The organism is Acinetobacter sp. ANC 3903 (assembly GCF_002135315.1).
GTDB lineage: Bacteria > Pseudomonadota > Gammaproteobacteria > Pseudomonadales > Moraxellaceae > Acinetobacter.
The window spans coordinates 1-98,372 of the sequence record NZ_NEGA01000013.1 but is presented as its reverse complement, the minus strand read 5'-3'; the positions used below and the strand labels follow the sequence as shown (position 1 = coordinate 98,372).

The following is a 98,372-nucleotide window of genomic DNA, read 5'->3' as shown; positions in this document are numbered from 1 at the left end:
TTTAAGAATTGCAAATAGGTTGCTTCGAATTTTTGAAAAAAGTCATCGATCATGCAGAAGAAATATGTAAAATCGAACATGGTGGCTGAAGGCGTAGGAGGTGTGGTAACTCCCTAATGGTTTTCAGCCACCTTTTTTTCAAGTTAATTTCTTATCCGCGATTCAGGTTAGAATACATTAAATGTATTTCGGCTGAAGATGCATTGCATTTCAGAGGTTCCCCATTAAAAAATCACGTATTCCCTCAAATAAAGGCAGACATTGATATCAAAGCGCCAAAGCGCTTTAAAATTACTGTTTATTTAATAGTCAATATAACAGATTTATCTTTAATAATATGACTTTATCAAGCCGGATATTTTATTTAAGTACTTAAAATTCAAAATAAAAGCAGTCTGAATGGACTGCTTTATCTCTCAGATTCAGTTCAAATTTATAACTTAAGAACTGACACGGTCAATCAAGGTACTGCTGGCTTCATTTAAACCCGTCAAAGTGGTTTGTATGCCTTTAGCTTCAAACTTCTGTACCACGGCATTCAGCATATTCACCGAAGTAATATCCCAAATATGCGCATGCGTCAGATCAATGGTGACTTGATCAATCTGCTCTTGAAAGTCAAAAAACTGGAAGAATTTTTCTGAACTGCTAAAGAAGATTTGACCGCTAATTACATAGTGGCGTTGATTATTATGCAGGCTTGATTGTACTTTCACTTCCCTTTCAAGCTTGTTGATAATGAACAGCGCAGACAGTAACACACCAGTCAATACGCCTAAAGCCAGGTTATGCGTTGCCAGTACCACAATCACCACAGCAATCATCACCACATTAAATGACACAGGATGCTGGCGGAACTGTTTCACTGAACCCCATTGGAAAGTGGTCAAGGCTACCATCACCATAATGGCCACCAATGCCGCCATCGGCACATAAGCCAGCCAGTCTTTTAAGAAAACGACCAGGCAGAGCAAGAATACACCAGCCACCAAAGTCGACAGACGGGTACGTGCACCAGAAGACACGTTAATAATCGACTGACCAATCATGGCACAACCGGCCATACCGCCCATAAAACCACTGACAATATTGGCAATCCCTTGACCGCGACATTCCTGATGACGGTCAGCTTCAGTTACTTCATTAATCACCGTTGTAGTCATCATGGTTTCCAGTAAACCGACTGTGGCAAGAGTGATGGAATAAGGGAAGATGATTTGCAGCGTTTCGAAGTTCAGCGGAATTTCTGGAATCAAAAAGATCGGCAAAGTATCAGGGAATTGTCCTAAATCACCGACGCTACGCATGTTGGCACCCAGTAAAACAGCTAAACTACTCAGCACTACAATACAGATTAAAGGTGAAGGAATGGCTTTGCCAATTTTGGGCAAATAAGGAAACAGATAAATAATGCCAAGGCCAAGCGCCATAAATAAATAGCCTAAGCTATCCATTTTGCCGATTTCAGGCAGCTGTGCAGCAAAAATCAAAATGGCGAGGGCATTCAAAAAACCATAGACGACAGACTGTGAAACAAAACGCATCAGTTTTGCCACTTTAAAATAGGCTGCAATCACCTGAATGATCCCGGTTAAAATTGTGGCCGCCAGTAAATATTGCAGCCCATGATCTTTTACCAAGGTAATCATCAGCAAAGCCATGGCACCCGTGGCAGCAGAGATCATCGCAGGACGACCACCAAAAAATGCAATTGATACTGCTATACAGAAAGAGGCGTATAAGCCTACCTGCGGATCAACCCCAGCGATAGCTGAAAAAGCGATGGATTCGGGAATTAAGGCTAAACCGACCACCAAACCGGCCAATACATCAGTACGGATATTGGAAAACCATTGTTCTTTTTTCAGGTTAATCACACTAATTGCTTTCACAAATTTTAAAGATGCGTATGTTAAAACAAGTTTAATAAAAAATGCATAACAGTTTTAATTGAAAATATGCGTGATTTATACAATATTCAAAAGGTAAGGGATTTTTATACATTTACGCTTTTTTGCAATTTACTGGTTTGATCACTTGAAAGTTTGTTAGAAGCAATTTAAAACAGTAAATAGATATATAACAAGGATCAGGTATGAAGCTTTATTATTCTCCAGGTGCATGTTCTTTGGCATCCCACATTATTTTAAATGAAATTAATGTTGATTTTGACTTGGAGCGCGTTGATTTAAAAACACATAAAACTGAAAAAGGCACAGATTATTACGAAATTAACCCTAAAGGTTATGTTCCGGCTTTAGAAATTAATCCAGGTTTGATCCTTACTGAAAATGTTGCCATTTTACCTTTCCTTGCTCAGCACGACCCTAAACAAGATTTGATTCCACCATCCGGGCTTGGGCGTGCCAAAGTTCTAGAATGGTTGGGATATTTAAACTCAGAATTACATGATGCTTATGCGGTTTTCTTTGGTACTCCCTTGGAAAAAGAAGCAAAAGAAAAAGCCTACGCCGAAATCGACCGTTTATTGACTTATATCGATAAAGCAATTGGCGAGTCAGATAACGATTATCTGGTCGATGATAACTTTGGCCCGGCAGATGCATATCTATTCGTATTAACCAACTGGTCGAATGGTATCGAACATGACTTAATGCCGTATAAGAATATTATTGCTTTGCGTAATAAAGTGGCAGAACGCCAATCGGTACAGATTGCCATGCGAGATGAAGGCCTTATCCCTTAATATTTGCATTGACTTGAAAAAGCACCTAAGGGTGCTTTTTTCTTTTTTGGTTTTAAAACGTGTTAGAAGTAAAAGGATTTGAGAATGATATTATTGATTTTTTATCAATAGTATTTTGCAAATTCATGAATTTTTATCAATAAAATATTTGAGTATATTGGCCTTATGAAAATATATGATTCAAGGCGAATGAATGAGTAATATCCTGATTGTGAATGGTGCCAAGCAGTTTGCACACTCGAATGGCGAGTTAAATGACACTTTAACTGGGTTGGCAAATGCTGTGCTGAGTGAACTGGGTCATCGCGTTAAAATTTCACGTGCAGATAGCGACTATGAAATTCAGGAAGAAATTCAAAAATATGTATGGGCAGATGTCATTATTTACCAAATGCCAGGATGGTGGATGGGTGCACCATGGACAGTAAAAAAATATATGGATGATATTTTTACCGAAGGGCATGGCATCTTATATGCCAGCGATGGTCGATCGCGTTCGGATGCATCGAAGAAATATGGTTCCGGTGGCCTTATTCACGATAAAAAGTATATGTTGTCCTTAACCTGGAATGCACCTATCGAAGCTTTTAATGACCCTGAGCAATTTTTTCATGGTGTTGGGGTGGATGGTGTTTATCTGCCATTTCATAAAGCCAATCAATTTTTGGGGATGAAAGGTTTAGATACTTTCATTGTGAATGATGTGATTAAAATGCCCAATGTCGCTCAGTACGAACATGACTATCGTCAACATCTTATGAATATCTTTGCCTAATTGATCGCTTGTTTAAGGAATAAACCATGTTGACTATTATTGCAGATATTCAGCTTCGCCCAGGCACTGAACATCGTGAAAAAGTACTAAACGCCTTTAGGAAAATAACACCTGTTGTTTTGCAGGAAGAGGGCTGTCACGGTTATCAATTACTGATCGATCATGAATCGGATGTTCATTATCAGACGAAAATACCTGATTCAATTACCATGTTGGAACATTGGGAAAGTGTTGAACATTTGAATGCACATTTACAGACACCGCATATGCAAGCCTATCAGCAGCAAGTTAAAGATGATGTGCTGAATGTAAAAATCCGGATTATGCAAAAGGGTTTAAGTGCTTAGGGTACATTTTGAAATATAAAAAAAGGACTCATTTGAGTCCTTTTTCAGATTTTTAACTTTATTTAAAGAAATAACCGGTTTCAGGCGAGCTGGCATTGGCCATGCGTTTACGTGGCATGCGGCCTGCAAGGAATGCTTCACGTCCGGCTTCTACGGCTTTTTTCATCGCAGATGCCATTAAAACCGGGTTTTGTGCAGCTGCAATGGCGGTATTCATCAGTACACCGTCACAGCCGAGTTCCATTGCAATCGCTGCATCACTGGCAGTACCTACACCAGCATCGACCAGTACCGGAACTTTGGCATTTTCCTTAATAATCGAAATGGTGTGCGGATTTAAAATGCCCAGCCCTGAACCAATAAGGCTACCTAAAGGCATAATGGCTACACAGCCCATGCTTTCTAATTCTTGGGCAATAATCGGGTCATCTGATGTATACACCATAACCTCAAAGCCATCATCAATTAAGGTACGCGCTGCTTTTAAGGTTTCAGTGACATTTGGATAAAGGGTTTTTTCATCGCCCAGTACTTCCAGTTTCACCAAGTTGTGTCCATCCAGCAGTTCACGTGCCAGCATACAAGTGCGTACTGCGCTGTTGGCATCAAAACAACCTGCTGTATTAGGCAGAATGGTGTATTTTTCTGGTGGAACGACAGAAAGCAAATTCGGCTGATCAGGATGCTGGCCAATATTGACCCGACGGATGGCAACCGTGACGATCTCTGCGCCGCTGGCCTGAATAGCCAGGTCAGTTTCAGTTAAATCTTTATATTTACCTGTACCGACCAATAAACGTGAATTAAATGTACGAGAACCAATTATAAGCGGGGTGTCTTCCATGGGAGCTCCGATTAACCGCCACCGACGGCATGAATAATTTCAATATGATCTTCAGCGCAAATCGGAGTCTGTGCCAATTTGCTTTTGGAAATGATCATTTCATTCTGTTCTACAGCAAAGCGTTTTCCTTCAAGTTCAAGCTCTTGAATTAGTTCTAATAAATTGGTGCATGTGGTATTTTTTGCTTCGCCATTTAAATAAATCTGCATCTCTATTTTCCCTTTAATTTTATTTCACGTATTTAAAGGCATTCCACGCCAATACCAGCCAGCCTGCAATCATCAAAGCACCGCCAATCGGGGTAATGGCACCTAAAAAGCGGGGTAGGCCCAATGCCATGACATAGAGTGAGCCACAGAAAAAGAGAATACCGACCTGTATCAGTATAAAACTTGCTTTAATGGGAAGCTGGGGAAGTACTCTGGCTAAAATGGCAAGCGCCAAAAGTCCAAGTGCATGATAGAAAAAATAATCAGTTGCGGTATGCCACCATGCCAATTGAGCTTCAGTTGCACGTGTTTTTAAACCATGGGCACCGAAAGCACCCAGCATGACAGCAAAAGCTAAATTGAGGGCTGAAATTGCAATCCACATAAGCAATGACTACCTGAGTAAATTTGCGCATAACTTAGCATATTCTGACACTTGCACGAAAGGCAAAAAGCAACATTCCTGCAGCCTATATATGAAAAAAGAGCACGCAGCCCTTTTTTTCAAAATATCATAAAATTGGTTCGGTCACTTAGTTGGAAGACTTAATTAGATGACATGGCGACCTTAATTTTTTCCATGGCATTTTTTTCTAATTGACGAATACGCTCGGCAGATACGTTATATTCAGCAGCCAGCTCATGTAGTGTTGATTTTTCATCATCTAACCAGCGACGCTGTAAAATGTTGCGTGAACGGTCATCCAGCTGATCCATGGCATCATGCAGGGCAGAAGTACTCTGTTCCTCGTAGTCTTCTTCCTCAGCCAAACGTGCCGGATCGTAACGGTTATCTTCCAGATATAAGGCTGGAGCGACATGGGTCGAGCCTTCATCATCGTCATCGCCTTGTGCTTCAAAGGCAGCATCATAAGCGGTTAGACGGCCTTCCATTTCCAGCACCTGTTCAGGTGTCACATTCAAGTCATTGGCAATGGATTGTGCTTCATCCAGGGTTAATTTTTTACTGGATTTTTTTAGGCTACGTAGATTGAAGAATAATTTACGTTGCGCCTTGGTGGTGGCAATTTTAACAATACGCCAGTTACGGATTACGTATTCATGAATTTCAGCTTTAATCCAATGCACGGCAAAAGACACCAAACGCACACCCATATTCGGGTCAAAGCGTTTAACTGCTTTCATCAACCCTAAGTTGCCTTCTTGAATCAGATCGCCTTGTGGTAAACCATAGCCTGCGTAACTACGCGCAATATGTACCACAAAACGCAAATGCGACATTACCAGCATTTTTGCGGCATCTAAATCTTGGTCATAATAATAGCGTTCGGCTAACTCTTTTTCTTGTTCAGCCGTCAAAATAGGAATCTGATTGACAGTACTTATATAAGCACCGAGATTTACCCCTGGTGCCGATAATGACAGGGGCATCAATTGATTGCTGCTGTCACTCATGTGTTCTCCTTGAGAGTTGGATGACATAACCATCTTAATAAATTTATCTTAATCCAATATTTCCGTGAAATTAGGAACTTTGGGTAGAAAAATGTAATTTTTTATGCACATTTGAAACGTTCTAGTTTAATTGAAAATAATTAAGATTCAATTAAGTAGTGATACTCAGAATCAGAAATTTTGCTCATTTGGCAACTCATCTGATGTATCTGGCAATAACGGCTTACATCTTGCTGACTATGCGGATCTGAAGATTTGAGTAAAAATATGCCGCCTGATTTGTTATTGATCGCTCGCTTAAGCATCAATAATGGCATGGGGCAAGGCTTACCCATTGCATCAATAATTATTGCTGAATTGGCTAGATCATTCATCACATTCTATATCTGATTAACATTAAATAAATATTAGCAAATTTGGTGCCAAAGCCCAATAAAATTATATAACTTAAACATAAATATACTTATCTAAAATAAGGAAATAATTAGTAAAAAAGAAGCGGAATCAAAAAGAAGATTAATCAAAAAAAACAGTATGAATTGTTATAAACCCGTGTTAAGCTCGTCGCGTATTCAAAATTAATGACACTATTTCAGGTGTCTTAAAATGAATATTGCAATGGATGTAACCGGGATTTTGTTAATAGTAATACAGAATGATTACAAGCTTAGAAATAATAATTATTTTTAAACCTTGTTTACTCTGCTGTTTGCAACACCGGGTGGTCCTTTAATTAAATACAATGAGGATTAACTTATGACAGCTCGTGAACAAGGCGTAGTTAAATGGTTCAACGACACTAAAGGCTTCGGCTTTATTCAACGTAACGGCGGCGACGACGTATTTGTTCATTTCCGCGCTATCCAAGGTGACGGTCACCGTTCACTTCGTGACGGCCAACGTGTTGAATTCAGCGTAGTTAAAGGTCAAAAAGGCTTCCAAGCTGAAGAAGTACAACCTTTAGACTAATCGCCTGATTATTCATGAGAACGCCCCAATGTAATTTGGGGCGTTTTTGTTTATAATAGACTCCTATTTTTCCTGATCATTAAGTTAGAGCACATTTATATGTCATCTGGTTTTGAAACCTTAAATTTACATCCGAAACTGAAACAGGCAATTGATGCTTTAGGTTTCAAAGAAATGACACCTATTCAGGAAAAGGTTTTAAAATTCACTTTGGCTGGACATGATGCCATTGGTCGTGCACAAACCGGTACGGGAAAAACAGCGGCTTTTCTGGTCAGCGTGATTAATGATTTGCTGAATAATCCGATCAAACAACAGCGTTTTCGTGGTGAAGCGCGTGCATTGATTCTTGCACCTACACGTGAGCTGGCTTTACAGATTGAAAGTGATGCCAAGGAGCTTACCAAATTTACCGATTTGCATCTGGTGACTTTGCTGGGTGGAGTAGATTTTGATAAGCAGAAAGCACAGCTGGATAAAAATTTTGTCGATATTATTGTGGCGACTCCAGGCCGTTTAATTGATTTCGTTGAACAAAAAGAAGTCTGGCTGGACCAGATTGAATTTTTGGTGATTGATGAAGCAGACCGTTTACTGGATATGGGCTTTATTCCATCGGTAAAACGTATTGTGCGTTTTTCTCCGCGTAAAGAACAACGTCAAACATTAATGTTCTCTGCAACTTTTAGCTATGATGTGTTGAACCTGGCGCAGCAGTGGTTGTTTGAACCGGTGACTGTAGAAATTGAGCCAGAAAAGAAAACCAATGCCGATGTAGAGCAACGCGTTTATATGGTTGCTAAAACAGATAAATATAAGTTGTTGCAAGAAATCTTACGTGATGAACCAATTGAAAAAGTCATGATCTTTGCCAATCGTCGTGATCAGGTGCGCAAACTTTATGATCACCTGAAAAAAGACGGTTATAAAGTGGTGATGCTGTCTGGTGAAATTGCACAGGACAAGCGCTTGAAAATGCTGGATCAGTTCAAGAATGGTCAACATAATATTATGATCGCGACAGATGTTGCAGGTCGTGGAATCCATGTGGATGGCGTGTCGCATGTGATTAACTTTACCCTACCTGAACAGTCGGATGACTATGTCCATCGTATTGGCCGTACCGGTCGTGCGGGAACCAGTGGCGTGAGTATCAGTTTCCTATCTGAAGATGATGCATTCTATCTTCCGGAAATTGAAAAGGCCATTGGCCAGAAATTACCTTTAACCCGTTTGGAAGGTTATTGCTAGTTTTAAGATATTGATCTCAGCATATAAATAATATGTTAAACAAAAAGCCGCTTAAATAAGCGGCTTTTTACTTGAATACTTTAGATATCTCATCTGATTCATAAAATGAAATAGGCAATATTTAAAGGGAAATTATTTTGCTCGACAGCTAAATGTCAGTACGGTTTGATAGTCTTCATCGCGTGCCAGACTGCCGCTTTTACCGGCCAGGGTACCAAGTACACTGGTTGCAGCCTGAATCATTTGTCCGGTTTTTTCATCTACTACACCTTTTAAGGCACCGTTGTATTCAGTTTTTTCATTCACGATAACAGGCATGGCTTTTTTACCACACGCATTATTGGCTGCAGTAATCGCATTATTTTTAGAAATTAAACTGCTTTTACCGATACCCGTCACTTCATATTGATTATTTTCTTTTTGAATCGCTAACGATGTGGTTGGATTGGATGTACAGGCAGTTAAGGCGACAGCAACGGCAACAGAAGCGAGTGCAAAAACTTGTTTCATCTTTTTCCCCTGGGATTGTTTTAAAAAGAGTTTGAATTATTTGAACATGATTTTTTGAATGATTTTTGAAGGACTTGTATGAAATATGCAGCTTTATATGAACTCTCTGTGACTGAAAGTTGGTTAAGTTAGCTATTGTGGAGTAGACATTCACTCAACGCTCTAGAGTATCTAAACAAGATTATGCTAATCTTGATGAAATATTTAGTACACAGATATCAAAGTCAATGACGGATTCAGCGGTAGACACGGTTCATCAAAATATTCATCAACGTCAGTCGATTGGGCATTTGGTTGAGCCTGCACCGAATGCGCAGCAACTGGAGAAAGCCTTTCAGGCGGCTTTGACTGCACCAGATCATCACCGTTTAAAGCCTACCCGTTTTGTGGTGATCCCGAGTGATCAGCGTGAAGCTTTTGGTGAGTTGCTTTCTAAAGCTCTGGCAGATATGGGTGAAACCGATCCGGCTCAGTTGGATCGTGTTAAGCATCATCCATTTCGTGCACCGCTGCTGGTTTTGGCATTAACCCAGTTTCAGCCACATCCCAAAGTGCCTAATTTTGAACAAACCTTAAGTTCAGGTGCGGCAATCGAAAACTTTTTGCTATCTTTGCAAGTTCAGGGCTTTTCAACCATGTGGCGAAGCGGGGCAGTGGTTGAATCGCGATTATTCAAGCGAAACCTGGGGCTGGCGGAAGATGATTTAATTTCTGGAATTATTTATATTGGAACCGCGGCGAAAGCGATTCCAGCGCGTACAGCAGTGGATACACAAAACTATGTCAGTTACTGGAATAAGTAACTGTATTGAATCATGAGTTGAGATATAAAAATAATGTCAGAGTTGAAATTTTCACATCTTGTTGAACCGGTTGCAATCGATCAAAAAACGGCTTTGCGTGTAACAGTATTGGGTGGTGGTAGTTTTGGTACTGCTATGGCCAATACTGCGGTACGTAATGGTTGCGACACCATGATCTGGATTCGTGATGAAGCGGCAGCAGCAGAAATTAACCAAACCCATGTCAATAAACGCTATTTACCCGATTTTGTTTTGGAGTCGGGCTTAAAGGCAGTGTCAGATTTGGAAACGGCTGTTTGTAATCGTGACATTATTTTAGTGGCTATTCCGAGTCATTCTTTTCGAGATGTACTCCAACAAATCAAGCCTTTTATTACTTCGCAGGCTGTCATTTCCTTAACCAAAGGCATTGAAGCTAAAACCTTCCATTTTATGAGCGATATTATTCGTGAGGAATTGCCTCAGGTTCCGTATGGCGTGCTTTCCGGACCGAATCTGGCTAAGGAAATCATGGCTGGACAACCGGCAGGAACGGTTATCGCCAGCCAATCGGAACTGGTGCGTTATGCGGTACAGCAAGCGTTGCATAGCGCATTGTTCCGGGTTTTTGGTAGCGATGATGTGCATGGTGTGGAATTGGGCGGGGCGTTAAAAAATATCTATGCTGTTGCCATGGGTATGGCTGCTGCTTATAAGGTGGGTGAAAACACCAAGAGCATGATTCTGACCCGCGCACTGGCAGAAATGAGCCGTTTCGCGGTGAAACTGGGCGCAAACCCGCTGACATTCCTGGGATTGTCTGGCGTGGGTGACTTGTTTGCCACCTGTAGTAGTCCGCTCAGCCGTAACTATCAGGTGGGTTTTGCTTTAGGTTCGGGTAAGACTTTGGAACAGGCCACTAAAGAATTGGGTCAAACCGCTGAAGGGATTAATACCATTATTCAGGTACGCAGCCGCTCGGAAGAATTGGATGTGTATATGCCCATTACCAGTGCTTTATATGATGTGATTTTTGAAGGGGCTCCACCTTTAAGCATCGCACTTTCACTCATGAAAAATGGGCATCGTAGTGATGTGGAATTTGTTTTGCCGCATAATGAAGTGTAATTTTTTAATAAGATTATTACCTTCATAAAGCTTGGTTATAATTGCTGCATATTCGAAAATAAGGAAATTTTATGCAACTTACCTTAGTCCGTCATGGTGAAGCTGCTCCAGCGCTGCATGGCAATGATGACAAGCGTCCTTTAACCGAGCGTGGACATACGCAGGCTCAACTCACCGCAGAATATTTAAAGGATATCATCCGGCCTGATGCCTTTGTGGTCAGTCCTTTATTGCGTGCGCAAGAAACCTTGGCCCATCTGCAACATTATTTTCCTGATGTGCCAGTCGTGGTGTGCAATAAAATCAAACCCGATGACGATGCAAAACTGGCAGTGGACTGGTTGTCACAGTTGCCTTATGAATCCATTGTGGTGGTGTGTCATATGAATGTAGTAGCACATATTTCGTCATTGTTGACAGCAGAACCTTTTCATCCGTATGCTTTGGCTGAAGCGCGGATATATGAGCAAGCAGTCATTGCAACTGGGTTATCAACCCAGTTAAAAAGTTTTATTCCAAACGCATAAAATATTAATTAAAACGGCAGAAAAACATTAATGTTGTATTTATGGATGCCTGAAGCCAATGGGGTTTGGCAATGGTCGACTGGAGAAAGCTGGTCTCAGGCCACTAGTCTTGAACAGTTGATTCAAGATACTCAAGGCTATCATGGGCAAGAAGCGGTAGTTTTTTTCCCGAGTCGCGATGTGCAAATGCTGCAACAGAGTCTGGCTAAGCCTCAATACAAGAAATTGGGTGCGGATGGGGTCAAATATTTATTAGAAGAATTTGTGGTTTTACCCATCGATTCCATGAAAGTATTACATCATTTTCAAAATCCAGATCAATTAATCATTTTGGGTATGGCACAGAGTACCGTTGAAACCTTGCAACATGCTTTGAACCTGATTCCGGTTAAAGTTATTTCCTTATTGCCTGATTTTCTCATTTTGCCGGTTCCAGAAGTGGGGCAAATTATCATTGCCAACCTGTCTGGGCACTTGCTGGTGCGTGAAAGTGAATTTATGGGAAATTCGGTAGATGATTTGGCACTGTTTTTAGATTATCAGCCGCAAGGTCAATCTTATAAAATCAGTAATTTTACTGCTGAACAAATGCAAAGCCTTGAAGCCATGGTGACGCATGAACAGATTGAAACTTTTGATTATGCCGTGCCCTTATTAAAAAAAGCACAACATCATCCTTTTAATATTCTACCTAAAGCCAAAAATAGCACGGGTGTATCAGGCTATTGGAAAGCGTGTGCTGCGGTATTGGTTGCTGCTTTAGTGGTTCAGTTTGGCTATGATGTAACCCGTTGGTATAAATATAAAAAGGTGGCAGACCAGACTGCAGTGCAAGCTGTTGATCAGTATAAATACTGGTTTGGGCAGAGTAGCCGTGTTACCGAACAGAATTTAAAAAGCCAGTTTGAAAGTCATGTGCGCTTGAATAAAAGCGCCAATACTCAAGCCTTGCAGTTACTCAGTCGTATTGGCCCGGTGCTCATGCAAAACCAGATTGTGGCTAATCGTGTCCATTATGAGGCTTCAGCTTTAAACATGGAATTGAAAGCAAATTCATCTACTGTGCTGCAAAATTTAATCCAGCAGCTGAATCAGCAAGGCTTTAAGGCAGAATTGGGTAATATTCAGCCGAACGGTGCGGGTGTAATGGGATTGGTGAAAATACAATAATGAATACCTCAGAAAAACTGCAAAACTCGATTGATCAGTCCATTGAAAGAATCACTGATTATCTGGATCGGCTGTCTGTACGTGAACGTTATATGGTGATCTTTACCACTATTTTTGTTGTGGTTGCGGCCATTGGTTCAGCGCTTTGGTATATGCATGCTGCCGCGAATAAACAGCAGAATCGGGTCAATGATTTAAAAGACATGATGGTGTGGATGCAAAGCAATGCGGTGACCATGAAACCTGCAGATGATTTGCAGTTAACTGCGGCAGATAAAGTGCAGCGTGTTGCCCAGCAGCAGGGATTATCTGTGGCATCGCAACAAGCAGGTGAGCAAATTCAGATTGTGGCAGTGCATGAAAATTATGCGATTCTGGCCAATTTTTTAACCCAATTGACGCAGATGGGTCTAAGCCTTGAAAAAATAGAATTAATTTCAGAAGCAGGACAGATTAAATTAACAGCGACAGTGCAATAATGGGTAAAAATAAAGATCTGCTAAGCATGGTGTTTTGTACAGGCTATGCCTATAATATGGCGACTTAAAAAGCAGTAGACTTTTATAGATATGTTGTATTCTCTTGCCCGCCCTTTGTTGTTTTCTTTAGCACCAGAGCGTGCACATGAGCTAACATTATCGTTATTGAAATCAGCTCATCGCATGGGCATGATGCGTCAAAACGTAGCGTCCAAACCTGTGACCTGTATGGGAATCGAATTTCCCAATCCGGTAGGTTTGGCAGCCGGTTTAGACAAAAATGGCGCTTATATTGATGCCCTGGCTGGACTGGGTTTTGGTTTTATTGAAATTGGAACCATTACGCCACGTCCTCAATCGGGCAATCCGCATCCCCGTTTATTCCGTTTACCTGAAGCCAAAGCCATTATTAACCGTATGGGGTTTAATAATGATGGGGTAGACAAGCTGGTTGAAAATGTCAAAGCAGCAAAATTCAAAGGCATTTTAGGCATTAATATTGGTAAAAATGCTGATACGCCAGTTGAAAATGCAGTGGATGACTATCTGATCTGTCTTGAAAAAGTCTACAACTACGCTTCGTATATTACTGTCAATATTTCATCACCGAATACCAAAAATTTGCGTAGCCTGCAAAGTGGCGATGCACTGACCGAATTGTTGCAAACCTTAAGAAAACGTCAGCTTGAACTGGCTGAAGAACATCAGCATTATGTACCTTTGGTTCTTAAAGTTGCACCAGATCTGACTGCCGAAGATATCGAGTTTATTGCCAAACAACTCATCCAGTTTAAAATTGATGGTTTGATTGTGACCAATACTACCTTGTCTCGTGAAGGGGTAGAAAATCTCAAGCATGGTGATGAAGCAGGCGGCTTGTCCGGTGCTCCGGTATTTGAAAAAAGTACTGCTTGTCTGGCAGCTTTTGCTAAAGCACTGAAAGGTCAAGTTCCATTGATTGGAGTGGGTGGTATTTTGTCGGGTGAACAGGCGGTTGCGAAACAGGAAGCAGGCGCTAACCTTGTACAAATTTATAGTGGCCTCATATATACAGGTCCAGGCTTGGTAAAAGATTGTGTTGATGCTTTAAAAACGCCATGAATACACTGGATATCTTCGTACTGATTATTTTGCTCATTGGAGGGCTAAACGGTTTGCGAAAAGGATTGGTTTCAGCCTTTGCGAACTTGGTAGGATGGATTTTTGCACTGGTCATCGGTGCAAAATATGCAACTATCCTGGCACCTTCGATGGTCTCACTCAGTGCAGATCCAGTAGTACAAAAAATTGCAGCTTTTGCATTTATTGTCTTGGTCATGGTGGTATTAACCTGGATTATTACCGCATTTCTCAACAAGATATTAAAGAGTCTGAAGCTTGGTCCTCTGAATAGACTGGCAGGCGGTGCTTTTGGCTCTTTAAAAGGTTTAATGATTGTACTGATTACCATGCAGGGCATTGGCCCCTGGGTAGAAAGCTCCCCGCATTGGAAACAGTCTAAATTTGTACAACTCCTTATTCCTTATGCACCCTGGGCGACTGAACTTTCTAAAGAAGCGGCGCAAGGGGCACTTGCTCATATCAAGTCCGATGAAGGTGCGCCGACATCTTCCGACTCATCATCTGATAAAACGCAAAAGCATGCAGCGCGTACAGATGAATCAACAAATAATCCTTTTTATTAATCCTAGCTTGTTTGCGAGGTTGCTATGTGTGGAGTAGTTGGTATAGCTGGTAAGTCACCTGTTAACCAAATGTTGTTTGATGCATTAACGATGTTACAGCATCGTGGTCAGGATGCAGCCGGGATAGTAACTTGTCATGAAGGGCGTTTGTTCCTACGTAAAGACAACGGTATGGTACGAGACGTCTTTCATACACGTCACATGCGTGCACTGCTAGGGAATTACGGTATTGGTCATGTGCGTTATCCAACAGCAGGTTCTTCAAGCAGTGCCGAAGCACAGCCATTTTATGTGAACTCGCCTTATGGTATTACCTTGGCGCATAACGGTAATTTGACCAATGCTGAAGAGATTCATGAAGATTTGTTTAAAACAGATCTTCGTCATATGAATACCGATTCGGATTCTGAAGTACTGCTAAACGTTTTTGCACATGAAATGCACAAGAACGGCAAGTTGAATCCTTCACCGGAAGATATCTTTGATGTAGTGTCACGTGTACATGAGCGTTGCAAGGGTGCTTATGGGGTTGTGGCAATGATCACTGGGCATGGTTTGGTCGGCTTCCGTGATCCAAATGGTATTCGTCCATTGATCTATGGTTCGCGTGAAACTGAAAAAGGCATGGAATATATCATTGCTTCCGAGTCTGTAGCGATTACCGCTTTAGGCTTTAAGGTTGAGCGTGATATTGAACCGGGTGAAGCAATCTTGATTACTTCAGAAGGTGAATTGTTCAGCAAGCAATGTGCTGCTGATCCTGAATATCGTCCTTGTATCTTCGAATATGTCTATTTCGCACGTCCAGATGCAATCATCGATGGCATTTCAGTCTATAAAGCACGTTTGAAGATGGGCGAAAAGCTGGCCAATAAAATTATCCGTGAATGGGGTGAGGAGCACGACATCGATGTGGTGATTCCAATTCCAGATACTTCGCGTACTTCCGCTTTGGAACTGGCAAATAGCTTAGGTGTTAAATTCCGTGAAGGTTTTGTGAAAAACCGTTATATCGGACGTACCTTTATTATGCCGGGTCAGCAGCAACGTGAAAAATCAGTACGTCAAAAACTTAACCCGGTTGAGCTTGAGTTTAAAGGCAAAAACGTTTTACTGGTAGATGACTCGATTGTACGCGGTACCACCTGTAACGAAATTATTCAAATGGCACGTGATGCTGGCGCGAAAAAAGTATTCTTTGCTTCAGCTGCACCGATGGTGAAATATCCAAACGTGTACGGTATTGATATGCCGGCAAAAGCGGAATTGATTGCTTCAAACCGTAGCGTTGAAGAAATTCGTGAAATTATTGGTGCTGACCGTTTAATTTTCCAAGATCTGGAAGATTTGAAAGGCGCAGTACGTACCAGTAAAGTACCGGCATTGCAGGAATTTGACTGTTCGGTGTTTGATGGTGTGTATGTGGCAGGTGGTATTGATGCAGCTTATCTCGATAATCTTGAGAATAAGCGTAACGATTCTGCGAAAAAAGCTCAAGACGGCTATATTGATGTTAATATCGATGCGGCATCAGTGGACTTGACTGGCGTGAAAGAAGAATAAATTCTTCTTGCATGCGATGAAAAGCGGGAAATTCCCGCTTTTTTAATTTATGATGAGTAGATAAATACAATGTAATAAAGGAACTTTACATTGAAGAGTGCGGGTTATTCTTTTATTCAAAACAAAAATATGATTTGGTCTGCAAGTATCTGTGTACTTGCGGTGTTGCTTACATTATTTATTTTAAATACCATTTTGGGGTTGAATGTTTTCTATTTTGATCAAACTCAATCCATCTTCTGGCATGTGTTAAGTCCTTATTTGATCGCTTTATTACTGAGTGTGATGGCTGTTTCTATAGGGTATGAGTTTTATGTTTTTCGTTCTGGTGGACATTCACTGGCGAAACAGATGGGGGCTCGTCGTTTAAACTTAATCGAAAGTATTCCTGAAGAAAGTATAGCGCTTAAAATTACTGAACAGCTGGCTGAAACCTTTTTAATTGATACACCTACGGTATATGTATTGCCTGATGAAGTCGGAGTAAATGCACTTACAGCCGGATTTTATCCACGTGATATTGTGATCATTTTAACCTGGGGTGCTTTGCAGAATCTGGATGAATTAGAGTTGTATGGTCTGTTAAGTCATGAATTCAATAAAATTTTATCGGGTGAAACAGCCGAAAATACCCGTCTAAAAATTCTTTACAGCAGCCTGACGACTTTGAGCCAGTGGGGCAGTAAAATTGCCAAATTGGGCTTTACCAAGCATGGTCAGGCATATAGGCATAAACTTGCGACTTTCTTTGTGGCTATGGGTGGGCTGATCTGGTTGGTTGGAAGTTTAGGGGTTTTGATTACCCGTTTTATTAAATATATTTCACTCGGTAGCCGCACTTTTAAGAATGATCAAAAAACCAGACGTCTGATTCAAAATGATGCCAATGTCCAAACCTTATTGAGAATTCATGTACATCATTCAGGATCACAAATTCATAGCGAATATGCAGAATCCATTTCACATATGTGTTTTGCCAATTCTTTAGGCCCACAAAACTGGATGAATATTCATCCGCGTATTGATCAACGTATTTATGAGTTGAATCCTGGCCTGGTGCAGGATTTACAGCTTGAAAATTTGAAGAAATTACGCAATCAGCCCCTATTTAGTTTGTTCCGTTCACTTGAGGAGTTGAACAGTGAAGTCTATATACCCTGGAGCTCCCCGCAACCCTTGCCCTTGCTGCGCCTGTCACCAATCAGTTTTGCCCTGAAGGATGCCATTAAACCCTTAAATCCAGAAATTCGAAACAATATGCAACGTCCTGAATTAATCCAGCGTGCATTGCAGACTGCTACGGGTTCGCGCGAAGTGATGGTGGCGATTTTAATGATTCGTCAGTACCGTGAATTTATTCCTGCTGAAGCAGAAGTCAGTCGTGCCATAGTCGATTCATTGCTGCATCTGGATGGCCGGGTGCATATCTCGATCTTTCGCGAGGCATGTAAAAATATTGGCTCTATGCCAGCGACCATTGCACGCCAGTTTTTAATGAAACTGGCGCGAATTATTCAGGAAGATGGTGAAATTGGTTTATTGGATGCTTTATTGCTTGAATATGTGAAACATGAATTGAATCTTTTACCTATTCATACTCCAACGTCTCTGGATGAGGTGAAACCGCATATTGTGCGTTTGATTGATGCCTTATTACATGTGCAGCAAATTAATAGCCAGAATCAGCTTGATGTGCGTGAAAAAATTCTCAAACGGGTATTAACTGTAAAAGAACTGGAAATGTATGCCGAAATTTCGGATGAGCCGATTGATTTGGCCGAAATTCTGAATGATATTGCGGGTTTACTACTGCGTGACCGTCTGAGTATTTTAGGCATTGCAGAATTATGTTTGTGGAATGATCGTATTATTACCCAAGATGAGCTGGATGTTCTGGAACTGTTGTATTGGCGTTTTGGTTTTGAAACCGATGAAATTGTCGAGTTGATGCAGAAGAAAAACAGTTTGATGATTGTCTAATCCCCATCCGACAAAATGCCGGATGATTCAATAAAAGCGCAGCAAAAAATCGCTAATCTCGTTAGAATATCCACTATTCAATTGGTGATGAAAAAAGATGATAGGGCATCAGCGTGACATATTGGCAACATTGGGAATCGATATCTGGATTCCTCGGAATACTGCATGTCAAAAAATGCCATCTTCATCAATCTGGCGCGACCAGGCTGCGCCAGAATACCAGACTGAAATTGTGCTGGCAAAAGCGCCAGCAGTCTTGCCATTAGAGCTTAAAGCCGATCCAGGGCAAGCGATTGAGCGTATCGAACCTGTCAAGGCTCCGGTCCCAGCAAGTGCAGAAAAAGTTGAAGTTGTAGCTGAAGTCATCGCAGAGCGTGTAGCGCTGCAAATTGCAGCTTTTCAATTGCAAGCCTTAAGTTTGCCACATTGCGTCATCGTGGTTGATGCAACCGAAATGAGCGCTGAGCAGCAGCAGTTTTGGCATAATATTCAACAGGCAGTGCTGGCTGAATATTATGAATTGCAGTGGCCATTTCCTTTAATGAATTTTCAGGATGGTCATGGGGCGGAAAGTTATGTGCAAGGCTTTCTCGATGCAATAAGTCCAGATAAAAATATTATCTTTCTAGGGCAATGTAGTTATTTTAGACATTCCAAAAGTATCAATTTGGCTGGTTTACAGGAAATGCTGGATCAGCCCTTATTAAAAAAACGCTTGTGGCAGTTTATGCAAAAAAGGCCGCAAAAAATGGATGGAACATGAAGCAGAAAGTTGTCGTTTTTAGCCAGTTAGATCAGGATATCCTTCAGCGATTACAACAACAATATCATGTAGTCATGATTAACCCTAAACTTGGGGATATCAATGCGCAACTACTTGAACAGGTTAAAGATGCCGATGCAATGATTGGCGCAGGGCGTCTACTCAATGCAAGTAATTTGGCCACAGCACAACAACTTAAAATTATTTCCAGTGTCAGTGTGGGTTATGATAACTATGATATGGCCTATTTAAACCAGAAAAAGATCTGGTTATCCAATACCCCGCATGTATTAACCGAAACCACTGCCGATTTGGCTTTTAGCTTAATGCTGAGTGCAGCACGAAAAGTTCCTGTTCTTGATCAATGGACCAAGCAGGGCAATTGGCAACGTACCGTCGGGATGATGCAATTCGGGCAGGATATTTTTTCTAAAAACCTCGGGATCATCGGTTTGGGAAATATTGGAGCTGCAATTGCACGGCGTGGTTTTTATGGCTTTAACATGAACATTCTTTACCACAACCGCCGCGAAAAACTGGAACTGGCGCAACCGTTAAATGCCCGTTATTGTGCCTTGGATGAATTGTTGCAACAGTCTGATTTTGTTGTACTGGCTGTTGATCTCAATGCAGAATCTAAAGCGCTGATGGGTCAGCACGAGTTCGATCAAATGCAGTCACATGCGGTTTTTGTCAATATTGCTCGTGGTTCTGTAGTCGATGAGCAGGCACTTATTGCTACGCTTAAAGCAGGTAAAATTTTTGCTGCTGGCCTTGATGTCTATGCAAAAGAGCCTTTGCAAGAATCTGAACTTTTTGCTTTGGAAAATGTAGTGACTTTGCCGCATGTGGGTTCTGCGACTGCAGAAACGCGTAAAAAAATGGCCGAACTGGCTTATCGTAACCTGGTAGATGCTCTGGAAGGGCGCACACCTGCGTATGTGCTGAATCCTTCCTTTTCTTAAAGTTTGATAACACTTCATTGCAAATTGCGCCAATTTTCAATGTTATAGTCTGATAAATCTTAAAAAAGCAGTTTGAGAACATCACATTGAAACGGTTTTTATGGGCTTGTAACATCAGTTTGCTTTCTGCAATGGCATTGACGCACAGTGCGAATTTCAATTCAATGCCGCAATTTAATGTTCCTGAAATCGGCAGCGGCATTGGTTTGATTGACCAGCAAAAAGAAAAAATGATTGGCGAAAAAGTATTCCGTGAAGTGCAACATCAAATGCCAGTTTTGCAAAATCCATGGCTGGAAGACCAGTTAGGGAGTGTATTTTCCCATATTTTAAGCCAGACCCAGCTGGGACAGCCCATAGGTCTGGTGATTATTAACGATCCTCAAATCAATGCTTTTGCTGTTCCGGGTGGACTGTTTGCCATCAATACGGGCTTAATCACTTCTGCCCGAAATATGGATGAAGTGGCTGGGGTAATGGCGCATGAAGTTGCTCATGTGTCACAGCGTCATTACAGTCGCTCGCAAGAGGCGTTTAAGGGGCAAGGCCTGTTAACTGTGGCAGGATTGCTGGTCGGTGCGCTAATTGCTTCCCAAGCTGATGGCGATGCAGGAACAGCGGTGATGCTGGGTTCTCAGGCGGCGTTAATGGATAAACAGCTGAACTATAGCCGTAATCAAGAGCGGGAAGCAGACCGGATTGGGATGCAGTATATGTATAGTGCTGGTTTTAATCCGCAAAGTATGGCTGATTTCTTTGAAGTGATGGATCGGTCAACCAGTAAGGTTAGTTTCTTGCCTGACTTCTGGTTAACCCATCCACTCAGTACCGAGCGGATGAGTGAAGCTCGTTTAAGAGCCAATCAATTCTCTCGGGTAAAATCAAGCTTGCATGATGAAGATTTTGAAATACTGAAATGGTATAGCCGGGTCATTTCTAACCAGACCACAGAGCAACAACTTCAGGTTTTGGCCAATCGCAATAATTTTGCCGGCCAGCTGGCACTGGCTGCATTTTATTTAAAACAGGGTGATTATGTTCTGGCGCAGCAGGTTTTGAATCAGGCGAAAGCACAGCAGCGTCTAAATAACTTATTGGTTTTAATTCAAACCGATATTTATCTGGGACAGAATAAAAACGAGCAAGCTTATCAGGCCATTCAATCAGCAGCACGGATTATGCCGGAAAACCGGGCTTTGGCTTTTAAACTGGCAGAAGTTTATATTCGCCAAAAAGATGCTGCACAGGCACAGAAGCTGATTCAGCGATTTACCAATAAAAACCCGCGTGATATACAGGCCTGGCACTTGATGCAGCAAGCTGCAAATCTCGATCAGCAATCAGCGTTTAGAACCGTGAATGTATTGCGATATCGGGCAGAAGTGGAATACTGGTCGGGATCGGAAGAAAATGCGATTAAATCCTTATTGCATGCACAACGCTTGACGAAAGATAATGAACTGCTGGTTGCAAAATTAAAACTGCGCATCAATGAAATGCAAAAAGAGTGGCAGCTCAGAATTTAATTGCAGGTGATGATTTTACAGTAATAATAAAAAATAAGGAGTTGCAGATGATAGAAGGTCAATGCTTATGTGGGGGGGTGAAGTATTGTTATCATGCTGAGATTGAAAAAACCATCATCTGTTATTGCAAGCACTGTCAAATGGCGCAAGGCTCCATCTTTGGATGGAACAGTCCCTTGCAGAAATCAAAATTTGAAATTACTCAAGGCATTAAATTTCTAAAAGAATATTTTCATAGTCCACATAAAGCACGGGTGTTTTGTCAGAAATGTGGCAGCCCGATCTATTCATATCGCTTGGATTTACCGGATATTATCCGTTTACGTTTAGGGACGGTAACTCAAGGTCATGTATCTGCGCCACCCGAACAGGCTTATGTGCAATACAAACCTGATTTTCTGCACATCGATGAATAAAATCTGCTGCTAGAATGATTATGCCTATGATAATCTTTATGTCTTGTGAATTTTAAATAATGAACAGAATCGATTTATGAAAAAAATATTATTGGTTTTATCGGTATTGGGGTGTGTGGGGTTAAATACGGCTTTTGCAGGCGTGGAACAATATGTCGCAGCAGTGGATCAAATCTCTGAGCAGTACAAGCAGGAGAGCAGAAACTTTTTTAGCAGTTTAAATGCGCAACAGACAAGCTTTACGTCACAGCAGCAAACACAGTATTGTGCAATTGTGGGTCGTTATATAGATCGGTTATATCAAGCGGCAGATCAGAATAGAGAGTTTTTGGATCGTCAATTTAGACAAATGACTCGGCAAGATGTGATTAATCAAGTCATGTCATCAAGAGAAATGCTGATTTTGAAAAAATATAATATTCAGTGTAATCTGAAATAACAGAAAATATTTATGAGGGATTAGGAGAAAACATTTGAACTGTCTTTGCATAAAGGCAGTTCAACGATAAAGAACGATTTTAGGAGTGGGGATTAGCCAAGTTTCGCTTTAATTTTAGCTGAAACCTGTGCAGGATCGGCGCGCCCGGCTATGAGCGGACGCAGAGAATTCATCACCTTACCCATATCTTTCATGCTAGTAGCTTCTTGAGCAGTAATCGTCTGCGCAATAATAGAATCAAGCTCTTCCTCAGTCATAGCTTCTGGTAGAAATTGAGATAACACCTCAACTTCGGCTTGTTCCTTACTAGCTAAATCATCTCGACCAGCACCTTCAAAGGCTTTGATCGATTCTTTACGTTGTTTAATTTGCTTTTCAATGACCGCAAGAACTTGAGCGTCGTCAAGTTCTTTGCGCTCATCGACTTCGATTTGCTTAATTGCTGCCTGTAGACCACGAATCACCGTTAACTTGGACATTTCTTTAGCACGCATAGTTGCTTTCAAAACATCGGTTATTTGGTTTTTTAAAGTAGTCATTTATTTAGTCCAGGCAGTCAATCACAAATTAATCTTAGTAAAGGCGAGTAGTACGTACTGATTCACGCGCCAATTTCTTTTGGTAGCGTTTAACAGCAGCAGCTTTTTTACGTTTACGTTCTTGAGTTGGTTTTTCATAGAATTCGCGTTTACGAACGTCAGCTAAAACACCCGCTTTTTCGCATGAACGTTTGAAACGACGGATAGCTACGTCTACTGGTTCGCCTTCTTTCAATTTAACTTGTGGCATGAAGAATCCTCATTAAGTTATGGATAAGATCTAGGCTGTATTGCCTTGGATCACAAGTGAAGGACAGTATTTTACTCATTTACATCTCATATCACAAGTCTATAATAGCTTTAGCAATATTTAGATACGGGTAAAAGGCAGTTTAATGATCGTTCTGGGCTTGGAAACTTCTTGTGATGAAACTGGGTTAGCACTCTATGACAGTGAAGTCGGCTTAATAGGACAGGTGTTATATAGTCAGATTAAACTGCATGCAGAATATGGTGGCGTGGTACCGGAACTGGCTTCACGTGATCATGTGCGCAAGTTAATTCCTTTAATTAATCAATTGCTTGAACAAAGCAACATTAAAAAATCAGACATTGATGCAGTGGCTTATACGCGTGGTCCCGGTTTAATGGGGGCATTAATGACTGGTGCTCTGTTTGGCCGAACATTAGCGTTTGCGCTAAATAAACCGGCTATTGGCGTACATCATATGGAAGGTCATATGCTTGCGCCACTGTTGTCTAAAACTCCACCAGAGTTTCCGTTTGTGGCGTTATTGGTCTCTGGTGGACATACACAGCTGATGGCAGCACATGGTATTGGTCAGTACGAATTGCTGGGTGAATCCATTGATGATGCAGCAGGTGAGGCTTTCGATAAGGTCGCGAAAATGATGGGCTTGCCTTATCCGGGTGGTCCGAATATTTCGCGTCTTGCAGAACAGGGTGATGCCACTGCTTTTGATTTTCCACGTCCGATGTTGCATCAAGGTCTGGATTTTTCATTCAGCGGCCTAAAAACGGCAGTTTCGATTCAATTGAAAAAAGTGGCAGGTCAAGGTCGCGAAGCCGACATTGCAGCAAGTTTTCAGGAAGCACTGGTCGATACACTGGTAAAAAAATCGGTAAAAACCTTGAAACAGACCGGTTTAAAACGTTTGGTGATCGCTGGTGGGGTAAGTGCCAATAAACGTTTGCGTGAGCGTCTGGAAGCCGATTTGGCCAAGATTAAAGCTCAGGTTTATTATGCAGAACCTGCATTATGTACCGATAATGGCGCGATGATTGCCTTTGCCGGTTATCAGCGTTTAAAAGCAGGCCAGCATGACGGCTTGTCTGTGACCACTACACCGCGCTGGCCAATGACGGAATTAACCAATCCGAATCAAGCTTAAACCATTTAAAATAAAAAAAGAGGCTTAATGCCTCTTTTTTATTGGGTTAAAAAACTGTGTTGCGGTTTTGTCCTATATGCAAAAAAGAATATTTTTTGAATAGCCAGCAAAATTCTAGACACCTAACCATCTCTTGATAAGGCTTTTCACAATCCACTAGGGAACGTTGAGCATGCGAACCATGGCTGCATTTTGAATGGTAGAGCATCTTCAGATATTCAAATGAGTTTAAGTATTTTGATCTTTAAGTCCTAAGTAAAGGGCAACTTTAGGAATTCTGGATAAAATAAATTGTTCTAGGCACAATACAACAATCAGCGATAAACCGAGCAAAGGCAATGCAATACCCAAAATGATCATGGTCAATTTTAATGACCAGCTTAAACGTTGGGACAAAATGATCGGAGGAGCTCCAAGTACAGCCTGAGGTTTACGTTTAAGCCACATTATTAAGCCGCTGATAGACACAAGAATAAGGCAAAACAGGGTTACTACACCAATAACGACATTGATCCAGCCCAAAAACCGGCCTTCATGAATAGCAACTCCATAGGCAATCAAACGGTCTAAAAATGCCTGATCGGCAAACTTTTTATGCTGTGTGATTTGAGCGTGCGCATTAAAGATAATTTTTTCTCTTAAGCTGCGGTTTTGCGCTTGAGATTCTACAGTCCATGGCTGCTGCATATCTTGAATTTCGGGTTTAATGAAAACTGGATTTGCCAGAGCGAAAGTAGATGCGTGTGCTGCGATTTTATCCAGGGTTCGATTTTGTGCTGCATCTAAATCGGCAGCATGCATCTCGCCATGATGTGCAGCCTTTTGCTGTTTTGTAAGGTGATTGAATACGTGCTGTTGATGCTGTGCCTCGGCTTTGCTGCTACTACTCCAATCCTGATGGATTTCCGTATGTGCTGACCATTCACGGATATTTTTCAGCATTGCACCCCAAGAGGCAGACCAGGGTAAACCAGAAATAATCAAAAACAGTACAATTGCTGAAATCCAGAAACCGAGCACACTATGGATGTCTTTCCAAAAACTTCGTCCTGTACGACTCAGACGTGGATACAGCATGCCGCCCAGTTGCAATTTACCGCCTTTGCCTAGCCACATGAAAATACCAGTAATGATGAGCACTACAGTCCATGAAGCGGCAATTTGCATGAGATGCGAACCTTTGTCACCCAGCATAAATTCGCCGTGTAACAAGAAAATTTGCCGAGTAAATTCATCATTTTGATTGATGATTTTTAAAATTTGCAAATTTTCCGGGTGCACATAGACTTTAATCAGCTGGTCTTGCTGTGCAACTAAAATTCTTGCTGCCGCATCTGAATCAGGCGGCATTTGATAAGCTGAAAATACAGCATGGGGAACGGCATTTAAAGCGGCCTGAACCTGAGCAGAAGCAGGCTGTGCATGCTGAATGATTAAATGGTCATAAGGCTGATCAATATAGGCATCAATCTGCGGTTTGAATAAATATATTAAACCTGTGCATGAAAGCCAGAGTATAAAGGGAATACAAAACAGTCCTGCATAAAAATGCCAGCGCCATACCGTATTGTAGTGCAAGCCCTGTTTTTGAGTCTGTGGTGCATCAATGGGCTGAGAAAAATTGGAATGTGTCATAAGCATCTCGAAATAGAGATAAAAGCATTTGGGCTTCTATCTCTAGGCAACTATTCACAAGCAGCGCTTAGAAGCGGTACTTCGCACCTACAGTCAAGTTTAACGACATTGCATATTGGGGGACTGTGCCTGAACTTAAAGTGTTGATGCGACCATCTGCCAGATAGCTAACTCCCTGATCATAATAAGCTTGATCGGTAATATTTTGAGCAATAGCAAATAGCTGTAACTTCGGAGTTGCTTGATAGTTGGCACTCACATCTGCGGTCAGTGCACCTTCATTCAGCTGTGTATGTGCGGTATTGTTCCAGTAATCGGCAAAGTCTCGTAACTGCACATTCAGATTGAGTTTGTCTGTGGCTTGCCAGGATGCACCCAGTGTGGCATTCCACGTCGCAATCTGGCCTAACTGTTGTCCTGTGGGTGCTATATTTGTACCCAGTTTTGATTGGGTGAGCTCAGCCTGGGTACGTGTATATCCAGCATTGAGGTTGAGACGGTCATTGAGCTTCCAATCTGCAATGAGTTCAAAACCTTGCATTTTTGTATTACCTGCATTGATATATTGGCGTAAATTTATGGCCGTGCTTACACCGGTATTGCAGTAATTATTGGCACTGCTGCAGTCTGTGCGCACGGTTGCATAATCAATGTAGTCCTGAACTTTATTATAGAAATATGTGCCAGAAAAATTTAAATCTTGATGTTTAAAATCGAAACCAAACTCTGTACCACGGTTGGTTTGTGAACTTAAATCGGTGTTGGGTACCGTGTAGTTAGCACCACTGATAAAACTACGGTACATCTGGTTCAGCCCGGGTGCAGAGAAGTTTTTATAACTCGCACCACGCAAATCAAGCTGATCATTCAGATGATATTTAAAACCTAGTCGCGGGCTAAAATGGCGTTCATCCTGATCAGCCAAGTTGTTTTGAATGGGGCTACCACTATATTCACCATAAGTTTTTGCTTGGGAAGCCTGCCAAAAATCTTGCCGTAAACCTAGGGTGATATCTAGGGGAAGACTGTCGGGCTGATACAAGGCCTGAGCAAAAATGCCTGCGAACTGGTGTGTTGCTTCTGCGGTAATTTTGCCTAAAGCACCTGAACTATTATAAATATTTAGCGGATCTTTCACCTCGATTTGACGATAGTCAACCCCCAACTTAATGTCGTGTAAGCTTTTCCATTGCGTACTTGCAGTTATTGAGCTACCGAAACTATGGTATTTCGCAAATTCTTTTTGGCTGATATTGGCTGTGCCCTTATTCGGTGTGGCCAAGCTATAGCCGGCATTAGATACATTCTGGGTATTCATTTCATTGCTTTGATACCAGCCTAAAGTATTTAAGCTCCAATCGGGCGAAAGCACAGTTTTCCCGCTTGCAGCAATGCGGTAACTGTTCCATTCATTTTCAGCATTTTGATATTGCAAACCATTTTCTTGGGTTTGGCTGGCTTGTAAGGCAAGCCAATATTCATCCTGCTGATTTGGGGTATAAACGGCTTTAACATTTAAGCTATCCACCTGAGTCTGCGTTTTACTCATCTCGGGGTGGCGGTATTGTTTTGGCGTCTGCCAATAACCATCAGACTGGCTACCGTCATAACTTAAGCCAATTTTTAACTTTTTTGACAGTTCAAGCCCCTGGCTGGCCCCGTAGCTTGCAGTATTAAAACTGCCATAACTGGCATAAACTTCGCTGCCTTGCGCAGGCTGGCGTGTGACGATATTAATCACACCGCCCATAGCCATATTGCCCCATAAGCTGGTTGCGCCACCGCCACGGATGACTTCAATACGCTCAACTTGCTCTTTAGGAATCTGAGCCCAATTAATGGTTCTAAAATATGGATCATTGGCTGGAATGCCATCTAATAAAACCAGAGTTAAACCATTGGTGGAAGTGCCGAAGCCACGAATGTTTAGCAATTGTCCGGTAGGATGAATCTGGGTAGATAAGCGGGCTGGAGCAAATACCCCGGGAATTTTATTGACGATTTGATCAATGCTGGTTTGGGGTGCATGTTGTATTTGTGCATGCTGGATAATCGTGGTGCTCATATCCATATCTTTTAAGTCACTGCCACGGCTTGCCATGACCGATATGGTTGCTAATTGCTGTGGCTTTTTTACATTTTCATCTTCTGCATAACTCAGGTTGCAGGTCAAAATTGCCAGTGAAAGTGTACTGAATTTAAATAAACGGTTCTGTGTGTTCATTACATTATTCCGCCCGGATGAGGACATAAAAGGAAATGCAAAACTGCGTGCTTTAAACACGAAGTATGAATAATTTTTCAAACACCAAGTTATGGTGTGAACACGACAGGAATAGGCGGGGCCCGGTTTTGAAAGAGAAAAAAGTAGAGTTTCTGATGTAGCTTAAAACTGTAAAAATGCAGAGGGCGAGGCACTTTGCACAGTATCAATGCCAATAACACCAAAAGGCAGGCCAAAAAAACGGGATTAAAGTTTTGACCCAACACTAAGCAAAATTTGCAATATGAGTCTGCACTATGCAAGGGATTTTTTTTGGTACTGCTCGATTCACTTTGGAGCAAGGGTTCATGCATATGATGCTGTGCATGTTCTAATTTGACATGCTGGGAATGTGGCTGGGGTTCTGTGAAAATAGCAAGTTGTTCACAAACACCAAAACCAAGTTCTGGATGCTTTTGTAAAATAGGCGTAATAAAGACAGAAAGCTGCATCAACCATGCAATGATGGTCAATGTAATGGTTGCTTTCTGAGTAAATGAACGCAAAATGAATTTACCGATGTGAAGGTATACAGAAGATGGTGTTTCTTAATAGCGCAAAAGTCGATAGAGATAAAGAGAATAATTTTTTTTAGTTACATTATTTTAGCCAGCTTGGGCTGTGCAACCGTACATCACTAATTTTGCTATCCTCTTAAAACCAAAAAAAACTGCTTAATTAAAAAATCCCAGACTTCTTAGTCCGGGATTTTCTGTTTGTGGATTGGTCACTTTCCAGTTCGATATTTAATCAGGGTACTGCTTTCATTACATTGCTTTTAACTGCTGCGACCCAATCCAGTGTTTAGAAAATTGATAAGCGGCACGACCTGAACGCTGTCCACGACCCTGACACCATCTTAATGCTTCAGCACGAGTTTCTTCAGTCATTGGCATATCGGCTTTGGCCAAATAGTGTTGCACAATTTCCAGATACAGGTTTTGATCCATCGGATAGAACGACAGCCACATGCCGAAACGGTCAGACAGTGAAATCTTTTCTTCAATCGCTTCTTGTGGGTGGAGTTCAGTATATTGTGGAACATCGACACGTGTGACCGGGGTATTTTCATGCATAAATTCAGGCAATAAATGACGACGGTTACTGGTGGCATAAATAATAAAATTGCTTGCACCGGACTGTAATGAACCGTCCAGCACACTTTTTAAACTGCGATAATTTTCATCTTCTGCGTTAAAAGCCAAATCATCACAATAGACAATGAATTTTTCAGGACGACCAGCAATGATTTTTTGAATTTCCGGTAAGTCTGACAAATCATCACGTTCAATCTCAATTAGGCGTAAACCTTGCGATTCATATTCAGTCAGCAGGGCACGTACAATGGAAGATTTTCCTGTACCACGTGAGCCGGTCAGTAACACATCATTAGCCGGCAAGTCTTTTAAAAACTGCAGGGTATTTTGAATGACTTTTTCTTTTTGTTTCTCAATGCCTTTTAAATCTTCCAGATAAATCTTTTTCGGCTGTTGAATGGCTTTCAACTGTTTATCTTGCCATTTAAAGGCGGAGGCGGAAAAGTTGGTTTCTTGTTTCAGTTCGGGTAAATTTTGCTGTAGCTGTTGGAGTACAGTAGCAAGGGTTTGTAAGATATTGTCGGGTAGATCAATTGTTGCCATGATTGTTCAGCTTTATGCGTACGAATTTAAAAGAAGAATTTACTTGGGACTGTATATCAAATAGTCATAGTTTGCCAATTGAATCGGGGGTATGATAGGTGAATAATCAATTGAGTATTGTGCACATAGGTTGTTTGATCACTTATTGAGAATAGGACATAATAATGAAAGTGTTTGAGGGATAGATATGTTATTTACAGACTTCACGACAGATATTAATCCACATCAAGCGTATCGTATAAAAAAATTAAAAGGCCAGCTCGCAGCGGCAGAAACCTATGAAGAATGGAAAAGCATCGCCCTAAAAATAGATGAAGAATCCGGTGCCCAAGAATGGAAATATGACAACTGTTCCCCCTATTTCGATGCCGAAGTTATTTCCTATCGCTTAAGTTTGCTAAAACGCTATCGTTTTCAAAAGCGCACCCAAGACCTGATGTATATATTACGTGAAGGTCTTACCTACGATATCGCCAATATTGCCCATCCCATGCTTTTTGCAGCAACGTATGTCGGCACCAAAAAAATTATTGAAGATTATGTGGAAGAAGTCAGTGAAAGCCTGGCTTATATCGCATCTTCGTCTTGTCATTGTTTGTCGATGTCGGAAAAAATAGAATTTTTCCAGCATTGTAAAAAGGCTTATGGTCAACCTGCAATCATGTTTTCAGGTGGGGCAACATTGGGGTTGTTTCATACTGGGGTGTGTAAGGCACTGCTTGAGCAGGATTTAATGCCTAAGGTGTTATCCGGTTCCAGTGCTGGAGCGATTATGACCGCCATGCTGGGGACTTCAAAACCTTCAGATATTTCAGGTCTGTTAAATGGTGAAAACTTTTTTACAGAAGCATTTCACTTCCGTAAATTTAATGAAATCATCAAAGGCAATGGTGGGTTTGCCGATGTTAAATATCTGAAAAAATTCTTGGTTGAAAATCTGGGTGATGTGACATTTGAAGAGGCATTTAAAACCTCGGGTTTGAATATCAATGTGGCTGTAGCACCATATGATGCCTCACAGGATGCTCGCATTATGAATGCCTATACATCTCCAGACTTGCTGGTTTGGAGTGCGGTATTGGCTTCCTGCGCCGTGCCAATTTTATTTCCACCGGTGAAGCTGACCAGTAAACGTCAGAATGGTCAGCTTACCCCATATATGGCAAACACGCGTTGGGTGGATGGGAGTGTAAGAAGTGATTTTCCACAACAGAAAATGGCCAGGTTATATAACTTAAATTACACTATCGCCAGTCAGGTGAATCCGCATATTGTGCCGTTTATGCAAAGTGATTTGGAGCGTTACCGTAGTGACATGCTGAGTTGGCCTGAACGGATTATTCGCCGTCAAGGCAAGGTGATTGCCAGAGGCCTTATGGACTTTAGCCGGGGACGGATGGGTAAAATTCCCCCGATACGTCGGCTGCTCGATCATGGCTTTGGTGTAGTCAACCAAGGCTATTATGGTGATTTGAATATTGTGGGAAATTATAGCTTACGTCACTATAGTTATATGTTTCAGAACCCGCGTCCATATTTGTTCAAATTATTGCAACGTGAAGGTGAGCGGGCAACCTGGCCGAAAATATCCTCTATTGAAACCCATGCTCGAGTGGGTAAAACCATTCAGCATTGTTTAGAGCTTTTAAGTTATCAGCATGATCCAGAACAGAAAACCGCAGAATTTATTGCAGTTTAAAAATGAGGATTTTGCCAACATTGCATTGCAGTTGTGCACCAAGCCCAAAAGTTTAACTTTTGGGCGTTGTTTATATACATTTGAATATCAGCAGCAACGCTATTGGTTAAAAACCCAAAGCGCCAATATCCATCCGGACATCGAAGCCGGCTTTGTGCAGGAACTCAATTTTTATCGGCAATTTCTAGATCAAGCAAAAACGGTCAATTTTTTATTGCCTTTTCAAATAATTTCCCATTTTAAAAATGCCATAGAAACTCAAGGGCAGGGTGCATCAGCATTGCTATTGGCGCATGCGGAGGTGTTTCTGGGTGACTGTACCCTCCAATCAGTTCAACAGATCAAACAGAAGATCTTACTGTTACTGGACTCCATCGATCAATTACATCAACTGGGCTGGGTGCATGGTGATTTAAAACGAGAGCATTTTGTTGAATATCAAAAGCGCGCCTGTTTAATCGATTTTGAACAGGTAGAAAACATCAATTCAGCACAACAGCAGAAAAATCTAACAGCAACCCCACGCTATATGGCACCCGAACTTTTTCACGGTGCAGATAAAACCGTACAAAGCGATATTTATGCTTTAGGCATTATTCTGTATGAATGGTTAAACGGGCAGCGTTTGACGGCAGAAAATTACCAAGATTGGGCCTATTTGCATTGTCAGCGCTTAAGTATTGAACTTCCACAACATTTGCGCATATTTGAAAAGTTATTGATGGGCATGTTGGCCAAGCAAAACAAGCAGAGATTTGCCGATATTTACGCGATAAAACAGCTCTTACTTACTGAAAATGCTTAAGAAAAATACAGGAAAACGGTTTTTGTTTCTTATTTAAACAAACAAGTGGATTTTTCATAAAAAGGTCTTGTCATGCGTAATCGATCTCTATAATATACACAGCCATTGGGGACGTGGCGAAATTGGTAGACGCACTGGATTTAGGTTCCAGCGCCGCAAGGTGTGAGAGTTCGAGTCTCTCCGTCCCCACCACTTAAATATCAACTTAGCTTGATAATTAGGTAATAGAGGATTGGTGTAATGGTAGCATGACGGTCTCCAAAACCGTTCGTCAAGGTTCGAATCCTTGATCCTCTGCCAAGCTTTAAAAATCCAACTACTTGGTTGGTACCCTGATGGGGACGTGGCGAAATTGGTAGACGCACTGGATTTAGGTTCCAGCGCCGCAAGGTGTGAGAGTTCGAGTCTCTCCGTCCCCACCATCAGATTAGAGCAAGGTAAATAGCCTTGCTTTTTTGTTGAAAAATCCAGCATAAAGTTGGTGCCCTGATGGGGATATGGCGGAATTGGTAGACGCACTGTGTTCAGGTCGCAGCGCCTTCTGGGCGTGAGAGTTCGAGTCTCTCTATCCCCACCATCAGATTAGAGCAAGGTAAATGCCTTGCTTTTTTGTTGTAAAAAATCCAGCACTAAGTTGGTATCCTGACGGGGACGTGGCGAAATTGGTAGACGCACTGGATTTAGGTTCCAGCGCCGCAAGGTGTGAGAGTTCGAGTCTCTCCGTCCCCACCATTATATTAGAGCAAGGTAAATGACCTTGCTTTTTTATTGCCTGAAAATAAATTAAAGATCAATAAAAAAAAGCCCCAAACAGGGCTTTAAATAGATTTGAATAATTGATTTGTTTTTGTCTCGATCCAAAAGGAAAATAGCGTTTAAGCTTTTAAATGATCTTCGAATTCTTCGCCAAGTTGCATGGCAAGTGCATTGCCTGCCAAATCACAAGTGACCAGACCATATTCTTTTTTAAAGCTAAAAGTAAACCCACGATTATCAGTTAATGACTTTACTGAATAGCCCAATTTTTCTAACCAGATACGAAATGCAATTAAATTTTTTGCCTTAACAACTTTCTTCACGAGAAAACTCCTTGTATATAAGTTACGAACCGCTATTTAATAAATAATAGGGATGCAGCAATTTTTTTAAAGGGTAGCTTTGGCAGGTTTTTTATAAAATAATTTTTTTTGTATTTTTTTTATGCAGTAAATGACTAAATAATCGCTAAAAAATGATTTTTATTTAAGCGATGAGTTGGATTAAATAGAAATTATATGACTGATTTTTATTTATTTTAATCGCATTATTATTGTTGGAGACTATGGAAATATTTATACACAATTTTCAATTGCTGTTAAATATTCTATTGCCAGGTGGTTACTTAAAAATATCTAAGCAAAGTGATTCATCATTACTATTCGATCAGTCTTGCATTGATATAGGTATATATATCGATATCTAAAAGATAGCCATCTAAAAAAATATGCATCTAAAAAATAGCCATGCTTGATATAGTAAAAAACGTTAAAGTTGCCGTGCACAGTGTAGCAGGATCGCTCAGCAGTTCTGGGCTGTGTGTAGTGCAGATGATATCAACAAGCTTAGATTAAACTGGTTAAATTGAAATGATGACAGCAACCATTGAACAGCAAGTATTGGGTCAAATTCAAAAGATGCAGCAACAGGATCAAGTTCCCGTTGCCGTCATGTTAGGGCATGAAGACTGGCTGATTTTTGCCGAGCAGTCGAATGTAGCTTATACACCTTTCGGCAGTGCTCGCCGTTATCAACCTGCTTTGGCCGGCTTACTGCTGGTGCGTGTGGATGAGATGAACATGACCCAGGTGGTTACTCAGGCTGAGCTGGATGCTTATGCCCAAACGCATCAACTTTTATAAATGTCCTGCTCATTAGTTCAATTAAAATTGATCTTTCATTTCACGTAGGCGCTGGAATGCTGCAACGCTTTCCACTCTTAAAAAGGGATTGGTTTGTAGCTCCAGTTCAATCGTGCTGGGTAAAGTACATTGTCCCAGCATGCGTTGGGCTTCTACTTTATCGAAGCGTTGCTGAATCGCAAGATTATCGGGTTCTACATGCAAGGCAAACTTGGCATTGGCCAGCGTATATTCATGGGTACAGTAAACCTTGGTTCGTGCAGGCAAAGCAGCCAGGCGATTCAACGAGTGGTACATTTGCTCGTAGGTGCCTTCAAATACCCGACCGCAACCCATAGCAAACAAGGTATCGCCACAGAAAAGTACATCCAAAGCATCAATAAAATAAACAATATGCCCCAGCGTATGTCCAGGGACGGCAAGAATCTCAATATTTAAATCATGAAAATGAATATGGGCTTCATGTTGCAGTGGATGAGTGATAAAAGGAACTTTGCTCAACTCATCACGTGGCCCATACACAGGAATATGGCGGTTGATTAAAAGTTCAGGTACACCACCAGTATGATCTTTATGCCAATGCGTCAGCCAGATTTGACTGAGTTTTAAACCCTTTTCTGCACAATAGTCTTCGACCAGATGCGCTTCAGTGGGATCAACTGCGACCACTTCTTTAGTTGGAATATGTTCTAATAACCAAATATAGTTCTGTAATTGATTTTTCACATCAATCATATGGATTTGAAAATTCATGAGATAGAAATCAATAATATAGATATGAATAAGCTAGCGTTAAAGCCAAGTTTTTTCCAGGGGAAAATCGCAATTAATAGGGCAGGATTTATACATAAAGTTGCTGATCTGTAGGAAGAGATAAAGCTCATCCTCATAGACAGCTGTCTATTTTAGAAATGGTTGCTATTGAATGCTTGCGAAGATGATTCCTATGTTGCAGTCAGCACATGAAAAAATGCAGAGTATAAAATGGGGTAGATCAATATGAAAATGTATCAGGTAGATGCGTTTACAACAGAATTATTTAAGGGGAATCCGGCGGCCGTGATGCTCACCGAGCAATGGTTGGATGAAGCGCTAATGCAAAATATTGCTCTGGAAAATAATCTGTCTGAAACGGCGTTTGTTAAAATGCTTGATGCAGAGAATTATGAAATCCGCTGGTTTACACCAACCACGGAAGTGAACTTTTGTGGGCATGCCACTTTAGCCAGCAGTTTTGTGCTATTTAAGGATTTTACTACTGCGAAGATCATTCAGTTTCATGTAAAAAACTTGGGTGTCTTTGTGGTAAGCCAAGCGATTGATGGCAAAATCAAAATGAATTTTCCGATTCGCCGTGCAAAAAAAATTACCCATTATCCTGAAATTTTAAAGCAAATTTTAAGCAAGCCATTTAAAAATGTTTATTTAAACAATCAGGCTTACATTATGGAATATGAAAATCCACAAGATGTACTGGATGAAAAGCCCAATCTGCAATTATTAAAACAATGGGCACAACATCAAGCTGAAGCAACAGAACCGCAGGTTGCACTGGATCTTGCCATTACCGCTCAGGCAGCTACAGCTTATGATTGTATTTCGCGTTACTTTGCTCCTGCCAATGGCATTGATGAAGATCCGGTTACCGGCTCAATTCATTGCGCTATTTCACCGCTATGGGCAGATAAATTAGGCAAGAGTGAAATTCTGGCTTATCAGGCATCTGCACGTGGAGGACACTTATATTGTGAAGTGCTTGAAAATGAACGGATTGAAATTTCAGGTTATACCAAGTTATATATGCAGACCGAGTTAAATTTTTAACTTGTGGATATAAAAGAACTACAAAGTTGTTGAAATAATCAGCAATTCTTGCAAAAAGCTACTATTCGCCATCATCATCATTTTCTAAGATGTGATGGCTTAAAAATTCATATGACTGAATAAATTGGAATAATTATGCTCATGCGGTTTAAACAACTTACTATCTCATTATTATTTGTTGGCTTTAGTGCAACTGCTTGGGCACAACCTATTTTAATTAAATCTGAGCAGAAGATTGAAGAATATAAATTAGACAATGGTTTTCGCGTGGTTCTTGCGCAAAATGATAAAGAAAATAAAGTATTTATGAACACGGTCTATCTGACTGGTTCACTTAATGATCCGCAGGGCAAAGGCGGTTTGGCGCATTTGCTGGAGCATCTGGCATTTAAGGGTACCCAGAATATCAAGGGTGAAGAATTTCAGCGTCGTCTGGATCAGTACACCTTAATGACCAATGCCAGTACCGATTATTATTCCACTAAATATACCAATATTATTCGTCCTGAACAGAATGTAATTAATGAAGTGATTCATCTTGAAGCCGAGCGCATGGACAAACTGGTGCTGCAAGAAAAGTTTGTTCCTTCGGAAATTTCCATTGTGAAGCGCGAACGCGAAGTACGTATGGATCAGCCTTTTTCGGTGATGATGGACCAGATGTGGAAATCGGCTTATGGCAACCGGTATTTGGGACGTTTGCCGATTGGCGATTTAAAAGAATTGCAATCGATCAAAATGGATGAGCTAAATAAATTTTACCGAACCTGGTATGCACCCAACAATGCCGTGATGATTATTTCCGGTAAATTTGATAAAGCAGCTGTGTTAAAACAGATTGATCAGCAGTTTAGCCCAATCGCAGCTCGCCAAGTTCCTGCCCAGACCAAAGTTCCGGTGCTGGATTCAGCCAAAATTCAGCAAAGAAATTTTGTCGTGAAAAAGGGCAGTGATCTGGCCAAATTCAATATTTACCTGAACGGCAAAAATGAAAAAATCAAATCTGCTTTGGCACTGGCCCCTTATTTATATACCATGCAGCCGAGTGGCCATCTCTATCAAAGCGTGGTGGAAACTGGGCTAAGTACCGGTGTTCAATCGACCACCTGGCTGGATCAGGACTTTAATCTGGTGTTTATGGGAGCGATTTACGCGCCAAATCATGATGAGAAAAAGGTGCAATCGGAACTGGTGGCAGGAGTGGAAAAGAGTAAGCCCTTTAATGAGACCGAACTGAACCGGGTGAAAAACCTGATTCAGAATCAGGCAGACAGTGTGCTGAGTAATTCAGCTGCGCTGGGTGGGCGATTAAGTGATTATTATGTGGCTTATCAGGGAGACTGGTCACAGTATTTTACTGATCTGAATAATGTAAAACAGCTCAAGCTGAACGAGGTCAATCAGACCCTGACCCAGTTTTTAGTGCCTGAACACCGTATTTCTGGTGATATTAAACCGACACCGGAAGATCAGAAAAAAGCATTGCAGCAACAGGCCGCCGAGCAGCCTAAAACGCCAAATCAGGCCAGTATGCAAGAAGAGCCGCTTAAAGATAGCAGTGTGTATAAGCAGGAAGTCGCGGAATATGTCAAAACTTCCAAACAGTATTTGCTGAGTACGGAAAAGAAAATTCAGCGTGGAAAATTGAAAAATGGCATTGCCTATGCCTTATATCCGACCTCCACCCGTGATGATAAAACCTATGCCACGATTTCTATCGATTTCGGTACAGAACAATCCTTATTTAACAAAGGTGAAGTGCTGGATTTGATGGCGTATTTACTGTTGCGTGGTTCAGAGCAATATAGCTTGCAGGATATTGCCGACAAATCGATTGAAGCAGGCGGTGGAGCAACCGCTAGCGCTTCTGCAAATAGTATTAGCATTCAGATTGTGGCGAAAAAAGATAAATTTGATGACTACTTCAAATTTATGATGCAGGTGCTGAAAAAGCCGAAGTTTGAACAGTCGCAATTTGATTTGATCAAGTCACAAAGCTTGTCGAGCCTGGATCGACCATATACCGAACCTGAAACGGTTGCAGCCCTGACCATGACCCGCTTATTAGAAACTTATCAGCCAGGAGATTTACGTTACCATTTTGAGCCGGATCTTTCCAAACAGCAGATTAAAGCGGCAACAGTTGAGCAAGTGAAAAAGTTGTATCAGGATTTCTTCGTCAGCAATCATGCACAAATTGCCATCACCGGTGATTATCAAGCTCAGCCCATGCTTAAACTGCTGCAAAAAGAATTTTCAGGATGGAAAGCGCAATTGCCTTATCAACGCCTAAATTCTGATTATCAGGCCTATAAGGCACAAAAAGTTCATGCCTTGGCAGAGCAACGTGAATTTGGTAATTATCAGGCTATTTTGACCTTGCCGGTAGGTTCAGATCATGCTGATGCACCAGCACTTATGGTGTTGAGTTATATTATGGGTGACTCGCAACTGTCTTCACGCCTTGCACAAGAACTACGTGAGAAAAATGCCCTGGTGTATGGTTTTGGCAGCAATCTGGATCTGGATGAATGGACCGACTCAGGTGCACTTACCATTGAAGCCAATTATACGGCAGCGAAGTCGGCGCAAGTATCACAAGGGGTGCATAAAGTGCTGAATGATTTACTGAGTAATGGGGTGACGGAACAGGAGCTGGAAGCGGCCAAAGCCAATATTCTGAAAAAACGGGTCACTGCTTTGGAAGATGAGCGCAATATTCACGCGATGCTTATGCCACAACTGGAACATAATCGCGACTTGTTGTTCCGTGAAAAACGCGATCAGGCATTTGCAAAACTCAGCAAAGCCGATGTAGACGCCGTAATCAAGAAATACATCAAATTGGATCAGTTGGTGGAAGTCATGGCAGACCAGTATGGGAAGCCACAAAACAAGTCATAATTTTTAATCCCTTTTTTTCTTTATAGAGCTGAACTTTTCATTTTTATAATAAAGAGAGAACTCAATAAAACTCCTCCCTTTTATAAAGGGAGGTTGGGAGGGATTTTTGGATTTTGGCAGATGGAACAGTTATAAGCGATAAAACTGCTTAGTATTATGATGAAATACCCGTTCCAATGCACTCGCATCACAAGCCACAACCGCATCACTAAAGGCATCAATAATGTTCACCAGTGAAGTGCTGACCTTATCCATCGGAAAGTTGGAGGCAAACATTACCCGGTAACTGCCAAAGTGTTGCAGCACATGGCTGATCAGGGGAAAGGCCAGGTCATAGACTTCCTGCCAGCGTACCAGAATGTTTTCCCGTGCGACTTTGGTCAACCGGTCAGCGCACCCACATGGCCAAATAGACCGGCAGGCGTGCCAAAATGATCCAGTACGATAGAGGTTTCCGGAAACTTCCTGGCTAAAGCAATCACATCACTCAATTGGGTGGAATATACCCAGGTATCAAAGGTTAAATTGTTTTGCGCGATGGCTTCAAAGCCCTTTAAAAACTTTTTATTGCAATATAAATGCGGTTCATCTGCCCAGGCGCGGATTTCTTTATCTTCACGCACTGCCGCCATTTTACGAATGCCTTTAAAGCGCGGCGAAGCCTTTTTATGTAACTGTAAAATCTTTTTGAAATTGCTGTCTCGTGGATCTGCTGTTGCAACAATACCGCCAAGTTTGACTGTTTCTGCATTAAAGGGCAGTGATTCAATAAAGTGAGTTTCACCGATCACGCCTTTCCCTTTATTTTTATGCCAGCCGGCTTCCACATGTACCACTTGCTCAACCTGATAATGCCCGAGATCTTGCACATAATTTTCCGGTAAATAGGGTGCGGTAACGTGATTGGTTAAGCCTGTGGTTTCAATGAGATCATCTGAGTTCACCATACGGACCACTTTGTCGAGCAGGTAAGGATATTTACCCAGTAATTTGACCGCCAATACAGCTGCATGCGGCGTGGTATAAGGATTCCATTGGTGAATATGTGCATCAATAATTGCAAAATCCAGCTGTTGCATTTCTGTCCTTGGTTCGGCAAATTTTTGTTAGTTAAAATACTGTAAAGTATTATGGCTTTAAATAACCTTTCATCCAAAAAAAGGGCCTAAAAAAAGCCCTGACGGGCTTTTTCAACAGATGATCAATGCTGATGATCATGATCATGCTTGTTGGCATGAAATTCTTCGTTATGACGGAAGCGAAGATAGTTTTCAAACTGTTCACAATATTCATCATAGTTGTCTTCCAGCATCATCTGGAACTGCTGCATGATATAAGACATGACCTGATCTTTGGCATCGCGCATTTCATTGCCATCTTTAAAGTTATTGGCAGCCACCCAGGTATTAAAACGGGCAGTACCGAACAACATTGCAGCACTGACTTGTCCACGCATTTCAGCAGGTTTTACTGCTGAACCTTTTTCTACACGGCAAAATTCATTGGCTTGTTTAATAAATTCATCAGCACGTTCAAAAAAAGCAGCATTTAACGCTTCTTCTTCGGTTACATCTGTTGCTTCAATCTTTTGAACCATGAACTTTTCCTGCAAAAACGATCTAATGGCATATTATAGGCAAAGCCTTGCAGAAACTAAACCTTTGGCTTAATCTAAAAATAGCCTAAGCATAAAATGGATACTCCAATGCAAGATGCCATTGCGGTTCAAAGTTTAAAAAGTGACATTGCCTTATTGCGTCAAAATATCTGGCCGCCTGCAAATCTGGCCAATGTTGAAGGCTTGCCCATTTATTATGGTTCTAAAAAAGAAGTTGATGAATATTACCGGCAATGGAGTGGTCTGATTGAAAGGGCACAAGAGCTGTTTCAGCCTTTTATGGAGGATGAAACCATTGATGCTGTGCATTTACCCAGCCATTTGAATCTGCCGTTATTTTATTTTCATGTCGATCGAATCCGGATTAACAAAACCCGCGCCAAAGAGTCAAAAACCTTTCGTGGTATTTCCAGCCTGATTGATAAATGCGGAGAATATTCACCCGAGCAGATTCAAGCCATGAGAGCCTGGCTGGAAAGCGATGATACGGCAGCATTAGTGGCACACCGTGAATTTATCGATTTGCGCACTTATGTGTTCCAGCATGGGCAAAGTGAATATACCCGCACACGGTTTTATGTAAATGGCATTGTGCTGAGTACAGAGCCGCATTTTGAGCTGGTCGATGCCCGTGACAAGCCGCGAAAACAGCGCAATGACAGTTATAGTGACCCGTTGGCGGATAATGAAACCTGGAAAATTTTTGGCAAATATCGTTAATATTTGGTTTTCTTTTTTTCTTACCAGAAAGTATCGGTTTTAGAGTAATCCTCTAAATGCTGTTTGGCCTGTTGCAGGATGTATTTTTTTTCATTGGCAATCCAGCCCACGGCAAACCATGCTTTTTGCTTTCTCTTTACGATGTTCTGGAACATGACTTCAGCCACCATTAAATCGTTATATTGTCCCAAACTCTCTTGGGCTGGTTTTAAATCTTTAAGATAGCGCTTTACATCTTTGTTTGGATAAAGTGAAGCCACGAACTCGACACAATAACGCAAGCGTTTGACGCGCTTGCGTGTGCGATGCCGTGACGAAATATCTAAATCTAGAAATTGTTCGGCATCTTTGCAGATCTGGTGATGTAATTTTTGCAGTTTTTTGGCGATATCTTTTTTTAATCCGGATTTTTTCTGTTTTTTACTTGGCCGATGGACAAATTGTAGTAAATCCAGAATCAATTCAACAAAGTATGAACAACGTAATGATTCATCCACTGCAATCTGATTTTCTTTAGTAATATTCGTAAGTTCAATATAAGGTCCTCCCGCTTGTTGTAATTGCGGTAACAGTCCTTCATTCAAGGCATCGCGGTCACGGGTTGCACCCAGTTGACGAAATAAGCCGGTCAGCTGTTCTTGCCACTGCGGATTGACCTCATCCGACCAATCATCAAACACACGTAAGGCACTTCTCAAGCGGCGCATGGCAACGCGTGCCTGATGTACATGTTCGCTGTTATATTGTTCAGCAGCGATCGTTGCTGCATTCGGCAACAGGTGCTGCAAGGCATTATTGATCATCTGCTTTAACGCGCTATCGGTTGAATCCTGTGAATTCAGCTGTAGGGGAGTTGCAAATTGAGCTGGAGGAATCGTTAAATCCTGAGCCAGTAAATCGCCGCGTTGCGCGTTGCTGCGAACATCCAGCCATAAATGATATCGCTGTACCCAAGGGTGAATAAACTTGATCAGGTCTTGAATAGAACCTTGTTTAAGCTCAAATTCAATTTCATAAATGGGTAATTTTTGATTGTTATGACGAATCTCACCACGATCCAGACTCACTTCAATTTTTGAACGGTTAAAATGAATCACATGCACCAGACGTTGAACGACCGTTTCATATTGTACAATCAGATTTTTAGCCTGTTTGCCCAAAGTATTTTGCAGCAATTGTTTTGCTTGCGAATTGGATGGGTAAATCTTGAGATCTAAAGTCGGGTCTTTTAGCTCGCCCAAGTCTTTTTCTAATTCAAAACGTTGTAAGGAATGATTACAGGGCGCTTTTAAGGTTTGTATCCAGTGATTGTCTTCAAGCCGTTGCCGTAATGAAATCTTTTGTTGAGCCAAATGCCGTTCGGGCGTGTCGTAGTATTTTGCATATAAAGAAATCAAGCGAGCATTCTTGTTCAAGAATAGCTGATAGAGCTTTTCTTGATGTGAGGCGGGGATCTGAAATTTTAATTCTACTTCGAGCATGTTAAAACTCCTGACACTTGATCATCGATACAGTCATAACTTTGATTGTAAGCCAGTCTCGAAAAAAAAGTAGAGTTTTGCGAGGAAAATAGACAAAACATATGCAGGATAAATCAAGCTCATTTACTGATCCTGCAAGATGCTCTGGCTTTGGTAGTTTTAAATTTTTATAGTTTTTATCGCTATTTAATAAATTTACGACTCACCAGGAACTGTTCTGTCGCTTCCAGCAGATTTTGCGCATACACTTCCTGCTTGGCAGTCAGCCAGCCCAATACAAACCAGTCGCTGGCTTCAAGTTCGGTTTGCTGAATATACTCGGCAGAAGAGGCCAGAATCTGATATTCGCTTGCTGCAAGTTGCGCATCATTCAAGGCTTTGCTGTATTTTTGCAAATTCTTGACATCATAAATTGAGGTCAGGATCGGAAAGCTAAACTTCAGTTCATGAATTTTAGTGGCTAAGGTATCCAGACTTGCAAAGTCAGTAATATCGGCACCGTTTAGGCTGTCTTGCAACTGTTTATATTGATTTTGCAGGGTGGTTTGCGCAAAACCTTTTAGGTCTTGTGCTTGTGTCTTATCTTCCTGATCCAAACTGAACATCAATAATTCCAGATAGTGATGCACGTTTTGGGTTGAACGCACCAGATTGGCCAACTTTTCTTTGGCGTACAAAATATCTTTGGCTAAATTCGATGCAGTATTGGGGTTCTGTAAAAATGCACCTAAAGTGGTTTGCATGTGCTGCAAATGCTGCAAATGGTCAAACTGCTGCTTAAATGCACCCAGTTGCATGGCCCATTTGTCTGAAACAGCCTCATTCCAGTCTTTAAATAAAGATAGCGTCAAATTCAAATGATCCAGAGCAATTTGTGCTTGCTGAACATGTTCCTTTTCTGCCACACCTGCTGAAATGGCTGCAATATTCGGCAGTAAATGCTGAAGTTGCTGGGCAATCAATAGGCGCAAGTTTTTATTGGCCGGATCTTTTTTACTTAAATTAAATTCTTTGGCAGATTTTGCCGGACTGACTTGTTGCTGGGTTGCTAAAAGATTACCGATTTCAGCTTTACTACGCACATCCAGCCATAAATGATATTTTTTTACCCATTCAAAGCTAAAGACTAACAGCGATTGAATAGAGCCGGCTTTAAGTTCAAATTCGACTTCATGCACTTCAGTTTGCGCCGTTTCGGTACGCACTGCACCGACATCTAAACTGACTTCAATATCGGTTTTTTCAAACTGGATCACCCGAAAGGTGCGCTGTATATCAGTTTTAAATTGCAGTTTGAGCTGATCCTGTGCCTCTCCCAAAGCATTTTTCAAGATTTGCTGTGCTTCGGCATCTTGTTCATAAATCGATAAATCCAGTTGCGGGGCGTGTTCAAGTTCCCCCAGGTCATGATTATGCTCAAAACGGTGTAAGTGGCTTTTCCCGGCAGCTTTTAAAGTTTGAATCCAGCGTGTGCCTTCCAGTCGTTGTCTTAAGGCAACACCATGCTGAGAAAGTAAGCGATCTTCAGTATCATAATACTTGGCTTTCAGTTGAATAATTTCAGATTTTTTAGGATCTAATGCCTTAGCCAGGGCATTACGTCTTGCTTCAGGAATTTGAAATTTTAATTCCACTTCAACCATGATCTTTCATCCTAATTTTTTGATGCGATGTCAACAATGAAACATGACATCCGATAGCTTACAAAGGCGTTATAAAATCTATTTTTTCTAGCGCCGGAATTGTATTGTTCATTCTAGGCTTTTGATTGTAGCGAAAATGAAGTTTGATGTAAGACTTGATGAATGGATTTGTGAATAATTGCTTCGGAAATGATCAAAAAATGATGCTAGCGGACACTTTAATTTGAACAAAATATGCGCTAACGTAAATAAAAACAGCGGGACGACAACTATGAATACAATGATTCAGCTCCAATTTGAGCATCAACCGGAATTTCAGCTGCCGATTCAAAACTATCATGAATTTTATCGGTTTTATCTCACTGAGCACCGTAATATCATGAGTCGCCGTTTGCACATATTGGGCAGTAGTGTCGGATTGTGTTTATTGAGCCGTGCTATTCTAAAAAGAAAGCCCAAATATGTGGCTTATGGTTTATTGGGTGGTTATGCCAGCGCATGGATTGGACATTTCGTGTTTGAAAAAAACAAGCCAGCAAGCTTTAAACAGCCGCTGTATAGTTTTATTTCCGATTGGCGTATGTTTTCTGATGTAATGCGCGGCAATTTAAGTTTAAAAGATCGCTCTCTAGATAAAATTCCAAGTTAGTTCAATCAGCTGCTCACTCTTGTTTGTTATGTGAACAATGTCGCAAAAAAATTTACCCAAAAATAAAATAGATGAAAATTTATGAGGTATAAGCTTGCAATGATAGGGTGAATATCTTATTAATAGAACAGACGTTTAAGAAGCTGATTTTTTCACTTCAAAACTGTCCCAATCTTAAAGTTTTCCAAGCCTAGAGCGACCTTTCTCTAGGCTTTTTTTATGCAAGGGATTCTGTATAAAGGCTGAATGTTTAGAAGTAGGGTAAAAATACATTTTTTATAAACATAGAAAATGACTCAGGCATGAATCATCCATCAGGATTAAAAATGGTACGCAATTTTGGCTGAGTGCCAGGATCAAATAAAAATAGGGCAACTCCCTAATCCCTCATTTGCTTCCCCCCAAGCGCGTTTTATAACAAAGGATCAGGAAGTCTGTTCGTTGCTCCAAGTTTCTGTTTTTATGATTATTATTATTTTGTTGTTTATTAAACCGTTTAATGTGCAGATGATCTATCCCTGAAAATGAGTATTTCACTAAATTTTAAATAAAGTTACTGTAGTTTTAGTTTTTAATTTTTTGCACATTTTTCTGCTGTAATGCTAAGGAATTAAGACAGTCCCGCTGAATCTTGTCCCTGATATGCCTATAATAGGGTAGTTTTAGTTTTGGCAGTTTGTTATGCGCGGTTTATATCTGATTACCAATGATGATCCTTTAGAGCTTTTATTAGCCAAGCTTGAAGGCGCAATGGCCAATGGTGGTATTGCAGTCTTGCAATACCGTCGTAAAAAAGTCGCCAAAGAAGATCAGACTTATGAAATTGAGTACATGAAAGCCATGTGTGCTGAATATCGCGTGCCTTTCGTGATAAATGATGATCTTGAAATGGCAGTCAAATACGGTGTAGGTGTGCATTTAGGTCAGGATGATGGTTCTATTATCGATGCTGTTGCACGTTTGCCTCAGGGCGTACTGATTGGTCGCAGCTGTAATAACTCACTTGAGTTGGCTGAACAGGCCATTGCAGAGGGTGCAAATTATGTGGCATTTGGGGCGATCTATGCGACCGAGTCTAAACCTGAAGCAGGAAATATTGGCTTAGAAACCTTAAAACTGGCTAAAGAAAAACTGAATGTGCCGATCTGTGCGATTGGCGGGTTAACCGTTGAAAATTCCAACGAAGTCATTGAATGTGGTGCAGATTATTGTGCGGTGATCAGTGATATATTAGGCCGTCCGATGAATGCTATTCCAGAGCGTTTAGATGAATGGTCTGCGCTTTTTCAAGCTACAGCATAAAATATTTTTGATTGATTTAATTTTTAGTCGAGTGCCTTCATGAGCTTATCTCCAAAGCAAGAACAATTGTTCAAACAAGCCAATAAACATATTCCCGGTGGAGTAAATTCACCTGTGCGTGCATTTAATGGGGTGGGCGGTACACCTGTATTTATTGAAAAAGCCAAAGGTGCGTATTTATACGATGTCGATGGCAAGCGCTATGTGGACTATGTAGGTTCATGGGGGCCAATGATTCTGGGACATGCGCATCCTGAAATCATTAAAGCAGTTCAAGAAGCTGCGGTTGATGGCTTAAGCTTTGGTGCGCCAACCGTACATGAAACCACACTGGCAGATATTATTTGCGAGATTATGCCGTCTATTGAGTTGGTGCGTATGACCAACTCAGGTACTGAAGCCACCATGACTGCGATTCGTCTGGCACGTGGTTATACTGGTCGTGACAAAATCGTGAAGTTTGAAGGCTGTTATCATGGTCACTCAGACTCGCTTTTGGTTAAAGCAGGTTCTGGTCTATTGACCAATGGTGAAGGTGAAGCGACTTCTGCGGGCGTACCAGCTGATTTTGCCAAACACACGCTGACACTTCCATACAACGACATTGAAACTTTAAAAGAATGCTTTGCTAAATTCGGTTCTGAAATTGCAGGGGTGATTGTTGAACCTGTTGCCGGGAACATGAACCTGGTGAAACCGATCGACGGTTTCTTGCAAGCGATTCGTGATGTATGTGATGAGCATGGTTCAGTATTTATTATTGATGAAGTGATGACAGGTTTCCGTGTCGGTCTTGGTGGTGCACAGGCACACTATGGCGTAACTCCTGACCTAACCACTTTAGGTAAAATCATCGGTGCAGGCTTACCTGTGGGCGCCTTTGGTGGTAAACGTGAAGTGATGGAATGCATTGCGCCACTGGGTAAGGTTTATCAAGCAGGTACGCTGTCAGGTAACCCGCTCGCTATGCGCGCAGGCATCGAGATGTTTAAGCATTTACGTGCTGAAGGTTTCTATGAAAAATTAACGGCTCAATTGGCTAAGTTACTTGCTGGTCTAGAATCTGCTGCTGCTGAGGCAGGTGTACCTTTCAAAACTCAACAAGTGGGCGGTATGTTCGGTCTGTACTTCACTGACCAGGAAGACATCACAAGCTTTGACTCAATGCTGAAATGTAATGTGGATGACTTCCGTAAATTCTTCCATGGTATGTTAAAACGCGGTGTGAACTTAGCACCTTCTGCTTTTGAAGCAGGATTCTTCTCGGCTGCGCATTCTGATGAAGATATTGAATTTACCATTCAAGCTGCAAAAGAAACATTTGCTGAAATGAAAGCTTAACCTTTTAGGTTTTGCACAGCATTAAGCCCGAATTCGTTCGGGCTTTTTTATACAGATTTTGAAAATGGAAAAAGATGGATGCAAACCAAACATTATTTGACTTTAAGTGATGCGGAATTTCTACTAAATGAAGCTCACCAATATGCTATTCAGAACAACTTTAATGTCAGTATTGCGGTGGTAGATGAGTCGGGTAGTTTGCTTGCCATGAAGCGTATGGATGGTGCATCGCCTATGACGGCAAACTTATGTCTAGAGAAAGCCAAATGTTCAGCAATTAGTCGCCGTCCTTCAAAGCTGTTTGAGGATTTGATTAAAGGCGGTCAAATGGGCTTTTTAACCATGGATAGTTTTGCAGGTATGCTTGAAGGTGGTGAGCCGATTCTGTATGAAGGGCAGCTGGTAGGTGCGATGGGTGTATCGGGTGTGAAATCTTTTCAGGATGCGGAGATTGCACGGCAGGCGATTGAGAAGTTTTTGGCGCAGCAGGCAGTTTAATTATTTTGAAATCAGAAGTTTTCTTAATTAATAGATTGTATATTGATGAAGAAAATGAGTATGGAACGTGTAGATTAATTTTAAAAGCCCAATCTTCGATAATTGGGCTTTGAATTTTAAAATAACTAATTGAATTGTATTGAATAAAAATCTAGATTTGGTATGGGTATAGTATGTTAATTTTAGAAATTATTAAAAGTAGAGGACTATAAAATTGTCTATTCCCTTAAGTGAAATTGCAAAATTGACTAATAATCCCGATTTGCAAAAGAACATTCAGGTTTGGGTCGAAGTGTTAGAAAAAGCCCATAAAGGTTTAAATAATTTATTTAATAGTCCTGAAATGCAACAGACTTTAATTGCTTTAAATAAAATGGCTATAGCTTTTAACAACTACATCAATGATCCAGTTGTTATAAAAAATCTAGAAAATTTTCAAAAATCGTTAGTAAACATTGTCAATACTAAAGAATTTCAAGAAAAATTTAATGAGAAATCTAAGCAGAAAGCAGACTTTGTTCAAGAATTAAAAGTTTTCGAAGAACTAATTTCAGAAGAAATTAATCTAAATGAATCTTTTCCCGCTATTCAAAACAACAAAGATAAAAGAGAATTAATTTGGCGAACATTAGAAGTAATTTTAGTTATTTATAGTCTGTATTTTGGGCAATTAGATCAATTTAACAATTATGAGGAAGCATATATATTTTATATCAATGGCATCGAATCTAAAGCTGTGACAACTTCAGCAATACATCTGAGATCAGCTCCTGATTCTGAGAGTGAATCAAAATTAATTATTCCTCAAAGTAATCTATTGAAAGTCTATGAGGGAGATCATAATGGTTGGGTAAAAATTTCTATCAATTTAAATGGCTTAGATGAGGAAGGATATGTTTATAAAGACGATATAAAACGTCTCTAATCATTGTTTTATAGTATAGTAGGTTCTAAATCTTACAACTTTCTAAGCTAAAATATCTAACAAACGTCGCTTTAGAGTCTCCCATGCTGTACCCAATGCCCAAAAAAATCCAGTTTGCTCCTTCCCAAGCCAAATGGCAGCTGTCCTCAACTCAATCTGTGCTGGTACTGGTGGGATTGCAAAACATAAGGATGTTGGCAGGCATACAAGACAGTGACTTAATGACGCATCTGATCCAGATCAGCAATAAAGCCAAAGCACTGGATATTCCGATTGTGGATTTATATGGTGATGACCTCATTCAAGGTATGCAACAACTCGGTGAATATGCATCCTCGAATCCACAAATGATATTTGCAGGACAGGTTAGTCCGATGCTCAAGCAAATATTGCCGCATCTACAAAGTGTGACTGAACAAATCTGTGTGGTGGACGATGCAATTTTATTGCCGAATCAGGAACAGCATATTCAATGGATCGAAAATATTTCGGCACAAGGTTTGCATCATATGAATAGCTATAGTTTGACTCGATTATGGGATTTAAGTGCACCGTCAAATTATGTGCTTTCAACCAAAGGAATTATGCTCGCCGTGGCGGAACAACTGAACATGGATGCGCTTGAAATTGATCCTTATATTGATTTAAGACAATACGGTTTGGATTCTGTCGCTATTGTTACTCTGGTCGGTATTTGGCGCGCGCATGGGGCAAATATCACTTATGAAGATGTGTTAAAACACAATTCACTGCATGAACTGGCCAGCTTTATATTGCAATAGGCTGGTTCATAAAGTGCTATTGAAATTATTTTTGTTTAAAATCGAAAAAACCGTCGCCAATTCAGGCATTGTGCATTGTAATTCTGTGCCAAGCTTTCTATCATTGCCGGCTTGTTTTCGCGATCAGCCTGGGATTGAACATTGAGTAATTTTCTAACCGAATATCTGATACATCGTGATGAAGATTTTATGGTCATCCATAAACCTGCAGGTGTGCTTACTGTTCCCGGTAAAACTGAAGATTTACAAGATTGCGTGATCAACCGATTATTAGAAATAGAACCCAAAACTTTACTGATTCACCGTCTGGATCGGGATACCTCCGGCATTCTGGTGTTTGGCCTAAGCAAATGGGGACAAAAAACCATTTCCCGCCAGTTTCAGGAACGCCAAACCGAAAAAACCTATCAGGCCGTGGTTGCCGGACATCTTGAAGGGGAAGGCACGGTCGATGTTCCTGTGGTGTATGATCCTGAGCATCCGCCATTACATATTGCCGATCCCAATCATAACAAACCGGCGTTAACCCATTGGCAGGCGATCGAACATTTTCAAATTCAGGGACAGGCGGTGACGCGTGTCAAACTCACCCCAATTACCGGGCGTTCACATCAGCTTCGCGTGCATATGCAGTATCTGGGGCATCCGATTGTCGGTGATACTTTATATGCCACAGCCGAGCAGCAACAGTTAATGCCGCGTCTGTGTTTACATGCCGAAAACTTAAGTTTTTATCATCCGCAAACAGAGCAGTTGGTAGAGTTTTATTATCCTGTGCCTTTTTAAGGTGAAAACTTTTTAATCCTCATCGATTTTGCGCACTTTTTAGTGGGCTTTATGTCAAAATATATTGCTTAAAGACCTATTTTTTTGCTCAAATACTAAGCAGTTTTTGAGCTTGAAATTAGAGTCCTCATTTTTAGATAAAGGTGGAAAAATTGCATCAGTTTGCTATTGGTCAGCGTTGGTTATCAGATACAGAAACAGAACTCGGATTAGGGGTTCTTATTGATGTAGATGAACGATCGGTTAGCATCTTATTCCCAAAAAGTGATGAAACGCGTGTCTATGCACGTAACAATGCACCTTTATCACGTATCGTTTTTAATATTAAAGATGAATTGCAGGATCAGGAAGGCACCAAATGGGTGGTTGAGTCTTTTGAAGACCGTCATGGTGTGGTGCGTTATAACGTGATTCGTACTCTGGAAGATGGTAGCGAAGAACGTAAATCACTCAACGAAACCCGTATTGGTGCGACCATCCAGCTGTCTAAACCGCTTGACCGCTTGCTGGCCAGCCAGGTCGACTATAAAGAATGGTATGACCTACGTATTGAAGCTTTACTGATGCAAGCCAATATGAAGAACAGTCCTCTGCGCGGCATGGTCGGTGCGCGTGTAGGCCTGATTCCGCACCAGCTTTATATTGCCCATGAAGTGGGACAGCGTTTTGCACCGCGTGTTTTACTGGCGGATGAAGTTGGTTTGGGTAAAACCATTGAAGCGGGCCTGATTATTCACCAGCAACTCAAAACATCGCGTTCTGAACGTATTCTGATTCTGGTGCCAGACTCGCTGCAATATCAGTGGATGATTGAAATGCGCCGCCGTTTCAATCTGGAATTTTCTCTATTTGATTTGACCCGTACCGCATCAATCAAAGAACACGATCCTGATTTAAACCCGTTCCTGACCGAGCAGCGTATCATTGCTTCTGTTGACTTGATGGTCGATCATGATGATTTACGTGAACAGGCTTTAGAAGCTGGTTTTGACCTTCTAGTCGTAGACGAAGCACATCACCTGATGTGGAGCGAAGAAGAAGGCGGTAATGACCGTTACGATCTGGTTGAAGAACTGGCGGAAAAAACACCGGGTGTTTTACTGCTCACTGCAACGCCAGAACAGCTGGGTGTAGAAAGCCATTTCGCACGTTTACGTCTGCTTGATCCGCAACGCTTCAGTTCACTCGATCGCTTCCTGGATGAAGAAGAGCAATATCATCAAACGGCAAAAATTGCTGAAGTGTTGATGTCGGACATGCCTTTGGAAGAAGGGCATTTAAAAGCGATTGAAGGCTTGTTGGGTCATAGCATTCAGGATGAGCCAGAACAGCGTTTCCGTGCCATTCACGAATTGTTAGACCGTCATGGTACAGGCCGTATTTTATTCCGTAATACCCGTGAAGCGATTCAGGGTTTCCCGGGCCGTGACTGCCGACCGGCACCTTTACCGGCACCTGCAAACTGGTCGAAAGACGGTAAGTTACGTGAGCAAATGTGGCCTGAAGAAGCACAGCTGGATGGTGCATGGATGGAACATGACCCACGTGTGATGTGGCTCATGGAAATGCTGCGTACCGAACTCAAGCACAAAAAAGTATTACTGATTGCACGTAGTGGCCCGGTGGTTGAAGCGCTGGAAAATGTTCTGCGTTTACATGCCGGTATCCGTACTGCCATGTTCCATGAAGGCATGAGCCTGCTTGAACGTGACCAGGCAGCAGCATATTTTGCTGAAGAATCTTATGGCGCACAAATTCTATTGTGTTCTGAAATCGGTTCGGAAGGCCGTAACTTCCAGTTTGCATCTGACCTGATCCTGTTTGACTTGCCTGCCAACCCGGATGTGCTTGAACAGCGTATTGGTCGTCTGGACCGTATTGGTCAGGAAAACCGGATTCAGATTCATGTGCCTTATTTAATGGGTACAGCACAGGAACGCATGTTCCGCTGGTATAACGAAGGTTTGAATATTTTCAGCAATATTTCACCAACCGCACAAACCCTGCAAGAAAACTTCATTGTGAAATTAAAAGACTGTTTATTGGCAGACTTGGGTCAACAGTTTGAAGATTTGCTTGAAGAGGTTAGCGTTCAACGTGAAGCTCTGGAAGCGGAATTACAGGAAGGCCGTGACCGCTTGCTTGAATACAACTCTTGCCGTCCAATCGTGGCGCAGGAAATTGTGCAGGCGCTTGAAGATTATGACGATAACACCACTTTGCCAATGTTTATGAAACGCTTTATGGCATCGACCAATATCGATTTTGATGAGCAAAGCAACGGTACCGTCATCATCAAGCCGACCGATCAAATGCAAGTTCAAGGCTTGTCTCTGGATGAAGAAGGCATGACTGCAACCTTCTATCGTGATCAGGCACAAGTTCGTGAAGATGCGCAATATTTGACTCTGGAACATCCATTCACTGAAAGTGTAATGGAGATGATTAATACTCAATCTTTTGGTAGTACCAACGTTGCGGTATTAAAATCTGCAGCCTTGCCACAAGGTTCGGTATTGCTGGAAGTATGGTTCAAGGTGGATGTGGTTGCGCCAAAAGCATTAAACTTGCCTTCAAGCTTGCCGCAACAGCTGATTCGCGTATTGCTCAGTGAAAAAGGTCAGGACCTGTCTGACAAGATTGCACCAGATATCCTGAAACCTTATCTGCATCACTTAGATGGCAATAGCTGCCGTCAAGTAGTGAAAGCACGCCGTGAAGTGATTGAACAGCGTTATAACCAGGCGCTAGATATTGCCAAAACGGCATTGCCAAACTTTAAGCAGCTGGCTAAGGAAGTTTATGGCAACAAATGGCAATATGAAATTGACCGTTTAACTTACCTGAAACAATTCAATCCAAGCATTCGTGAAGATGAAATTTCACGTTTGCAGAAATTCCAGAAAGAAGGTTTGAACCTGTTAGAGGGATTATCTGTAACACCGGAAGCGATTCAGGTCATGGTAGTGGTTAAGCCATAAACAAAAGTTTTTCGATAAAAAAGCACCTACGGGTGCTTTTTTATCGGTACTATTTTCTGTAGGTCGAAGATTGGTTTATCTGGAGAGCAGAACAAATCTCATGCTAAAATGAGCGAATAATTATAAATCATATTAAGAATAACAATGGCTCAGTCTTTAGTCACCATGGGTTCTACAACCTCACACGGCGGTATAGTTTCAGAATGTGATCCTTCGTTTGTCATGAATGGAATCGCTGTGCATTTGCATGGCATGAAACATTATTGTCCTCAATGTCAAACTGTGGTGTCAGCCATTGCTGCAAATCAATCCACACTGGTTAAAGGTCGTGGAGTAGTCATTGCAGGGGATAAATCCAGCTGTGGGGCAACCTTTTTAGGCAATCAGTTTCTGGTGGTTTCGAAAAAATAAATTTCAGTAATCCAATCATTTTTTGTGCTGGATGATTCTGCGGTTTAATGCTATCTGACTTGCAAGTCAGGGAATCATAGATTTAGCGATTTCATCCAGGTTCGCTTTTGCTTAAGCTATCGCATTATTAATGGCACAAATTAAACAAGAGCAACGGGTATGACAGATGGATTATTCAAGAAAAATGCGATTCATTTTACCCATGCCAATGGTATACCTTCAGCCACTTATCAAAAGTTTTTTAATTGCTTCAAAGCCGATTTTAATTTAAAAGCCATCCCGATGATTGGCCTGAATCCACAATATCCAGTGACCATGAGCTGGCAGTATCTGGTCGAACAGGTGATTGCAGACATTGAACAGCAATTTCCAGATCAGCAGGTGATTGGGCTGGGTCACTCATTTGGTTCCTTGGTCACGTTAATGGCGGCCTATAAACGCCCTGATTTGTTTTCACAACTGATCATTATGGATCCACCTTTTGTGATTGGTAGCAAGTCGGCTATTTTTGAAGCTATGCAAAAACTTAAATTAAAAGCCGTGGATAAAATCACGCCTGCAGCGATTACGCTTAAACGCAACGATCATTGGCGCAGTTTTGATGAAGCCTATATGTCTTTGCGAAATAACCGACTGTTCAAGAATTTTGATAAGCAGTGTTTTGATGATTATTTTGCACATGGTATTACAGAAGATCAAAGCAGAGGAGGCGTGACTTTAAGCATTCCTAAAGCCATTGAAGCAGATATTTTTAGAACTGTACCTGCGTGGTGGTGGCGTACGCCGCGTAAAGCACCGCAAGTGCCTGTACATTTAATTACAGCAGAGCAAAGCCATTTTTATCAACAGGGCTTACCCCAAGGGATGAAAAAAACTTATGGTGTTGAGTTTAGTGTAGTCGAAGGCGGGCATATGTTTCCTTTAGAGAAACCTGAAGCAACGGCTCGATTTGTTCAAAAACTTATTACAGAACAGCAAAATATTAAATCAAAGTGAAGGATCCATATGTGTATTCTTCACGAGCAATAAAATTATAAATTACCGGATTTTCGCTTCATCCAGATGACGCGCACCTTCTAAAATCATACGAATCATGATCATGGTTTGTTCGGCAATTTCTTTACGTTCAGCCGCGGAAATATCAATGACCGTTGCACCCATATTAAATACCAGCTGGGTAATGGCTTTTGCAGCGATGTCGGGGTGAGAAAGCCTGTTATTATTAAGACGTTCTAAACGAATTAAATCTTCCTGTAATTCTTGCTGGAAATAATTTAACTGACGTTCAACCGCTAATTTATAAGACGCAGAGCCGGTATAGGCTTCACGCAACAATAGACTTAAATTTCCTTCATCTGCATCTAACTGTTCAATAAAAACTTCTACTGAACTGCGAATAATGCTGTTTTGCTTAGATGCTTTTAGGCGTGCTTGGTGCAAAATTTGACGTAACACAATTCCGGCGCGATCAATCAGCTCAATCGCAAGTTCATCTATATCCCTGAAATGTCTGTAAAAACTGTTTGGAGCAATACCTGCCTCACGGGCAACTTCGCGTAGGCTTAAGGATGAAATACTTTTTTGTGGTCCAATTAAATTCAGGGTGGCTTGAAACAGTTCTTCTTTGGTAATGGTAGCTTTTCGACCGACAGTACGGACGATTACAGGTTCATGAACAAGATTTTGTTTATTCACTGCGGCATCTACATTTTTTTTGATGGGAGACTGATTCATATTTTTCAAAGGATTAGAGATACGAAAACATTATAGCTGCTGCCTTGCAACTTTGGAAATGAATAGAAACAATCTAAATATATATACAAATATATATACATGTGTATAATAATTAAAAATCAATCGCGTGGTACTGACTATGCATGTTTTAGAAAAAACCAAATCTCCCTTGGGTTCACTTGCTGATAGCGTTATTGATCAGCACGCAGCTAATTTCTGGCTGCAAAAAATTAATTCGCTTTGGTCTGTCAATCAGGCATTGGGGAAAATTGTTCAAAAAGAAAATGCTGCTCAAAATATGGCAAGCTTGACTCTTCAAGTGAACCGTCATTTTAAAATGGGGCAAGCAGGACAGCACCATCCGATCTTTGTAGAAGTTGATGGCATCCGCTATGAACGTAGCTATAGTTTGACTCAGCTTGATGCTCAGCATGTTTTGCTTACAGTTAAAAAAGTAGATCAAGGTAAAGTCAGCTCTTGGTTGGTTGAACAGTCGCAAGTAGGCGATATTCTTGAGTTTGGCCAGCCTTATGGCGATATGCTGTTACCTACGCAGGCCCAGCCAATGGTATTGCTTGCTGCAGGTAGCGGTATTACGCCAATGCTGAGTTTACTCAAGGCCTTATCCAAGACAGATCAAATGGCTCAAGCACCGATCCAGTTATTGTATTGGGTTAAACAATATGCCGATTGTGCATTTAAAACACGCTTTGAAAAACTGGCTGAACAATATCCTAATTTCTCATTTCAGGTTTTTTATACCCAAGAAGAAGATGCAGGTGTGCGTCTAAACCAAGACCATGTGGCTTTAGTTACAAATATTGAAAATAGTGTGGTTTATGCTTGTGGTCCTTCTGGATTTGTCGCACAGGCAGAACAGTTATTTGCCCATGCGCAGAGTTTTAAAAGTGAAGCTTTTAGCATGAGTGCTGTTGAAAATTCTGATATTGGCTTTGTCAATATAACCTTGTTGAAGTCAAAAAAAGTGGTTGCCATTCCTAAAGGACAGTCCATTTTAACCAGCCTGGAACAGCAAAATATCAAACCGACTCATGGTTGCCGTATGGGCATCTGTAATAAATGCGTATGTAATAAAGTAGAAGGTTCAACCAAAAATCTGGTGAATGGCAGTCAGAATTCAGAACCCGGTAATGTCTTAAAAATATGTGTCAATTCAGCTCAGTCAGATCTTGTGATTGATTTATAAGTGAGTTAAAAATCATGAATATGCCCGTTAAAGTAGAATATTTTAAAAATCCTAAAAATGGTGAGCTCACTCAATCTCAATTAGATGATTTGGCTCGTGAATTGGATATAATTAAACAAGAAGTGCTAGATGATATTGGCGAAAAAGATGCCAAATATATTCGTCGTGTTTATTCAACCGTTCGTTATGCTTCGATTGCAGGGCGTGCCTGTTTGTTTGCAGGTTGGTTCCCACCAGCTTGGTTTTTAGGTACTGGCTTACTTGGCTTTGCTAAAATCATGGAAAACATGGAGCTAGGCCATAATGTCATGCATGGTCAATATGACTGGATGAACGATCCAAAATTCCATGGTCCAAGTTATGAGTGGGATATTGTCGGCACGGCAGATAACTGGCGTCAGACCCATAACTATAAGCACCATACCTATACCAATATTAAAGGTATGGATGATGACATTGGTTATGGTTTGCTGCGCCTGTTTCCGGAACAGCGCTGGAAACCAGGCTATCTTTTACAACCAATCTATGCCATTCCATTTTGCTTGTTGTTCCAATGGGGCGTAGCCATTCAAAACCTGGAATTGGGTAAAGTATGGTTTGGTCGTAAAAGCAAAGAACAAGCCAAAAAAGAATGGCAGCCAATGCAAGAGAAAATTGGCAAACAATTGTTTAAAGATTATGTGTTTTTCCCATTGATTGCAGGCCCTGCGGCTTTACCTGTATTTACTGGTAACCTGGTTGCTAATGGCATCCGCAATATCTGGACCTTTAGTATTATTTTCTGTGGTCACTTCACTAAAGATGTAGAGGTGTTCCCGAAATCAGTGCTAGAAAATGAAAGCCGTGGTCACTGGTATATGCGTCAGATCCGAGGTTCATCTAACCTGACGGGTTCGGAAGCCTTCCATATTTTGACAGGTCATTTAAGCCATCAAATTGAGCATCACTTATATCCTGATATTCCGGCACGCCGTTACCGCAAGATGGCGCCTAAAGTTCAGGCAGTTTGTGAAAAATATGGTTTAAATTACAATAATGCCAGCTTGGTTAAACAGTATGGCAGTGTGCTTAAACGTATTGTTAAATATGCTTTTCCATTCAAGAAGTAAATAAAATTTAAATAGATGGAAAGATCATTTAAGTTGTGAAAGCAATTTGAATTGCGATAAGACGTGATTTTCTCATCTAGCCAAATTCTTAACTAAAAGTGACTTTGAAAGAGTCACTTTTTATATTTGAGAAATAGATCAAATATTTAATTCATAGAGTAGACTGTTTCAAAAAATACTTTTTTTAATTTATTGTAAATTTTTGTTGATTTTTTTTCAAAAAAAATGTGAAATTTATTATTTTGAGCATTTTTGCTATTGTTAATATCTGAAAATAAAAGTCAATAAAAACGAATCTCTTATACACATCTTGTTATAAAAACACTTGCAAACTATTTAGCTAAATAATTTATATATTTTTTATTTAATTTTTTCATCCCATTGAAAAATATAATAAAATTATTGATTAAATAAATTTTATGAAAGCTAAATATAAGTAATTATTTAATATTTAAAATAATAATCATTATTAATAGTATTAATAAAATTTTATTTGTAAAACAAAAAATGAGCATTTCTACAAATTCAACCTTAATTGTTTTATGGTATTTTTACAGATAGTTACAGACTGTAAGAGATTAATAAAATGTATATAAATAGACAGAACATTCCTCATTCTAAGCAGTCGGGTTTTACACTTATCGAATTAATGATTACTGTTGCAATTATTGCTATTCTTGCAGCGATAGCAATCCCAAGTTATACGAAATACATTGTGGCAAGTCATCGTACAGAAGCACAAGCAGCAATGCTTAGCTTGGCTCAATATTTAGAAAGTAAATACAATGCCAGCTTCAGTTACCCTGCTGCTTCAACTATCCCAACAAGCCTAACAGCACCTAGTAATGTATCTACCTATTATACTATTTCAGTCAGTATGGCGAATGTCTCACAGACTTATACCATTACAGCAACTCCAACCAGTGCACAAAATGATACATTGTGCGGTACGCTTACGCTAACAGAAGCTGGTGTGAAAACCCCCTCAACTTCAGGGTGCTGGAAATGAAACGACAAAGCGCATTTACCCTGATTGAATTGATGGTTACGATTGCGATTTTGGCAATCATTGCCACTTTGGCTGCACCAAATCTAAGTCAGATGCTCCACAATACTAAAGTTAATACGAGTAGCGGTGATATTTTGAGTTTTCTACAACAATCGAGAACAGAAGCTATTCGACTAGGTAAAACAGTGACTGTATGTGGGAGTTCTGACGGTTCAAGTTGTCTATCAGCAAACAAAACCAATTGGTCTGTGGGTTTAATTGCCAAGTATTCTGGTTCAACTACTCCTATTCAGAAATTGACTTTTGACAGTTCTCAACTTTCTATTACTGGTCCTGAAACAATAACCTTTAACACCTTCGGATCAACAACTGCTGAACATGAAATAACAGTCACTATTCCAGATGCAAATACCTATTCTGTGTGTGTAGAAGCCATTGGTAGAGCGTTCAAAAGTAAAACGGGGTGTTAACTCATGAATAAAATGAACTCACAACAAGGTTTTGCACTTTTGGAAGCATTAATTGCGATGTTTATCACCGCAGGAGTGCTATTGGGGCTTGGGGTGTTACACATAAAATCTGTGCAGCAGAGCGCGCTTACAACACAGCGCACGATCGCAAGCATTCAAGCCAATGATTTGATTGACAGGATGTGGGCGAGTGTTTGTTCTTTAGATGACAGTACTACAGGACAACCTGCCTCAGGAAAAGTTGGTAATATTAAAACGCAATGGGAAAATCGTTGGAAAGTGACGGGGAATACAAGTGACTTTATTGGTGGGTTGACTACCGAGCAAATTGCTTTACATAACCGTATGAATGGCTGGTCTGGAAATCTTGAAATAGATGATGCAACCAAACGACGTTATAAAATAACGATTGAATGGGAAAATAAAAAAGCGAAATGGTATGAAGCTAACCCAGCAGATAAAGAAAGCTTTATCTATTATTTTTCAGTACCAAAATGTGAAGTTTAATTGGGGAACATCGTATGAAAAGAAAAATAGCAAGTCAGCGATACTCTCAAGCGGGAGTTTCTCTGATTGAACTTATGGTGGGTTTAACGGTGGGTTTAATTATTACCGCGGGTGCATTCACAGTCTTATTTTCCAATCAGAAACTTATCCTTGAAAAAGATGTGATGGACCGTTCACAAGAGAATTTTCGCTTTGCTTCGACAACGATTACGCGATTAGTAAGACAAGCCACTTCATTTGGATTCCCTGCAAATAATAATGAGTTAATTGTATATTTTGATAGTTCACAAAGGGATTGTTTAGGTGAGTCAAATCATTCCTCTGTAAATACATTTAAGCTAAATACAGACAATGAACTTGTTTGTGAACTTGTTTTAAATGATGGAACAATACAAACCGTTACGTTAGCAAAAAATGTCTCGGGATTAAAAGTTGCTTATGGGATTCAAAATGGAACTGGTACTACCCCTTTAGCGTATCAACCGTATTTAGACTCTAGCGATGCAATCAATTCTGCTGTTGATGTCGTGTGGGGAACGATAACCAGTGTATTGACCCAAATGAGTATAAACGATGGCAGTGCTCAGCAGCCCACTATTGACTTTGTTGCGACGTCTCACCTTCGGGCAATGACTCAATTGGCTTCGACAGGGGGGGCTAGTCTTGTCAATCCACCAAGCACAACGCCAACAACGCCAACAACGCCAACAACGCCAACAACGCCAACAACGCCAACAACGCCAACAACGCCAACAACGCCAACAACGCCAACAACACCAACACCACCACCAACGCCTAATTGTCCCAACGATATTTTGGCAAAGATTACGTTGACATATGATACATCTAAAGGAACAGATATTCCTCTTGTTACTAAGACTTGGGGAGCTATGTCTGGATCAACTGGTGTTTTTAAAGGTACTACAATTAAACTTGCAGTTAACCCAAGTGTGGGGAGTACTGTGGATTGGAAAATTCAAGAAAATAGCGGTGCTTTTTCCGCATTGAAAGAAGAATATTCTTTGCCAAGCGGTAATGGGGACAAGATGACGTTAACACTTAAATGTGGTGATACTTTAAGCCCACTTGAATTTGTTACTCACAACAACAATTGAGGTCATGATAATGAAACAACAACAAGGTTCTGTCCTCATGATTACCGTAGTGGTGTTATTTGCAGCGACCATGATCAGTCTTTACGCTATGCGTGGCACGATCATCCAAGGCAAAATGACTGCAAATATTAATAATAAAGTCATTACGACCAATGCTGCCGAAGATGGTGCGACACAATTTTTAACTTGGTTAAACGGTCAGTTTAAAGCGTCCGGTGGTGGATGGCCGACAGGAACAACGCAACAAAACTGGAATACCTCTGCAGATATCCCAAATACCAATTCAGGGGCATTGACGGTTAATTCGGGTAATAATGGATATTACTGGATTGATCCTTCTAAACATCCTGTGGGTTGTGCAAGCAATCCATGTTGGGATGACACCAATAAAATTGTCACCGTAAAAGTCACGGGCAATTTAATCAAAACCAGTGGAAGTACGACTAAAATTTTGGGCGAAAGCGTTTATCAGATCAAGATTAAGGGGCAGTTTCCAGGTGCTGTAAAATTACCTGACCTTCCAGGTGCCTTGACTTTGGGTGGAACAGTTGGCACATTTGAAGGTAAACATAGTAATAATTTTAAAATTGACGGTCAAAATAAACTTGCTATTGCAACCATGAATTCGAGTGCCAGTACTGTGCTAACTGGTATACCTAGCAACAGACGTGATTCAGACCATTATAGTGGGGGTGCAGATTGTCCTACTGGAAGTGGAGCATGCGTGAAAAATACCGACTTGGGTATTTGGGGAGATGCAAATAATGTAATGGCATTGGTTGAATCAATTAAGAATGCATCAGGTGTGACTTATATTAATGGAAGTGTATCTGGTGCATTAATTAGTTCTGTTCCATCATGTGCAGGGATTGTCATTATTCGTGGTGACTATTCCCCAAATGGTAACCAGTGCGATTTTAAAGGTATTCTAATAATTTTAGGTTCATTTAACGGGAATGGGGGGGGTAACACGTCAATTCGTGGGGGAGTGTATGTGGCGAATATTCAGGGAAGTAGCCCAGGAGCATACACTTTTGGTAATGCTGCTACGAATCTTAATGGAGGTGGGAACATGTCTGTTACTTATGATGCCAGTTTCCTCGGAGGCGATCCTAATAATCCGTTTGCGGGTAGTGGTCCAATCAAAACCACAGTATTGGCTTGGAATGAAGTTGAGTTGTAAAGATTCTATTTGCACATACTTGCATATAATCTATCAACTGTTTTTGAAACGAGATGTTGAAATGAATTGTAGTTGATTTCCAATTTTTGCATTGTTAAGCGCTACTGTAGATTAAAATACTTTTAAACCCACAATGAATTGTGGGTTTTTTTATGAGCCATAAATAAAACTAAGCCAATTTTTTATGACTTAGAATAGTTGGCAGATCATCGGCTCCACCAACCATGTAAGCATAATGGGCCATCGCAAGCATTTCCTTATCTTCATGACTATTACCATAGGCATAAATTACCGCATAATCAGTTAAATGATATTTTTCTAAAATTCGTTGTCTTTTCTGTTCCGAACTGCAATCGGGTGTGGTGTATTGTCCTGTATAGATATTATTGACTTGTTCAGTCTGGGTACAAATTAAGTCAATATTTAATAGCGTACAGACAGGCTTGAGGTACACATCAACCGATGCTGAAACCAGGACTACATCATCACCTAAAGCTTGATGCTGTTTAAGTTGTTTCAGTAGAGGATGGTTTAATTGATTCATTAAGCTCGCAGCATATTCCTGTGCCATTTGTTGCAGCTCTAAGGCATTAGCATTACTAAACATGGCACGAAATAATTTAGAACGCATGGCATGTGCAGGATAGGCATTTAGATAGTAGGCCTGAATCCAAGGCAGAATTTTTATGCCCTGTTTGACAATATGACGTTTAGAGAGTGCATAGAAGATAAACCCTGTGAAACTGTCCTTGGTACACAGGGTTCCATCAAAGTCGAAGAGCGCTAGATTTTTATTCTTTTTGCTCGCTGCATACATGATTGGTATCTTCCATTGACGCGGGTTGCATACCAGTTGGTATTATAATCGCGGCTTAATTTGGGACCTGAAATGACCACTTTAGGCATGATAGCATAAATCGGTTTTTTGCCGGTTTTCTCTTGGTAAAGCTTTGATACAGCGCGATAGGTTGCTGTATCTTCAAAATCTTTCTGTTTTTCCTTTTTCAAGTCTGCACGGATTTGGCGAGGAGTAACCAAAATATTATTGGCAGCAAAAACACTAATCAGATCACGCTCGGACTGGCTGCTTATAGAGCGAATAGAACCCTCTTTAGTATACAGCAGCAGATCACCATCCAGTTCTAGCTCATCTGAAGTCAAGTCATTCAGCATGCTCTGGAAAGCCGCATTGCGACTTGAGTACATACCGGAGTTGTAGTCTGCAAAACGGTAAATGGGCTTGTCATAATCGGCCGGATACATCATCAGGCGGTGAATACCGTAATACAAACCACCATATTGAGTATATAAATCGGTACGCAATTCGGCACTGCTGCCACCTTGACGTTTGTGTGCTTTGGCATAGCCAATATGGACTTGCATTGAACCCAATGTGGTCACAGGATTTAAGTTTTCACCAATGTCTTGTCCGACCAGTTTTGCTGCACCTGTGAGCGTACTGACATGATAATGCTTTGACATATAACTAAAAATTTCACGATATAACTCATCCAGTTCGCGTTCGGTTTGCACCTTACGCATCTGGCTTAAATAGTTATTGTCAGGACTGGGCTGGTTTTTTAAAACTTCTTCAAAATAGCCTGCAACCGTTCCACCCAGGGTATCACCCAATTTGCTTTTAAATTTTTCATCCAGACGGTCTTGAACTTCCTTCACCGCTTTTTCACCCAAGCCTGAAACGTGCGGATCTGCAATGAAGTTAGATTCCTGATCCACTACAGCCACGATAGTGCAAATATTTTCTTTGGTTTGAGGGATATCCAGCTGATCGGTAATACTGTAAATATCTTTAGCCCATGAGGCACGCTGATGGACACGTGATGGAATAAGGCGCTTGATTTGATCTTCTTCTAGTGTTGGTTCATGATTTTTCGACCACCATGAGTTATCGCCACATGCCGCCAGGCTAAGTGACAAAGCTAGAATACTCAAAGATTTAACACGAGATGAAATAAAAAGAGTTTTTTCCATAATAATGAAAACATATTCCAAAAGGGTGAGCCAGTACAGCAGATGAAGTATACTATGCCAGTCGAAAAAGTGATGAATTTATATGTATATTGGTCCATATCAACTGTCAAATAATTTAATTGTTGCTCCCATGGCAGGTGTTACGGATCGTCCATTCCGGACGTTGTGTAAATATTTTGGTGCAGGGCATGCGGTCAGTGAAATGATGACTTCAGACCAGACCTTACGCATGAGTAAGAAAAGTCTTTACCGGGCCAACTTTGATGGTGAACTGGCACCGATATCCGCACAGATTGCCGGTTCAGAACCGAATGAGTTAGCGGAAGCGGCGCGCTATCAGGTAGCAAATGGCGCACAGATTGTTGACATCAATATGGGCTGTCCGGCGAAAAAAGTCTGCAATAAATTAGCCGGTTCCGCCTTATTAAAAGATGAAGATCTGGTGGCGCGAATTTTAGATACCGTGGTGGCTGCAGTAGATGTTCCTGTGACTTTAAAAACCCGTTTAGGGTATTTAAATGGTCATGAAAATATTCTGCGTGTAGCAAAACGTGCTGAACAAGCAGGCATTGCAGCCTTGGCCTTACATGGGCGTACCCGTGAAGATATGTATTTGAATACGGCACGTTATTCTTTAATTAAAGAAGTTAAAGAAATGTTGAATATTCCAGTCATTGCCAATGGCGATATCGACAGTCCTGAAAAAGCCAGGTATGTGCTGGATTATACCGGTGCTGATGCGGTGATGATTGGCCGTGCGGCACAAGGTCGTCCCTGGATTTTTCGTGAAATTGCCCATTATTTGAAAACGGGGGAACAGCTTGCAGCACCGAGTATTGCTGAAGTGAAAGATGTACTATTAGGACATTTATCAGAACTGTATGATTTTTACGGGGAATATTCAGGTTGCCGTATTTCACGAAAACATATTGCCTGGTATACCAAGGGTTTACGTTCAAGCAATGAATTCCGCCAAAATATGTACAAGGTCGAAAGTACAGCTGAACAGTTTAATGTAGTGGAAGACTATTTTAATCAGCTCCTTGCTCAAGGCGAAATTATGAGTGATGTACAGGTCGAGCAGGTGAACCTGCTTGAAACCAAATAGGCTTTTATTGGTTTTTTATTTTTATGCTCAACATAGGTCACTGCTCTTTATTGAAAAGGTTTCATCAAAATAAAGAGCAGTGATTTTTTTCTTTATCAATATTTTTTGCATAATTTGTATAACAATACTAAAAGAATTACAGGCTACAACATCTCATCACTTAATCGGGACAGTTATCGAACATAGCTTAGTCCAAATTGTCCTATGCTAAATTCTTCTGAAGCTCATCAAGCTGTTTATCTACATATCTTGAATATATTGATATGGCAGAAGGAGAAAGAAAATGGTCAATACAAATCGTCCTGTTACGGAAACTGATCTTACCAATCCAAATCATCGACCAGAACAACAAAGAACAACCGATACAGAAAGTAATTCTGTTCCTGATATGAATGAAGCAGGCGATCATCCTGTGGGAACAAGTGTTGGTGCAATAGGCGGTGTAGCAGGAGGTGCTGCCCTGGGATCTATAGCAGCAGGTGCCGCAGTTGGATCTACAGCTGGCCCTGTAGGTGCTGTAGTTGGTGGTCTAGTCGGAGGAATTATTGGCGGTGTAGCAGGTAATGAACTTGCGGAAGCGCTAAATCCAGCCGAAGAAGATGCGTATTGGAGAGAACAGCATCATAAGACGCCTTATTTCAATGAAACCCGAAATACCTATAGTGATTTAGACTATGACAGGGATTACCGGAATGCTTATCAAGTAGGCTATGGCAATAGGGCTCAATATGACCGTGATACCGAGTTTGAGCATGTTGAACCGGAATTAAGAAGCAAGTGGGAAAGTACCAAGGATCAGTCTCGTCTTAATTGGGAAGAAGCCAAATATGCAGCTAAAGATGCTTGGCATCGTGCTACACGTTAGTTATACCCGATTAAAAAACCTCTCAAGTGAGAGGTTTTTTATGGCTTATCTGACCTGGATAATTAGGCCTGACTCATTTCCAGAACCAGTTGATTAATCAAATCCGCAGCTTCCATTTCTCGAATTTGAGCTACATTGGTACCCGCCCAAAATGCACCAAATCCATCGTCACCTTGCGCTATTGCCGCTGCATTGAGTTGTTTACCCAGATCATAGCAATAAGGATAGGTGGCGACTTGTGGTCGTTCAGGTTGATCGACTTGGGTATGCCAGTGATTAATTAAACCACGTGCAGGACGGCCAGAAATACTTGTGCTAATTTGCGTAATCGGTTTGCTAAACAGCGCTTTTCGATAAGCAGCATTTGCATTGGAACTTTTACATTGTACAAAAGCAGTCCCAAGTTGAACGGCTGCAGCCCCTAATTTCATTAATAACTGGGCTTGTTGCCCATTCATAATGCCACCCGCAGCAACAATAGGTAAAGTGCAATACTGTTTGAGCAATTGCACCAAATCTGAGGTTTTAACAGCACTGTCAAATGTTTCGTTAAAAATACCGCGATGCCCACCTGCCTCAATGCCTTGTGCAATAATGACATCAATACCTGCCGCTTCAATTTCAAGGGCTTCCGCCAGATTGGTGGCTGACACCATGGTTATAATACCAGCCTGTTTTAAGGCCTGAATTTGATAAGGATGCGGAATACCAAAGTGAAAACTGACTGCTTGGGGACGCGTTTCTAGAACCAGATTTAAATAGTCGTCGTTCTCGAGAAAGCTGGGATAAATACATTTTAACTCGGTCGGCGGTGTGACCTGATACTTCTCAAATTGTGGTGCCAAATATTGAATCCATTGTTCTGCAACTTTGGAATCTAATTCTGAACTTTGATGACAAAAGAAATTTACCTGAAAAGGGTGATGAGTCAGGGCTTGAGTCTCTAAAATTTGCTGACGGGCAGCTTCAACCGTACTGGCACCTAACCCTAATGAACCTAAACCGCCTTGATTAGAAACTTCAGCAGCCAATTTTGGCGTAGAAACACCTGCCATCGGGGCAAGAAAAATAGGATGTTTAATCGCAAGTTGTTTTAATAAAGTCATATTCAGCTCCTTCTCCTCTATATCACTTTGCCCAAGCCTTGAAAATTAAGCAAATAATATTCGTTATTTCCTTGTGAAATAAAAAGGATTTTTAGTGCCCAAATTAAAAAATACAACGTCAGGCTCTGTCGCTCATAAGATCAATGAACCCCTCTCTGAAAATTAAAATTTTATAATGTATTTTTATTTTCGAGTGCCGTCTGCGCACGTCTGAACGTATCCGTGAAAAACTGCAAATTTTAGCCGATGCTGCCAAGTATGAGGTGTCGTGTTCTTCAAGTGGCAGTAACCGTAAAAATAAAGATAAAGGTCTGGGCATACCGGTTCCGGGATTTGTCACGGCTATACCGAAGATGGGTGCTGTGTGTCCTTACTCAAAATTCTGTTTTCCAATGTCTGTATTTTTGACTGTTCTTACTGTATGTCAAGGCGCTCCAATGACGTGAAACGGGCGGCATTTACCGTGCAGGCAGTGGTTGATTTGACCATGAACTTTTATCGCCGTAATTATATTGAAGGCTTGTTTTTAAGTTCGGGAATATTTAAATCGGCAGATTGCACCATGGAACGTATGCTGCAAGTGGTGAAAAAATTACGTCTGGAAGAGAATTTTAATGGCTATATTCATCTAAAAACCATTCCCGGTGCATCACCAGAAATGATTACCGAAGCCGGCTTATATGTAGACCGCATAAGTATTAATTTAGAAATGCCAACTGAAGCAGGCTTGCAAAAATTTACACCTGAAAAAAACCATGCAGAAGTGCAAAAAGATTTAGGCATTGTGCGCGACCGTTTAATTCAATTTAAAGATGAACGCAAGCTGATTCATTCTGTTCCTCAATTTGTTCCCGCAGGGCAAACCACCCAAATGGTCGTGGGCGCGCATAGTGAAACCGATTAGGATATTATTTTGATGGCAGATCGGCATTACAAGGAATTTAAACTGAAACGGGTGTATTACTCCGGTTATATTCCCATCAATGAGCAGGAAAAATCTTTACCGGCGGTTGGTTCTGCACCGCCTTTACTGAGAGAAAACCGGTTGTATCAAAGTGACTGGTTAATGCATTTTTATGGTTTTGATGCAACAGAACTTGTCGATGAAAAACACCCCAATCTGGATTTGGATGTTGATCCCAAGCTGAGTTGGGCACTGCGTCATCTGGAGCAATTTCCGGTCGATTTAAACCGCGCGGATTACCGCCTGATTCTGCGTGTGCCCGGTATTGGCGTGCGTTCTGCTAAAAAATTGTCTAGGCACGACGCTTTGGGAAAATCCACATCGATCAACTGAAACGCATTGGTGTGGCCTATAACCGGGCACAGCATTTTATTCGTTGCGCCGATACACCTAAATTTATAAAAGAACAATTACCCAGTCAGATTCGAAATCAAATTTTACAGTCGGGACAGTCCAAATATACTCAGCAACTTTCCCCGCAATTAGGCTTTACTTTCTGATGGCCACCTATCGCTTTGATGGCAGTATGACCGGCCTGTTAAGCTGTGTATTCCGCGCATTTCAATTTAAAGAGTTTCAGGTCAATGTCACCTGTGATGAGCATGCGCAAAATGGGCTGTTTGATGATTTTATTCAGGTGGCTTCGAATAATGAGCATGCACAGCGTGTCTGGCAAGGATTAAAGCAAAAAACCTCAACTCAAAGTCAGCGTAATTTTTACTATACCTTTCTATCTGAAAATCAAACTGCTTATCAGCACCTGTTTAATTATTGTCTGTATATTTTCCAGCATAAATATAAAGTTGATGAAAATTATGGACATCCCGATGTGTTGGCTTTGGCGCAGTGGGCCAAGCAGGTGGGACGTGAGAAGCATTGTATGGAAGCCTTTGTACGCTTTAAAAAATGTCAGGATGGCTTGTTTTTAAGTCTGGTTCGGCCCGATTTTAATGTTTTGCCGTTGATTGAACGACATTTTAAAGCGCGTTATCAGGATCAGAGCTGGCTGATCTATGATGAAAAACGTAAATACGGCATTTATTATGATTTGCAGCAGCTACATTAAATTGAAATGAATGCTCATGAGGTCGATGCCAAGCTTACTACTGGTTTTAGTCAATCTTTTACCGTAGAACTGGACGAGCAAGAATGCCTTTATGATCAATTGTGGAAAGATTATTTTCATAGCGTAAACATTCAAGCACGACAAAACATGAAATTGCACATTCAATATGTACCGAAACGCTATTGGCGTTATATGAATGAAAAGTCAATTTAGCTGGATATTTCAGGCATAATGTGGGGTTGTATTATGCGACTATTGGGCGAGTGATGATGAAGCCGTTAATTTTTACGATTTTGATTTCAATTATATTAGTTTCAGCATGTTCAAGCTCTGAGCAGCCTAAAACACAGATTGATCCTCAACAATACAAAGTTCAAGATGTTGCAAGTTTGCAACAACGCTTTGAAACTTTAAATCAACAGTTATCTAAAGATTATCAGGCGTTTAAAAAAACCAATAATATTGCTTTTTCAGATCAGTCGGTACTGGATGTGAATCAATTGAAAACTTTAAACCTGCATGCAGTGAGCAGTACTTCATTAAAGCCGGTGAAACAGGCCTATTGTGAAATGATGAATGAATATTTTGCCCAGATGTATCATTTGGGTCATCAAAACCCGAAGTTGATTGGGCAGGTGAAATTACCGCATGCACAGGATGAAGATTTAAGCAAAAGTTTTGCTGATGCTGATCAGTTTTATGACTTTATTTTAAATCGCTATACAACATATCGTCAGGCACAAGAAATTATGGGCTTTGGTTGTAATTTGAAAGCAGCTTTAAACTAAATTATAAAAAGAGAATATATAAAAAAGCCCATCACGTGATGGGCTCTTAAATTTCAGTATTTTAGAATTAACAACCGGTTAGTTTTTCAGGTTGTGGGCGTTCACCGGGAAAGAAAAATGGACGAAGTTTCACCCCAAGGCTGTTGCCGATGAAAGCAAAGATCAGCCATAACCAGCCATGTAAGCTACCAGAAGCAATACCACTGAAGTAAGCCCCGATGTTACAGCCATAGGCCAAATGAGCGCCGTAGCCTAATAGTAAACCGCCAACAATAGCAGCAATCAGTGAGCGCTTTGGAATGTTAAAGTTGGGCGCGAATTTACCTGCAAGACTGTCAGCCAATAAGGCACCCAGCATAATGCCAAAGTTCATCATAGAAGTAATATCGAACCATAATGACTCCGATAAAGCTTTGGCATTAGCGGGCTGTTGCCAATAGACCCAAGAAGCGACATCTACACCGATTAAACTGGCAGATTTTGCTGCCCATACTGCAAGTGCAGAAGTCACGTCCCAAGGACGACCAGCTAAAGTTAAAGTGGCAAAGTTGAGCAAGGTTAAAATAATCCCGCCCCAGACCAACGGCCATGGACCACGTAGGAAACGTTTAAAACCTTGAGTTTCGGCAATAGGTTCTACTTCAAGTGAAGCATGACATTTTTTCTCAAAAAAGATGGTAGCAAATGCAATTGCTGCAAACAGAACAAAGCTGACGATGAGTGCAGGAATAACACCTAGGCTTGAAACAATGGAAATGGGCGCAAGATGTGGCAGGTTAAACCACCAGTCCAAATGTGTAGTGGCAATTAAAGAGCCTAGGCAAAAGAAGAGCAGGGTCACAATCATGCGTGCGCTACCGCCGCCTAATTGCATGTCGATACCAAAGATAAAAGCACCAATCATCACAGAGATGGAAACAGGACCGACATTACCTTTCACCGGATTGCTAAACAGCTCACGTGCTTCCATATCTAGATCTGCCTTTTCAATATCGACTTGAGATTTGACAGAAATATATTCACCGGTTGCCATGGAACTGGCACCTGAAATGAGTCCGGCAATGCAGGTAATTAACAAGGTATGGGAAGATGCACCCCTGGCAGCCATCCCTATAATGAGGCTGGTGACGGAAATGATTCCATCATTTGTACCAAGCACTGCGGCACGTAATCAGCCTGTTCTTTGAATATAATGTTTTTCCAGATGATAAGAATGTGCCATATAGAGATGTACTTAATTATTGGTTATTAGGGTTGCCATAAAAAAAATATGAATAAAAAAACAAGATTAATCAATAAAAAAGCTCCTTTTTAAGGAGCTTTTTTATTTTAATGATTTAAATTATTGTTGAGTTCTTTCTCGAACATTAGAAGCACCTTGCTCTATAGCACCGGCAGTATTTGCAGTAGCTTCTTTCGCTGCATTTTTAACATCCTTCGCTGCGGCTTCAGTTTTAGCTGCAGCTTCATTACCTGCTGCCTCAATTTTAGAGGTTGCTTCATCAGTGGCCGCTTGAGTTTTAGCTTCTGCTTCCTTTGTTGCATCAGAAATATCATGACTGGCTTGATTAGCTGCATTTTCAAGATGTTCACCAGTGGTTGCACCGGTCTCAGGCTCTTTTTGTTTATTACAACCCACCAGGGCAACGCTAGCAGCAAGACCTAAAGCAATAAGCACTTTATTCATTTTCATTTCCTTCTAATTGTGGCACCCACCTAAATAGGGGTATTTTGAATATAACGAAAAAAATGCACAAATAATGAGCTAAAATTGTTAATTAAATGTAATTATTTTTTATGAAAAAAATGAGTGAAAAAAAAGGCTTATACCACTAAAGCAGTGATACAAGCCTGATAGAACAACTTTGCTGTTACTTGTGATAATTACGCGTTACGGATAATGTAATCAAAAGCAGATAGTGATGCCTTGGCACCTTCACCAGTGGCAATGATGATCTGTTTGTACGGTACGGTGGTACAGTCGCCGGCAGCAAACACACCCTTGACGTTGGTTTCGTTGCGCTCGTTAATCACAATCTCGCCACGGTTTGAAAGTTCAACTTTTGATGCTTTCAGGAAATCGGTGTTTGGCAACAAGCCGATCTGAACGAAGATCCCGGCCAGTTCAACCGTATGCTCTTCATCGGTAGCACGATCCTTGTATTTTAGCGCCGTCACCTGTGAATCGTCACCGACCACTTCGGTAGACAGCGCATTCTTGATCACCGTAGTGTTAGGCAAGCTGTTGAGTTTGTCCTGAAGTACCTGATCGGCACGAAGTTTGGTATCAAATTCCACCAAGGTCACATGCTCCACAATACCCGCCAGGTCAATCGCCGCTTCCACACCCGAGTTACCGCCACCGATGACTGCAACACGCTTGCCCTTGAACAGTGGTCCATCACAGTGCGGACAGTATGCTACACCACGGGTTTTGTATTCCTGTTCACCCGGAACGTTCATCTCTCTCCAGCGTGCACCGGTAGACAGGATCACGGTTTTCGATTCCAGTTTGGCACCGTTTTCCAAGGTCACTTCCACCAAACCGTTGGCCGTCTCATCAGCGCCTTTGATCGCAGACACCTTTTGCAGATTCATGATATCCACGCCGTACTCACGTACATGCGCTTCCATTTCAGCAGCAAATTTTGGACCCTGGGTTTTCTTCACTGAAGTGAAGTTTTCAATGTCCATGGTATCCATCACCTGACCGCCAAAGCGTTCCGCCACGATCCCGGTATTAATACCTTTACGGGCTGCATAGATCGCTGATGTATTGCCTGCAGGGCCACCGCCAATCACCAGGACATCAAAGGCGTCTTTGGCATTTAACTTTTCGGCATCTTTGGCTGCAGAGTTGGTGTCCAGTTTGGCCACGATTTCTTCCAGAGTCATACGACCCTGACCAATGTGGTTGCCGTCCTGGAACAGCATCGGAACGGCCATGATCTTGCGCTGTTCCACTTCATCCTGGAAGAACGCTCCATCAATCATGGTCGCGGTGGTACCTGGATTGTTAATCGCAATCAGGTTCAGGGCCTGTACCACGTCCGGACAGTTATGGCAGCTTAAAGAAACAAACACTTCAAAATCAGCAGTCAGGTTCAGAGCTTTGATTTGTGCCAGCACTTCATCCGAGACTTTTGGGGCATAACCGGAGACTTGCAGCAATGCCAGGATCAGGGAAGTGAACTCATGCCCCATCGGCAAACCGGCAAAGTTGACACGAGGTTGTTCACCGGCTTTGGCCACACCAAAGCTTGGTGCACGGCTATTGTTGCCATCGAAGCGTACAGTCACCAGATCAGACAGTGCCGCAATTTCTTCTACAAGGTCCTTGATTTTGTCAGACTTGTCCGAACCGTCCAAAGTCGCGACCAGTTCAATCGGGCCTTCCAGGCGTTCCAGTAAGGTTTTAAGTTGGGCTGAAGTATTTTGATCTAACATGGCTAAGGTCTCCAAAGGAGTAAATGCTTATTTAATAAAGCTATAATAGGTTAAAATTGTAAATAGTTAAAACAGTTCATTTATATAAAAACAATCGCTTTAACAGATTGATAATTTATTTACGAATGATGCTCTATCAAATAGATGATGGTTTAATGTGAATATTCAAATATTTAATCAAAATTAAAGCATTTTTTATAAATGATTACATACTTCAGAGCAATTTTGATTATGATGGCATCATGCTTTAACAAGGTCGTAAAAATGCAACTAAAATCCGGGATTTATCAACACTATAAAGGCAAGTTATATCAGGTCTTTCATGTTGCCACCCATAGCGAAACAGCTGAGAAACTGGTGGTATATCAATGTTTATATGGTGATTATTCAATGTGGGTACGTCCTTTAACCATGTTTCAAGAAAAGGTCACCTTCGAGAATGGTGAAGTTTTGCCAAGATTTCAATTAATTCAAGAAACGACATAAGCTGGATTAAAGACATCGATAAACGCTAGACTCAACCAAATAATAAAATAGAGATATCTACGATGAGTATGAGTGCGACATTCCAAAAACGAATGCATGAGCTGTATCAGGGATTTATTAAATTTGATGCCTTACAAAAAGATCGCATCCAGCGTTATCGAAATATCGAGCCAGACTCTGCTTTATTTTTAGCCATGCAGGTACGCCTGCAGCAATCCAGGGCTATTTTGGAGATTGGCACTTCAACCGGTTATTCGACTTTATGGCTGGCCAATGCAGCGCAGACTTCACAAGGTCATGTCACGACTCTGGAAATTGATCCGGCACGTACCCGGCAAGCTCAGCAATATGCCCAGGAACTGCAATTAAGTGAAGTGATTGATTTTTGGGTGGGGGATGCGCGAAGTTTTCTTGAAAATGCCGAACAGCAATATGACTTTATCTTGCTGGATGCGGAACGGGATACCTATGTCGATTACTGGCAGTATTTGCAGCATATGCTGCATCGCAAAAATGGGGTTATGTTTGTCGATAATGTGATATCGCATGCAGCAGAAGTTAAACAGTTTATTGAATTGGTAAAGAGTGATGAACGTTTTATGAGCATGACCCTGTCTATTGGGGCAGGCTTATTTATGATTTGTTATAAATAAAAAATTAATTCATGGTGTTTAAAAATCAGGGATAAACCCTGATTTTTTAATCAATCGAAACCCGGGTAAAGTGTAAATCATATTCGAGATATTTATGGACAAATGCTGCCTTATCATTGCTGCGAAGCAGGTTGTTATAAATGAATTCCGGAACAGGGTGATAGAGTTCAGCTGAACCATTATTATAAAAAATTTTAAGATAACGTGATGACGCACTGTATTTCCAAAAAGTTACAGCAATTTGTGTTCCCATAAGCACCTCATTTTTTATATGACCCAAGCCATTTGATGTCTTACTGAGCATGACCATACGGAACAGGTCATCATTGATGTATAACAGAAATAATTGCCGAAAGGTAGCTTGGAATTAAGATTTAGTTTCCTGTGACCTAAAAACGAATTGCAAAAAAAACCACGCTAAAAAGCGTGGTTTTTTGAATCAGTTCAATCTAATACAGATTAGATTTTACCAACTAGGTCAATTGAAGGAGCTAAAGTAGCATCGCCTTCTTTCCATTTAGCTGGGCAAACTTCGCCTGGGTGAGCGTGAACGTATTGAGCTGCTTTAACTTTACGAAGAAGTTCTTGAGCATCACGGCCAACACCACCAGCGTTGATTTCAACGATCTGGATTTTACCTTCTGGATCGATAACAAAAGTACCACGGTCAGCAAGACCAGCAGCTTCGATTAATACGTCGAAGTTTTTAGCAAGAGTCCAGTTCGCATCACCCACCATTACGTATTGGATTTTTTTGATTTCTTCTGAAGAATCGTGCCAAGCTTTGTGAGTGAAATGAGTGTCAGTAGAAACTGAATAGATTTCAACGCCTAATTTTTGGAATTCAGCATAGTTGTCTGCAAGGTCACCCAATTCAGTTGGGCAAACAAAAGTAAAGTCAGCTGGGTAGAAGAATACTACAGACCATTTGCCTTTAAGATCAGCTTCAGTTACTTCGATGAATTGACCATTTTGGAATGCAGTTGCTTTAAATGGTTTAACTTCTGTATTAATTAAGCTCATCATTGTCTCCATGATTGAGGTTTGTATTTGATTTCCAAAAGGATAGCGAATTTTTTGTTATTGCTGAAACAGTATTTTTATATTATTGAAATCGGAAAAACCGAATTAACTAATATAAAGCCTACAATTCCACCAAATCTGATTCTTCTATCTATCTATTCAATCATCTAAGCATGATGATTGAATGACAAAAGCGCAGTTCTTCAGCTTGTCTAACAACATGAAGGTTCATGCATTAAAATTCAAGGGTAAATTTTTTAAAAATTAAATTTGTTTTTAGGATGAATCAATTTTATTGATTTCTCATCATCCTGGCTTAGGCAAAACTTGGTGATCAAGTGCTGCTTGATCGCTTGAATTATGCTCAAAGCTAGAAGATTTAAAATATTCGTGCGCTTAAAAACAGCATGAATAAATATCTTGCTGGCTTTCTCTCGGCGACGTTACAGCGTAAAATACTCAGTTCAATTTTTTTGTTTTGGGATAAGTTATCTGTGGTCAGTCATTTAAATGTAGATCAATGGGTCATGGCACGTGACCGTCATCGTTTAAATCGGCTACGCAAAGGTAAAGATGCCAATGAAAAACAGTATCAGGAATTATTAGAAAAATCGAATCATAAAGTTCGTGAGCGTTTGTCACGTGTCCCGAACATCAAACTGAATCAAGACCTGCCGGTTACCCAATATAAAGACAAGCTGATTGAAGCGATTCAACAGCATCAAGTGATTATTGTGGCCGGTGAAACCGGTTCCGGTAAAACGACTCAGCTGCCGCAAATTGCCATGCTGGCCGGCCGGGGTTTAACCGGCATGATTGGACATACCCAGCCACGTCGACTGGCTGCACGTAGCGTATCGCAACGTATTGCCGAAGAAGTCGGGGAAAAGCTGGGTGACTCAATTGGTTTTAAAATCCGTTTTAATGAACAGGGTTCGCAGGATTCCATTGTCCGCTTAATGACGGATGGTATTTTGTTGGCAGAACTGGCCAATGACCGCTACTTAACCAAATACGACACCATTATTATTGATGAAGCACATGAGCGTTCGCTGAATATCGACTTCATCATGGGCTATCTCAAACAGCTCTTGCCTAAGCGTCATGATTTAAAAGTCATCATTACTTCAGCAACGCTGGACGTAAACCGTTTTAGCAGTTACTTTTTTGATGCGCCGATCTTTGAAGTAGAAGGGCGTAGTTTCCCGGTAGAAGTGCGTTATCGTCCGATTTCAGAAATGAGCATTGGTGGTAGTGATGATGATGAGTTTGACGACTTTGAAGAAAACCTGCCCCGTGCGGTGGTGCAGGCGGTCAATGAGTGTTTTCAGGATGCGCAGGAAAAAGGCCATCCCGAACATGCTGATATCCTGATTTTTGCCAGCACCGAACAGGAGATTCGTGAACTGCAAGAAATCTTGCAAAAGCATGGTCCACGTCATACCGAAATTTTGCCTTTGTATGCACGTTTAGCTATTGCAGAGCAGCAAAAGATTTTCAGTCCTGGCGGTGGTGGTCGACGGATTATTATTGCCACCAACGTGGCTGAAACGGCGCTGACTGTACCGAATATCCGTTATGTAATTGATAGCGGCTTTGCGCGTATTTCACGCTATAGCTATCGTTCACGGGTGCAACGTTTACCGATTGAAGCCGTGTCGCAAGCGGCAGCCAATCAGCGTAAAGGCCGTTGTGGCCGTATTGCGCCGGGTGTCTGTATCCGGCTGTATAGTGAGGAAGATTTCCAAAGCCGTCCTGAATTTACCGAACCCGAGATTAAACGAACCAACCTGGCTTCGGTAATTTTGCAGATGCAAAGTCTGAATCTGGGAGATTTGGAAAGTTTCGATTTTATTGAGCCACCTGATCATCGTTTGGTCAATGATGGTCGCAAGCTGCTGATTGAACTTGGGGCGATGAATGAGAAAAATTCTCCTAAAGTTGAAGAAGAAAATCTCTCTAAATCTCCCTTTGAGAAAGGGAGACTTTCTAAAGGGGAAGGTTCCTTAACCAAAATCGGTCAGCAAATGGCGAAGATGCCGATTGACCCACGTCTGGCACGCATGATTTTGGGTGGTGCACATTTTGGTGTGCTGAATGAAGTACTGATTATTGTCGCAGCTTTGGCTGTACAGGATCCACGTGAACGTCCGGCCGATAAACAGATGCAAGCCGATCAGAAACATGCCTTATTTAAGGAAGGAGATTCTGATTTCCTGTTTTACATCAAGTTATGGGAAACCTTGCAAGCTAACCGTGCCTCGATGAATGAAAACAAACGTCGTAATTTTGCACGGCAGCATTTTCTCAGTTGGTTGCGTTTGCGTGAATGGAAAAAGACCCATGAGCAATTATTTGAGCTGGCGCAGGGATTAAAACTATCTTTCAATGATAAAAAAGCCAGTTATGAAAACCTGCATCGTGCCTTATTAACCGGCCTGTTATCCTTCATTGCTAACAAGACTGATGAACGTAATGTATTTATGGCAGTGCGTCAGCAGAAGGCACGTATATTCCCGGCGTCTACCTTGCATAAGACCACTACCCCTTGGGTGATGGCTTTTGAGATGGTGGAAACCTCACAGGTTTATCTGCGAACTTTGGCCAAGATTGAACCGGAATGGATTTTGCTGGCAGCGCGTGATTTGCTGAAACATCACTATTTCGAGCCACATTGGTCGAAGAAAGCCGGTATCGTCAATTGTTATGACCAGATTTCATTGTTTGGTTTAATTATTGAACCGAAACGTTTGATGGATTATGAAAAAGTTGATCAACCTGCGGCCCATGAAATTTTCCTGCGCGATGCTTTAACTACAGGTCATTTGGGCATTACACCACCGTTCTTAAAGCATAATTTGCTCAAGCTTGAAGAAGTGGAGCGGGTAGAAGATAAGCTGCGTCGACGTGATCTGGTGGTCGATGAAGAAACTATCTATCAGTTCTACGCATCAAAAGTCCCTGAGGAAGTGGCGAGTCGTCGAACATTTGAAGACTGGCGTGCCACGGTTGAACCGCAAAATCCGCGTTATTTATTCGTCGATGATGATGCGTTGTGGATGAATGACCGTCCAACGACACAACAATTTCCTGATTATTTGCACAATGGTTCATTACGTTTAGCTGCTAGCTACCGTTTTGATCCGAGCCATGATGAAGATGGCGCAACGGTTAAAATTCCGGTGCAAGCCTTGCCGCAGGTCGATGAAAACATCTGGTCATGGGGCATTCCGGGCTGGCGTGAAGATTTGATTGAAGCACTATTAAAATCATTGCCTAAAGACAAGCGCCGTAATCTGGTACCGATTCCAGACACAGCACGTAAGCTGATGAAAGCAATAGATGCGGTAAATTTACGCCAGCATATTTTCAGCTTCTTGGCTTTTCAGCTACGTGGTGATCAGGTCGGTGAAAAAGATTTTTCCTTTGAGCGGATTGACCAGTATTTGCTGCCCTTCATTAAAGTGATTGATGAAAAAGGCCGAGTAATTGAAAAAGGCCGTGATCTGGCGGAACTTAAGGCACGTTGCCGTACAGAAACTCATAGTCCGGTCAAACAGCTGAAAGGTGAGTTTAAAACTTTCCCTGAGAATTTCACTTTTGAAGCTTCACAAAAAGTGACAGGTGTTGTAGTAAAGCAATATCAGGCACTGGTACCGACCAAAACATTTGCAGCACTGGATGCTAAAGACGAATCCGGCGTGGTGATTCAAACCTTTAATGATCAGGCTGAAGCCATCCGTCAGCATCGGGAAGGTGTGATTCATCTGGTCTATATGCAGTTGGGTGATTTGATTCGTCAACTGAAAAAACAGATTTCCAAACCGCTGGCTTTAGCCTATTCCCCATTAGGTGACAAAGCTAAACTGGAGCAGATGCTAGTTTATTCCACACTGCAGATGACAATAAATGATCTTCCTGTCAATGCTGAAGAGTTTCAAAAATTAATATTAAATGTAAAAAAATCTTTCCTAACGCATGGGCAAGTGGCATTATCTATACTGAGCGATATTTATATCCAGTGGCAGGATATTCGTCGGAAATTGTTGGTTTTAGACGATTCTATCTTTGGAAAAAATATTGATGATCTTGAAGATCAGCTTGATTTAATGAGTCTTTCCAACTGTGTGTATGTCAAATCTTCCGATATATGGCAGGAATTTCCACGCTATTTAAAGGCCTTGGTGTTGCGTCTAGAACGCTTGCCCAATAACTTGCAAAGGGATAATTCTGCCATTGAGCAAGTTGACCCATGGATGGAAAAATTGTTTAAGTTTAAAAATGACGCTCGCCTGAAAGATCTGTACTTTATGGTCGAAGAATTTCGTATTTCCCTGTTCTCACAACCAATGAAAACAAAAATGCCGGTTTCTCCAACCCGCCTGCAAAAAGTATGGAATCAATTGGGCATTAATTAACAGAGCGCAAAATTAACGGGAGTTTTACATGGGCATTCGTATTACCGGTACCGGTCTTTATCATCCAGAAGAATCCATTAGCAATGATGAATTGGTTGCAAGTTTAAATGCTTATGTGGAACAGTTTAACCACGACAACGCGGACAAAATTGCAGTGGGTGAGATTGAAGCACGTCGCGGTTCAGATGCAGAATTTATTGAAAAAGCATCCGGTGTTAAAAGCCGTTATGTTGCTGAAAAATCAGGCATCCTAGATCCAAAACGTCTATATCCACGTTTACGTGAACGCAGCGATGACGAACTTTCTATTCAAGCGGAATGGGGCGTAACTGCCGCTAAACAGGCGATGGAAAATGCCGGTGTTACCGCTGAAGATATCGATGTGGTTATTCTTTCATGTTCAAACATCCAGCGTGCTTATCCTGCTGTAGCGATTGAAATTCAAACTGCTTTGGGCATTCAAGGCTATGCCTATGACATGAACGTTGCCTGTTCTGCTGCAACCTTCGGTTTAAAACAGGCTGCGGATGCAATCAGAAGTGGTGCGCGCCGTGTATTGTTAGTGAATGTGGAAATTACTTCGGGTCATACTGATTTCCGTTCACGTGACTGTCACTTCATTTTTGGTGATGTGGCTACCGCATCGGTTATTGAAGATACGACCACTAAAACTGGTTTTGATATTGTAGATACGCATTTGTTTACCCAATTCTCAAACAACATTCGTAACAACTTCGGTTATTTAAACCGTAGTGAAGATGCGGTGGTGGACGACAAATTGTTCCGTCAAGACGGTCGTAAAGTGTTTAAAGAAGTGTGTCCACTGGTTGCTAAAATCATTACCAAGCAACTTGAGAAAAACGAGATTGCGCCCACTACCGTTAAACGTTTCTGGTTGCACCAAGCCAATGCCAGCATGAATGACCTCATTTTAAAATATGTGGTCGGTAAAGATGCGGACCGTTCCCTCGTGCCAATTATTCTGGATGAATTTGCCAATACCTCTTCTGCAGGTGTGATCATTGCATTGCACCGCACTGCACATGAAGTGAATGATGGCGAGTACGGTGTACTTTGCTCATTCGGTGCAGGTTATTCTGTAGGTTCGGTTCTAGTGCAAAAACACGTTGTAGCATAAGGAATCATCTATTGCAGGTTGAGCATGATGCAAGATGGATCAAGCGTCTAAGTACCTTGTCCAGACTATATTTCACCCCAACCTTTTTAGGTGCCGAACACATATATGCCTTAAAACCTGCAATGTATGTCGGGAATCACACCCTGTATGGGGTGTTTGATTCACCAATGCTGATTGATTATTTATATAATCATCATAAAGTGGCTGTGGTCAGTATTGCTGATCATGGCCATTTTTATTTGCCGTTTTGGCGGACTGTGTTTAAAAAATTTGGCGCAGTCGACGGCGAGAAAGAATATATCCGTGCAGCGATGCGTCAAGGTTATTCTATTCTGGTCTTTCCTGGTGGTGGGCGCGAGGTATTGAAAAGAAAAGGTGAGGCTCATCAGCTGATCTGGAAACAGCGTTACGGTTTTCTAAAACTGGCACAGGAATTCAACTATGATCTTGTTCCATTTGCAGCGCTAGGTGGAGATGAAATCTTTGAACTGGGTTTTGATGCCAATCTGATTGTTGAAAGTCAATGGTTTCAGAAACTGCTCAAGGTTCCGCAATTGGATAAACTGCTGCGGCATGGCGACGTGATTCCATCATTGCCTAAACATATGATCCCAAAACGCTTGCCTTTTTATTTCCAGTTTATGCCACGACAAAATTTAGCGCATATTGAAGATATGCAGCAATTACAGGATTTTCGTGACCAAATCCAACAGCAAATCTATGCAGGATTAGACGATTTAAAACAACAGCGTGACCATAAAAAAACTTGAGTAGATTTAATTGATATTTTATTTCCACAATTAGACTTCTTTCATAAATCATTTTAGAAACTAAAAATTGTTCGTAAAGCCAAAATTGAAAATAGATTTTAGTCGATATTAAATTCATGAATGTGGCATGGATGCCACACGTTTCCCATCACGACAAGGATGTCGTGTATGGGAAATAAAAGGTTTTTGTCTACTTTTGACCTTTCAAAAGTAGAGAGATTACCTACGAAAAGGCAAAAAATTAAATCAATCAAATGAGACTGTGCTGATTTAAAAAAATCCAATATTAAACATTTTTTGATTTATGAAAGAGATCTATTATAAATGGATGAATCAGTCATTAGACTTTAGGGATTCATCGAGCAAGTTTGATTAAATTCTAAACTCAGCATACATTATCCGAATGAGATGATTATTTATCCTGGCTGCTAAGTTTAATTTGGGGCGAGTATGGAACAGGAACGTTTAGTACCGCAATATCAAGGGATTGCGAAACAGTTACTCAGAATTTCTAAAAATTTAAATGATATTTTTCAAGATCAGCTGCATTTGGTTGGACACCTGAATGCGCAAAATATGTTTCGGATCGATCAGGAGCGGAATGTTGTACAAGTCGCGAATGGCCTATTTCAACTGCAATTTTATGCACCAGAGTCGGGCCTGAAAAGCATTTTGCACTGTGATTTTACCTACTTGGGGCAGAAAGCTGAATTATTAGAAGAATTTATTCTGCATGACCTGTACTTTCTCACCAATGATTTAAAGCCGCAACATTCACTCTATTTGCGTCAAAAGGCCCAACAACTGCGACAGCTATTGCTGGATCAAGTGTACCTGTGGGTGCATGGCGCAGAGCGGGTGAGTGCTTATTTGAAAAATATTTCATTGCCGGAAGCTGAAATTATTGATCAGCTGATGATGAAAGCCAATATTTATTCTTTTGCCGTATTGACTGATTCTGTAGTGAATAAAAAGGCATTGCCTGAAGCGGTGATCCAGCTGTTGCAAGAGATCTGTTCCGTGCAAAGGGTTTATGGCGATGAATTTTCACCCATCCAGTCCTTAATGGAAGCACTGGATGAGTTTTGTTTTAGCGCCGCGCAGTTTTTACCTGCGCCCATGTATCGCATTATGGCGCTTTCATTTGAAGAGCGCTTTAACTTGCATGAGTTAATCGAACATCAAGACGATATCCAGTTACTGTATCGGCATGCGCAAGAACAATCTGCCTTACTTGGTTTTGTGCGATTAATGCGGCGTGAACTTTGGCAGCGTGATGATTTACTTTCTAAGCAAAATTTTTTAGATACTTCGACTGTGGTCTGGCAAAAGAAAGTCGCAAAATTTCCCTTATTTGATTATCCGCGTGCAGTAAACTGGCTGTTTAAACAGTCTGCGGAGGTTCTGGACTGGCTGAGTCGAAATATTCAACAGAGCAGTGTACGAGTGGCAGTCACGGCCCTCAGTTTTGTCGATAGCAGTCAGGTTCATTCGCAAGTCATTCTGGCCACCTTGCAGTACTTTCAGCATTGTTCAGCCCGTATGTTTATTCATAGCTGCCACTATTTTGCCATGCAGGAAGCCTGGTTTGAGCATGAACATAATCAGAGCGTGGTGCTGAAAGGGCAAGATCAAGTACTGGATGATCATCGCATTGCCATTAGCCCTTCCATTTTATATCTGGATGAATGGATGGAACTCATGCGTAATGTCAGCAAAGGCAATGAAAAAACCGTTAAAAAAATCTATTTGCGCCTAAGTCGGGTGATGCAGGCCTATATGCTGCATCTGCATAAAATCACCCAAGATTTTAGTCATGATTTAATGGCGTATATCCGGCCGGAAACCCATCAAAATCGTGAGTTTTATACGGTGTTGCAGCGCTACAAAATGCAGATGGATGAGTTCCGGCAAGTCTTTTATTTGCGTGGTCGAAACATCCGGGTGTCTGTGTTTGATTCCTATGTGCGGGATTATCTGGTCGAATTTTTTAAGGATAATCAGTCTGTACCAAAAAGTACCAGCTGGATCGGGTTTTATCATCAGGCGACGGATTGGCATAGTTACATTCAAAAGCAGGAAATTATCAGCCAGCTCAAGAAAAATTATGCACTCGTGGTATGGCAACCGGTGATGCCAGAAAAGATTATGCACTTCGCTAGCTGGAGCTTTGAAGAACTGGCAGATCTGGAGCGTATTATTCAGGAATCGCAAAGGTGCCATAATTGTCTGGCGGCAAGCTATGCACAGCGGATTATTGAAAGGGAATATGTGGCTTTTCATATGGTCTCGCAAACCGGCAAGCTGCATATGACTTTAGGCTGTTACCTGCGGGATGGTCAATTGATCTATGACCAGCTGGAATATCCGCATAATAAAAAAACTGAATACCTTTTTGTGAATATCACACTGCAATTTATCTCCTGGTTAAACCTGCAGTTTGCGCCGTTTAAGTGACAGTGGCTGTCGCTAAACTTTTTTCTGGGCTTAACTTTTAGGGAAAAAATCGGTAGGCTATAGCCGTTAATTTACGGTTATAGGTCTTATGAAACAAGAAACTGCACTCAAGCTTTTAAAAGCAGGCGAAAATGTCTTTTTAACAGGTTCGGCTGGTGCAGGGAAAACCTATACACTCAATCAGTACATCAATTATTTGAAAGCCCGTAAGGTGCCGGTTGCCATTACCGCATCCACAGGCATTGCGGCAACCCATATGAATGGTATGACCATTCATACCTGGGCAGGCATTGGCATCAAGGATTTTCTGGCAGATGCCGACCTGAAAAACATGAAGGAACGCAAATACCTAAAAGAGCATTTGGAAAATGCCCAGGTACTGATTATTGATGAAATCTCCATGCTGCATGCCAAGCAGCTGAATCTGGTCAATCAGGTTTTAAAATATTTTAAAGAAAGCGATGAGGCTTTTGGCGGCATTCAGGTCATTGTCGCAGGTGACTTTTTCCAGTTACCGCCGGTAGGTAAAAATGACGAACGCAACCGTGACAAATTCTGTTTTATGTCGGATGCCTGGGTTGAGGCAAAATTTCGGGTCTGTTATCTGACCGAGCAACACCGTCAGGGCAATGACTATTTAAATGACATCTTGAATGCCATTCGTAGTCAAAGTATTACGACCGAACATCTTCAGGCCTTGGAACAAACTCGTGGTCAGGATATTGGCGAAACCTTTACCCGTTTATATACCCACAATATGGATGTGGATAGCATCAACTTTAAGCATTTGAATGCCATTGAAGCAGATGGCCGTCAATTTGATGCGATTTGTGATGGCAATGACAAGCTGATCGAAACCTTGAAATCTTCAGTTCGTGCGCCTGAAAACCTGACCTTAAAGAAAAATGCCAAAGTGATGTTTGTGAAAAACAACTTTGATATGGGCTATATTAACGGCAGTTTGGGCGAAGTGATTGGCTTTGAAGAAGATGATGAACACGGCATTTTGCCAAAAGTAAAATTGACCGATGGTACTGTACTGCTGGTTGAGCCTGAAACCTGGTCGGTCGATAACGATGCCGGTAAAACCATTGCCAGCTTTCAGCAAATTCCATTACGTCTGGCTTGGGCCATTACCATTCATAAGTCACAAGGCATGACTCTGGAAGCGGCTGAAATCAATCTGGCGCATACCTTTGAGAAAGGTCAGGGCTATGTAGCGCTGTCGCGTTTAAAAGCTTTAAATGGCTTGAAACTTTTAGGTATGAATACTCAGGCGCTGGAACTGGATAGTTTGGCTATTAAGGCTGATCGCCGTTTTCAGGAATTGTCAGAAGAAGCAGAAAATCACTTTGAGTTGATTGATTTAGCTCCTCAGCATAAAGCCTTTATTCGTCATTGTGGCGGTACCCTGAATGAAACTGAAATTCAGCGCAATGAAAAGAAAATTGCTAAAAGTGGTGGTAAAACCAATTATGCCACGGCTACACTGGATGAAACGCGTGAGCTTTTTGAAGAAGGTTATGAAATTAAGGACATTGCGGTTGAGCGTGGATTAACACCTGCTACCATTATTAATCATTTGGCGAAACTGCATAAAGAGCAAGGTCTGGATATTTCGGTGGCTCATCCGGGAGATGAGGTGGTGGAACAGGTACGCAAAATTTATAAGCGTTTAATGAAACGGCAAAGTCCTGAACACTTTAGTGAGGATGGTGCAATCAAGCTGCGCCCGATTGTAGAAGCGACCAGTCCGCGTATGGGTTATGACCAGGTACGCTTGGCGCTGCTTTTTGTTGAATAATTTTTTGAATAAATTAAAGTAATGCTAAATTAGTGAGTGACAAATACAGCATGATTTTTCACTCATTACATCTTTGCAAACTTGGGTTAAACTACAGCCTTTAAATTACAATATGTACGGCTATGGCATTTAGCACGTGGTATACACTAAGAAAATTCGTTTATAACAATTTACATAATGAAGACTACGAAACCAGGTTTAGTCGTGCGATCAACTATTTTTTAATTTTACTGATTATTGGCAATGCTGCAGCAGTGTTATTGGAGTCGGTGAATGACATTTACCAATCCTATTCAGTGTTTTTCGATCTTTTTGAATACTTTTCGATCCTGATTTTTTCACTTGAATATTTACTCCGTTTTTGGTCAGTTGCCGAAGAAAATCCATTTCACAGTGCATGGAACAATCGCCTGCATTGGGTGAAAAGTGGTGCAGCACTCATTGATTTACTCGCCATTTTACCAGCTTATATCAATTTCTGGGTGCCTATTGATTTACGCTTCCTGAGAATTTTACGGCTCATAAGATTATTAAAATTGACCCGCTATTTTGTTTCTTTGCAAATTCTATTACGCGTGATTGAACGTGAAAAAGGCTCTTTTCAGGCGGTCCTCTTTATTTTAAGCATTATGATTGTGATGGCTGCCGCCTGTATTTACGTGGTAGAAAGTAAAGCTCAGCCTGATGTGTTTACTTCAATTCCGGCATCGATGTGGTGGGCGGTAGTGACGCTGACCACTGTGGGTTATGGAGATGTTACTCCTATCACGCCATTAGGTCGTTTCCTCGGTGCACTGATTACCATTTTAGGTGTGGGGCTGGCCGCTTTACCGGCAGGTATCTTGGCAACCGGCCTGACCTATGAACTTGAACAGCGTAAGCAGAATCTGGAATTAAAATTTAGAGAGTTATTGCAAAGTTCTGAAATTGATCTATTCAATGATCAGGAAAAAATAGAAAGTATGCGTAAAGAGGTGGGACTCACTTCAGAGCAAACGCGCAATATTATTTTCCAGTTACTGCGTGAACAGCGAGAAGAAGCATTGAAGCAAGAACGCGAGCAATATGCCTATTGCCCACATTGTGGGAAAAAATTACCGGATTAAAAATAGCTAATAATGCTTAAACTCTTCCATGAAATTGCTGATCAAGCTTATGTTTAAGGATAAATTATTTCTAATAATTCGTTACTGAATGGCTGTGTCCATGACAGATTTGAATGGCTATGTTGCTGCGAGTACAAGCAAGAATATGGACGAATGTAAAATCTCATAACAATTATCACTTTGAGCCGGAAAAATAATTTGTTATGTTGTTTCTGAATAACAATAATCTGGATCAGTTTGTAAAGTGAAAAAAACAGGATGATTTTTTCACTGACTTAAAATAATAAAAACTCAAAGGAAAATATATGAAACAGTATCAAAGAGCAGCGCTTGCCTTAGTGGTGGCCAAGCTGGAATTTGGCAATCATAAATCAAATATTTATGATTATAATGAAAGTGCATATCCTCAAATCAGCGGTAATGTAAATACACAAGAAGCAAAACTGTATGATTACCAGCGGTCAGCGGTTTTTGAAGGACGAAACACCGGTCGGGAATTTAACCTCTACGATTATGGTCATAGCGAATTTATCAGTTTAAAAAAGAAAGGCATAAAAAAATACGAAGGTTATCATTATGGCAACTCAAGTTATTATGAAATCACCATTTCAGGCTCGACCATCAGCCTGTATGATTTTAGTACCGGACAATATTATAAATTTAGCTAGCTCATCATGAATTTGATGATAAAAAATAGTCCCTATAAAGGAGCTATCTTTACTTTACTCTCTTTTTTGAAAATCTATGGCTCGTCTCTATAGATTATGCTGCTTCCGCTTCTTTACGCACTTCTAACCCATGGACTTCAACTATGGGACAGCAGGGGTCATGATGTTTTTTCTAAAGGCAGATCATTTTTGTTGAAAACATCATCGGATAAAACTAAACATGAAACAGACTAATTAATTCTATGGTATAGTGAATTATATTCATTTATGAGTTGCTGAATTTGAGTATTCGTTTTCAGATAAATAGAAAAAATACAGTCAAATTCATGGTTTTCATTTATTTTAAGTTTTGCCAGGTTCTTGCCACTCGAAGTATAGCTTCTCGTCTTGCGCTCAGGCAAAGCTGCTTTTATTGTCCTTCGCACTTCCAGCATAGCTGAAAGCCTTGCGTAAGGGCAAAACGATGTTTTGCTGGACCCTTACTCATGCTTGAAATTCGCCATTTAAAAACTTTAACTGCCTTACGTGAGCATGGTTCATTGGTGGCTGCTGCCAATGACCTGTGTTTAACGCCATCTGCAATTTCCCATCAACTGAAAGAACTGGACCATTGGTATGGGGTAGAAGTGGTGAATCGCCGTAGCCGTCCGGTGACTTTTTCGAATGTGGGGCAGCGTTTACTGAAATTGGCAGATGATGTATTGCCACAAATTCAGATAACCCAAACCGACATCACCCGTATTGTGCATGGACAGACCGGGCGAATTATTTTTTCATCTGAATGTCATAGCTGTTTTGACTGGTTGATGCCGCTACTGAATCAATATCGTCATTTATATCCTGATGTAGATCTGGACTTTGCTTCAGGCTTTGAAGCCAATCCGCATGAATTGCTGCAAAATGCAGAATTTGATCTGCTGATTACCGCAGATCCGATTGCTTTAAAAGGTATTGAATATTTCCCGATTTTTGAATATGAATCGCGGTTAGTCTTATCCAACACTCATCCTTTAGTTCGTGCCGAACGTATCACCGTACAAGAATTGGCTGATGAAACCCTGATTACTTATCCTGTCGATAAGCACCGTCTGGATATCATGGCGAAACTGTTTATTCCTGCTAATATTCAGCCGAAACAGATCCGGACCACGGATTTAACCCAGATGCTGATTCAACTGGTGGCTAGTGGCCGTGGTATCGCGGCACTTCCAGACTGGGTGGTAAATGAATATGAGCAAAAAGGCTGGGTGACTTCACGCCGTTTAGACTGTGTATCTTCTACAGGTTTGCGCCGTACTTTGTATGCGGGCTATAGAACTGAAGAGAAAGAGAAAAGTTATTTTGAAGGTTTCTTAAAGCAACTGGCTAAATTCTCGCAAAAGCGTAATCAGTATTATTCTGTTTAAAAGGGTGTGCTGAATTTTGCACAGGTTCAAAACTCCAGATGAAATTTCTAATGGAATGAGTCAATACCAGACTGATTGTTCTAAGTTCTAAGTCGATATAAATCAACGATAAAAAACTGTTTTTATTCTTGCTAGTCTAGCGCTGGAATCGCTGAAGGAGAGGGTTGTGAGTTCCGTGCATTGGCTGAGCAAAGATTTATGGATTATTACAGCAGGATTTGTCGCTGCCATGCATGTAGGCAAGTTGCCACCCGCGGTTCCTGTACTCCAAGCTGAGTTAGGCATTAGCTTGGTACAAGCCGGTTTTTTATTGTCTCTGGTACAGGTTGCCGGTATGTGCATGGCACTTGTGCTGGGTAGTTATACTGCTAAAATTGGCTTAAAACGCTGTGTACTATTGGGCTTGAGTTTACTCGCATTCGCCAGTTTCACCGGTGGTTTTGTGCAGGAATTCCGGGCGTTGCTGGCACTGCGTGTGGTCGAAGGTTTCGGATTTTTACTGATTACCTTAAGTGGGCCTGCTTTTATCCGCCAACTGGTTCCTGTTGAGCAGTTGCAAGCCAAGATGGGGCTGTGGAGCGCCTATATGGGAGGCGGGATGGGAATAGGCTTGTTATGTACTCCCTTTCTGCTCAATAGCATCGGATGGCAAGGGGTCTGGATGTGTTTCGGTGTATTATCACTCGCTTTGGCTGGCGTGATTTACGTGGTTATTCCTGCAGTGCAAACCCATACCCAGTCGGTTGTAATATTTGATTTAATTAAACTGACTTTAAAACATCCTCCTGCGTGGATTCTGGCCATTATTTTTGGTGTATATGCTGGGCAATGGTTTGGTTTGGTCGGTTTTTTACCCAGCATTTATCAGCAATATCAAATTTCTTTAGCAATGGCAGGTGCCTTGACTGCTATGGTGGCAATTGCCAATGCCATTGGTACCTTTACCTGTGGCTTACTGTTACAGCGTGGTTTTCGGCCTCAAACTTTAGTCCAAACCGGTTTTGCCATCTTAATGGTCTGTGCCCTGAGTTTTTATTTATTACGTGAAATCTTGCCCTTTAGTCTGCAATTTATATTGGTTTTGAGCTTTTCACTATTTGGCGGTTTGGTAGCAGCGGTCGTGTTTTCTCAAGTATTAAATTTTTCCGCAAAGCCGATTGCTATTACCACTACAATAGGATTGGTCTTGCAATTTTCCGCCACATCGCAATTTCTGTTGCCGCCGTTGATTGCTTCCATTGTACTGGCCACAGGCTCGTGGTTTTGGGTGGGAATTCTCATGGCAACACTGTCTCTGGTTGGCATGCTTTTAAGCAGCATTTTATTTCGAAAAGCTGCCTAGTTCCTGAAGTTCAGGCTTGCAAGTTCCGGTTTGCAGGCTTAAGATTTGAGAATCTAAGAATATCCAATAAACAGGGTCAGTATCCCGGCGGCAATTAATGGACCGACAGGAACGCCACGCAACACAGCCACGCCTGCAACTGTTCCGATGAGTAAACCTGCAACCACATCAGGTTGGTTGCTCATTAGTTTGACTCCTCGTCCACCCAGCCATGCGACCAGTACGCCAATGGCGATGGCAAGTAATGATTTCCAGCTCATAAATGATTTTAAAATGGCATCTCCCGGAATTTTGCCACTGGCAATAGGCGTGAGCACACCAATGGTTAAAATAATGATGCCAATATTTAAACCATGTTGCTGCAAGTAGGGGAAATATTCACTCAGTGGGGTAATGCGAAAAACAATCAGTACGCCCGCAGCAATGGTCACGGCACTATTATGGCTAAAGATACCGCAGGCCAATAAAACCAGCAGAACGACCAGGTTTAAATCTAAATGGGACATTATTTAAAGGGAGAAAGTGATAAATCATGCATATTGTATAAGGTTTTGACGGTAGATATGCCTGAAAAGGCAGGAACAATAAAAAGAGTCCTCATTTCAGTATAGAATGCGTATTTCGTGATAGTAAAAGGTTGGGTCTATGTTGTTGGAAAAGATGTTGCAATCGCAGGGTTTTGGTTCGCGTAAACATTGCCAGCAGCTCATTAAAAATGGGGCGATTGCCATTCAAGGTGAAGTGATCATCAATCCAAAACATAAACTGGATTTAAATGGACTCAGTTTTTCCGTCTATGGTGAAACTTTTGATTATCGGGAAAAGGTTTATATCGCCTTAAATAAGCCGCAAGGTTATGAGTGTTCACATCAGGCCACCCATCATTTTAGCGTATTCGATTTGTTTGATGATGTATTGATGAATCGTGGCTTGCAATGTGTAGGACGTCTGGATCAGGATACTAGTGGACTGTTATTACTTACCGATGATGGGCAATTTTTACAGGCATTAACTCATCCGAAAAAACATGTGGCCAAAGTTTACCGCATGCATACGGCTGATCCTGTGACCACAGAACAAATCCAGCAACTGGAGCAGGGCGTGGAACTACGCAACGAATCAGGTATTTTTGCTGCAACGGAGCTTGTGCAATTTGCAGAAAACGAATTGCAGTTCACCGTTCATCAGGGTGTTTATCATCAGGTGAAACGAATGCTGGCGGCGGTAGGCAATAAAGTTGAGCAATTACATCGTCAGCAAATTGGTGCATTGGAATTAACAGATTTGGAAGAAGGGCAGTGGATCTATCTCAGCGCCGTACAGGTGGAACTGGCCAAGACACGAATGACGGTTTAATCGTTATTTGAGGAAACAATGATAGATCTGAAATTCATTATCTTTGACAAAACCCATTTTTTCATACAGCTGGTGTGATTTATAATTGGTTTTTTGTGTTTCCAGGCTAATGCGAATCGCATTTTCATGACGGGCAAATAAAATAGCAGTATCAATCAGTTGTTTAGCGGAACCCTGACGACGATAAATTGGGGTGACGTAAACATCATCCAGAATATAATAAATGGAACATGATACTGAAGAAAAACCCAAATACAGCAAAATAAAACCGGTAAAGACATCATCTTTCACGTGAATAAAAATAATACTTTCCTGGTTTTCAAAACGTTGTTTTAAGTATTGATAAGATAAATCCAGATTGGAAGAAGCACCGTAAAATTGGCGATATTCATCGAATAAAACAGCAAGGGGATGTAAATCTTCTAAAGTTGCGCGTCTTACGATCATGCGATACTCCATGCTTTTTTATTGTCCTTGCATGAAGCATACCTAAGTTTATATAAGATTTTTTCTAAATTTTGTTTGTAAATGCAACACTGTTAAGTTTTGTCACTTTCGCCCAAAATGGCATTCAGCTCTTCAAACAAGTCTAAATGATCATCATCCAAAGCAAATTCCTGATCCATATCCATGCCGTGATCAACGGGCAGATTCAATTCTGTTTGCTGTTGCTTTAATTTGCGGATTCTATTCAGTTGATCAAGATTAATATTTTGATTTTCAATAGAAAAAGGAATGGATTTTGTTAATACGACTTGTCTGAAAAATAGTCGTACTGCTTGTGCTGGCGTAATGCCCAATTGTTTAAACACTGCAAAAGCATGTTTTTTTTCTTGGGAATCAAGTCGTATTTGATAAACTTCGGTTTTTCTCATGATTTTTTAAATACGTCTAATTACTTAACTTTTCAGCATTTATTTTAATCAAATTGAATGTAATTTCAATATTCATACACCATATTTACTAAAATAATTTGTAATGACAAGCATATTACAATGTCAGATCAAAGTGAGACGAAAATGCCATCTCCTGTTTGGAAAGAGGATCAATAAAAGCAATATGCTGGGCTAAAAGCTGAAGTGGAGCAGCAAAATCATCTTCCCTTTTGTGTTGTACTGTTGGATAAAAGGGATCGTTTTTAATGGCAATGCCCAAACTGTTTAAGTGCACGCGCAATTGGTGCTGCTTGCCGGTGGTGGGTCTAAGCTCATATTTAGCCCATGCTGCATCATGCTCGATTAAATCAATCTCTGTTTCACTATTTATTGTTCCTTCAACCACTTGCATGGTGTAGAACGGCTGGCCTTTTTCCATGCGATAACGTGTATAACAGGGAAATGCTAAATCGGCATGAAAAGGCGCAATGGCATGATAGGTCTTTTTCACCTCACGTCTGGCAAACATCTCCTGATAAATTGCCCGTGTAGAGGCTTGTTTCGAGAATAAAACCACACCTGCAGTTTCGCGGTCTAGACGATGAATCGGAGTTAAAAATTCATTCCCCGTCTGTTTTTTTAAACGTACTAATAGTGTTTCTTGAACGTACTGACCCGTCGGACTGATGGTTAAATAATGTGGTTTATCGACCACCAGCAAGTGTTCATTTTCAAATAAAACTTCATGTTCAAAAGGAACATGAATTTCATGAGCCAAGAAACGGTAATAAAACACATGACTATTTTCAGTATAAGGCGCATCACAGTTTAGTAGCTGACCGCAGGAATCATAAATTAAACCATCGGCAAAACGTTGCAGCCATTCATCCTTGGCAATATGTGGAAACTGCTGACATAGATATTGAAAGATACTGTTCGGTGCTGGGGTAATTTTAGGAAGAAAGACTTTGCTTGCGCTTACGCCATCTAGCATCGGGGGAATAAATTCAGTGCTGGTCATGTGATTTGTCTTGGATCAATCTGTCGTTAATCAAAATGAATAATATCTACAAGGAAATGTAGGAAAAGTTACACATTTGCAAGTGCGAGCATGGGCAATAAAGCGGTGCGATGCTATCATAATTGGTCTTTGAAATCATGTCGTGAGTAATATGCACTATTCATTTAAACTGGCCTTAAACAATGAAGACGATACCCAAAATTTAGCACAGGTTTTGGCACAGCATTTTACCGCGGGCGTGATTTACTTAATTGGTGATTTGGGTGCAGGCAAGACCACGCTTACCCGCTATTTCTTGCAAAGTTTGGGTCATCAAGGGGCGGTCAAAAGCCCAACTTATACCTTGGTAGAACCGTATAATATTCACGGAAAAGACATTTTCCACTTCGATTTATACCGATTGAATGACCCATATGAACTTGAACTGATGGGTATTCGTGACTATTTAGAAACACCGAATGCGCTATTTTTATTTGAATGGCCATCCAAAGGTGGTGATGAAATACCAGAGCCGGATCTGATCATCAATATTGAAAAGTCTGAAGATGAGCTAACGCGTAGCGCAACTTTAAGTTTCTCATCTGAAGCATTACAACAAGCCTTAGCGAGTCAATTTAACAATGCATGATGATGTAATAAGCTTGCGTCGTATTCATACGCTTAATCCAGCACTGGCGAACCAGATTGCTGCGGGTGAGGTGATTGAACGTCCCGCCTCCGTAGTCAAAGAATTACTGGAAAACTCGATTGATGCGGGTGCGACGGAGCTTGTTATTCGGGTTGAGCAAGGTGGCAGCACCTTAATTGAAATTATCGACAATGGCCGTGGTATTCATCCTGAAGATTTGTCCCTGGCAGTGATGCGTCATGCCACCAGTAAAATTCAAACGGCAGATGATTTGCAGGCCATTGTCAGTTTGGGCTTTCGTGGTGAAGCCTTGGCCTCTATTGCCGCAGTTTCGCGTTTAACCCTATGCAGCAGTCAAGACGATGAAGGAGTGGGCTATCAGGTTGAAGTCAATGGTACGGCTTTTGATCATCAGGAAATTCAAGCGGTCGCAACGCAAAAAGGCACGCATATTCGGGTACAAGACCTGTTTTTTAATGTGCCGGCACGTCGCAAGTTCTTAAAAAAACAGGGTACTGAATTTGGTCATATTGAAGAAATTGTCCGTCGTCTGGCCCTAACCCATTTCGATATCCGTTTTGTTTTAGAACATAACAATAATATCCGCCTGAATTTGCCGATTGCAGATAGCGGTGAACTGCGCTTCCAGCGTGTGCAGCAGCTTTTGGGCCGACAATTTACTGAAAATGCGTACTGGATCGATGCCGACAGTATTAATATGCGCCTATCTGGCTGGCTAGGACATCCATCAGATGCAAGAGCACAAGCAGATTTACAATATGTCTATGTGAATGGACGGATTGTTAAAGATAAAACCATCTCGCATGCCTTGCGTATGGCCTATGATGGCATTTTGCATGGCCATCAGCATGCTGCCTATTTGCTGTTTTTAGAGGTGGATCCTGAAAATATTGATGTCAATGTACATCCCACCAAACATGAAATCCGTTTTTTAAACCAGCGTGAAGTGCATGAATTTGTAAGGCATTTTGCCAAAGAAAAACTGTCTCAATTTCAAACCGCCACTGCTGAACTGGCTTCGGCAATGAAAAGAGATGAAGCAGACCAGATGGCTTCGCTACAACCGCAGCCGCGTTATCAGGAACAATTTCAACTGCATAAGGCGGTAGATGCCTATACACCACAACCAGAAGCACAAATTTCCACGGATTTGCTCAGTGATTTTAATTCCAGCAGTCCGCAAACGGTACATTATGCTTCATCGCAGTCACAAGGTCGCTATAACGGCTCACAGCAGCTGAATAATGCCTTAAAAAGCTATCTTGCGCCGTTATGGGAAGAAGCAGATGTTCAATCTTCCATAACGAATAGCCTAAGTAGTGTAGAAAAACAACAATCTACCTATGTGGATGAACATCCACTCGGTATTGCCATTGCACAGTTGCATGGCATTTATATTCTGGCACAGAACACTGAAGGCCTGATTATTGTCGATATGCATGCCGCGCATGAACGCATAGTATTGCAGCAAATGAAAGCTGCATGGGATAAACCCGAATTCTGGATCTCACAGCAATTGCTGATTCCTAAAGTGATCAGTATCAGCCGTATGCAGGCCATGCGGGTAGATGATTTAAAAAGTCAGTTGGCGCGCTTGGGCCTGGAAATTGACCAGTATGGTGATGAGCAGGTGATTGTACGCGGAGTACCCGCTATTTTGCACAAGGCTGATTTTGCAGCTTTAGTGCCTGAGTTGCTTAATGATCTTGATCCCAATGACGAAGTACAGGGATTGCTGCAAAAGCGCGATCAAATTTTAGCAGGTATGGCCTGTCATGGTGCTGTACGTGCACACCGTATCTTAAGTCTTTCGGAAATGAACGCTTTGCTGCGCCAAATGGAACAAACCGAATTTGCCAGTCAGTGTAATCATGGACGCCCAACCTGGCGTGCATTTCCACTTTCACAATTAGATAAACTTTTTGCTCGAGGAGAGTAGTTGTACATGTCAAATCAATTGCCGGTCATCAATTTAATGGGACCAACTGCAAGTGGTAAAACCGCTTTGGCATGTGAACTTTATGAGCAAGGTCATTTTGAGCTGATTTCTGTCGATTCTGCGCTGGTTTATCAGGATATGGACATTGGTACCGCCAAACCCACTAAAGAGGAACAGGCGCACTATCCGCATCATCTGATCGACATTATTACGCCCTTGGAAGTGTATTCGGCTGCCCAGTTTGTGGAAGATGCCTGTGTGTTGATTGATGACATCCATGCGCGCGGTAAAACCCCGATTTTAGTCGGAGGTACCATGTTGTATTTCAAGGCTTTATTAGAAGGATTGTCGAGTAATTTGCCCAGTGCAGATTATGCGGTACGTGCTGAAATTGAGGCTAAAGCAGAACGTGAAGGCTGGGAAGCTGTTTACCAAGAATTATGTGAAGTTGATGTTCTAGCGAGTCAGAAATTTAAAGTCAGTGATAAACAACGCATTATCCGTGCCCTGGAAGTATTTAAACTGACCGGACAGCCAATTACAAAACTACAAGCTGAACAACCAAAAAATCTACCATACCGCTACACATTTCATAATCATGCTTTATTGCCTGATCGTGTAGAATTACATAAGCGTATCGAACAACGCCTAAAGACTATGTGGGATATCGGATTTTTACATGAAGTGGAAATGCTGATTGAAAAATACGATTTAAATGATAATTTACCATCCATGCGCTCAGTTGGTTATCGACAAGCTTTAGAATTTATACAAAAAAGTGACAAAAGTAACGAAAAACGACGAGAAATGGAGGATAAGTCTTTATTTGCAACACGACAACTGGCAAAACGTCAATATACCTGGTTAAGATCTTTGCAAGAATCGCATAAATTTAAAACATATTTGACGGTCACGCAGGCTCAAGAGGACTTGCGAAAGTGTTACGGATAAAGCAAAATTTAGTAACTATCTTTTTTATAATTTTTATTGAGAAATAAAGATAGTTTTTGCGCTGATTTTTAAATTTTTTGGAGTTATAACATGTCTAAAGGTCAAACTTTACAAGATCCGTTCTTAAATTCTCTCCGTAAGGAACGTATTCCTGTTTCTATCTTCCTGGTGAATGGTATTAAATTGCAAGGTCATATTGAATCATTTGACCAATATGTAGTTTTGTTGAAAAATACTGTAAGTCAAATGGTTTACAAACATGCCATTTCTACAGTTGTTCCTGCACGTAACCCACGTCCTGCTGGTGCTCCTGCTGGTGCTCAAGGCGCTGGTGGCTTCGGTGGTGGTCAGCCTCAAGGTGGCTTCGGCGGTCAAGGTGGCTTCGGCGGTCAAGGTGGCTTCGGCGGTCAAGGTGGCTTCGGCGGTCAAGGTG

At 41.2% G+C, this 98,372-nt stretch carries 92 protein-coding genes, 5 tRNA genes and 3 pseudogenes; 69 read left to right on the top strand and 31 right to left on the bottom strand.

Annotated features, from left to right (window positions below; genetic code table 11):
- Positions 1-440: 440 nt before the first annotated feature.
- The gene (locus B9T29_RS11470; RefSeq protein ID WP_086176056.1) at positions 441-1,877 is read right to left on the bottom strand and encodes a SulP family inorganic anion transporter; all 1,437 of its coding nucleotides are present in this window, start codon (positions 1,875-1,877) and stop codon (positions 441-443) included.
- A 218-nt stretch (positions 1,878-2,095) separates the two neighbouring features.
- Here B9T29_RS11470 and B9T29_RS11465 point away from each other — a divergent pair, with 218 nt between their 5' ends.
- The 3 genes from B9T29_RS11465 to B9T29_RS11455 all read left to right on the top strand — a co-directional run bounded on the left by B9T29_RS11465 (position 2,096) and on the right by B9T29_RS11455 (position 3,829).
- The gene (locus B9T29_RS11465; protein ID WP_086176055.1) at positions 2,096-2,707 is read left to right on the top strand and encodes a glutathione binding-like protein; all 612 of its coding nucleotides are present in this window, start codon (positions 2,096-2,098) and stop codon (positions 2,705-2,707) included.
- A 193-nt stretch (positions 2,708-2,900) separates the two neighbouring features.
- Positions 2,901-3,482, top strand: coding sequence for an NAD(P)H-dependent oxidoreductase (locus tag B9T29_RS11460; RefSeq protein ID WP_086176054.1), 582 nt, complete (start codon positions 2,901-2,903; stop codon positions 3,480-3,482).
- A 26-nt stretch (positions 3,483-3,508) separates the two neighbouring features.
- A complete protein-coding gene (locus tag B9T29_RS11455; RefSeq protein ID WP_086176053.1) occupies positions 3,509-3,829 on the top strand; it encodes a putative quinol monooxygenase in 321 nt (106 codons plus the stop codon).
- 58 nt (positions 3,830-3,887) lie between these two features.
- On the opposite strand, the gene B9T29_RS11450 is transcribed toward B9T29_RS11455, so the two are convergent.
- The 5 genes from B9T29_RS11450 to B9T29_RS11430 all read right to left on the bottom strand — a co-directional run bounded on the left by B9T29_RS11450 (position 3,888) and on the right by B9T29_RS11430 (position 6,672).
- The gene (locus B9T29_RS11450) at positions 3,888-4,673 is read right to left on the bottom strand and encodes a thiazole synthase (RefSeq protein ID WP_086176052.1); all 786 of its coding nucleotides are present in this window, start codon (positions 4,671-4,673) and stop codon (positions 3,888-3,890) included.
- Positions 4,674-4,684: 11 nt separating this feature from the next.
- Positions 4,685-4,882, bottom strand: a complete 198-nt coding sequence (gene thiS / locus B9T29_RS11445) for a sulfur carrier protein ThiS (protein WP_086176051.1) — start codon at positions 4,880-4,882, stop codon at positions 4,685-4,687.
- A gap of 19 nt (positions 4,883-4,901) precedes the next feature.
- Entirely contained in the window at positions 4,902-5,267 is a 366-nt protein-coding gene (locus B9T29_RS11440; RefSeq protein WP_086176050.1) for a DUF423 domain-containing protein, read from the bottom strand.
- A 161-nt stretch (positions 5,268-5,428) separates the two neighbouring features.
- Positions 5,429-6,298 carry an RNA polymerase sigma factor RpoH gene (gene rpoH / locus B9T29_RS11435; RefSeq protein WP_086176049.1) on the bottom strand — a complete coding sequence of 290 codons (870 nt, stop codon included), beginning with the start codon at positions 6,296-6,298 and terminating at the stop codon, positions 5,429-5,431.
- A 140-nt stretch (positions 6,299-6,438) separates the two neighbouring features.
- On the bottom strand, positions 6,439-6,672 hold the full coding sequence (locus B9T29_RS11430; RefSeq protein WP_086176048.1) for a sulfurtransferase TusA family protein: 234 nt from the start codon (positions 6,670-6,672) through the stop codon (positions 6,439-6,441).
- 382 nt (positions 6,673-7,054) lie between these two features.
- On the opposite strand from B9T29_RS11430, the gene B9T29_RS11425 reads away from it, so the two are divergent.
- Positions 7,055-7,267, top strand: coding sequence for a cold-shock protein (locus B9T29_RS11425; protein WP_004648643.1), 213 nt, complete (start codon positions 7,055-7,057; stop codon positions 7,265-7,267).
- A 99-nt stretch (positions 7,268-7,366) separates the two neighbouring features.
- A complete protein-coding gene (gene rhlB / locus B9T29_RS11420) occupies positions 7,367-8,518 on the top strand; it encodes an ATP-dependent RNA helicase RhlB (RefSeq protein WP_086176047.1) in 1,152 nt (383 codons plus the stop codon).
- A 132-nt stretch (positions 8,519-8,650) separates the two neighbouring features.
- Here rhlB and B9T29_RS11415 read toward each other — a convergent pair whose 3' ends face one another.
- Positions 8,651-9,028, bottom strand: coding sequence for a hypothetical protein (locus B9T29_RS11415; RefSeq protein ID WP_086176046.1), 378 nt, complete (start codon positions 9,026-9,028; stop codon positions 8,651-8,653).
- Positions 9,029-9,255: 227 nt separating this feature from the next.
- On the opposite strand from B9T29_RS11415, the gene B9T29_RS11410 reads away from it, so the two are divergent.
- The 14 genes from B9T29_RS11410 to B9T29_RS11345 all read left to right on the top strand — a co-directional run bounded on the left by B9T29_RS11410 (position 9,256) and on the right by B9T29_RS11345 (position 22,451).
- The gene (locus B9T29_RS11410; protein ID WP_086176045.1) at positions 9,256-9,831 is read left to right on the top strand and encodes a nitroreductase; all 576 of its coding nucleotides are present in this window, start codon (positions 9,256-9,258) and stop codon (positions 9,829-9,831) included.
- Between the two features lie 33 nt (positions 9,832-9,864).
- Positions 9,865-10,938, top strand: coding sequence for an NAD(P)H-dependent glycerol-3-phosphate dehydrogenase (locus B9T29_RS11405; protein WP_086176044.1), 1,074 nt, complete (start codon positions 9,865-9,867; stop codon positions 10,936-10,938).
- A gap of 71 nt (positions 10,939-11,009) precedes the next feature.
- Positions 11,010-11,465: a SixA phosphatase family protein gene (locus B9T29_RS11400; protein ID WP_086176043.1), complete on the top strand. Its 456-nt coding sequence runs from the start codon at positions 11,010-11,012 to the stop codon at positions 11,463-11,465.
- Between the two features lie 30 nt (positions 11,466-11,495).
- Positions 11,496-12,635 (top strand): type II secretion system protein GspL, encoded by a 1,140-nt coding sequence (gene gspL, locus B9T29_RS11395; RefSeq protein ID WP_086176042.1) that lies wholly within the window; start codon positions 11,496-11,498, stop codon positions 12,633-12,635.
- Positions 12,635-13,114: a type II secretion system protein GspM gene (gene gspM / locus B9T29_RS11390; protein ID WP_086176041.1), complete on the top strand. Its 480-nt coding sequence runs from the start codon at positions 12,635-12,637 to the stop codon at positions 13,112-13,114. Before gspL ends, gspM begins: the two co-directional genes overlap by 1 nt.
- A 90-nt stretch (positions 13,115-13,204) precedes the next feature.
- A complete protein-coding gene (locus B9T29_RS11385) occupies positions 13,205-14,215 on the top strand; it encodes a quinone-dependent dihydroorotate dehydrogenase (RefSeq protein ID WP_086176040.1) in 1,011 nt (336 codons plus the stop codon).
- Positions 14,212-14,799, top strand: a complete 588-nt coding sequence (locus B9T29_RS11380) for a CvpA family protein (protein WP_086176039.1) — start codon at positions 14,212-14,214, stop codon at positions 14,797-14,799. The genes B9T29_RS11385 and B9T29_RS11380 overlap by 4 nt, the downstream gene beginning before the upstream one ends.
- A gap of 24 nt (positions 14,800-14,823) precedes the next feature.
- A complete protein-coding gene (purF, locus tag B9T29_RS11375; RefSeq protein WP_086176038.1) occupies positions 14,824-16,362 on the top strand; it encodes an amidophosphoribosyltransferase in 1,539 nt (512 codons plus the stop codon).
- Between the two features lie 129 nt (positions 16,363-16,491).
- Positions 16,492-18,342, top strand: coding sequence for a M48 family metalloprotease (locus B9T29_RS11370; RefSeq protein ID WP_416202488.1), 1,851 nt, complete (start codon positions 16,492-16,494; stop codon positions 18,340-18,342).
- Positions 18,343-18,439: 97 nt separating this feature from the next.
- Positions 18,440-19,105 carry a hypothetical protein gene (locus B9T29_RS11365; protein WP_086176036.1) on the top strand — a complete coding sequence of 222 codons (666 nt, stop codon included), beginning with the start codon at positions 18,440-18,442 and terminating at the stop codon, positions 19,103-19,105.
- A complete protein-coding gene (locus B9T29_RS11360) occupies positions 19,102-20,070 on the top strand; it encodes a 2-hydroxyacid dehydrogenase (RefSeq protein WP_086176035.1) in 969 nt (322 codons plus the stop codon). The genes B9T29_RS11365 and B9T29_RS11360 overlap by 4 nt, the downstream gene beginning before the upstream one ends.
- Before the next feature lie 131 nt (positions 20,071-20,201).
- On the top strand, positions 20,202-21,596 hold the full coding sequence (locus B9T29_RS11355) for a M48 family metalloprotease (RefSeq protein WP_213033305.1): 1,395 nt from the start codon (positions 20,202-20,204) through the stop codon (positions 21,594-21,596).
- A gap of 47 nt (positions 21,597-21,643) precedes the next feature.
- Positions 21,644-22,012, top strand: coding sequence for a GFA family protein (locus B9T29_RS11350; protein ID WP_086176033.1), 369 nt, complete (start codon positions 21,644-21,646; stop codon positions 22,010-22,012).
- A 76-nt stretch (positions 22,013-22,088) separates the two neighbouring features.
- Positions 22,089-22,451 carry a hypothetical protein gene (locus tag B9T29_RS11345; RefSeq protein ID WP_086176032.1) on the top strand — a complete coding sequence of 121 codons (363 nt, stop codon included), beginning with the start codon at positions 22,089-22,091 and terminating at the stop codon, positions 22,449-22,451.
- A gap of 92 nt (positions 22,452-22,543) precedes the next feature.
- On the opposite strand, the gene B9T29_RS11340 is transcribed toward B9T29_RS11345, so the two are convergent.
- Together B9T29_RS11340 and rpsU are read right to left on the bottom strand one after the other, a co-directional pair.
- On the bottom strand, positions 22,544-22,990 hold the full coding sequence (locus tag B9T29_RS11340; protein WP_086176031.1) for a GatB/YqeY domain-containing protein: 447 nt from the start codon (positions 22,988-22,990) through the stop codon (positions 22,544-22,546).
- Between the two features lie 34 nt (positions 22,991-23,024).
- Positions 23,025-23,240: a 30S ribosomal protein S21 gene (gene rpsU, locus B9T29_RS11335; RefSeq protein ID WP_001136722.1), complete on the bottom strand. Its 216-nt coding sequence runs from the start codon at positions 23,238-23,240 to the stop codon at positions 23,025-23,027.
- A 145-nt stretch (positions 23,241-23,385) separates the two neighbouring features.
- On the opposite strand from rpsU, the gene tsaD reads away from it, so the two are divergent.
- On the top strand, positions 23,386-24,402 hold the full coding sequence (gene tsaD / locus B9T29_RS11330; protein ID WP_086176030.1) for a tRNA (adenosine(37)-N6)-threonylcarbamoyltransferase complex transferase subunit TsaD: 1,017 nt from the start codon (positions 23,386-23,388) through the stop codon (positions 24,400-24,402).
- A 228-nt stretch (positions 24,403-24,630) separates the two neighbouring features.
- Here the strand turns inward: tsaD and B9T29_RS11325 are convergent, their stop codons facing one another.
- From B9T29_RS11325 to B9T29_RS11310, 3 genes are all read right to left on the bottom strand, one after another.
- Positions 24,631-26,037: a PepSY-associated TM helix domain-containing protein gene (locus B9T29_RS11325; protein ID WP_171264039.1), complete on the bottom strand. Its 1,407-nt coding sequence runs from the start codon at positions 26,035-26,037 to the stop codon at positions 24,631-24,633.
- 67 nt (positions 26,038-26,104) lie between these two features.
- Positions 26,105-28,261: a TonB-dependent receptor gene (locus B9T29_RS11320; protein WP_171264038.1), complete on the bottom strand. Its 2,157-nt coding sequence runs from the start codon at positions 28,259-28,261 to the stop codon at positions 26,105-26,107.
- A gap of 806 nt (positions 28,262-29,067) precedes the next feature.
- Positions 29,068-29,940 (bottom strand): ATP-binding protein, encoded by an 873-nt coding sequence (locus B9T29_RS11310; RefSeq protein WP_086176026.1) that lies wholly within the window; start codon positions 29,938-29,940, stop codon positions 29,068-29,070.
- A gap of 187 nt (positions 29,941-30,127) precedes the next feature.
- Between B9T29_RS11310 and B9T29_RS11305 the strand changes: the two genes are divergently transcribed.
- The 7 genes from B9T29_RS11305 (at position 30,128) to B9T29_RS11275 (ending at position 33,176) form a co-directional block, all read left to right on the top strand.
- The gene (locus B9T29_RS11305) at positions 30,128-31,639 is read left to right on the top strand and encodes a DUF3336 domain-containing protein (protein ID WP_086176025.1); all 1,512 of its coding nucleotides are present in this window, start codon (positions 30,128-30,130) and stop codon (positions 31,637-31,639) included.
- Complete coding sequence (locus B9T29_RS11300; protein ID WP_086176024.1) at positions 31,599-32,444, top strand: protein kinase domain-containing protein; 846 nt, start codon at positions 31,599-31,601, stop codon at positions 32,442-32,444. The genes B9T29_RS11305 and B9T29_RS11300 overlap by 41 nt, the downstream gene beginning before the upstream one ends.
- A 107-nt stretch (positions 32,445-32,551) precedes the next feature.
- Positions 32,552-32,636 (top strand) — tRNA-Leu (locus tag B9T29_RS11295).
- Positions 32,637-32,670: 34 nt separating this feature from the next.
- Positions 32,671-32,744: transfer RNA gene (locus tag B9T29_RS11290), tRNA-Trp, on the top strand.
- 37 nt (positions 32,745-32,781) lie between these two features.
- Positions 32,782-32,866 (top strand) — tRNA-Leu (locus tag B9T29_RS11285).
- A 69-nt stretch (positions 32,867-32,935) separates the two neighbouring features.
- Positions 32,936-33,021: transfer RNA gene (locus tag B9T29_RS11280), tRNA-Leu, on the top strand.
- 70 nt (positions 33,022-33,091) lie between these two features.
- A tRNA-Leu gene (locus B9T29_RS11275) sits at positions 33,092-33,176 on the top strand.
- A gap of 143 nt (positions 33,177-33,319) precedes the next feature.
- Here the strand turns inward: B9T29_RS11275 and B9T29_RS11270 are convergent.
- The gene (locus B9T29_RS11270; protein WP_086176023.1) at positions 33,320-33,523 is read right to left on the bottom strand and encodes a hypothetical protein; all 204 of its coding nucleotides are present in this window, start codon (positions 33,521-33,523) and stop codon (positions 33,320-33,322) included.
- A gap of 546 nt (positions 33,524-34,069) precedes the next feature.
- Here B9T29_RS11270 and B9T29_RS11265 point away from each other — a divergent pair.
- A complete protein-coding gene (locus B9T29_RS11265; protein ID WP_086176022.1) occupies positions 34,070-34,342 on the top strand; it encodes a hypothetical protein in 273 nt (90 codons plus the stop codon).
- Positions 34,343-34,363: 21 nt separating this feature from the next.
- On the opposite strand, the gene gloB is transcribed toward B9T29_RS11265, so the two are convergent.
- Positions 34,364-35,095 (bottom strand): hydroxyacylglutathione hydrolase, encoded by a 732-nt coding sequence (gloB, locus tag B9T29_RS11260; protein ID WP_086176021.1) that lies wholly within the window; start codon positions 35,093-35,095, stop codon positions 34,364-34,366.
- Positions 35,096-35,341: 246 nt separating this feature from the next.
- On the opposite strand from gloB, the gene B9T29_RS11255 reads away from it, so the two are divergent.
- Both B9T29_RS11255 and B9T29_RS11250 read left to right on the top strand, forming a co-directional pair.
- Positions 35,342-36,166, top strand: a complete 825-nt coding sequence (locus tag B9T29_RS11255) for a PhzF family phenazine biosynthesis protein (protein ID WP_086176020.1) — start codon at positions 35,342-35,344, stop codon at positions 36,164-36,166.
- A gap of 135 nt (positions 36,167-36,301) precedes the next feature.
- Positions 36,302-39,070, top strand: coding sequence for a M16 family metallopeptidase (locus tag B9T29_RS11250; protein ID WP_086176019.1), 2,769 nt, complete (start codon positions 36,302-36,304; stop codon positions 39,068-39,070).
- A gap of 129 nt (positions 39,071-39,199) precedes the next feature.
- Here B9T29_RS11250 and B9T29_RS16845 read toward each other — a convergent pair.
- Both B9T29_RS16845 and B9T29_RS11240 read right to left on the bottom strand, forming a co-directional pair.
- Positions 39,200-39,702: pseudogene (locus B9T29_RS16845) on the bottom strand (amidohydrolase family protein).
- Positions 39,703-40,271: 569 nt separating this feature from the next.
- The gene (locus tag B9T29_RS11240; protein ID WP_086176018.1) at positions 40,272-40,667 is read right to left on the bottom strand and encodes a DUF3144 domain-containing protein; all 396 of its coding nucleotides are present in this window, start codon (positions 40,665-40,667) and stop codon (positions 40,272-40,274) included.
- Between the two features lie 108 nt (positions 40,668-40,775).
- Here B9T29_RS11240 and B9T29_RS11235 point away from each other — a divergent pair, with 108 nt between their 5' ends.
- Positions 40,776-41,408: a hypothetical protein gene (locus tag B9T29_RS11235; protein ID WP_086176017.1), complete on the top strand. Its 633-nt coding sequence runs from the start codon at positions 40,776-40,778 to the stop codon at positions 41,406-41,408.
- A gap of 20 nt (positions 41,409-41,428) precedes the next feature.
- Here B9T29_RS11235 and B9T29_RS11230 read toward each other — a convergent pair whose 3' ends face one another.
- On the bottom strand, positions 41,429-42,889 hold the full coding sequence (locus B9T29_RS11230) for a CYTH and CHAD domain-containing protein (RefSeq protein WP_086176016.1): 1,461 nt from the start codon (positions 42,887-42,889) through the stop codon (positions 41,429-41,431).
- 182 nt (positions 42,890-43,071) lie between these two features.
- Positions 43,072-44,532, bottom strand: coding sequence for an inorganic triphosphatase (locus B9T29_RS11225; protein WP_086176015.1), 1,461 nt, complete (start codon positions 44,530-44,532; stop codon positions 43,072-43,074).
- A gap of 271 nt (positions 44,533-44,803) precedes the next feature.
- Here B9T29_RS11225 and B9T29_RS11220 point away from each other — a divergent pair, with 271 nt between their 5' ends.
- The 10 genes from B9T29_RS11220 to B9T29_RS11175 all read left to right on the top strand — a co-directional run bounded on the left by B9T29_RS11220 (position 44,804) and on the right by B9T29_RS11175 (position 55,203).
- Complete coding sequence (locus tag B9T29_RS11220; RefSeq protein ID WP_086176014.1) at positions 44,804-45,181, top strand: DUF962 domain-containing protein; 378 nt, start codon at positions 44,804-44,806, stop codon at positions 45,179-45,181.
- A gap of 681 nt (positions 45,182-45,862) precedes the next feature.
- A complete protein-coding gene (gene thiE, locus B9T29_RS11215) occupies positions 45,863-46,483 on the top strand; it encodes a thiamine phosphate synthase (RefSeq protein WP_086176013.1) in 621 nt (206 codons plus the stop codon).
- A 39-nt stretch (positions 46,484-46,522) separates the two neighbouring features.
- Complete coding sequence (hemL, locus tag B9T29_RS11210; protein WP_086176012.1) at positions 46,523-47,824, top strand: glutamate-1-semialdehyde 2,1-aminomutase; 1,302 nt, start codon at positions 46,523-46,525, stop codon at positions 47,822-47,824.
- 78 nt (positions 47,825-47,902) lie between these two features.
- Positions 47,903-48,322, top strand: coding sequence for a GlcG/HbpS family heme-binding protein (locus B9T29_RS11205; protein ID WP_086176011.1), 420 nt, complete (start codon positions 47,903-47,905; stop codon positions 48,320-48,322).
- A 214-nt stretch (positions 48,323-48,536) separates the two neighbouring features.
- Positions 48,537-49,247 (top strand): SH3 domain-containing protein, encoded by a 711-nt coding sequence (locus B9T29_RS11200; protein WP_086176010.1) that lies wholly within the window; start codon positions 48,537-48,539, stop codon positions 49,245-49,247.
- Between the two features lie 83 nt (positions 49,248-49,330).
- Entirely contained in the window at positions 49,331-50,029 is a 699-nt protein-coding gene (locus B9T29_RS11195) for a phosphopantetheine-binding protein (RefSeq protein WP_086176009.1), read from the top strand.
- Positions 50,030-50,170: 141 nt separating this feature from the next.
- On the top strand, positions 50,171-50,815 hold the full coding sequence (locus B9T29_RS11190) for an RluA family pseudouridine synthase (protein ID WP_171264037.1): 645 nt from the start codon (positions 50,171-50,173) through the stop codon (positions 50,813-50,815).
- A gap of 143 nt (positions 50,816-50,958) precedes the next feature.
- Positions 50,959-53,796 (top strand): RNA polymerase-associated protein RapA, encoded by a 2,838-nt coding sequence (rapA, locus tag B9T29_RS11185; RefSeq protein ID WP_086176008.1) that lies wholly within the window; start codon positions 50,959-50,961, stop codon positions 53,794-53,796.
- Between the two features lie 144 nt (positions 53,797-53,940).
- Positions 53,941-54,207, top strand: coding sequence for a PAAR domain-containing protein (locus B9T29_RS11180; protein ID WP_086176007.1), 267 nt, complete (start codon positions 53,941-53,943; stop codon positions 54,205-54,207).
- Between the two features lie 159 nt (positions 54,208-54,366).
- A complete protein-coding gene (locus tag B9T29_RS11175) occupies positions 54,367-55,203 on the top strand; it encodes an alpha/beta fold hydrolase (protein WP_086176006.1) in 837 nt (278 codons plus the stop codon).
- A gap of 42 nt (positions 55,204-55,245) precedes the next feature.
- Here B9T29_RS11175 and fabR read toward each other — a convergent pair whose 3' ends face one another.
- Positions 55,246-55,941 carry an HTH-type transcriptional repressor FabR gene (gene fabR / locus B9T29_RS11170; protein WP_086176005.1) on the bottom strand — a complete coding sequence of 232 codons (696 nt, stop codon included), beginning with the start codon at positions 55,939-55,941 and terminating at the stop codon, positions 55,246-55,248.
- A 139-nt stretch (positions 55,942-56,080) separates the two neighbouring features.
- Here fabR and B9T29_RS11165 point away from each other — a divergent pair, with 139 nt between their 5' ends.
- The 7 genes from B9T29_RS11165 (at position 56,081) to B9T29_RS11135 (ending at position 62,541) form a co-directional block, all read left to right on the top strand.
- Positions 56,081-57,148 (top strand): ferredoxin reductase, encoded by a 1,068-nt coding sequence (locus tag B9T29_RS11165; protein WP_086176004.1) that lies wholly within the window; start codon positions 56,081-56,083, stop codon positions 57,146-57,148.
- Positions 57,149-57,162: 14 nt separating this feature from the next.
- Positions 57,163-58,257 (top strand): fatty acid desaturase family protein, encoded by a 1,095-nt coding sequence (locus tag B9T29_RS11160; protein WP_086176003.1) that lies wholly within the window; start codon positions 57,163-57,165, stop codon positions 58,255-58,257.
- 586 nt (positions 58,258-58,843) lie between these two features.
- Positions 58,844-59,266 carry a type IV pilin protein gene (locus B9T29_RS11155; protein WP_086176002.1) on the top strand — a complete coding sequence of 141 codons (423 nt, stop codon included), beginning with the start codon at positions 58,844-58,846 and terminating at the stop codon, positions 59,264-59,266.
- Entirely contained in the window at positions 59,263-59,736 is a 474-nt protein-coding gene (locus B9T29_RS11150; RefSeq protein ID WP_086176001.1) for a GspH/FimT family pseudopilin, read from the top strand. The genes B9T29_RS11155 and B9T29_RS11150 overlap by 4 nt, the downstream gene beginning before the upstream one ends.
- Before the next feature lie 3 nt (positions 59,737-59,739).
- Positions 59,740-60,243, top strand: coding sequence for a type IV pilus modification PilV family protein (locus tag B9T29_RS11145; protein WP_086176000.1), 504 nt, complete (start codon positions 59,740-59,742; stop codon positions 60,241-60,243).
- Positions 60,244-60,257: 14 nt separating this feature from the next.
- Entirely contained in the window at positions 60,258-61,358 is a 1,101-nt protein-coding gene (locus B9T29_RS11140) for a PilW family protein (protein WP_086175999.1), read from the top strand.
- A gap of 4 nt (positions 61,359-61,362) precedes the next feature.
- A complete protein-coding gene (locus tag B9T29_RS11135; RefSeq protein WP_228146593.1) occupies positions 61,363-62,541 on the top strand; it encodes a pilus assembly PilX family protein in 1,179 nt (392 codons plus the stop codon).
- A gap of 169 nt (positions 62,542-62,710) precedes the next feature.
- On the opposite strand, the gene B9T29_RS11130 is transcribed toward B9T29_RS11135, so the two are convergent.
- Positions 62,711-63,358, bottom strand: a complete 648-nt coding sequence (locus B9T29_RS11130; RefSeq protein ID WP_086175997.1) for an HAD-IB family hydrolase — start codon at positions 63,356-63,358, stop codon at positions 62,711-62,713.
- Entirely contained in the window at positions 63,325-64,533 is a 1,209-nt protein-coding gene (locus B9T29_RS11125; RefSeq protein WP_086175996.1) for a DUF1615 family protein, read from the bottom strand. Before B9T29_RS11125 ends, B9T29_RS11130 begins: the two co-directional genes overlap by 34 nt.
- 82 nt (positions 64,534-64,615) lie before the next feature.
- Between B9T29_RS11125 and dusB the strand changes: the two genes are divergently transcribed.
- Together dusB and B9T29_RS11115 are read left to right on the top strand one after the other, a co-directional pair.
- A complete protein-coding gene (gene dusB, locus B9T29_RS11120; RefSeq protein ID WP_086175995.1) occupies positions 64,616-65,641 on the top strand; it encodes a tRNA dihydrouridine synthase DusB in 1,026 nt (341 codons plus the stop codon).
- Between the two features lie 283 nt (positions 65,642-65,924).
- Positions 65,925-66,506 carry a hypothetical protein gene (locus B9T29_RS11115; protein ID WP_086175994.1) on the top strand — a complete coding sequence of 194 codons (582 nt, stop codon included), beginning with the start codon at positions 65,925-65,927 and terminating at the stop codon, positions 66,504-66,506.
- Between the two features lie 62 nt (positions 66,507-66,568).
- Here B9T29_RS11115 and B9T29_RS11110 read toward each other — a convergent pair whose 3' ends face one another.
- Positions 66,569-67,618, bottom strand: coding sequence for an NAD(P)H-dependent flavin oxidoreductase (locus B9T29_RS11110; protein ID WP_265733369.1), 1,050 nt, complete (start codon positions 67,616-67,618; stop codon positions 66,569-66,571).
- Positions 67,619-67,812: 194 nt separating this feature from the next.
- Between B9T29_RS11110 and B9T29_RS11105 the strand changes: the two are divergent.
- The 3 genes and pseudogenes from B9T29_RS11105 to B9T29_RS11095 all read left to right on the top strand — a co-directional run bounded on the left by B9T29_RS11105 (position 67,813) and on the right by B9T29_RS11095 (position 70,430).
- A pseudogene (locus B9T29_RS11105) lies at positions 67,813-69,076 on the top strand (putative DNA modification/repair radical SAM protein).
- A pseudogene (locus tag B9T29_RS11100) lies at positions 69,076-69,855 on the top strand (TIGR03915 family putative DNA repair protein). The pseudogenes B9T29_RS11105 and B9T29_RS11100 overlap by 1 nt, the downstream one beginning before the upstream one ends.
- Before the next feature lie 56 nt (positions 69,856-69,911).
- Positions 69,912-70,430: a hypothetical protein gene (locus B9T29_RS11095; protein ID WP_086176060.1), complete on the top strand. Its 519-nt coding sequence runs from the start codon at positions 69,912-69,914 to the stop codon at positions 70,428-70,430.
- A gap of 67 nt (positions 70,431-70,497) precedes the next feature.
- On the opposite strand, the gene B9T29_RS11090 is transcribed toward B9T29_RS11095, so the two are convergent.
- The 3 genes from B9T29_RS11090 to ahpF all read right to left on the bottom strand — a co-directional run bounded on the left by B9T29_RS11090 (position 70,498) and on the right by ahpF (position 73,877).
- Positions 70,498-71,589 (bottom strand): YeeE/YedE thiosulfate transporter family protein, encoded by a 1,092-nt coding sequence (locus tag B9T29_RS11090; protein WP_086175992.1) that lies wholly within the window; start codon positions 71,587-71,589, stop codon positions 70,498-70,500.
- Positions 71,590-71,772: 183 nt separating this feature from the next.
- Positions 71,773-72,117, bottom strand: a complete 345-nt coding sequence (locus B9T29_RS11085; RefSeq protein ID WP_086175991.1) for a hypothetical protein — start codon at positions 72,115-72,117, stop codon at positions 71,773-71,775.
- 197 nt (positions 72,118-72,314) lie between these two features.
- Entirely contained in the window at positions 72,315-73,877 is a 1,563-nt protein-coding gene (gene ahpF / locus B9T29_RS11080) for an alkyl hydroperoxide reductase subunit F (protein WP_086175990.1), read from the bottom strand.
- A gap of 264 nt (positions 73,878-74,141) precedes the next feature.
- Here ahpF and B9T29_RS11075 point away from each other — a divergent pair, with 264 nt between their 5' ends.
- Together B9T29_RS11075 and B9T29_RS11070 are read left to right on the top strand one after the other, a co-directional pair.
- Positions 74,142-74,363, top strand: a complete 222-nt coding sequence (locus B9T29_RS11075) for a DUF1653 domain-containing protein (protein ID WP_086176059.1) — start codon at positions 74,142-74,144, stop codon at positions 74,361-74,363.
- 62 nt (positions 74,364-74,425) lie between these two features.
- Complete coding sequence (locus tag B9T29_RS11070; RefSeq protein WP_086175989.1) at positions 74,426-75,016, top strand: O-methyltransferase; 591 nt, start codon at positions 74,426-74,428, stop codon at positions 75,014-75,016.
- A 46-nt stretch (positions 75,017-75,062) separates the two neighbouring features.
- On the opposite strand, the gene B9T29_RS11065 is transcribed toward B9T29_RS11070, so the two are convergent.
- Both B9T29_RS11065 and ahpC read right to left on the bottom strand, forming a co-directional pair.
- Positions 75,063-75,269 (bottom strand): KTSC domain-containing protein, encoded by a 207-nt coding sequence (locus B9T29_RS11065; protein WP_086175988.1) that lies wholly within the window; start codon positions 75,267-75,269, stop codon positions 75,063-75,065.
- Positions 75,270-75,475: 206 nt separating this feature from the next.
- A complete protein-coding gene (gene ahpC / locus B9T29_RS11060) occupies positions 75,476-76,039 on the bottom strand; it encodes an alkyl hydroperoxide reductase subunit C (RefSeq protein WP_086175987.1) in 564 nt (187 codons plus the stop codon).
- Between the two features lie 527 nt (positions 76,040-76,566).
- On the opposite strand from ahpC, the gene hrpA reads away from it, so the two are divergent.
- The 9 genes from hrpA (at position 76,567) to B9T29_RS11010 (ending at position 91,148) form a co-directional block, all read left to right on the top strand.
- Positions 76,567-80,457, top strand: coding sequence for an ATP-dependent RNA helicase HrpA (gene hrpA / locus B9T29_RS11055; RefSeq protein ID WP_416202489.1), 3,891 nt, complete (start codon positions 76,567-76,569; stop codon positions 80,455-80,457).
- A 28-nt stretch (positions 80,458-80,485) separates the two neighbouring features.
- Complete coding sequence (locus tag B9T29_RS11050) at positions 80,486-81,595, top strand: beta-ketoacyl-ACP synthase III (RefSeq protein WP_086175986.1); 1,110 nt, start codon at positions 80,486-80,488, stop codon at positions 81,593-81,595.
- Between the two features lie 11 nt (positions 81,596-81,606).
- On the top strand, positions 81,607-82,365 hold the full coding sequence (locus B9T29_RS11045) for a lysophospholipid acyltransferase family protein (RefSeq protein WP_086175985.1): 759 nt from the start codon (positions 81,607-81,609) through the stop codon (positions 82,363-82,365).
- A 450-nt stretch (positions 82,366-82,815) separates the two neighbouring features.
- Entirely contained in the window at positions 82,816-84,822 is a 2,007-nt protein-coding gene (locus B9T29_RS11040; RefSeq protein ID WP_086175984.1) for a hypothetical protein, read from the top strand.
- 88 nt (positions 84,823-84,910) lie between these two features.
- On the top strand, positions 84,911-86,626 hold the full coding sequence (locus tag B9T29_RS11035; RefSeq protein WP_086175983.1) for an AAA family ATPase: 1,716 nt from the start codon (positions 84,911-84,913) through the stop codon (positions 86,624-86,626).
- A gap of 122 nt (positions 86,627-86,748) precedes the next feature.
- Positions 86,749-87,732: an ion transporter gene (locus B9T29_RS11030; RefSeq protein ID WP_086175982.1), complete on the top strand. Its 984-nt coding sequence runs from the start codon at positions 86,749-86,751 to the stop codon at positions 87,730-87,732.
- A gap of 305 nt (positions 87,733-88,037) precedes the next feature.
- Entirely contained in the window at positions 88,038-88,400 is a 363-nt protein-coding gene (locus B9T29_RS11025) for a hypothetical protein (RefSeq protein ID WP_086175981.1), read from the top strand.
- A 485-nt stretch (positions 88,401-88,885) separates the two neighbouring features.
- The gene (locus B9T29_RS11015) at positions 88,886-89,806 is read left to right on the top strand and encodes a LysR family transcriptional regulator (RefSeq protein ID WP_086175979.1); all 921 of its coding nucleotides are present in this window, start codon (positions 88,886-88,888) and stop codon (positions 89,804-89,806) included.
- A 166-nt stretch (positions 89,807-89,972) separates the two neighbouring features.
- Positions 89,973-91,148 carry a CynX/NimT family MFS transporter gene (locus tag B9T29_RS11010; protein WP_086175978.1) on the top strand — a complete coding sequence of 392 codons (1,176 nt, stop codon included), beginning with the start codon at positions 89,973-89,975 and terminating at the stop codon, positions 91,146-91,148.
- 53 nt (positions 91,149-91,201) lie between these two features.
- Here B9T29_RS11010 and B9T29_RS11005 read toward each other — a convergent pair whose 3' ends face one another.
- Complete coding sequence (locus B9T29_RS11005) at positions 91,202-91,654, bottom strand: DUF441 domain-containing protein (protein WP_086175977.1); 453 nt, start codon at positions 91,652-91,654, stop codon at positions 91,202-91,204.
- Between the two features lie 139 nt (positions 91,655-91,793).
- Here B9T29_RS11005 and B9T29_RS11000 point away from each other — a divergent pair, with 139 nt between their 5' ends.
- A complete protein-coding gene (locus tag B9T29_RS11000) occupies positions 91,794-92,504 on the top strand; it encodes a pseudouridine synthase (RefSeq protein WP_086175976.1) in 711 nt (236 codons plus the stop codon).
- 3 nt (positions 92,505-92,507) lie between these two features.
- Here B9T29_RS11000 and B9T29_RS10995 read toward each other — a convergent pair whose 3' ends face one another.
- The 3 genes from B9T29_RS10995 to B9T29_RS10985 all read right to left on the bottom strand — a co-directional run bounded on the left by B9T29_RS10995 (position 92,508) and on the right by B9T29_RS10985 (position 94,400).
- Positions 92,508-92,951 (bottom strand): GNAT family N-acetyltransferase, encoded by a 444-nt coding sequence (locus tag B9T29_RS10995; protein ID WP_086175975.1) that lies wholly within the window; start codon positions 92,949-92,951, stop codon positions 92,508-92,510.
- Positions 92,952-93,043: 92 nt separating this feature from the next.
- On the bottom strand, positions 93,044-93,379 hold the full coding sequence (locus tag B9T29_RS10990; protein WP_086175974.1) for a type II toxin-antitoxin system RelB/DinJ family antitoxin: 336 nt from the start codon (positions 93,377-93,379) through the stop codon (positions 93,044-93,046).
- Between the two features lie 115 nt (positions 93,380-93,494).
- The gene (locus B9T29_RS10985) at positions 93,495-94,400 is read right to left on the bottom strand and encodes a pseudouridine synthase (protein ID WP_086175973.1); all 906 of its coding nucleotides are present in this window, start codon (positions 94,398-94,400) and stop codon (positions 93,495-93,497) included.
- A 151-nt stretch (positions 94,401-94,551) separates the two neighbouring features.
- Here B9T29_RS10985 and tsaE point away from each other — a divergent pair, with 151 nt between their 5' ends.
- From tsaE to hfq, 4 genes are all read left to right on the top strand, one after another.
- Positions 94,552-95,028: a tRNA (adenosine(37)-N6)-threonylcarbamoyltransferase complex ATPase subunit type 1 TsaE gene (gene tsaE, locus B9T29_RS10980; protein WP_086175972.1), complete on the top strand. Its 477-nt coding sequence runs from the start codon at positions 94,552-94,554 to the stop codon at positions 95,026-95,028.
- Positions 95,021-96,988, top strand: coding sequence for a DNA mismatch repair endonuclease MutL (gene mutL, locus B9T29_RS10975; protein WP_086175971.1), 1,968 nt, complete (start codon positions 95,021-95,023; stop codon positions 96,986-96,988). The genes tsaE and mutL overlap by 8 nt, the downstream gene beginning before the upstream one ends.
- A gap of 6 nt (positions 96,989-96,994) precedes the next feature.
- Positions 96,995-97,939, top strand: a complete 945-nt coding sequence (miaA, locus tag B9T29_RS10970; RefSeq protein ID WP_086175970.1) for a tRNA (adenosine(37)-N6)-dimethylallyltransferase MiaA — start codon at positions 96,995-96,997, stop codon at positions 97,937-97,939.
- 90 nt (positions 97,940-98,029) lie between these two features.
- On the top strand, positions 98,030-98,372 hold a 343-nt coding region (hfq, locus tag B9T29_RS10965), incomplete at its 3' end, for an RNA chaperone Hfq (RefSeq protein ID WP_086175969.1).

Excerpts from the sequence above, each read along its gene's own strand:
- B9T29_RS11165 (WP_086176004.1), top strand. The coding sequence starts at position 56,081 with ATGCATGTTTTAGAAAAAACCAAATCTCCCTTGGGTTCACTTGCTGAT.
- B9T29_RS11355 (WP_213033305.1), top strand. The coding sequence starts at position 20,202 with ATGGCATTGACGCACAGTGCGAATTTCAATTCAATGCCGCAATTTAAT.
- B9T29_RS11205 (WP_086176011.1), top strand. The coding sequence starts at position 47,903 with ATGCAAACCAAACATTATTTGACTTTAAGTGATGCGGAATTTCTACTA.
- B9T29_RS10985 (WP_086175973.1), bottom strand. The coding sequence starts at position 94,400 with ATGACCAGCACTGAATTTATTCCCCCGATGCTAGATGGCGTAAGCGCA.
- B9T29_RS11065 (WP_086175988.1), bottom strand. The coding sequence starts at position 75,269 with ATGGGAACACAAATTGCTGTAACTTTTTGGAAATACAGTGCGTCATCA.
- tsaE (WP_086175972.1), top strand. The coding sequence starts at position 94,552 with ATGCACTATTCATTTAAACTGGCCTTAAACAATGAAGACGATACCCAA.
- B9T29_RS11400 (WP_086176043.1), top strand. The coding sequence starts at position 11,010 with ATGCAACTTACCTTAGTCCGTCATGGTGAAGCTGCTCCAGCGCTGCAT.
- B9T29_RS11235 (WP_086176017.1), top strand. The coding sequence starts at position 40,776 with ATGCAAGATGCCATTGCGGTTCAAAGTTTAAAAAGTGACATTGCCTTA.
- B9T29_RS11050 (WP_086175986.1), top strand. The coding sequence starts at position 80,486 with ATGGGCATTCGTATTACCGGTACCGGTCTTTATCATCCAGAAGAATCC.
- gloB (WP_086176021.1), bottom strand. The coding sequence starts at position 35,095 with ATGAATTTTCAAATCCATATGATTGATGTGAAAAATCAATTACAGAAC.
- B9T29_RS11175 (WP_086176006.1), top strand. The coding sequence starts at position 54,367 with ATGACAGATGGATTATTCAAGAAAAATGCGATTCATTTTACCCATGCC.
- B9T29_RS11250 (WP_086176019.1), top strand. The coding sequence starts at position 36,302 with ATGCTCATGCGGTTTAAACAACTTACTATCTCATTATTATTTGTTGGC.
- B9T29_RS11230 (WP_086176016.1), bottom strand. The coding sequence starts at position 42,889 with ATGCTCGAAGTAGAATTAAAATTTCAGATCCCCGCCTCACATCAAGAA.
- B9T29_RS11325 (WP_171264039.1), bottom strand. The coding sequence starts at position 26,037 with ATGACACATTCCAATTTTTCTCAGCCCATTGATGCACCACAGACTCAA.
- B9T29_RS11345 (WP_086176032.1), top strand. The coding sequence starts at position 22,089 with ATGAAAAAAATATTATTGGTTTTATCGGTATTGGGGTGTGTGGGGTTA.
- rpoH (WP_086176049.1), bottom strand. The coding sequence starts at position 6,298 with ATGAGTGACAGCAGCAATCAATTGATGCCCCTGTCATTATCGGCACCA.
- B9T29_RS11025 (WP_086175981.1), top strand. The coding sequence starts at position 88,038 with ATGAAACAGTATCAAAGAGCAGCGCTTGCCTTAGTGGTGGCCAAGCTG.
- B9T29_RS11220 (WP_086176014.1), top strand. The coding sequence starts at position 44,804 with ATGAATACAATGATTCAGCTCCAATTTGAGCATCAACCGGAATTTCAG.
- hrpA (WP_416202489.1), top strand. The coding sequence starts at position 76,567 with ATGGCACGTGACCGTCATCGTTTAAATCGGCTACGCAAAGGTAAAGAT.
- B9T29_RS11150 (WP_086176001.1), top strand. The coding sequence starts at position 59,263 with ATGAAACGACAAAGCGCATTTACCCTGATTGAATTGATGGTTACGATT.
- B9T29_RS11125 (WP_086175996.1), bottom strand. The coding sequence starts at position 64,533 with ATGGAAAAAACTCTTTTTATTTCATCTCGTGTTAAATCTTTGAGTATT.
- tsaD (WP_086176030.1), top strand. The coding sequence starts at position 23,386 with ATGATCGTTCTGGGCTTGGAAACTTCTTGTGATGAAACTGGGTTAGCA.
- B9T29_RS11115 (WP_086175994.1), top strand. The coding sequence starts at position 65,925 with ATGGTCAATACAAATCGTCCTGTTACGGAAACTGATCTTACCAATCCA.
- B9T29_RS11225 (WP_086176015.1), bottom strand. The coding sequence starts at position 44,532 with ATGGTTGAAGTGGAATTAAAATTTCAAATTCCTGAAGCAAGACGTAAT.
- purF (WP_086176038.1), top strand. The coding sequence starts at position 14,824 with ATGTGTGGAGTAGTTGGTATAGCTGGTAAGTCACCTGTTAACCAAATG.
- B9T29_RS11140 (WP_086175999.1), top strand. The coding sequence starts at position 60,258 with ATGAAAAGAAAAATAGCAAGTCAGCGATACTCTCAAGCGGGAGTTTCT.
- B9T29_RS11085 (WP_086175991.1), bottom strand. The coding sequence starts at position 72,117 with ATGAATAAAGTGCTTATTGCTTTAGGTCTTGCTGCTAGCGTTGCCCTG.
- B9T29_RS11430 (WP_086176048.1), bottom strand. The coding sequence starts at position 6,672 with ATGAATGATCTAGCCAATTCAGCAATAATTATTGATGCAATGGGTAAG.
- B9T29_RS11035 (WP_086175983.1), top strand. The coding sequence starts at position 84,911 with ATGAAACAAGAAACTGCACTCAAGCTTTTAAAAGCAGGCGAAAATGTC.
- dusB (WP_086175995.1), top strand. The coding sequence starts at position 64,616 with ATGTATATTGGTCCATATCAACTGTCAAATAATTTAATTGTTGCTCCC.
- B9T29_RS11095 (WP_086176060.1), top strand. The coding sequence starts at position 69,912 with ATGAAGCCGTTAATTTTTACGATTTTGATTTCAATTATATTAGTTTCA.
- B9T29_RS11455 (WP_086176053.1), top strand. The coding sequence starts at position 3,509 with ATGTTGACTATTATTGCAGATATTCAGCTTCGCCCAGGCACTGAACAT.
- thiS (WP_086176051.1), bottom strand. The coding sequence starts at position 4,882 with ATGCAGATTTATTTAAATGGCGAAGCAAAAAATACCACATGCACCAAT.
- B9T29_RS11015 (WP_086175979.1), top strand. The coding sequence starts at position 88,886 with ATGCTTGAAATTCGCCATTTAAAAACTTTAACTGCCTTACGTGAGCAT.
- B9T29_RS11240 (WP_086176018.1), bottom strand. The coding sequence starts at position 40,667 with ATGGTTCAAAAGATTGAAGCAACAGATGTAACCGAAGAAGAAGCGTTA.
- fabR (WP_086176005.1), bottom strand. The coding sequence starts at position 55,941 with ATGAATCAGTCTCCCATCAAAAAAAATGTAGATGCCGCAGTGAATAAA.
- B9T29_RS11180 (WP_086176007.1), top strand. The coding sequence starts at position 53,941 with ATGGCTCAGTCTTTAGTCACCATGGGTTCTACAACCTCACACGGCGGT.
- B9T29_RS11265 (WP_086176022.1), top strand. The coding sequence starts at position 34,070 with ATGATGACAGCAACCATTGAACAGCAAGTATTGGGTCAAATTCAAAAG.
- B9T29_RS11195 (WP_086176009.1), top strand. The coding sequence starts at position 49,331 with ATGCTGTACCCAATGCCCAAAAAAATCCAGTTTGCTCCTTCCCAAGCC.
- B9T29_RS11310 (WP_086176026.1), bottom strand. The coding sequence starts at position 29,940 with ATGGCAACAATTGATCTACCCGACAATATCTTACAAACCCTTGCTACT.
- B9T29_RS11410 (WP_086176045.1), top strand. The coding sequence starts at position 9,256 with ATGACGGATTCAGCGGTAGACACGGTTCATCAAAATATTCATCAACGT.
- B9T29_RS11360 (WP_086176035.1), top strand. The coding sequence starts at position 19,102 with ATGAAGCAGAAAGTTGTCGTTTTTAGCCAGTTAGATCAGGATATCCTT.
- mutL (WP_086175971.1), top strand. The coding sequence starts at position 95,021 with ATGCATGATGATGTAATAAGCTTGCGTCGTATTCATACGCTTAATCCA.
- B9T29_RS11380 (WP_086176039.1), top strand. The coding sequence starts at position 14,212 with ATGAATACACTGGATATCTTCGTACTGATTATTTTGCTCATTGGAGGG.
- B9T29_RS11255 (WP_086176020.1), top strand. The coding sequence starts at position 35,342 with ATGAAAATGTATCAGGTAGATGCGTTTACAACAGAATTATTTAAGGGG.
- B9T29_RS11160 (WP_086176003.1), top strand. The coding sequence starts at position 57,163 with ATGAATATGCCCGTTAAAGTAGAATATTTTAAAAATCCTAAAAATGGT.
- rpsU (WP_001136722.1), bottom strand. The coding sequence starts at position 23,240 with ATGCCACAAGTTAAATTGAAAGAAGGCGAACCAGTAGACGTAGCTATC.
- B9T29_RS11000 (WP_086175976.1), top strand. The coding sequence starts at position 91,794 with ATGTTGTTGGAAAAGATGTTGCAATCGCAGGGTTTTGGTTCGCGTAAA.
- thiE (WP_086176013.1), top strand. The coding sequence starts at position 45,863 with ATGCGCGGTTTATATCTGATTACCAATGATGATCCTTTAGAGCTTTTA.
- B9T29_RS11405 (WP_086176044.1), top strand. The coding sequence starts at position 9,865 with ATGTCAGAGTTGAAATTTTCACATCTTGTTGAACCGGTTGCAATCGAT.
- B9T29_RS10995 (WP_086175975.1), bottom strand. The coding sequence starts at position 92,951 with ATGATCGTAAGACGCGCAACTTTAGAAGATTTACATCCCCTTGCTGTT.
- B9T29_RS11350 (WP_086176033.1), top strand. The coding sequence starts at position 21,644 with ATGATAGAAGGTCAATGCTTATGTGGGGGGGTGAAGTATTGTTATCAT.
- B9T29_RS11030 (WP_086175982.1), top strand. The coding sequence starts at position 86,749 with ATGGCATTTAGCACGTGGTATACACTAAGAAAATTCGTTTATAACAAT.
- B9T29_RS11460 (WP_086176054.1), top strand. The coding sequence starts at position 2,901 with ATGAGTAATATCCTGATTGTGAATGGTGCCAAGCAGTTTGCACACTCG.
- B9T29_RS11300 (WP_086176024.1), top strand. The coding sequence starts at position 31,599 with ATGATCCAGAACAGAAAACCGCAGAATTTATTGCAGTTTAAAAATGAG.
- B9T29_RS11040 (WP_086175984.1), top strand. The coding sequence starts at position 82,816 with ATGGAACAGGAACGTTTAGTACCGCAATATCAAGGGATTGCGAAACAG.
- B9T29_RS11340 (WP_086176031.1), bottom strand. The coding sequence starts at position 22,990 with ATGACTACTTTAAAAAACCAAATAACCGATGTTTTGAAAGCAACTATG.
- B9T29_RS11385 (WP_086176040.1), top strand. The coding sequence starts at position 13,205 with ATGTTGTATTCTCTTGCCCGCCCTTTGTTGTTTTCTTTAGCACCAGAG.
- B9T29_RS11070 (WP_086175989.1), top strand. The coding sequence starts at position 74,426 with ATGAGTATGAGTGCGACATTCCAAAAACGAATGCATGAGCTGTATCAG.
- gspM (WP_086176041.1), top strand. The coding sequence starts at position 12,635 with ATGAATACCTCAGAAAAACTGCAAAACTCGATTGATCAGTCCATTGAA.
- miaA (WP_086175970.1), top strand. The coding sequence starts at position 96,995 with ATGTCAAATCAATTGCCGGTCATCAATTTAATGGGACCAACTGCAAGT.
- B9T29_RS11365 (WP_086176036.1), top strand. The coding sequence starts at position 18,440 with ATGATAGGGCATCAGCGTGACATATTGGCAACATTGGGAATCGATATC.
- B9T29_RS11305 (WP_086176025.1), top strand. The coding sequence starts at position 30,128 with ATGTTATTTACAGACTTCACGACAGATATTAATCCACATCAAGCGTAT.
- rhlB (WP_086176047.1), top strand. The coding sequence starts at position 7,367 with ATGTCATCTGGTTTTGAAACCTTAAATTTACATCCGAAACTGAAACAG.
- B9T29_RS11135 (WP_228146593.1), top strand. The coding sequence starts at position 61,363 with ATGATAATGAAACAACAACAAGGTTCTGTCCTCATGATTACCGTAGTG.
- hemL (WP_086176012.1), top strand. The coding sequence starts at position 46,523 with ATGAGCTTATCTCCAAAGCAAGAACAATTGTTCAAACAAGCCAATAAA.
- B9T29_RS10990 (WP_086175974.1), bottom strand. The coding sequence starts at position 93,379 with ATGAGAAAAACCGAAGTTTATCAAATACGACTTGATTCCCAAGAAAAA.
- B9T29_RS11425 (WP_004648643.1), top strand. The coding sequence starts at position 7,055 with ATGACAGCTCGTGAACAAGGCGTAGTTAAATGGTTCAACGACACTAAA.
- gspL (WP_086176042.1), top strand. The coding sequence starts at position 11,496 with ATGTTGTATTTATGGATGCCTGAAGCCAATGGGGTTTGGCAATGGTCG.
- ahpF (WP_086175990.1), bottom strand. The coding sequence starts at position 73,877 with ATGTTAGATCAAAATACTTCAGCCCAACTTAAAACCTTACTGGAACGC.
- B9T29_RS11130 (WP_086175997.1), bottom strand. The coding sequence starts at position 63,358 with ATGTATGCAGCGAGCAAAAAGAATAAAAATCTAGCGCTCTTCGACTTT.
- B9T29_RS11005 (WP_086175977.1), bottom strand. The coding sequence starts at position 91,654 with ATGTCCCATTTAGATTTAAACCTGGTCGTTCTGCTGGTTTTATTGGCC.
- B9T29_RS11075 (WP_086176059.1), top strand. The coding sequence starts at position 74,142 with ATGCAACTAAAATCCGGGATTTATCAACACTATAAAGGCAAGTTATAT.
- B9T29_RS11370 (WP_416202488.1), top strand. The coding sequence starts at position 16,492 with ATGATTTGGTCTGCAAGTATCTGTGTACTTGCGGTGTTGCTTACATTA.
- B9T29_RS11415 (WP_086176046.1), bottom strand. The coding sequence starts at position 9,028 with ATGAAACAAGTTTTTGCACTCGCTTCTGTTGCCGTTGCTGTCGCCTTA.
- B9T29_RS11450 (WP_086176052.1), bottom strand. The coding sequence starts at position 4,673 with ATGGAAGACACCCCGCTTATAATTGGTTCTCGTACATTTAATTCACGT.
- B9T29_RS11145 (WP_086176000.1), top strand. The coding sequence starts at position 59,740 with ATGAATAAAATGAACTCACAACAAGGTTTTGCACTTTTGGAAGCATTA.
- ahpC (WP_086175987.1), bottom strand. The coding sequence starts at position 76,039 with ATGAGCTTAATTAATACAGAAGTTAAACCATTTAAAGCAACTGCATTC.
- B9T29_RS11320 (WP_171264038.1), bottom strand. The coding sequence starts at position 28,261 with ATGAACACACAGAACCGTTTATTTAAATTCAGTACACTTTCACTGGCA.
- B9T29_RS11440 (WP_086176050.1), bottom strand. The coding sequence starts at position 5,267 with ATGTGGATTGCAATTTCAGCCCTCAATTTAGCTTTTGCTGTCATGCTG.
- B9T29_RS11155 (WP_086176002.1), top strand. The coding sequence starts at position 58,844 with ATGTATATAAATAGACAGAACATTCCTCATTCTAAGCAGTCGGGTTTT.
- B9T29_RS11465 (WP_086176055.1), top strand. The coding sequence starts at position 2,096 with ATGAAGCTTTATTATTCTCCAGGTGCATGTTCTTTGGCATCCCACATT.